This is a genomic window from Chryseobacterium sp. JUb7 (assembly GCF_024806495.1).
In the GTDB taxonomy this organism is placed as follows: domain Bacteria; phylum Bacteroidota; class Bacteroidia; order Flavobacteriales; family Weeksellaceae; genus Chryseobacterium.
On the sequence record NZ_JANUFF010000010.1, the window covers coordinates 57672 to 170182 of the forward strand.

Here is a 112511-nt window from a genome sequence, read left to right on the forward strand (position 1 = left end):
ATTGAGGAAATTAACCGCGTGCCCATTTCACAGGCAGCAGTAAATTACGGATGGCGATGCTACGAAGGAAACAACAGCTACAATACTTCAGGATGTGCCAATGCGGCAACGATGACTTTTCCGGTTGCTTTCTATGATCATTCTGGAGGAAGGTGCTCCATTACCGGAGGATATGTATACCGGGGCACTCAATATCCGGCCTTACAGGGAAAATACTTCTTCACAGATTATTGTGTTCCTCAAATAGGAATGCTTAATTCCGATAATTCAATTACGTGGACTCCTTCTTTTTCGGGAAACAATTTTTCAACATTTGGACAGGATTATCAGAAAGAACTCTATATCGCAGCAGTTAATAACGGAAAAATTTATAAAATAAAAACAAATACGACTCTCTCCACACAGGAAGACGGTCTGTTCAGTCAGATTGTAATTTATCCTAATCCAGCATCTGAAAAAGTTTTCATAGAAGGCATAAGAGATAAAAATACAACTGCTGAAATATTCACTTCAGAAGGTCGAAAAGTTCTGGATGAAACCAAAATAAATAATGATAACAGCCTTGACATCACAGGAATTCCTGCAGGCATTTATTATCTTAATTTAAAATCCGGAGATCTCAGATCTTACAGCCAGAAACTGATTATTAAATAAGAACACATTGTCTATATATCAAAAGAAAAGCGATTCGGTCTGAATCGCTTTTCTTTTATATGGTCATAGAGAAAATTCTTGTTTCGGGCTTATTTCTCATCATTCTGAGATCAAAAACCATCGCTACATTTCTCGTAAATGCTCTTCCTTTTTCAGTAATCTTTATCTGATGATCATGAATTTCTACCAGGTCATCATTTTCCATTTCTTTTAACATTTCAAATGCATTATCCAGCTCAGGAAAAGAATTCTCAACATCAAAAGTAGTCTCCAGCTGACACATTAAGTTTAAAATATGTCGTCTCACAATAAGGTCTTCTTCATTAAGAATATGACCTTTTACTACAGGAATCTCACCTTCTTCCACTGTTTTCTGATACTCCTCCACCGTTTTCACATTCTGAGCAAATGCATACCACGAATCTGAGATTGCAGACATTCCAAGACCGACCATCAATTGAGTATTGCTTGACGTATAGCCCATGAAATTTCTATGTAATTTTTTCTGAATCAAAGACTGATACAAATCATCATGTTCCAGAGAAAAATGATCCATACCGACTTCAATATATCCCAAATCTTCCAAGAGTTTTTTGCCATCTTCATACAAACGTCTTTTTTCCTCTCCACTTGGTAAATCATTTTCGTCAAACCCTCTTTGTCCAACTCCTTTTACCCAAGGCACATGTGCGTAAGAATAAAACGCCAACCGATCCGGTTTTAGCTCCAAAGTTTTGCGAATCGTATGTTCCATTGCCTCCCAGGTCTGATGCGGAAGTCCGAAAACCAAATCATGGCTGATACCTCTGTAACCGATCTCCTTTGCCCATTCTGTCACTCTTTGTACGTTTTCAAAAGGCTGAATCCTGTTGATTGCTTTCTGAACCTTCGGATCATAATCCTGAACACCGAAACTCACTCTTCTAAAACCTAAATCATACAAAGTCTCAAGGTGCTCTCTTGTGGTATTATTCGGATGTCCTTCAAAAGAGAACTCAGGATGCTCTGCAATATCCACTGTATCAAAAATCCCCTGTAAAAGAGTCTGTAAATTAGCCGGAGAAAAGAAAGTAGGCGTACCTCCTCCCAAATGAAGCTCTTTTAACTTTGGCTTTTCCTCAAAAAGTTCAAGATAAAGCTTCCATTCTTTCAAAACACTTTCAAGATATGGTATTTCTACACTATGCTGCTTTGTGATGCGCTTGTGGCAGGCACAAAATGTGCATAAAGCTTCGCAGAAAGGCAAGTGAATATAAATAGAAATTCCTTCTTCTGCATTACTTTCATTAAAAGACCTGATCACACTTTCCTTCCATTTTTCAGGTGAGAAAGTACTTTCGTCCCAATATGGTACAGTAGGATAAGAGGTATAACGAGGTCCTGGAATATTATATTTATCGATTAAAGAATTCATTAAAATTTTAAATTTTCAAAGAAATTCTAAGGTGAATTTCACAATGCAAAATTAGCTATAACTTATGAATTTTAAATCATGAATTATATTAGGCTTTATCTATCCTAATTATTTTATAATGAGTCTAAATACCGCTTCGGCAAAATTACGCCCTAAATCAATGTAACCTGCACTGTCATAATGCCATGGATCATTTCCATAATTGTATTTTACGGTTGAGCGGATAATGGCTGCATTTTTATCGTCTTTTACAAATTTTTCCTGAGCAAACTGCACCAACTCTCCCATAGGCCATACCTTCCCCTTTTCATTTTTCCCGGAATCTGAAATTTTTCCGATAACAACCGGTAAATCATCCGTCAGCAAAGCCGCTCTCATCTGATTCATTAAAGTTTTCAGATGATTGTAATAATGATCCGCAACCTCTTCTGTATAGCCCGCATCACTTTCCCCCTGCATCCACAGAATTCCGGAAGGAATGATTTCATCTTTTTTACCATTTCTATCAATATCAGATTCTGCCAAAGCATTTTTTACCGTTTTTAGAAAATGATCATATTGATTGATCCCGTTTTTGCCATTAAAATCGGCATCCCAACATCCAAAATTGGCAGCCGCCAGACTGTCGATGGAAGTACCTTCTCTTGCGTATTTGATGAATGCAATTTTATCATTGGGAAAGAGTTCTTTTATTCTTTTAGCAAAAGACAGTTCCAATCCGAAACGGTCGGAAAGTGTATTGGTTTTGCCATCAGTTTTAAATCCCGTTCCATGTCCGGGTTTTAAAACATCCCATTGACCGGCTCCTCCATTTGCCTCACCATCCGGAACAGAATTTCCCTGAAAAATATATACGTCCTTAAAATTTTTCAAATCATCCGGAAGATCTTTATTATATCCGAAACCATTCATATTGGATTGTCCGGCCAGAATGAAAACTCTTATTTTCTGAGTATAAAATAAGGCAGGAACCAAAAAAAGGAAGAGTATTTTTAATTTAGTCATGGTAAAATTTTAACCAAAATTATAGAGAAATTAACCTTAGAGAGCTTTGATTTATAAAGATATCTTCTATGTTGTGAATTTAAAATTTCAACTTCAACACTGAGATTCTGTCCTTTCCTGCAAGAACAACAGTATTTTGATCGATCCATTTACACACAAAAAATCCTTTTTCATCAGAAATTTTCTTCCATGTTTTTCCAAAGTCTGAAGAATAGCTGATATGCTGATCACCCACAGAAATGATTTCTTTTCCTTTAGAGTCAGGTTTGATTTTAACGCAGGTCGTATAACCCGCATTTTTACCTGAAGCCTGAATTTGCCAGGTTTTCCCACCATCGTTAGTGCTCGCAATATTGTTCTCGTTAGCCTCCTGTTTGGTATAATCTCCACCTACTGCAATTCCGAACTGATCTTTGTAAAAGTCTATCGAATATATCCCTTGAGAAGACGTTCCCTGAATGAATGGCGTTGTATAAACATTTGACTCCAGTGATGCAAAATCAACTTTTATAATTCTTGAAGTTTTTCCTCCTGTAGCCACCCAAACCTGAGTTCCGTAGGTTGCAATATTGGTGTTGCTTGCTGCAAATGCTGCTTCTCCATCATTGAATTTTATAAACCTGTTTTTATCCGTGTTCTTTACACTTGTTTCGTTGAAATCATACACCTGTTTCGTTTTAGGGAAAATCATAGCCAGCTTCATATTCCTATTTTTATCCGGATCACTTAAGGCCAACGCTACTTCTTCGTTAGCAAAAGTGAAAGCATCATAAAAAGCCGTTTTCAACGTATCTCTATAAATATTTAAAATCTCTAAATCTTTCTTATTTATTTTAAAAAACTCAGCAGGACTCTCAATATTGATGGTATAGAAAAATTCTTTATCCTGCGCCAGGGTTCTGAACTGGAGTTTTTTTTCGGATAGTATAAGCTGTTTCTGATTTTTATAATCTTTAAGGTCTACAAAACCGAATTTTGAATCTGTACCGCTGTACCAGACTTTATGATCATCGATTTCCAGTGCTCTGATGCTAATTTTATCATTTAAGATCGTTTCAAAACTTTCGATCTGCTGGGAAAATGCAAATAACCCCAATAGTGAACATAAAAGAGAAAATATTTTCTTCATAGAAACAAAAATAAAAAATCCACAGCATTCTGTGGATTTTTGGGTTTATATTTTTAATTATTAATCTAAATCTGGTTTTTCCAAAGGCTCCTGTTCTGCTTTGAAAGTTTCACCGTAGCCTCCGTTTTGAAGTTTCGAGTGTTTTTTACTGTATAGGAAATAGATAATGAAACCTAAAATCAGCCAAATGAAAGAATACAATTTTGCTTCATGGCTTAAGTTAAAAATCAGATATACATTGATTGCAATACCTAAACAAGCTACCAAAGGTAAAGCCGGTACTTTAAAGTTTCTCTGTAAATTCGGTTCTCTTACTCTCAATACCCAAACTGCGACACATACCATTGTAAATGCGAACAATGTTCCGAAGCTCGTCATGTGAGCCAGATCATTAATTGGCGTCAGAGAAGCAATAGTTGCAATGACAACTGACAAGATAAGAAGGTTTTTAGTAGGAACTCCAGTTTTAGGATTTACTTTTGAGAAAGTTGCAGGAATTAATCCGTCTTTAGACATTCCAAGGAAAATTCTTGACTGTCCCATAATCATTACCATTAATACTGAAATCAAACCTACTGTTGCAGCAATCGTAATAATATATCCGGCCCAAGCCTGCCCTGCAATATCAAATGCATAAGCTACAGGCGCTTTGATAGCATCAGGATATTTTCCCAGCGGATTGAAATCTGTATAATGCATCATTCCCGTTAAAACAAGAGATACCAGAATATATAAAAGCGTACAGATCACCAATGAAGTGATAATCGCAAAAGGCACGTCTTTTTTAGGATTAATAGCTTCTCCGGCCTGCGTAGACACGGCATCAAAACCTACATAAGCAAAGAAAATTGCAGATGCGCCCGCTACAACTCCACCAAAACCGTAAGCAGAGTGAGAAACTCCGTTTTCTGTTATAATAGTAGGATCCGGAATGAAGGGAGTCCAGTTGGCAGGATTTATAAAGAAAGCTCCTGCAATAATTACAAAAATAATCGCTGAAACTTTAAGCATTACAATGAAATTATTGGCTTTAGCAGCTCCTTTTGTTCCTCTCACTAAGATAGAAATCACAAAGAAAACAATCAAAAATGCGGGTAAATTCATTGAGAATCCTGAGTTTCCTGCTGCCAGATACGTTTGTGGATCTGTCGTAAGATATGCCGGTAAGTGGAGACCAAACATCTTGAGGAGTTTACTGAAATACCCTGACCAGGAGACGGCGACCGTCATCGATCCCATTGCGTATTCCAAAATCAATCCCCAACCTATAATCCAGGCAAAAATTTCTCCTACAGTACCATATGCATATGCATACGCAGAACCTTCCACAGGAAGAATAGAAGCAAACTCTGCATAACACAAAGCTGCAAACACACACGCAATCCCAGCAATTACAAACGACAAAGCCAATGCAGGACCTGCATTATAATAAGCTCCCGTTCCTGTAAGTACAAAGATTCCGCCACCAATAATTGCTCCAATCCCAATAGCAGTAAGGCTCCATTTTCCTAAAACGCGTTTCAGCTGACTCTTTTTGATATCGGCTTCATAGGCGCTCATTGGTTTTTTAACCCAAATTTTAGACATATTTCTTTTTTATTTTAAGATTTACGAAAATATAAAAATTTTATAACTCTGAATGTTTATTGACAAACTTTCGTTATTTAATTTAAATACAAATGGTTAAAACCTTGATTTACATATTATTTAAATCATTTTAAAATATGTGATTTTTTGCGTATTTTTGATCACATGAATTTATACGATCTCTTCGTAAAACCCTACGAAAACTACACTTCACTACAAATTCTCCTGGAAGCGTCCGGTACATTCTTCGGAATTATCAGCGTCTATTTTTCAATTAAAAAAAATATTTGGGTCTACCCTACCGGAATCATTTCTACATTGATTTATGTATATATTCTTTTCAATTTTGGATTATTGGGAGATTGTATGATCAATGTATATTATACGGTAATGAGTATTTATGGCTGGGTTTTATGGTCTAAAAATTCAAAAGATCATATTCATGTAGAGGTTTCCTGGGCTACAAAAAAAGAATGGATCTATGGAAGTCTTCTTTTTATATTAAGTCTCATCATCGTTACGGTTATCTATTATTACAAACCATATATTGACAACAAATTTTCAATGGCAGGAGCAAACCTCGGGCTTTACCATCTTGACTGGGGAAACTGGCTGGATGTTATCACCACTTCAATATTTTTAGTCGGCATGTGGTTTATGGCTAAACAGCGCATTGAGAACTGGATTTTCTGGATCATCGGAGATTTTATTTGCATGCCTATGATGATTTATAAGGGTCTTGGAATCACTTCGGTTCAATATTTGGTATTTACTATAATGGCGGTCTTAGGATACGTCACCTGGAAAAAAAGTTATAAAGAAAAAAAATTACAATAAAAGTCATGAAAAATTTATTTAAAATAGCATTCAGTATCTTTACTCTGGCCAGTTTAACATCTTGTGCTGTTTATTCAGACGGATATGCAGGCGGAGGATATGGAGATCCTTATTATGATAACGGAAATTATTATGCACCTCAGGGATATTACGGAGGAGGCGGATATTATGGAAATGACGGATACTATTATAGAAATGATGTTAACTATTACTATGACAGTGGCGTTCCTTACTATTATCAAAATTATAATAATTCCAGAAGGAAAGTGTATGTTGAAAGAAGATCCGGTTCTAATAACGGAACTTCAACACAGAGACCGAACAACGGGTTCAGAGGAAATCCTACAGGAAACGGTTTTAATAATAACAGAAATAACAACAACGGAAGTTTCCGAAACTCGAATTCCAACAACAGCAATTCGGGAGGATTCAGAAATCAACAGCAGAATAACAATAACCAAAGGCAAAACAATAACAGTGGCTTCAGAACCAGTCAGCCACAGAATAATCAGCAACCTGCCAACAGCGGTTTCAGAAACAACACTCCTGCTCCGAGTAACAACAACAGCAACAGTGGTTTCAGAGATAACTCAAGCAGCAGCCAACAGAATAACACTCAACAGAATACCAATTCTACGAGAAGCGGAGGCGGATTTAGATAAAACGATTATAAATAAGGAAACGAGCAGTAAACACTGTTCGTTTTTTCATTTTAAATATATTAATTTTGCTTGTTTATTTTAAGACAAAAAAAAATATGGATTTTTATAAATATCAGGGTACCGGAAACGATTTTGTAATGATAGACAATCGTTCCGGAGAATGGAATGATCTTTCAATTGCCAATATTCAGAAATTATGTGACCGCCGTTTCGGAATTGGCGCAGACGGGCTTATTAAAATCAATGCTGCAGAAGGGTTTGATTTTGAAGTTGATTATTACAATTCTGATGGCTCTAAAAGCTTTTGCGGAAATGGAGCGCGCTGCTCAGTGGCTTTTGCGTTTTTTCTGGACATTTTTGAAGGCAAATGTAAATTCATCGCCATCGATGGTGAGCACGATGCTGAAATACATAACGGCATTGTAAAATTAAAAATGAGTGATGTCCCTGCCATCTCAAAAGACGGAGAAGATACGGTCATGAATACCGGATCTCCCCACTATGTAAAATATGTAGAGGATATCGTAAACTACAAAGTATTTGCAGAGGGAAACAGCATCAGAAACTCTGAAAATTATAAAAAAGAAGGCATCAATGTCAATTTTGTAGAAAAAGTTTCAGATGATGAAATTTTCGTAAGAACCTATGAGCGAGGTGTTGAGGATGAAACTTACAGTTGTGGAACAGGAGTTACAGCCGCTGCTTTAACTTTTCTACAAAATAACAATCTAATCTCTGTAAAAGTTAAAACTTTAGGAGGTAACCTTGAAGTGCACGCAGAAAAAAATGGCGATTCTTTTCAGAATATCTGGTTGGAAGGTCCTGCAAAGCAAGTTTTCAAAGGTAAGGTTGACTTATTTTAAACAATAACTTTTAATCCCCTTATTAATAATGAAAAAAGCAATTCTCATTATTATTCTGCTCATTATTGTAGTGGCAGGATTTTTTGGCTTGAGATTTTATAAAACATATTACGGCAGTAACGTAGAAAAAGACGGATATGTTTTAATTCCTCACAAAGCCAATTTTAAGCAGATATTGGATTCTGCTGGAAAATATATAGATAATAAAGAATCTTTTGAAAAAGTAGCTAAAGAAAAAGATCTTGAAAAATATTTTAAAGCCGGGCGCTATTATTTTCAAAAAGGAATGGGTAACTCCAGCCTTGTGAATATGATTAAAGCCGGAAATCAGACTGAAAACAGCTTCAGAATTGGTGATTTTGGAGATATCTATCAAATGATAGGGAAAGTGACAAAAAAAACGGAACTGGATTCTTTGAAATTTGTTGACGATCTTAATACCATTGCCACTGAAAAAGGATTGAGTAATGCGGAAGAATTAAAAAAATATTTTTTCATCGATACGTATAACTTTTTCTGGACAGTCACTCCTAAAGAGTTCTTTAAAAAATTTGAAGGTCAGTATAATGACTTTTGGAACACTGAAAGAAAAGCTGAAGAACAGAAGTCGGGTTTAACGAGAGATCAGATTTATGCACTGGCATCTATTGTTTATAAGGAATCTGGTGGTAAGAAGGATGAAATGAGAACGATTGCCGGGTTGTATCTGAACCGTTACAGAAAAGGTATGAAACTGCAGTCAGATCCTACCGTAATTTATGCGATTAATAAGCAGACCAACTTTAAAGACCAGATCAAAAGAGTTCTTTATAAACATTTATCTACACCATCGCCATACAATACGTATGCGAATGCAGGAATTCCTCCGGGACCGATCTGTATTGTAGATAAAAATTCTGTGGATGCTGTTTTGAATGCAGAAAGCAACAGCTATATTTTTATGTGTGCTGATCCTGCAAGATTCGGTTATCACAAGTTTACAGCGAGCGCTGAAGAGCATGCCATCAATGCAAAAGCTTATCAGGACTGGCTGAATTCAAAAAATATAAAGTAAGAAATAAATTTAACTTTATTTTAACAAAATGACAATTAACATTTAGAAGAGAAACACGACATATACATTTACAAATAATAAACTAATTATAATATTTCGGGATATTAACCCTTTAACATTTTCGCAATATTAGGAGAAATATTTTCACGATTTTACACAACAAAATAACCTTATGAACCAGACGGAAATTATCAACATTTTCACAAAAAAAGCCTTGGGACTTACTTTTGTTCTTTCAGCAGCAGCGTTTGCTTTTGCTCAGGAGAAAGTAAATGTTTCAGGAACCGTTGTTAATGACAGCAGCCAAACGGTCCCTTATGCTTCTGTTACCTTTACAAACAAGGAAAATAAAGCATTAAGTGACGCTGCACTTGCAGATGAAAAAGGGCAATACAAACTTGATTTAGTACCCGGAATTTATGACGTAACGATCGAAGCGGTGGGCTACAAAAAAAGTTTAGTCAATAAACAAATTACCGCTCCCGGAAATATTGGTGTATTAACGATTGAGCCTGACGAAAAAGCCAATCTTACGGCACCTAAAGATCAAAAAACTCAGGAAATTCAGGGAATTGTACTTACTGCAACTTCCACAAAACCTTATAAAGTAGAACTTGATAAAAGAACCTACGACCCTTCACAGGATATTGTAAGTAAAGGAGGAAATCTTCAGGATGTACTTTCCAATGTACCTTCAGTTTCTGTAGATACAGACGGAACAGTATCCATGAGAGGAAGCTCGAATGTAAGATTTTTAATTAATGGTAAACCTTCTGCCCTTTTGGGTATTGATGACGGCGCCAATGCATTGCAAAGTATTCCGGCTGATCAGATCGAGAAAATTGAGGTAATTACCAATCCTTCTTCAAAATTTGAAGCATCAGGTACTGCAGGTATTTTAAATATTATTTTAAAAAAGAGCAAAAAAACAGGGTTTAACGGTAGTGTTATAGGAACTTTAGGATATCTTCCTCAAACCAATTTAAATGCTAATCTAAACTGGAGAAAAGGTAATGTCACATGGTTTCTAAACGGTGGCGGTGGTTATAGAGAATCGAAAAACACCAATAGAAATGACGATTATTTTAACAATGCTATAGTAAAAGATGATTTGGTACAAAGAAATACTGACTCTGAAACTAAAAGTAAAAATAACAACTATAATGCTTCTGCCGGAATAGTATATGACATTACTGATAAAACATCGGTAAATGCATCCGGAACTGTCAGAACATTCGACAGTGAAAACTTTGGTAATATTAATTATAGCTATACTCCATTAACAGATCCTTTCTATACATCAAACAGAAGAACGTTTGGTACAAATAATAATCTTGCTTTTCAGGGGGATTTCGGTTTAGATCATAAATTTGATGATAAAGGACAAAATTTATCTTTATCACTAAGTTTACAAAGAAGCCGATCATACAACGACACCAATATTGATGATACAATTGATAATTTGAAAAATATTATTAATCAAAATACCATCAACAGATCTGTTATTGGTAAAGTAGATTATGAGTTGCCTATTGGTGAAAATTCAAAATTAGAAGCAGGATATAGAATTGATATCAATACGAATGATTACAGTAATGATGTTCTGGAGAGCACTGCAACAAAGCCTTTGGATTTCCTTAAGCCATATACTTATGATGCAACATACAAAGAAACTTTCAATGCTTTTTATTTACAATTCAAAAGTAAAATCGGAAAACTAGGCTATCAGGTAGGTTTAAGAGATGAGCTATCAAATGTAGATATTAATTATGTAAGTCTTGATCCTAAGCAAAATTCAGTTATCACGACAAAAAATTACAACAATCTTTTCCCTAGCGTTTATTTAAGCTATGAAATAGCAAAGGACAATCAGTTTTTGTTAAACTATACCAGAAGAATTGACCGACCAAGATCATTCTTTATGATTCCTAACCCTAATTATAGTGATAATCAAAATATCTTTGACGGGAATATAAACTTAAATCCTTCTTACGTTGACTCTTTTGAATTTGGCTACAGTATTTCCAAAAAGAAATTTACGCTAAATCCAACATTATACTACAGACATCAGACTGATGATACAAAAATGTTGGTATACAATAAATTAGCTGAAGATGAAAATGGAAACCCAATAGTTCCTCAACGTATTGAATCACATACCAGACCTATTAATTTAGGAACAGACGATCGTTTTGGTTTAGACCTAAACTTCAACTGGGATGCAACAAGTTGGTTAAAATTCTTAGGAAACGTAGACTTATTTGGCTACAACACCAAAGGCAGTACAATGTATGATACCTTTGATGAAACCGGAAAACCTATCCAGGCAGTTGCTAATTTTGAAGGTAAAGGATTCTCAACAAGAGCAAGATTGTCTTCTACATTTAAGGTTGACAAAACATTTAGCTTCCAGCTACAAGGATTCTACAGAGGAGGACAAAAAACAGCTTATCAGGATAGAAAAGATATGTATGCCATCAACTTTGGGGCATCAAAAACAATCTGGAAAGGAAATGGAACTTTGGCTTTCAATGTTCAGGATATTTTCAACACCAGGGCTATGAGATCTACAACGTATACAGCAAACAGTGTAAGAGATTCTTATATGCAATGGCAGCCAAGACAGTTCTCTGTTTCTTTAACCTACAGGTTCAAACAGGGAGAGAAAATAGAACAGCCCAAAAGGAAAAAAGACATCAACTCCAATGCTACAGGAGATGATCAGCAAGGTGGACCAATGTAAGTCGCCTTTATATAAACAAAAATCCCGAAAATTAAATTTTCGGGATTTTTTTATTTTACTTTTTCAACTCTTGAAGCTTTTTCCAATTCAGCTTCGTAAATTCTTTTTCTTAAATCACTGGAAGAAAATCTGTGATCTCTTTTGTTGTAAAAGATATCGATTCCTTTTTCTTCACAATATTTTTTTCCTGTAAAATCTCTGTCAAGATAATCATCACCAATGATTCTTACATCAATTACAAAAGATTTCAGGATATCCAAAAGATCTTCTTCCGTATAATAAGGAATGATCTCATCTACCGCATTGACAGCCTTAAGCTGAATATATCTTTCTACAATAGTCTGAGTAGGTTTATTCTTTGTAGGGCGATCATGAGAGGGGTCAATCTGTAAACCTACGATAAGATAGTCACAAACGGTCTTAGCTTCTTCCAACATTTTAATATGACCGGCATGAAGCAAGTCAAACGAAGAAAATGTAATGCCAATTCTTTCTGTTTTCATATATGCATTTTGTTAAAATATCATCGAAATTATACTTTATTACTGAAAAAACGATGATGATGGGAAAATATTTTTAGTTATTTTTATAATTTGATTAAATTATTTTTGTCAATTTTCAAGCATTTCTTGATTCCAAATACTTCTGCCATTTCCAGACGGTCCCTAAAGCTTCTTCTAATGAAGTTTCAGACTTCCAGTCTAGTTCTTTTTCAGCTTTGGCAGGATTGGCATACGCAATCGTAACATCACCTTCTCTTCTCGGGCATATCTGATAAGGAACTTCTACATCATTTGCTACTTCAAAAGCTTTTACCACTTCCAAAACAGATGATCCTTTTCCTGTTCCTAAATTATAGGTATCAATTACGGCCTCCTGTACTGGGTCATTCATTAACTTTTGTAAAGCAGCCACATGAGCTTTTGCCAAATCTACCACATAAATATAATCACGAACTGCCGTTCCGTCTTCTGTAGGATAATCATCTCCCCAGATGCTTAATTTTTCACGAACGCCGGCAGCTGTCTGCATGACGTAAGGTACCAAATTATTCGGAATTCCAATCGGCAGTTCTCCCAATTTCGTTGATGGATGCGCTCCAATAGGGTTAAAATATCTCAACAAAGAAATCTTTCTGTGATAAGCCTTTGCAAAATCAATTAAGATCTCTTCACCCATCTGCTTTGTTTTTCCGTAAACGCTTTCCGGCATTTTTAGCGGTGTATTTTCATCAATGGGCATTTGATCCGCCTGTCCGTAAACCGTACAGGATGAACTGAAAATGAAATTTGAAATTTCTCTTTCTTTAAATTCCTGCAAAATATTAATTAATGAAAATAAATTATTCTCATAATAATCTACCGGTTTTATCTGGCTCTCTCCTACTGCTTTCGAGGCAGCAAAATTGATACAGCCATCAATTTGATGAGCATCAAAAACCTGTGTAAGAAGCTCTCTTCTCTTTAAATCGAAAGGATAAAAAACAGGCTTTTTTCCTGTAATTTCCTCAATATTTTTTAAAATAAACCTCTCCGAGTTGGACAGATCATCTACTATAACAACTTCAAAATTGCTATTCAAAAGTTCAACCACCGTGTGCGAACCAATATATCCAAGACCTCCTGTTACAAGTATTGCCATTGTTTTAGTAATTGTTTTTTTTAATCATTGTGTGCTCCTATATTGTCTATACTATCAATCTGTTTTATTTTATTTTTAAATTTATCCTGATTTAAATAATAAATATAAAAAAGCAAAATAAGTATAAAAGACATTTTTACAAATATCGAATAACTATAATCACTTAATTTAACGTCTAAAATTAAATTTTTCACAAGGCTTACAGTGCATACTAATAATGTAATAAATGAATATAAATTAAGGATTGCTTTGGTATATTTAAATCTCCTTTTTATTATTAATACTAAAATAAAATTAATTGTAAATTGAATTAGGCTTAAAACCCCTTGATTTCTATAAATTCTAGCTTGTTCATTAAATAATATAGACTCATTTATGGATATTCCTGATGGAAATTTATAATAAAATGATAAAAGAAATACAAAACCTATTAAATAAAAACAGCTTAATATGATATGAAACCACAATAAGAACTTATATTGATTTTTATTTAAGATGTCCTCCAATTCCATTAAGCCATAAACTCCAGCACCGCATCCGTAATATACTTCAGCTGCTCTTCATCCAGTTCAGTATGCATCGGAAGAGAAATTACCTGATCCAGAAGCTTATCTGTATTTACAAAGTCTGCATCGTTGCTTTCCTGATAATATGCTTTTTGCTTTCTCAATGCAACAGGATAATATATCATGGCAGGAATTTCTTTCTCTGTCAAGAATTTCTGTAGTTCGTTACGCTTTCCATTAAGAATTCTTAATGTATACTGGTGAAAAACATGAGTAGAATTTTCTGCTCTTTTCGGAGTTAAAATATTTTCATTTCCGGTAAAAGCCTCATCATAATAATCAGCTGCTTTTCTTCTCGCTTCATTATAATTATCCAAATTCGGAAGCTTTTTTCTTAAAACCGCCGCCTGAATACTGTCTAAACGAGAATTTACCCCAACCTCATCGTGATAGTATCTTTCGTACATTCCGTGGTTGACGATTCCTCTTAAACGGTGAGCCAGCTCATCATTATTCGTAAAAATTGCACCACCGTCTCCGTAGCATCCTAAATTTTTAGATGGAAAGAAAGACGTTGTTCCAACAGTAGACATCGTTCCGGCACTTTTTACAGTACCGTCAGCAAAAGTATATTCTGAGCCGATAGCCTGCGCGTTATCTTCGATGACATATAAATTATGTTCTTCAGCAATTTTCAGGATTTCTTCCATATTCGCGCATTGTCCGAAAATATGTACAGGAATAATTGCTTTTGTTTTTGGAGTGATTGCTTTTTTGATAGCTTCAGTTGATATCGTGAATGTATCGTAATCTACATCTACCAAAACAGATTTCAGTTTTAATAAATGAATGACTTCCACGGTTGCCGCGAAAGTAAAATCAGCTGTGATTACCTCATCACCTTCTTTCAGGTCCAGAGCCATCAGAGCGATCTGTAAAGCATCTGTACCGTTGGCACACGGGATCACATGTTTTACATTTAAATAAGATTCCAATTCATTCTGGAAAGACTTTACTTCCGGGCCGTTGATAAAGGCTGCCGAATCCATTACATTTAAAACTGCATTATCTACATCATTCTTTATTTTGTAATACTGACTTTGTAAGTCAACCATCTGAATTTTTTTCATAAACAAATATTTCTGTAAAAATAAGGAATTTAATATCCTTTCAAAAATTTTATTGATTTTGTTTTATCTTTATACAAAATAACTCCATGAAAAAAACTTTACTCTTTTGTCTTCTAGCCGGTTACTCTGTCTCTTTTGCGCAGACACAGCTGGTTTTTGTGTTTTTTAAAGACAAACCCAATAAAGCAGCTTTTTATGCCAACCCTTTATCAGAATTAAGCCAAAAGTCCCTCAACAGGCGTACAGCGCTGGGAATTTCATTAAATGACCAGGATGCTCCCATTGAGCCGTCATACATCCAAAATATCCAAAATTTAGGATTCACAGTTACCGATTATTCAAAATGGCTGAATGGAGTTGCTGTAAATGCCACCCCCGCCCAAATCACCACTTTACAGTCTCAAACCTATGTACAAAACGTTGAAAGTTTTGCCAGAAATTCTGCAGGAGGAACGAAGATTGTACAAAACAAATGGGACGAATCTCATGATACAACCGGTAAGATCTTAACGACCTTTGATTACGGCTCAGGTACGGAACAGATTGACCAGATTAATCTTCGCCCGCTTCATCTGGCTGGCTATACAGGAACAGGAGTTACCGTGGCGGTCATTGATACCGGTTTTCCGACAGTCAATACCGGATCTGCATTTTCAAGACTTTGGACAAACGGTCAGATTAAAGGAGGTTATGATTTTGTAACGAAGACGACCGATATTTATAATCCTTCACTGAATGCACATGGAACCGTTGTTTTAGGCTCCATTGGCGGCTACATTCAGGATAGCTTTGTCGGTTCGGCCCCGGATGCCGATTTTTATCTTTACAGAAGCGAAAATACCGCTGTAGAGATTCCTCAGGAAGAAATCTACTGGATCGAGGCAGCAGAAGAAGCCGACCGAAAAGGAGTTGATCTTATTACAAGCTCATTGGGTTACAATACATTTGATGACACCCGTTACAATTATACCTATGCCAATATGAACGGCACCACCTCTTTCATTGCAAGAGGTGCCGAAATTGCTGTTAATAAAGGAATTTTCGTATTGGTTGCTGCCGGAAATTCGGGACAGCTGACCTGGCATTATATCATCACCCCTGCAGATAATGCCAAAGTTTTCACTATCGGCTCTGTAGATTCTGCAGGAGCTTCTTCAGGATTTTCATCATACGGACCTAATTCGGCAGGTGTCGTAAAACCGGATGCAAGTGCAAGAGGAAGTTTATCAACGACTGTCAATAACAATTCAACCAGTGTGGTAAGCGGAACTTCTATTGCCACGCCCATTGCAGCAGGAGGAGTAGCCTGTCTGATTCAGGCTTTTTCTACGATGAACAGAGACCTGATGAGAACCCGACTGAGACAAACCGCGTCTCTTTCTCCAAGCCATACCGACCAGATGGGCTTTGGAATTTTAAATTTCGGAAGTTTTTACAACAATGTTTTAAATACTTCTGAATGGGTTAAGAAAAAAGAGATCGCTATTTTCCCGAATCCGGTTAAAAATATTCTTAACATTGCTGCTGACACGGATGTTTTATCATTGGAAGTTTATGATAATTTAGGCCGTTTCATTACAAAAGCTCATCAACAGAAATCCGTAAAAGTGGAAGACTTTGCAAAAGGAGTTTACTATCTGAAAATCCAGACAAAGACCAGAACTTACTATGAGAAATTTATAAAAGAATAAATTAATTTCGCTTAACTTATAAATCTTTTAATAATAAAAAAACAATAACCATGACACCAATTTTCACAAACCGCTCTTTGTGGAAGGTCCGGACTTCAAAAAATTTTGAACGACCTGTAAATCCACTTCGAGATAATCACGATGGACAATCGGGAAAAATAGATTCCATAGAATCTGACTGTATCCCCGATTGCCATTCTAAATATTCAACCTCATCAAATACAGGATATGACTGATCTATTCCAATAGATCCAGCTAAAATATGACCACCTTGAGAATGAAACCATTCAAAGGAATTTTTACCAAAAAAATATCTTTTCAAATTCTCTCCAGACATTCAACGTAGGAGAGATAATCTGCTATAGCGTTTATCACCATTTATTTTTTGCACCATGCAGATAAATAATGGCGGAATACACTCAGATATCCGGATATGAATAATATTTCAACCAAAAACTGTATTAATCTGATGATAAATAATAAAAGAAACAGCCATGTCATAATTATAGGGGGAAGCGTCGCCGGATGCGTAATGGCAGAAGTAATGTCAACCCATTTTGATCAGGTCACTATTGTTGAAAAAGACAATTTCTACAATGAAAGTGATGATCGGAAAAATGTACCTCAGGAAAAGTTTTCACATTTTTTAATGAAAGGTGGGGAAAAAATGCTGAATACAATTTTTACAAACTTCAGTGAAGATCTGAAAACCGCAGGTGCTTTAAGTAATGATATAGGAAAAATTCCATGGTTCCAAAATGGTCTTTGGAAAAAAGATTTGGAAACCGGAGAAGACCTCTTAATATTCAGCCGCCGCCTTCTGGATAACTGTCTCAGAAAAAGAATAAAAGAAAATAAGAAAGTCAGTATCTTATCAGAATCAGCTTTTGAAAGCTTTTTATATCATTCAGAAAATGGAATAAACAGATCTCTGCGGGGAATAAAATATTTGGATTTTGGTGATAATACCGTGAAGGAATTATCAGCAGATCTTGTTATTGATGCCGGTGGTTTGGGGACCAGAACATCAAAACTTTTAAAAGAGGACGGATTTGGCGCGACCTCCGAACAGGTTGTCATCAATAACGTTGGATATACCTCCAGAATATACAGCCGTGATCCACGATCTGATCAGGACAGTCTATTAATCCTGCTTTTTCCACAGCCACCACATCAAAAAACAATCGGGATAGCTACTCCTATAGAAAACGGCAGATGGTTGGTAACAATAGCTGGCTGGTTTAACCAGTTCCCAAAGCAGAATGCTGATTCATTTGATGATTATATGAAAAATCACCTTCCTTCCCAGGAAATTTACAATAAAATCAAAGACTGTGAACCTTTATCTGGTGTCAGCATGTACAAGCACCCTAAAAGTATATGGAAGCGCTATGATACTTTACAAAATTTCCCCGATGGATTACTGGTTGTAGGCGCCTCTCTTTGCAGTATAAACCCATTTCTGGGACAAGGAATGACATTAAGCATTATGCAGGCCAAAACCACAGATAAATTCATAGCGGGATGGCAAAAAGGTAAGTATCCTACAAAATTTATTCAAAAAAGTTCACAAAAGACGTTCAGGATTCATGGGAAATGGGAGAATTGGAAGATATGAGATACACAGAAACAAAAGGTAAACGAACGTTTCTGTTAAAGCTCAAGCATCGCTATACCGAAGATTTTGTCAAGCTTTCGGCGACCAAGGACTTTGCAAGAAAAATACACCTTGAAATCGTTCATATGCTAAAACCCAGCTATTGGGCATTTCATCCTAAAATAGTGATGTTAATCTTAAGGTCTTACTTAAAAAAATAACATATTTAAAACCCCAAAGCCTGAAAAATTAGACTTTGGGGTTTTTATTTTTAAGCCGAATTTCTACTGGCATTAATATTTCCAAACAGCGAGCGGGTTACCAGCTTTTCATAAGCTTCTTTATTTCCTTCTCCTTTTTGAATTTTCATTAAAGCATACTGCTGGATACTTAGCAGTGGCAGTACAATTCTCTCGCGAATTTTTACCGATTTCCTGGATAAAGGGTCTTCTTCCTGCAGCATTTTAAAGCCTGTCAGTTCAAGCATAATATTTTTGGAAAGATTAAACTCATCAAAAAGTATATTCCAGAACGCTCCGAACTTCGGATTGTTTTTAATGTAATAAGTTAAAGGAAAATATGACTTATTCATACTCATCATTGAGTTCAAAACCAATGTTTTAAAGAAATCCGAACCTTTATACAGTTCTCTTACTTCTTCAAACCTTCCCTGCTCTTTCATCTGCTGCATTGCAAAACCGAACCCGAAAAATCCGGGAACATTCTGTTTCAGCTGAGACCATGATCCCACAAAGGGTATAGCTCTTAAATCTTCAAATTTAAGCTCACTTCCACCACCTCTTTTTGACGGGCGGCTACCGATATTGGTTTTTCCATAGTATTCCAGCGTACTCATTTCCTGTAAATAAGGAACGAACATTGGGTGCGCTTTCAGGTCCGAGTATTTTTTATAACTGATATCTGCCAGCTCGATAATCAGCTTTCTTTCTTTTTCCGTTAAGTCTTTTTTAGAATTTTTAAAGACATCATTCTCAACTCCGGCTGTCAAAAGCTGTTCGAAGTTGTATTTTGCCTGTTCCTTATTTCCGAAAATACTTGTAATCGTCTGCCCCTGAATCGTTAATTCAATTTTATTATTGGCTATCGTATTGCCTTGGGAAGCGTAGAAGTCATGGGTTTTCCCGCCACCTCTTGCTGGAGGCCCTCCTCTGCCGTCGAAGAATACTACCTTTATTCCGTTTTGTTCGGAAAGTTTCGTTAAAACTTCTTTGGCTTTATAAATTTCCCAGTTGGCTTTCAGGTATCCACCATCTTTCGTTCCGTCTGAGAAACCCAGCATAATAGTCTGCTGATTTCCTCTTTTTAAAAGATGTTTTTTATAAATAGGGTTCTGATACAGTTCATTCATCACCCCTTCTGCATTTGCTAGACCTTCCATCGTTTCAAAAAGCGGAACAATATCCATATTGATTTCTTGATCCTGATAACCGCAAACTTTAAAAAATGCATATACATTCATCACGTCTTTTACAGCATCAGAATTAGAAATGATATAGCGGTTCATTCCTCTGAAACCATTCAGCTGCTGGATTTCTGAAACCTGAGCAACTGTAAGTAAAGTATCCTTAACAATCCCTTCAAAATCGTCAGGATTAACCTGAGCTGAAACCTCAATTAACCGATTAAATTTATCTTCATAAGTGGCTTCAATATTTCCGTTAATTTTAGCAAAAACCTCATCAATCACCTGCTGATGGATTCTACTGTCCTGTCGAACATCCAAAGTTGCAAAATGAGTTCCGAAAATCTTCACCCGATCCCTGAAATTCACCAAAAGATCAAGAAATAATGAATTGTGCTCTTCAACAAGGATTTTTTCAGCTTCATCCGCTTTTTTCAGGATATCTTCGGAAGTAATTATTTTACCGTCAAAAATAGCTCCATATAATTCTTCACTTAACTGGTTTAAAACCTCTGAAACTCCTCTGAAGCTTAATCGTCGCCGAATAAATTTCAAATGGCTGTAATAGGATTTTAAGATCGCTGACCTAAGTTCTTCTGCGACTCTTTTCGTCACATCAGCCGTTACAAAAGGATTTCCGTCTCTGTCACCACCCGGCCAAAAGCCCAATTGGATGATATCTTCATGCAAATGAAAATGTCCGTTTCCAAATGTCTTTCTGATCTTCGTAAACAGCTCTCCAATGGTATCGTAATAGACGTATCTCAAATAAGAAATAATGCTCAGAGCCTCATCAATGGGAGTCGGTTTTTCTTTATTGACGAAAGGTGTTTTTCCTAATTGCTGCAGCAGCATATCAATATTTGTCACTGAATCTGTCGTGATTGCCGTTCTCAGATCCTGAATGATCCTCTGAACCGAACTCGGATAAAACTGTGTCGGGTGTGCCGTGAAAACCACTTTCACCGTAAAGTCTTTCAGTTTTTCACGAACTTTCTCCAGTTTATGATCCTGTAGAGAGCGCTCGTAAAGATTGGTGACTGTTCCGTTATCACTCTCTGAGTGCAGGTTTGGAAAGGCAGCATCTTCAATACTGTCAAATAAAACAACCTGTCTTTCAATATACTGTATAATTTTAAAAAGCAGTTCGAGTTTCTGCTCCTCCGACTGTAGATCGGTATGATTTTTAAAGAATTCTTCAACGATTTCTTCGGGTGTTTTTCCGGCTTCATAACCGATCTTACTTTCTTCACAAAGAAACGGAAGCAACATCCCGATATTCGTCATTTTATCATAAGGCAGGCTCATAAATAATGAATTGTAGATCTGGAACTTATTTTCCACGATCTGCCTGAATTTTTCTGCGCGTTGGTCGTGTATCATATAACAAATGTAGGGGATTTTGGTTTTAATTGTATTTCAATTAATTTAAAATTTAAAATTATCTTTACAAAATAACCTAAGTTTTCATTTTGATGTCTTCATTAAAGTATATTTTTTTAATCATTATAATATGTACACTATTCAGCTGTCAATCAAAAACAGATTCAAATGCTGAAAAGAAAAATGTAGAAATAAAATCTACAGAATTTATTTATGACCATACAGAATTATCAGACATAAAAAAAATAGAAAATAAGAATAATGGTATTCAATATGCTAAACCTTATCGAATCAGTTTATCAAAAAACTATTTCCCTGATATTGAACATTATGATTTTGATCAACCATTAATTTATCGAAAAGATACAGGCAATTTAAACACCCAAACCTCTTATTTTTTCACCAAAAAAGATAGTACTTTACGATTAATAGAGTACAGTTGGAGCCAAAATAGAAAACAACAATTATTTATTGATAATCTTTATAGTTTTAACAAAAACAAAATTTCAAAAGTACTGGGAAAAGGGATAGAAACATTTGAAAAAAAAGAGAATTGGTGGCAGAGAACTGTAAGATGGGATAACGATTCTATCCATGTCTTTTCTTTTATTTTTGGAGTGGATGAAGGACAAAGGACTAGGGTAATTATCCGATATAAAAAAAATTAATTTAACAGCTTTTGCAGTTCGGAATTCTGTTGATGACTCAGCTTAAAATATAGCTTCACAAAAACTTTAATCATATATGAAATTTGGAATTATTTTTTATTCAATTTTAGGAATATTAGCTTTAATAATAGGCGTTTATTTGTTACAATATTTTATTCTTCTTTCCATTATTTTTTTTATTGGAACCTTCATCAATGGTGTTTTTATTTATAAAGAATATAATATCCACAAAAATAATATTGTTGAATATCATGAAAATTCAATTCCTGATGAAGTGATCGTAAAATATTCGCGTTCAGGTAGAATTATTGCTATTGCAACTTATAGTATTTTTGTGATTTTAGGATTATTTTTTCTATTAGGTCTTAAATTCAAGTTCAACGGAACAGCGATTATTGTATTAATTGTTCTTCTTGGGTTTACAGGATACTTTACTTTTAAAATAATTTCAGAAATTAAAAAAATATCGAAAATTATAATCTCTATCAATGGAAAAGGGATACAAATAAAAGATAACCCGAGATACTTTTGGAATAACATTCAGCTTGAAAAAATAATTGTAAAACGGTTAGTAAGTCGTGAGTCTAAACATGATTACAAGCCTGAAATTAATTATCTATATTTCTTTCATAACAATGAAAAAATAGAGATTAATATTGATGATTTTGATATTACGGATTATCAACTTGCGCAAGTTTTGAAAATATTTAGAACCCGCCATAATAATTCAGGTATCGTATAATTTTGAATTCAACTCATTAATGATTAATTTTACCCTTCACAGAAATTAATTCCATGAAAAAAATATTCCTATTTCTTTTAATCACGTTTATTTTTACAGCCTGCAGTGACGATTGCTATAATGCACCTCAGACCATCGCTTTTGAATTTGTTAATTCTAATAATGAAAATCTGATTACTAATGGAAGTCTTGGACCTTTCTCAATCAGTGATGAAAACCAAAACGGAGTACAGCTCACCAAAACTGATGATGATAAAATTATTTTAGAAAATGTGGGTGCTTATAATGGAATAAAAAAATATACATTCTATTCTGCTGTTAAGATTTTTAATTTTTCAATTCATTCGTCAGAATTTAAAGGTGGCTGTGACGGATATCAGATCAATAAATTGACATTTACAGGGGTAGGTATAGACGTAACCGATGAAAATGGATACTATAAAATTGTACTGCAATAAATTTTGACTTTAGTAAATTTGCAAAAACAACAGAATGAAATTATTATTTCCGACTTTATTGTTATTATCCGGTTTTTTTTCAGCTCAAAATACTATTCCTTCCGATTTCAAAAAAATCCCTGAAATTCTGGACAATACCGAGCTGCTCTACCCTTTTATCTTTCCCAACAAAAAATACGATTATTGGTCTGTTCTTCGCAACAATCCCGATCCTGATGACGCCATCATTTATGAAAGTCAGGCACCCGATTTTATGACCATCAACGATCCTGCTCCTGAGAAAGGCTTTTTTCAAAAATGTTTAGGACAAGATTGTTTTTCATATCTCATTGCTTGTGAAAACAGTCAGTCAAAATATTTTTCTAACGAACAACAATTGAGAGATTTCATCGGAACTATCGATAATTTGCCGGAAGCCGTTTTAATTGCAAATACTTATGGATATACAGTCGATATAACCAATAAATTAGGGAGCTCATATAAAATTGATGACAAATATGTCTCTCTATATCTTTCTAAATTCAACAATAATTCTGAAATCAAAGAATATTTTTTCATTAAGATCAACAGAAAAAACGGAAAACTGGAAGTGAAAAGGTAGGATGATGGAAGCGGGAAGTTACTACTAATCTCATTATTTTTTAGAATGTCTTCATTAACTTCCAGCCTCCAGCTCCCAACTCCCAGCCAAATTATATATTAATCGCCCCCTGTCCTGAAGCAATCAAATACGCCTCTTTCAAAGTTTCGGAATACGTAGGATGTGCATAAGAGATTCGGAACATATCTTCAGCTGTCACTTCATACTCTTGAGCAATAACGCCCTGAGCAATCAAATCTGCAGCTCTTGCTCCGATCACATGAACGCCTAACACTTCGCCATATTTTGGATCTACCAACACTTTTGCAAAACCATCTGTATCCATTGAGGCTCTCGCTCTTGCACTCGCTGAAAATGGAAACTTTCCAATATTATAAGGAATGTTATTTTTCTTTAAATATTCTTCAGAATAGCCTACAGAAGCCACTTCAGGCCATGTATAAACTACACCCGGAATTCTGTCATAATGAATATGACGTTTTTGTCCGTTGATACTTTCCGCCACCAAAACACCTTCTTCTTCCGCTTTATGAGCCAACATGGCACCACCAATCACATCTCCGATTGCATAAATATTATCAACTGAAGTTTTGTTGTTTTCATAAACTTTTACAAATCCTCTCTCGTCTAATTCAACACCGGTATTTTCCAGACCTAAGCCTTTTGTAAAAGCTTTTCGCCCGACTGCTACCAAAACATATTCGGCTTCAAGCTCGTTTTCTGTACCGTTTTTATCTTTAAACAAAACCTTTGCGGAAGATCCTACATTTTCGGCTTTATAAACGCCTTGATTTAGACGGATATCAATTCCTTCTTTTTTCAGAATTTTCTGAAGGCTTTTTCCTAATTCGTTATCCATTGTTGAGATTAGATGATCCGCATATTCCAAAATCGTTACCTGAGTTCCAATCCTATTGAAAATGGATGCCATTTCTACTCCAATTACACCACCACCAATGATTACTATTGATTTTGGCTGTTCTTTTAATGATAAAGCTTCCGTTGAAGTGATGATTCTTTGTTTATCAATTTCAACTCCCGGAATTGTTGATGGTTTTGAACCTGTTGCGATGATATAATATGTTGCTGTGACTTCAATGGTTTCATTTTCATTCGTCACTTTTATGGTTGAATTACTGACAAAACCTGCCGTTCCCTTCAGCCTTGTAATTTTATTTTTGTTCATTAAAAAATCAAGTCCGGCCGTATTTTTTGAGACCACTTCGGCCTTTCTTTTGTACATCTGTTGGAAGTCTAACTCGATTTGGTTTAATTTAATCCCATGCTCATTAAACTTATGCTGAGCTTCAGAAAAGTGATGTGTACTGTCCAGCAAAGCTTTTGTGGGAATACAGCCAACGTTGGTACACGTTCCTCCCAAGGTATCATATTTTTCAATGATCACTGTTTTATATCCCAACTGAGCAGCTCTGATTGCAGCCACATATCCGCCAGGTCCGGAGCCGATTACGGCAATGTCATAATTTTCCATTTGATTTGTCAATTTTTATGATTAAATTTACTTTTATTTTGCAAGTAAAACTAAAACAAAAACTTTCATTTTGCAAGTGATATTTTAGATATTGATAGTATGAATAAAAAGAGATCCGACTGCCCTATCAGTTGTTCACTGGAAATGTGGGGTGACAAATGGTCGTTGCTAATCATCCGTGATCTGATGATTAAAAAAGAATGTACTTATGGAGATTTTCTGAAAGCTGATGAAAAAATAGCCACTAATATTCTGGCTTCCCGACTTCAGAATTTGCTGGAAAACGGCATTATTGTTAAAAAAGACCATCCTGAAAATAAATTAAAAATATTATATCGTCTTACAGAAAAAGGGATCGATCTGATTCCTCTGATTGTTGAAATTAATCTTTGGGGTGATCAATATCTGACTATTCCTGATGACAGAAAGAAGCTAGTAGAAGAGATTAAAAAAGATAAAGATAAATTTATCAAAAAGGCAAAAGCATATCTTTTAAATTAAATTTGAATATTGTACAATTAGTTACCTTCCCGTCAGAATCTGAGCTCATATTTTTATTATTTTAGCTTTAATACGATGTTTAGAATCCGATAGAATGACAAACTTTGTGGAAAATAATAACATATGAATAGTTAACGCCCATTACTAACGACATAATAGTTTTCATAAAAATCAATCATGTTAATTTTAAAACTTTCTTAACTTAATTTTCATTGTGCAATGCGTAAATTTGGATTACAAAAAATGTAAGAACAATGCTTAATTTTGAATTTAAAAATCCAACAAAAATACTTTTCGGAAAAGGTGAAATTGCTAAAATTTCAAAGGAAATTCCACAAGATGCTAAAGTTTTAATGATCTACGGTGGCGGAAGCATTAAAAGCAACGGCGTTTACGATCAGGTAAAGGAAGCTTTAAAAGACCAAGAACTTCACGAATTCGGAGGCGTACCTGCCAATCCTGAATATGAGGTGCTGACTGATGCTTTAAAAGTTATTAAAGAAAAAAATATCACTTATCTACTGGCTGTAGGCGGTGGTTCTGTAATTGACGGGACTAAATTTCTTTCTGCTGCTGCAAACTATGCGGGTGAACCTTGGGAAATCCTTACCAAACCTGTAAGAACTTTTGAAGGCGAAGGTATGCCTTTCGGAAGCGTCCTTACATTACCGGCAACGGGCTCGGAAATGAATTCAGGATACGTCATTTCAAGAAGAGAAACCAACGAAAAACTGTCAACAGGAGGTCCGGGGCTTTTCCCACAATTTTCAGTATTAGATCCTGAAGTCGTAAGATCAATTCCGCCAAGACAGATCATCAACGGGCTTACAGATGCTTATACACATGTTTTAGAACAATATATGACAGCACCTTCTTCTGCCGATTTACAGGAAAGAATTGCCGAAAGTATTTTGATCAGCTTGCAGGAAACGGCTCCGAAAGTTTTGACAGATGATTTTAATTATGATGCAGCAGGAAACTTCATGTGGTGCTGTACGATGGCATTAAACGGATTAATTCAGAAAGGAGTGATCACAGACTGGGCTGTTCATGCCATGGGACACGAATTAACGGCCTATTACGGAATTGATCATGCAAGGACATTAGCAGTTATTGCACCATCTCATTACCGTTACAATTTTGAGTCTAAAAAAGGAAAGCTGGCTCAGTATGCAGAAAGAGTATGGGGAATTAAAGACGGAACAGTTGAAGAAAAAGCTGAAGCCGGAATTCAAAAACTGGAAGAGTTTTTTCACAGTTTAGATATTAAAACCAGACTTTCAGAATATACAGAAAATTATCAGGGTACTGCCGAAAAAGTAGAAAAAGCCTTTACAGAAAGAAACTGGCTGGGGCTTGGAGAATATAAAAAGCTGACTCCGCAGGATGCTTATAAAATTGTGGAGATGAGCTACTAATAAAGCCGAGAGCTAGCAGCTGGAGGCCGGAAGTTTTAAATGTTTATGCAATAAATTCTCTTAGCGTTTAAGACTTCCATCTTCCTGCTCCCTGCTTAGAGCCTTAAAATTATTTTTTCTACAAACATTCGTTTAAAAAACCTTAATTTCATTAGAGATATTTCAAATTTATTTATATTTTAGCATATTCTTAAATTTGTGAAAATGAAAAAACAATTACTTTTATTTGCCTTTTCAGCGCTAGCGCTAACTTCTTGTGAAGACGATGATATCCAGGGATATGAAATGGATATGATGAAGGGTGAATGGAAGACCAGCAAAGAGGAAGTGATCTCCGGAAAAGATGACAAAACGGTAATTTCTTCTAAAACTATTACAGGATGCCCGGCTAAAGATGTCACATTATTCAGAACAGATTATTTTGTATCTTATACCTCATACTCAGGAGTAGGAACAGATTGCCAGCTGGCGGGTACTCTGGAAGGTAAATATACTTATGATACAGAAAATAAGAATATGGAGATAAAATACAATAATGCATCTCCGATGAAATATGAGGTTGTAATCCTTACAGCCTCAGAATTAAGAATCAAACAGCTTAATGACAATATAGATCAGAATGGTGACCAGATCATCGATTTCACCTACGTGACCTACAAAAGATAAAAACTAACTCTCGAATTTTTCGGGAGTTTTTTATAAGTACTTAAATTATTGAACAATGAAGAAGATGTTATCAGCATTCCTATTGCTGACCTTTGCCCTTTTCTTTTCACAAGAAAAAAAACCGATGTACTGGCAAGACATTCAGGATTTCAAAAAATTAGATCAGGAAAATGCTCCTCCCAAGGATGCCATTCTTTTAGTGGGAAGCTCCTCTTTCACAAAATGGACTGACGTAGCCAATTACTTTCCAGATAAAAAAATCATCAACAGAGGTTTTGGAGGATCCCGTTTAACAGATCTTAATTATTTTGCAAATGATCTTTTGAACTATCAGCCTAAACAAATTATTATCTACTGCGGCGAAAATGATTTTGCTGATAATGACCAGTTAAAAGCTGATGTTGTCGTTGACAGATTTAAAACTTTCTATAAAAAGATTCGTCAGAAATTTCCAAAAATTCCGGTAGATTATATTTCCATTAAATACTCCCCAAGCCGCGAAAAGCTTTGGCCTCAAATGAAGGAAGCTAACCAAAAAATCGCCGCTTTTATGAAAAAAGAACGTAATGCGGGCTACATTGATATCACCAAAGTAATGGAAGACGCCAATGGTAATGTAAGAAAAGATCTTTTTGTAGAAGACCTACTTCACATGACTCCTGAAGGCTACAAGCTTTGGACTTCTGTGATGAATCCTTATATGAAATAACTTTTCAACCATGATAAAAAAACGAATAACCATTTTAATTCCTATTTTCATTTTTTCTTTATTTTTCAGTCAAAAAGATAAAACTCCGACAGCAAAGGATATATTAAAGGAGCTTTCTGTGAAGACCTGTAAGTGTATTGATTCTATTGGTAGTTTTGATAAGACCAAAGATGTTGTCAATAAAGAAATCAGTTCGTGTATTGATAAAAACGTTCTCGTCTATTCAATGACTAAAACTCTTGCTAAAACAAATGCAGATATTGAAAGTGGCAAAATAAAAGATAAAAAAATTAATGTAACCATTAACTCTAATCCAGAATCTCAAGATTATAAAAATTCTTATTATGAGATGGAAAGCTATTTAATGGATACCTGTCCAAGCATTAAAAATCTTGTTAATGCCGCAGAAAGTAAAGAAGAGCACATGACAGGCAATAAAGAGGCTCGGGATTTTTATGATAAGGCAATAGCAGCAACCGAAAAAGAAGACTGGAAAGAAGCTATCAAAAATTATAAATCGGCATTGGAAAAAGATTCAAAATTTGTATACGCATGGGATAATTTAGGAATATGCTATCGTAGAGTCGGCGAATATGATAATGCTATTAGCGCTTACAAAAAGTCCTTGGAAATTGATCCTAAAGGTAAAATGCCACTTCAAAATCTGGCCATTACCTATTCTTATAAAAAAGAATACCAAAAAGCGATTGATTCTTATCTGTCTTTTGATAAAATACATCCCGGTGACGCAGAAGTTTATTATGGTATTGGTCAAATATATTATGAATATTTAAAAGATTATGAAAAGTCTTTAGATTACATGTCGAAAGCATATAATATTTATACTGACCAAAAATCACCATACAGAAGTGATGCAGAAACTATTATAAACTATATTTATAGGAAAATGAAGGATGATGGTAAGACAGAAAAATTTAAGGAAATTTTAAAAATCAATAAAATTCGTTTTGAATAAGCAAAAACTCCCTCAAATTGAGGGAGTTTTTTATTTCTTTCTTTTAGACTTTGAAATCGCTTTTTGCTGAGCTCTGTTGGCTCCGAATTTTTTTGGTGCTTTTCTTTTTGAAGGTCCACCCCAGTTTTCCTTCTTATTTTTGTCTTTCTTTTCATGGAAAGCTCCCCCGCCGTCGTTTAATTTTACCTGAGCAGGATTTTTCATGATGATAACATCTTCTTCTGAAGCAATCTTTTTAGGATTAATTTTCACATCTTCCGGAAAGTCGATGTATTTTAATTCCTTATCCATCAGCAACTCAATGTCAAGAGCAAAAGTTTCTTCTTTTTTCGTAACAAAAGTTACTGCTCTACCATCTTTATCTGCTCTACCTGTTCTACCGATTCTGTGAATATATTGCTCAGGAATATCCGGTGTTTCAAAATTGATAACGTGTGTAATATCTGAAATATCCAAACCTCTCGCCATTACATCTGTGGTGATCAAACCTCGGATTTCTTCATTTTCAAAGCGTTTCATCGCCTTTAATCTGTAGTTTTGAGATTTATTGGAGTGAATAACATCAAACTGTTCAGGAAAAAGTTCATCAATTTTAGTAAATAAAAGATCTGAATTCTTTTTGTTATTGGTGAAAATCAATACCTTCGACATATCGGTATCTGTTTTCAACAAATGCTCCAACAGGTTAATTTTAGTATTAAAATTTTCTACTTTATAGGCAGTCTGTTCAATTTTTTCAAGTGGAGTTCCCGATTTTGCCAATGAAATTTCTACAGGACTTGCAAAATATTCGTCCAGCATTTCATCAACAGCCTCTGTCATCGTTGCAGAGAAAAGAATATTTTGTCTTTTCTCTCTCATCATTTCGAAAATATGGGTCAGTTGAGGTCTGAAACCAAGATTCAGCATTTCATCAAACTCATCAATGATCAGTTTCTGAACTTCCTTCAGAGAAATGGCATTGTCAATCGCCAAATCCATCACCCTTCCCGGAGTTCCCACCAAAATATCGCAACCATCATTAAACAATAATTTTTGCGTATTGATGTTTTTACCACCATAAATTCCGATAACTCTTGCAGTAATATTTTCCGTTAATTTTTCAACAATTTCCGCTACCTGAACCACCAATTCTCTTGTAGGAACTAAAATAACAACAGTAGGATTACCGTTTTTATTATATTTCCAGGTTTTAAGAACAGGCAGAAGATAGGCTAATGTTTTACCGGTTCCGGTTTGTGCAATTCCCATCACATCCCTCCCTGAAAGTATCGGCTTGATACTTTTCTCCTGAATTGGAGTAGGTTCAAATAAATTCAGATCCGCTAAAACATCAAGAACTTTAACCGGAAGGTCAAAATCTGCAAAAGTGAGTTTTTCCATTTTGCAAAGATAGGTAATTAATTTTGTAGTAGGGAAGCTGGAGGTTTGAAGCTGGAAGATTATCACCTCCACGTTCATATTTTTAGGATCTAATATTTACGTAAAATATTGATTTAAAGCAGAATCATAAACTTCCACCTCCCAGTTTCCATCCAATCAATTCACTTTCACACTTCTGCTAATAACTTTAATATCATCATCTTTCCAGATACTCGTTGTAATAATGACGTACCCCTTCTTTTTCGGATCTTTTCTGATCGGAAATTTTTCATCCTCCCATTGCGAACAATGCGTAGAAATAGGTGATACCAAAGGTTTCCAATCTTTTTTATTTAAAGTATAGACATATAGCGGATGCCAACAGCTTGTACACCAGTCCGGATAAAAACCGATATCGTCTTTTCCGTCATTATTTAAATCTGTAAGATTATATAAAGTTCCGTTTCTCGATGGTGAAATGGTGAATGGTTTTATATTTTTATCACTAAAATAAATAAGTGTTTCACATTTTCCGTCACACTCATCACTACAGTCGTTTACTTTTGTATAGGCATATTCTTTTTTTCCGTCACCATTGAAGTCTCCTAAAATACCTTTCTCTTTCTGAGCAAAAAGAAAAGAACTGCAAAATGTGAGAAGTGATAAGATTAATATTTTCATTGGTTATTTTAAGATTTTCAAAATTATTTCCTTGTAATCCTCAGCAGAATAATAATCACTAACAGAATCGAAAAAATGAAGCCCAGCACCGCAACCAAAGACAACTCTCCTATCCTTGGGCCGGCTTCCGATACAAAAACAATCGCTGTGGCAATAATATTAGCTCCTAAAATCATCGCCAGTATCAGATTAACGATACTTGATTTTATAAGCTGATTCGTCTTTTCAATATTTTTAATTTCGCTGGAAACAGTAAATTTATTTTCATCCAGCTTTTGCAAAACAGAACGTAACTCTTTGGGAATTTCATCTACATTATCGGTGAAATTCATTATTTTGTCCATTCCGGTTTTTAAAATATTCTTAGGGCTTATTTTTTTGGTGAATATTTTTTTGGTGTAAGGATTAAGGCTTTTAACGATATCCAAATCAGGATTTATCGTACGCCCTACCCCCTCTATCAAGCCAATTCCTTTAAATAAAAGATAAAAATAATCCGGCATATACAAACGGTTATCCTTTAAAACATCTTTCATTTTATTGATGATAGCCTGAGGATTAATTTCTTTGAGGGAAGTACTGTGAACAAAATTGAGAATATCTTCAACATCACTTTCGAATCTTCTTTCGTCGGGAATCTGATAACTTATCGCCATTTTTTTGAGGTACCTGACGATCTTATGTGGATTTTTAGCAACGAAACTCACAATTAAATTTTCAAGAATTTCCTTATCATTAGGTGGAATTTTCCCTACTGCTCCAAAGTCAATGAAAACAACCTTCCCATCTTTTTTCACTAAAATATTTCCTGCATGAGGATCTGCATGGAAAAACCCATAATCTAAAATCTGTGAAACAAAAAGTCTTAAACCCTCTTCTGAAATCTTTACCGGATCAATGTTATTGGCTAACAGATTAACTTTATCCGTAACCTTAATTCCGTCAATAAATTCCATACAGAGGATATTATTGTTGGAAAAATCTTCGTAAATTCTGGGGACGTACGTTTCTTTGTTATTTTTAAAATTTCGTGCAAACTGCAGAATATTTTCCTTCTCATTTATTAAGGATACTTCTTCCAGCAATGATTTTTCAAAAGTTGAAATAGCCTGTTTCAAATTCAGCTTATCACCAATTTCAGAATAAGACGAAATCAGTTTTTCAAGATCTTTAATCAACAGTAGATCATCTTCAATAACGGTCTGAACATCAGCTTTTTTAATTTTTAAAATAACTTCCGTCCCGTCAATTAAAGTTGCTTTATAAACCTGTGCAATGGAAGCTGTGGCCAAAGGATCTTTAGGAACATCCAGAAAATGTTCAGTAACTGAAATATTAAATTCGTTCTCCAGAATCTCTTCAACATTCATTTCTACAACATCCACTTTATCCTGAAGTTTCTGCAGTTCCTGAATAAGTTCTGGAGGCAGAAGATCTTCCCTGTTACTGAAAGTCTGGCCAAGCTTCACAAAAGTAGGTCCCAATTCTTCCAACACCAGTCTTATTCTTTCATAAACCGTTCCTTTGGAAACAATTTCATCAGAATTACCGGGAATTTCAACCTGTTTATTTCCGCTTTTCATTCTCGCCAAAACGTCTTTAAAACCGTATTTACTCAATACGGAAATTAATTTGGCAGATCTTTTCAGTTTTCTTTGTTGCTTGTCAAACATATCTTGAAATGTAGTTGCAATTTAATTCAAAAATTGTTCCTATTAAAAATTTAATTTCTTTTGTCTTAAAAACAAAAATTCAAAACCAGAAATTCCCGTTAAAAAATGAAATTATTTTATTTAATGATTCATTCATAAAATATTTTTAACTTTAGCATCACCAAGCATTAAAAACTAAACTCTAAAAAATATTAAAATGAAAAATTTAAAGAAAGTATCCAGACAACAATTAAAAAACATCGCAGGAGGTATAATCATTAAAAACTGCTCAAATAAATGTTGTCCGGATGATGGAAGACCTAGATGTCCGGGATTAATTTGTCCGGCTGTTCTTTGCCCTCAGCTGGCTTAGAATTAATAATTGTTAGACCAATAAACAAAAGACTGCACCTTGATGGATGCAGTCTTCTTTTTTATTTCAGATAGGTGTCATAGAGATCATTTCTCCGGTCTTTCATCACCTGAACGGAGCCATGGTAATGAAGGTCTTTCAGCAGATTCAAATCAACATCTACGATTAAAGTCATTTCGGTGTTTGGAGTAGCTTCCCCTTTTACGGCATTAGAAGGAAATGCGAAATCAGAAGGAGTAAATACAGCTGCCTGACCAAACTGAATGTCCATATTATTCACTCCCGGCAAATTACCTACACACCCAGCAATAGCAACATAACACTCATTTTCTATTGCCCTCGCGGCTGCACAGTGACGTACTCTGATATAAGCATTCTGGGTATCAGTAAGATAAGGCACAAATAAAATTTTCATTCCCTGATCCGCCAAAATTCTCGGAAGCTCAGGAAATTCTACATCATAACAGATTACAAGACCTATTTTGCCACAGTCTGTATCGAAAACTTTTATTTCACTTCCCCCTTTCATTCCATAATATTTTCTTTCATTAGGAGTGATATGTATTTTACGATATTCATCTACACGCCCGTCACGATGAAGAAGGTAGCTGATGTTATACAGATCATTATTCTCAAAAACAGGCATGCTTCCTGAAATAATATTAACATTATAACTGATCGCCAGCTCTGAAATTTTATTCTTGATTTCTTCGGTCAGTTTAGCAAGCTCTATCATACTGTCCCTTTCTGAAAGCTTATTGAACGGCGCCAGTAAAGGAGTATTGAAGAGCTCCGGAAACAGAACAAAATCCGATTTATAATCACCCATTACATTGACAAAAAATTCCACCTGCTCATAAAAAGCATCAATATTTTTAAAATGCCTCATCTGCCACTGCACCAACCCAAGCCGGATGATACTGTCCTGCATCGTATTGGGTTTTTTGCTGTAATAGACATTATTCCACTGTAAAAGAACAGCATTTTCTTTGGAAGACTCATCTTCCGGAAGATATTTTTTAAGAACTCGTATCGGTAAAAAATTATTGGAAAGCTGGAAAGACAAAACAGGGTCATAAATTTCCTTATCTCTTACTTTTCGGATGTAATCTCTTGCTGAAAGTTCGTTGCTGTATTTATGATAATTTGGAATTCTTCCTCCCAGAACAATAGATTTCAGATTCAGCAATTCACACAATTCTTTTCTGGCATCGTACAGTCTTCTTCCTAAACGGAGCTCACGATATTCCGGGTCTACAAATACTTCGATTCCATACAAAACATCACCCGTTGAAGAATGAGTATTAAAAGTATAATTTCCGGTAATATCGCTATACGTATGATCATCCCCGAATTCATTGTAATTCACAATAATAGACAGTGCCACGGCAGCTAATTTTCCGTCTACTGTGATACAAATCTGTCCTTGCGGAAATATGCGGGTAAGTTTTTCAATACTTTTTTTAGACCATATTGATTCCGACATTTGCGGGTAAGCACGTTTCATTGTTACTACCAATTCTTCATAATCCTGAACCGTCAGCGGTCTTGTTTCTATTTGCATTTGATGTAATTTTACTTAAATTTAGGAAAAATTTTCCACATCCTAATATTTCAAAAATGGCATGAATAAATCATTCATCTAAATTTAACAATGAATATTACATCTATAATTGAAAGCGTAATAAGCTTAAATATAAATTGGAAACATTCTGACTTTCATAACATTATTGATATTTTATCCAATAATTATTATATTAATATTGAAATTGATGAAGAAAAAATTGCTACTATAGTCATTAAAAATTCCATAATTGGTTATCTCTGCTTGGATTACCCTCTATTTTTCATAGAAAATAAATATTTTTCCGAAGTCAAATTTCTTCTAGACCAATTTAGCTATTTGCAATATATTAATGTAAATTCTTTATTAGAAAAATCACTATCTGTAGATGCAGAGACTTACAATAAATACTTTAATTTTATGGGAAATTTAAAAGATTTTTCTGCAGAAGATTTCTATTTCTATAATGTTAATTAATAAAAAAATCCCGCCTAAAGGCAGGATTTATATGTAAAAATTCAAGTCAAGATTATTCCCACTCGATGGTTGCAGGCGGTTTGCTTGAAATATCGTAAGCTACTCTATTGATACCTCTTACTTCGTTGATGATTCTGCTTGAAACAGTATCTAAAAACTCGTAAGGAAGTCTGCTCCAAGTTGCCGTCATGAAGTCGATAGTATTTGCAGAACGAACTACTGCTGTGTATTCATACGTTCTTTCATCACCCATTACTCCCACAGATTTTACAGGAAGAAGAACTACGAAAGCCTGAGAAACTTTCTCATACAAATCGTTTTTGTATAATTCTTCAATGAAAATATCATCAGCTTCCTGTAAAATTCTCACTTTTTCAGCATCCACAGCTCCCAATATTCTGATGCCCAAACCTGGACCAGGGAAAGGATGTCTGTGCACCAAATGATGAGGAATACCCAATTCTTCGCCTACTTTTCTTACTTCGTCCTTAAATAATTCTCTCAAAGGCTCAAGCAATTCGAAATCCATATCTTCCGGAAGCCCCCCAACATTGTGGTGTGATTTGATCACCGCAGACGGTCCGTTTACTGACTGGCTTTCAATCACATCAGGATAAATTGTTCCTTGTGCTAAAAATTTAGCGCCTTCAATTTTATGAGATTCTTCATCAAAAACATGAATAAATTCGTTTCCGATGATTTTTCTTTTGGCTTCTGGATCATCAACTCCTGCTAATTTTGTTAAAAACCTTTCAGAAGCATCAACCAATTTAATGTTCATATGGAAATGCTCTCCATAATTGTCCATTACTTTTTTACCTTCGTCTTTTCTTAACAACCCTGTATCCACGAAAATACAAGTTAGTTGATCACCAATTGCTCTGTGAATTAAAACTGCTGCTACAGAAGAATCCACCCCTCCTGAAAGTCCAAGGATCACTTTTTGGTCACCTACTCTTTCACGGATTTCTGCAACTGTTTTATCGATATAGTTCGTTAGTTTCCAGTTTTTCTCAGCATCACAGATTCCGAAAACGAAATTCTCAAGCATTTTTCCACCTTCTTCAGTGTGAGAAACTTCCGGGTGAAACTGTACGCAATAGATTTTCTTATCTTCATTTGAAATCGAAGCAATTACTCCTGATTTTGCATTTAATTCAAAACCTGCAGGCAATTCTCCAACTTCGTCAAAGTGGCTCATCCAAACAATAGAATTGTCTGTAACGCCTTTTAATAAAGAAGATTCTTTTACAATTTCCAAGTGAGCTTTTCCATACTCTCCTTTCACTCCCTTATGAACTTTTCCGCCTAAAAGGTGTGCTGTCAACTGCATTCCGTAGCAAATTCCTAATACGGGAATTCCCTGTTCGTATAATTCTTTTTCAACCAGGTGAGCGTTTTCTGCATTTACAGAGCTTGGGCCCCCTGAAAGGATAATTCCTCTCGGCTGTTTTTCTAAAATCGTTTCTAATGGTGTATTGAAAGGTAAAATTTCAGAATATACACCCATCTCACGGATTCTTCTTCCGATAAGCTGGTTGTACTGAGATCCGAAATCTAATATGATAATACCGTTGTTCATTTTTTGAATTAATTTGTTTTTAAATGACATCAGATTTTAGATATCAGACATCAGACCTTTAGTCTGGAATCTTATATCTAACATCTAAATTTCAACTTCTTTACAAAAAAAGACCTGGATTGCTCCAAATCTTTTTTCGTGATTTATTTTAAAACTTTCCGATGTCTTCTCTGTAGAAGCCGTAATCGAAATGTACATGACTTGCGTCTTCGTAAACTTTTTTGCGGGCATCTTCGTAAGTCGCTCCCGTAGCTACGATGTTCAGAACTCTACCACCGTTTGAAACTACTTTGTCTCCTTTTCTGACAGCTCCGGCATGAAGTAACTGACTGTGCTGTACTTTATCTTCACCTGTAATTTCAAAACCGGTTTCGATGTTTCTTGGATAACCTCCTGAACACATTACCAAACAAACCGCTTTTTCGTTTTTAAACTTAAGCTCGATTTCTTTTCCGTCCATACAATCGTTGATAACATCAAGAAGGTTGTTTTCCATCAACGCCATCAACACCTGAGTTTCAGGATCTCCGAATCTCATGTTGTATTCTAAAAGATAAGTTCCGTTTTTTGTCACCATTAATCCGAAGAAAATGATTCCTTTAAAGCTGAAACCTTCTCCTTTAAGACCAGCAACCGTTGGTTCAAGGATATGTTTTTCGAAATCAGCGTAATGTTCTTCTGTAAATTCAGGGCTAGGAGCTACAGATCCCATACCTCCCGTATTCGGTCCTGTATCACCGTTTCCTGCTTTTTTATAGTCTTTAGCAGCGATACAAGGGAAAATCTTTTCACCGTTTGAGAAAGCAATGATTGAAGCCTCAAAACCTTGTAAAAATTCTTCGATAACTAAACGAATTCCGGCATCTCCATAGATTCTTCTAATCATGAAATCATGGATCGTAGCTTCAGCTTCTTCCAGAGTATCGCAAATAACAACACCTTTTCCACCTGCTAAACCACTTGCCTTGATCACTAAAGGAAATTCCTGCGTCTGTACATATTCCTTAGCTTCGTTATATGAATCAAATACCACAGCTTTAGCTGTTTTGATATCATAGGTCTGCATGAATTTCTTAGAGAAAGCCTTACTTCCTTCCAGGCTGGCTACTTTTTGATTCGGACCAAAAACTTTAAGGTCATGCTTCTTGAATTCGTCCTTCAAACCAGCTACAAGCGGTGCTTCCGGGCCTACGATAGTAAGATCTATCTTTTCTTTGATCGCAAAATCTCTCAGTTCGTTAATCTCTGATAAATGAACATTTTTCCCTATTACATCGGTAGTTGCGTTTCCGTTTGCAAAAAACATTTTAGAAACTCTAGAATCGCTCTGAAGCTTTACAGCCAAAGCAGACTCTCTTCCACCTTCACCTATGATTAATATTCTCATACTTTATTTAATTATCTAGTCTATACTTTACAAATATATAATTTTGAATGCTATAAATACAATCTCAAAATTATTTTTTAATTCTATTTTAATTAATGTAAAAAATGTCTAATTCCAGTGAACATCATCGGTATTTTGTGCTCATTAGCCGCTTCGATGCTGTCCTGGTCTTTTACACTTCCACCTGGCTGAATAATCGCTGTGATTCCTTCCTGAGCGCAGAAATCTACCACATCACGGAAAGGGAAAAATGCATCAGAAGCCAATACTAAGTCTCCTGTGAACTTCTCTTTAGCCCTTTCGATTGCCTGTTGGGTTGCCCAGATTCTGTTTACCTGCCCCCCTCCGATTCCGAAAGCCTGAATTCCGTTGGAAACTACAATCGCATTAGATTTTACATATTTTACCACTCTCTGAGAGAATAATAATGCTTTTTTCTGCTCTTCTGTAGGTTGAGTTTCGGTAACTACTTTAATATCATCAGAGAAGATACTGTCATTGTCCTGAACTAAAATTCCACCGTCTATTTTCACCCAAGTCTGTTTGTCAGAAACAGGGTTTACGATTTTTATAATTCTTAAATTTTTCTTCTTTCTTAAAATTTCTAAAGCTTCCTCATCAAATTCAGGAGCCATAACGATTTCAAGGAATGTTTTGTTTAATTCTTCCGCCGTTGCTGCATCGATTTTGTAGTTCATAGCAACAATTCCGCCAAAGATTGAAACCGGATCACATTCGAAAGTTTTTTGATACGTTTCCAAAGCTGAAGTTCCGATCGCAACGCCGCAAGGGGTAGAATGTTTTACTGCACAGCAAGCCATTTCTTCCTTGAATTCGGTAACCACTTTCCAGCAAAGGTCCATATCACGAAGGTTGTTAAAAGACAATTCCTTACCTCCTAACTGTTCGAAATCTTTCATAGCCCCGTTTTCGAAAGTAGAAACGTAGTAAGCTGCTGTCTGATGTGGATTTTCACCATATCTAAGGTCAGAAACTTTTTTGTAAGAAGCATTCAGATAAGTTGGATAATCTTCTTCTAAAAGCATTCTTGAGATAGCTCCGTCATAAGCAGAAGTAAGGTTGAATACTTTTCCTGCCAGTTTTTTACGGGTTTCAATATATGTATCCCCGTTTTGTTCCATTTCGATTTTTACGGTTGTATAATCTTCAACATCAGTAATTACCGTTACAGAATCAAAGTTTTTAGCTGCAGAACGAAGCATTGAAGGACCTCCGATATCGATAAACTCTACCTTTTCGTGAAGAGAAATATTTTTGTTTACATTCTCAAAGAAAGGATAAAGATTTACGATCACCATGTCAATCAGACCAATTCCGTGCTCCTGAACAGTTTTCATGTGTTCTTCATTTGAACGAACGGCCAACAAACCACCGTGAACTTTCGGGTGTAATGTTTTCACTCTTCCGTCCAACATCTCAGGGAAATTGGTAACCTCATCAATCTGAATTGGATTTAAACCAGCGTCTTTCAAATGTTTGAATGTCCCTCCCGTAGAGATCAATTCATAGTTTTGGGCTTCCAAAAACTGTGCGAATTCGATCAATCCGCTCTTGTCAGAAACACTGATTAAAACTCTTTTTTTGCTCATTTTACTTTCGATTTTTTACTTTTTACAGTTATTTCAAACTGTAAACCGGGTCTTTCACCTCCGATTTTACTTTATTTTACTTAGATTTTTTCTTTTGTTGAAAACTTTTTAAATCTAAATGTGTTTTGTTTTTTTGATTAGAGAGATGCTTCGACAGGCTCAGCATGACATCTCTAATGCTAAATATTTTTTACTTTCTGTCTGTCATGCTGAAAGCATTTCTGCTTAGATTCCTTCGGAATGACAAACTTTTTGGTTGGTTTTTCGTTGTCAGGCTGAGCTTGTCGAAGCCTTTCGTTGCTTTTTTTAACCACCCCGTCAAAAATTCAAAGAATTTTTGACACCCCACCCTTGGAAGGGAATTTTTGTATCGCTAATAATTAGAGTGCTTTAATTATTGTTTAATACTGTGTTTATTGCTATCGGGAAAATTTCATATTCTATTTTATGAACTTTTTCGGCCAGCGTGTCCGGAGTATCATTTTCTGTTACTTCGAAGGATTTCTGAAAAATAGCTTCTCCTTCATCGATTCCTGAAGTTACGAAATGGACTGTTGCTCCGCTTTCTTTTTCTTTGGCTTCAATCACAGCGTTATGAACATGGTGTCCCCACATTCCTTTTCCCCCATATTTTGGAAGCAATGCCGGATGAATATTGATTATCTTTCCGTTCCAGTTTTCACAAAACTCAGGTTTCAGAATGGATAAAAATCCCGCTAATACAATTAAGTCTGTATTTTCAGGAATCATTTTACTCAATTCGCTGCTGAAGTTTTTTCCTCTAGGAATCAGAACGTTTTCTATGTTATGATTTTTTGCTCTTTCCAGTCCGTAACATTCTCTGTCGGCTACCACTAAAGATACTTTTGCATTCTGGATTTCTCCATTATCAATCGTATCAATGATTCTCTGAAGATTGGTTCCTGAACCCGAAACGAGTATAACTAAGTTTTTCATTAATTTAGATAATAGATTTCAGATACTAGATCTCAGACTAAAAATCTGAGATCTAGTATCTAAAATCCGATGTCTTTTAGAATTTTAAATCTATTTTTTCGCTTCCTTCCGTAATTTCTCCGATTTCGTAAGCATCATCCAGAAGGTGCAATACTTTTTCTGCGTGTTCTGAATCTACAACAATGATCATTCCGACCCCCATGTTGAATGTTCCGAACATCTCTTCACGAGCTACACCACCTCTTTTTTCCAACTCCAGCATAATGCTTGGAATCTGGATTTTTGAAGCATCAATCGTTGCACAAAGTCCCTCTCCGATAATTCTAGGAATATTTTCGTACAATCCTCCTCCTGTAATGTGAGCAATTCCGGAAACCTGTACCTCTTCAATTACTTTGTGAATATCTTTGTAATATAATCTGGTCGGAACCAAAAGTGTTTCATATAATGGCTTTCCTTCAAATTCTTCGTTGAAATCAGGGAATACTTTTCTTACCAGGGAGAATCCGTTTGAATGGAATCCTGAGCTTGGCAAAGCAATAATTTTGTTACCTGCTTTAATTTTAGAGCCGTCAATAATCTGATCTTTTTCAACGATTCCTACACAGAATCCGGCAACGTCATAATCTCCTGGCTGATACATACCGGGCATTTCAGCAGTTTCCCCGCCAATTAATGCACAGTTGTTATCTTTACAAGCTTCCACCATTCCTAAAACGATTTCTGCAGCAATTTCAGAATCCAGTTTTCCACAAGCCAGATAATCTAAAAAGAACAGAGGCTTTGCACCGTGACAAAGGATATCATTTGCACACATCGCGAAACAGTCTACACCGATAGAATCATATTTCTTAGAATCTAAAGCTACTTTCAGCTTCGTTCCCACTCCATCCGTTCCTGAAACCAAAACAGGATTTTTGTATCCTCCGATCTCATAGAAAGCTCCAAAACTTCCCAAATGATTCAATACATTGGAATTGTGAGTTTCCCCCACCGCTTTCTTGATCTTGTCAACGGTTTTGTATCCTTCTTCTTTGTCTACTCCTGCAGATTTGTAAGTGTTGCTCATGTTTTATTTAGATTTTTAGATGCTAGATTTCAGATTACAGATCATTTATAAATCTAATATCTGGTATCTGATGTCTCTTATCTTTATATTACTTTTATTCAAATTTAGAAAACAAAAAAGCCGACAATCTTAGTAGATTATCGGCCAGTATTTTATCTCAGAATTTCAGAGCCCACAATTTTCCCTTTCTCGGAAAAACATTCTTTATGGGAGGTCTGAATTTTCATCTTCTTTTCTTTTTGCAAAGATATTAATTTTAAATTAATATTCAAATCTATTTTTCAAGGATAGATTCGATAGCCGAAATTTTCTGAATTTTCTCTTTTAATTCACTGTCTTTCTCTTCATTAGATATTTTCTGAGCCGATTTATCAAAATTATCATTGAAGAAAGGAAGTGTAAATGTATCCACAATATTTCCACCATGAAGCGGGAAACGTTTTTCAGCAGCTTCTAAAACTCCTAATCCACCTCTACCTCCGGGAGCTGTTGCCATCAACAACATTGGAACCTGGTTCCATACTGCTCTGTCTTTTATTCTCGAAGTCCAGTCGAATACATTTTTAAATGCTGTTGAGTATGTTCCGTTGTGCTCTGAAAGTGAAATTAAAAGCACATCTGCACCGTCAATTTTTGCAGCAAAATCGTGAGCTTCCTGTGGAACTCCGCTTTCTGCTTCTCTCTGATGTTTGTAGATGGGCATTTCAAAATCATTCATATCTACAATTTCCACCTCAGCATTTTCGATTAATGATGAAGCATAAGAGACTAAAAATTTATTGATTGACGTTTCGGAATTACTTCCGGCTATTGCTAAAATTTTCATTGTTTTTTATCTATTTTAAAGTAAAGTTATTTTTAATTGCTGGCGCAAAGGTCGGGAAGATTTTTGTTAAAATCTAATATTTTACGTTTTTAACCACCCCGTCAAAAATTCTTTGAATTTTCGCCACCCCTCCGGTGGAGAGGAATTTTTACTCTGCGAAATTATTTTGCTTTTTAATTATCTTAAATATGATGGTAATTCCATTGGAACTTCCATTAAAAGGATCTCTGTGTCTTCTACAGCCTCGATATTAAAACTTTGAGAGTCCCAGATTCCTAATCCGTCTCTTTCATTTAAAATTCTGTCGCCTATTTTTGCACTTCCTTTTAATACAAAGGCATATACTCCGTTTCCTTTTTTGTTAAGTATATAATTTTTGCCGTTTCCTTTGGTAAAATTAGCCAGATTAAACCAAGCATCCTGATGAATCCATACTCCGTCGTCGTTTTTATTAGGTGACAAAATCTGCTGAAATCCGTTGATTTTTTCGCCATTTTTAATACTTTTCTGATCGTATCTTGGTTCAACATTTTCTTCTTTTGGAAAAACCCAAATCTGTAAGAATTTTACAGCTTCGTCTTTATTTTTATTATATTCACTGTGCATCACGCCTGTTCCGGCACTCATCACCTGAATTTCTCCTTTTTTGATAACAGCTGTTGTTCCCATAGAATCTTTATGTTCCAAATCGCCTTCCAAAGGGATAGAAATGATTTCCATGTTTTTGTGTGGGTGCGTTCCAAATCCCATTCCCTGAGAAACGGTGTCGTCATTCAAAACTCTCAAAACTCCGAAATGTGTTCTTTCATTATTTTGATAATTGGCAAAACTGAATGTATGGTAAGAATCTAACCAACCGTGATTGGCATGACCTCTTGTATCTGCTTTATGATATACTGTTTTCATATTGTGATTATTTATGGTACAAATGTACGGTGTGCGCGTTGAGAAAATATTGATGTAAGGTAAGAAAGGATGAAAATTGAATGATCAATTTTTAATCTTTTGGCTAAATTCGGTTGTATTTTTTGCAAAACTGGATAAAGCCCGTTCTTATTGATTTTTCCCACAGATTTCGCAGATTTACACAGATGATTGTGGTTATTTGTGAGATGAACATAGTACATTAAAAAGCGGATTCTTTTGAACCCGCTTTTTGATTATTTTTATTTTAAAATTCGATTATTAAATTAACGAACAAGAGAATAGATTAAAAAACCAATACCGGCATACGCAACAACAGTAATAATATCAGCGATAGGCTGTGAAAAGCGTTTTTCAGCAATTCTTTCAGCATTGATCTGATTCTTATGGAATTTCAGCGTTTTTTTGGCATTACGAACCGGATGTGCAACCAGGCTGTCACCTTCCCACTTATCAACTATTACTTTATATGCCTTTCCATCAACATCAATTCTAACATTTTTATTCGGTGCAAGCTTCTCCTGAATATTGATAGGCGCAGGCGTTTGAGGTAAATTAGGGCTTTGTCGCTCACTTATTACATTGTCAGTTTGCGTAGGAGTTTTATTAGCAATCGTTGTACTATTTTTAGATCCAGCTTTATTATCGACCAATGGATCTACTGGCTTTTTAACCTGGTAGGTATAGCAGCTCACAAGAGAAAATGATATAATGATGAGATAAAGATTCTTTCGCATGCGTCAAATTTAAGAATTAAACGGAATATTCCATATTTTCTTTTGAAAGATACTGTTTTTTTAAAATTTATTTATGTTGAAAAAAAGGTCAGCATTTAATGAAAACTACAATGAAAATATAAGTTGAACAATACTTTAGCAATTTGTAAATCAAATACTTTTGTTTATTTTGATGGCATATTTTAAATTAAAAACGAACCGAAGTCCGTTTTATTGAGTTAAAATTTTACTTTAAAAATGCACCTGCTGAATCTCTTCTTCGATTTCTTTTGGTGTTTCGTCATCAGATTTAATGAAAAACAATGTTAAAACCGCTCCCAAAAGCATACAAACACCACCGACCACTACATAATCAATCGCCTGTTTGCCAAAAAATCCGCTAACAATAGGACCACCGAAAATTCCGTTGATAATTTGAGGAATCACAATGAAAAAATTAAAAATCCCCATATAAACCCCCATTTTCTTTTGCGGAATTACTTCAATCAGCATTGCATAAGGCATCGCTAAAATACTTGCCCAGGCGAATCCCAATCCAATCATTGAAATCCAAAGAAGGTTGACATCTTTTATGAAATACATTGAAATTAATCCTATTCCCCCAAAAGCTAATGCCAATGCATGGGTCTGTTTTTTTCCAATCCATTTAGCGATCGGCGTTAATAAAAACGCAAACGGAATTGCCCAAAGATTGTACATCCCGAATAATTTCCCTGTTAAATCTCCGGCATTATTGAAAGCTTTTGAGTGGGTATCATCAGGTGAAAGTCCGAAATGATGAGTTGCCAGTGCACTCGTTGTAAAAACCCACATCGTAAACAATGCAAACCATGAGAAAAACTGCACCGCACCCAGTCTTTTCATCTGTGACGGAATATTTGAAAAATCTTTAAAAATATCCGTAAACTTTGAAGGCTCTTCCACTACTTCTTTTCCGCCTTCAAACTCTGCAAATTCCTCAGGAGAATATTCTTTTGTTGTAAATATGGTATAAAGTATCGTCAATAAAAGAAATCCTGCGCCTACATAAAATGAATAAATCACATTATCTGCTACAAAACCAGCCTGGGCTTCGTTTGAGACTCCCAGCTTCGTTAACCAGTCGGGCAAATATGAACCGATAACCGCCCCGATTCCAATTAAAATCGTCTGTACTGAAAACCCGATTGTTCCCTGATGTTTCGGCAGCATATCTCCTACCAAAGCACGGAAAGGCTCCATTGCCACGTTGATTGAAGCGTCCATCATCGCCAGAAAAATGACGGCCAACAATAAAACATTCGCTGCCATCATTTGTGTTGCAGAAGCTGCATTTGGAAGCATGACCAAACCTATGGCACATAAAACCGCCCCAATTAAAAAGTAAGGCTTTCTTCTACCAAGAGGACTCCATGTGTTGTCTCCCATATGACCGATAATTGGCTGAACAATCAATCCCGTAACGGGAGCTACCAGCCAAAACCATGATAACTCATGAACATCTGCTCCGAAATTAGCCAGAATTCGGCTCGCATTTCCGTTTTGCAGACCAAAAGCCATCTGGATGCCCAAAAATCCCATACTCATGTTGATGATTTGAGCCATGGATAAATTGGGTTTTACTTTTTTTCCAAATTTTCCGGCCTCATATCTTCCCGCTATTTCTGCCATTACTGCTTCAATTTTTGAATTAATACATCTTCGATTGGCGTTTTTTCCACCACCACTTTATCTACAACCTCATTCGGAACGGTCACAGAAAGTACGTATTGTTTCACTTTCCAGGCTCCGTTGATTTTTTCTACCACTCCAGAACCACGACAGATTTTCATTTGGGTATCCAGTAATTCATCAAACCATGCCAGCTTACCGTCTTTACTGAAATAGATATTTCTTTTTAGTGAAGTAAAATTCCACGTTCTTTTTTTATCGAAATAAGGTTTTGCCCAAACCATGAATGCTTTTTTATCCCAAACTTCGGTGGCATCCGTTCCGATAAATGTGGATTCGTCTGCGAAATAATTGAAATACGTTGTAAAATCAGCTTTTGCTGCCGCAACATTGAAACCATCGAGCATTGTTCCGATTGCTGTTTTGTCTTTATCGAATTTTGATTGAGCTGAAATGCTTGTAAAGCTCACGACAAATAGGACGAAGGTGAAGAATATTGTTGTTTTTTTCATGTTTAATTTTGAATTTTTAAATTCTATTTTTATATAAACCTCACAGATTTTAAAAACCTGTGAGGTTTGAGACTGTATTTAGTTTTTTAAACTCAAAGGACACAAAGTTTTCTTTTTACTACTAAACTTTTTTAAGTTCGCAAAGGCGTTTCACTTAACTAAGATCACAAAGATTTGACTGTGAAATTTGTTCAGCTATTTATGTCATTCGTGTTTAGTTTAATTCGATTACCATTGAGGTTTTTGCAGGTATCGTCATATTATTTTGCAATGAAAATTCTTTGTCTGAGATGATGTCTTTTCCTTTTGAAAACCCATTCAGAGATTCTGCAAAATGTTTCAAATCCAGTGCCTGCTCTTTTTCATTGTTATTTAAAACCACCATTACACTTTCTTTTTCATTATATCTAAAATACACAAAAACATTATTCTGAGGAACGAAATTTTTAGTTTTTCCGGTGTGGATCACCTCTTTTTCTTTTCTCCAGTTCAGTAACTTCTGAGTAAACTGATAAAATTCCTTCTGTTCAGGCGTTTGAGTAGAATTTTGAAAAGCATTTTGTTTGTCGGATTTCCAGCCACCCGGAAAATCTCTTCGGATATCTGCATCACCACCTTTATTTTTATCACCTCTCATTCCAATCTCTGAGCCGTAATAAATTTGTGGGATTCCACGGACAGTTGAGATCAATGTCAGTCCTAATTTATATGCTTTCGGGTCATCATTAAAAATCTCATTCCATCTTTCGGTATCATGATTTTCAAAGAAAACCATCACATTATTGATATCGGGATACAAAAAATCACTGGAAAAACTGTTATAGATACGGTTCATTCCGCTATCCCAGCCTTCTTTTTCTTTCAAAGCTTTCGGCAAATCTCCATACAGCATAAAATCCATCACAGACGGCAGATTGGAGTTATAATTGGCTGCTTCACCCGTTTTAGAATCCTTTTGCCAGGCTGAAATTTGTCCGGCAGTATTCAACCAGGTTTCACCGACAATATTGAATTTCGGATATTCATCGGTGATCGCGCGCGCCCATTTTGCCATCGCTTCTTTATCATTATAAGGATATGTATCTACACGGAAACCGCCCAATTCCGCATATTCTATCCACCAGATTGCATTTTGCGTTAAATATTTTAAAACCAAAGGATTTTTTTGATTAACATCAGGCATCGTTGTATCAAACCAGCCATCTAATGCCACTTTTCTATCGATTTCAGAAGCGTTGGTGTCAAACTGAGTTGTTGTTTTGTAGTTTGATCGTTTAAAACCATTTTCATCGTCATTAAACAGATGAATCCAGTCCTTTGTCGGCAAATCTTTGATCATCCAATGTGAAATCCCCCAGTGATTGGTGACATAATCCATCACCAGCTTCATATTTCTCTTGTTTAATTTTTGGGAAAGTTCTTTATATTCTTCGTTGGTTCCGTAGCGGGCATCGATTTTATATAGATCGGTCTGGGCATAGCCGTGGTAGGAATAGACTTTTTCGTTGTCTTCATTCACAGGAGTGAGCCAAACAGCTGTTGCACCAAGATTTTGAATATAATCTAAATTATTAATGATTCCACGCAAGTCACCACCATGACGGCCATTCGGAAGGCTTCTGTCAGCCTTTTCCGTTAAATTAGGGCTTGAATCATTTTTTTCGTCACCATTGGCAAAACGGTCAGGCATAATCAGGTACATTACATCTTTGGATGTATAAGATTCTCTGTTGGCAGAGTTTGGATCTCTCTGCTTCAATTCATAGGTATAAGATCCTATATTTTTTTTGCCGTTTTTAATATTAATCTTAAACTTCGGAACGTTGATTTCATTGGTATTGACTGTTACAAAAACATAGTTTGGATTTTCAACTTTCTGAATATTTTTTACCTGAACACCATCTGAAAGTTCAATTTCATTGTTGGCAATATTTTTCCATAGACTAAAATCTGGAGCTCGGGATTTTTCATTCCTTTCCACCAGAAGGCTGGTTCTACTTTATCTAAAGGTTTTTGTGAAAAAGCGATAATCGCAGTTGACAAAGCGATGATTGTGTATATTTTTTTCATTCTTAATATTTTTAATGTAAAGGACACGAAGTATTATATTCTGATCTACTTTTTCCTTTTACTTCTCTTCATTTACTTTTGAATATACTATGCAAAATAAGGTTTCGTCTTTATTAACAGGTGGAGTTCCTACTTTATATAGAATAACTCCGTCTGTAGTACAAATGATATTTTGTTTTTTCTTTCCGAATTCATCTGTGATATAGCCTAGATTCTGGTTTTTCCTAACCCAGTCTCCGTTTTTCAGATCACTGTAAAAAATTCCGCTTTCAGGAGACCGGATGTACTCCTGTTGATTGAAAAATACAGGTGCTTTTCTCTTCTTAAGTTTTGATTTTCCACGTACATAATTTCCAGAATGTGCCAGCATATTATAGACAGCAGTTTTTATCATCTCCACATTTTCCTGTTGCACTGTTCCCAGCTTGCCGGCTTCAATGCTTAACGCAGTAATCCCCTGTTGAGTTGCCTGTTTGAAAGCATATTTTGCAGGTTCGTCCGGTGTTAAATTATATGGATAAGAAACGAGACGTCTGATTTGTGACTGAACCGACAGGTCATAAGCGAGTTTTGTATTTTCTGGAGTATCTTTCCTGTCATAATAACATACAAAAGGCATCAGATCCTCATTAGCATCTCCTCCGTGAATGTCTAAAAATACAGTCGAATTGGAAATGATTTCTTTTGTAATAATATTTGCAATCTGATCGGTTGGTGTTCCGTCTGAAGAACCCGGAAAAGCATTATTTAAATTTTTATGGTCTAATGGATTAACGAAAGGGGTTCTTTTTTGAAAAGCCTCAACATTGGCAATAGGTACGATAATTAAGGTTCCTTTTATTTCCTCAGGTTTTATTTCTTTTAATATTTCCTGAACAGCAATGATTGGTGGATATTCATAACCGTGAATCCCTGCAACAATACTGAAAACGGGACCTTTTTCTTTTCCTTTAATCACCGTTACCGGCAGATAAGTTTCTTGAGCATCACCCTTAACTGTAAACACTATATCTTTTCTGAATGCCCCGTTCTGCGCCATTATCTTACTGATATTTTGCGCATTAGACCACACACTCATCATGATCAGTGATACCAGAACTGCTTTCTTCATTTTTTTCATATAAATAAAGATAATTAAATATATTTTAAACATCGGAAGCTTTTCGTGCGATCTTATTTGCGAGCCAGCTTACATAGAATAACTGGAAACTGTGATACACCATAACCGGAAGTAAAAACAGGACTTTCTGATCTTCAGGAATTCCCAATACCAATAAGAAAAGACTGCCGTGAACTAATGATTTTTTTGAACCACAAAAGGTCACCGTGATGATATCTTTAGCATTAAACTTCATTTTCCCCGCCAGAAACTGCAGAATATTATATACTGCGAAAAACAGGAAAACGACACTTAATGCAAGAATTAAAAATACAACGGATGGCACCGATACAAAAATATTCTCGATAAAGGCGGTTGAAAAACTTTCGTAGACAATTAATAAAATAATCAGTCTGTCAAATTCGGCGATCACGTTAGAATATTTTGTCACCCATTTTTTTAAAACAGGGTTTAAGAGAATTCCTAAAATAATAGGCAGCAATACTTTCATCAGCAATTGCTGTACAACTTCACCATGATTTCCTGAGCCTGAAGCTGGTTCTAAAAAAAAACTCATCAGAAGCGGGGTCATGACAATACCGATTAATCCGGAAATTGACGCATTAAAAATAGCAGAAGTAACATTTCCTTTGGCAATAGAAACCATGACAACCGACGAAGAAACCGTGGATGGCAGGCAGGCAAGAAAAAATACAGACAGCCAGATATTTTCATATTCCGAACCTTTTACCCAAGGATAAAACAGCAGGACAAGCAATGGAAAGAGGATAAAAGTCCCCGACTGAATCAGGAGGTGTAATTTCCAGTTGGAAATATCTTTTACGACTTCTTTTAAATTAAGTTTAAGTCCGTACAGTAAAAAAATACCGGCAATACCCCAGTCTATAAAAGCTGAAAGATTGAAATACCTGTTGTACGATTCATGAAACGGGACCAGTTTTGCCATTAAGACCATTACGATTAACAGGAGAAGAAAAATATTCTGCTTGTTAAAAATTTTAGTCATCAACATCATTAAATAAGAATAAAATTGTTTGTAAATAAAAAATCCTTAAAGACAAGAATACTTTAAGGATTATAAAGTTAAGAAATATTTATTTTACAGCCTACTTACTCTTTCTCAATATATCCGTCATTAAACAGTTTATTTGGTTTTATATAAACAACATTGTTCTGAAAATCCAGAAAAACATTAAATCTCTTTAAGATCTCATTGCCCAGAATATTCATTTTTTTATCAAGTACAGGTCTGCTTTCGGAAAGCAGCTGAGCCGGAATATTTTTCAGATTATATTTTCCCAGACTTAGCGATTCCAGATTGACTGTGTTGACAGGAATTTCATTGCCCTGGCCTCCTTTCATGACGACTTTTTTTATTATTTTCATCTGATCTGTAGGGAAATTCTGCTCTTTAAGTAAAGGATCGTCCAGCATGACTGTACGCTGGTATCCCGTATCAAAAAGGAACCAGTCTTTATTTGTTTGGGAACCCTGCTTTATCGTTGTTTCTACAAAAAACAGTTTATCAAAATATTTAATTTCTAATTTTTCGTAGGCTTTGTCTTTTTTTACATTTTCAGGAAGTTGAGAGTGTACAACCATCATTCCGTGGTCATAATTCATTTCCACTACCATTCCATCAAACAGATCCCAGCCAAACCTCCCGTCGGTACCATGTCCGGTTAGCTCAACCTGATAGATTCTGAATCCGTCATATTTTTTGTTTCCGATCGATAACACATTTACTCTTCCTTTCAGTTGTTCTTTAATTTTATCTTTCAGGGTTTCCCGGGTAAGAGAAAGATTGTTGCTTCCGGTATCAAAATTAAGAGTAAGAGAATCTTTATTCAATGCAGTCTTTACAAACATCGTATTCTGTTCATTGATTCCGAGACGGATGCTGTCGTGAAAAGGCGGATTGACATTACTGAAATCTTTGGGAACCGAGCTCTCAATTCGGGTAAGACAGGAATCTTTCCCTTTTAAAAGAATTACAAAATCTTTTTTTTCACCTTTTTTCACTGTAATTCTGATGGAATCGATATCTGTTTTTATTTTTACCGTTCTGGAGCCTTTGCTTATTTTAGAGGTGGTGTATACATCACGTTTTATAGACGGATCAATATTCCAGTCTGTTTTCAGCCCGTTGTCTTCTTCAAGGAAGATTGCTTTAGACGAATTAGCCTTTACCACAGGAAGCTTTTTTTGAGCCATAATCTGAAGGTAGGATATAGTTAAAAATAAAAAAGCGAAAGTATATTTCATAAGAGAATATGATTAAATAAGAAACTTACCAAGATAAATCATGACAATATCCAAGGAAGTGCTTCCAAGAGTTGATCCGTCATGGAAACAGTTATCGGTGGGAGCAATATAAAAATGATAAGGTTTATGCTCTATTCTTAACATAGGATAATCCGGAAAGAGCTTCATGAAATACGAGGTAATATTTTTGTTGTTCACATCATTTTCTTTCAGATCTATCTCTTTTTTAATCATATTATAAGCTTGCCGCATCGAAAGATTCGTTATCAATAAGTAACGTGATTCATTTCCCAAATTAAATGTTATTCTGTTTCCGAATGTATGAGCGGTATGGAGTGTCATATCTTTTTTTGAGGAGTCTTTGTGAACTCCGATAAACTGTAAGTCCCCGATAGACTGCCCCTCTGCCGGATTTCTTCTGCTCAGGGATACAATTTCGCTGTTTGCAAAGTTGGTAGCAAGACTCAAAAACCGGAATGGGCCCAGAGAAATCTGCTGCAAAAACTCATTAATATCAATATTGATCTGATCTACCACTTCCTTATGCTGTTTGAACTTGCTATAAACTTCCTCTTCAGAAATCGACGCCCCAAGATCTAGCTTAGAAAAAAGATTTCGGATATTTTCCGGCAGTTCACCAGTAAATACAGAATTGTAGTCTTTCTTGTTCTTATGATTCCCCTTGATGATTTTATATTCATCAGGCTCTGGTGTGCGCCAGTCGCGCTTTGGCAGGTAAGCTCCGGGCTCATACTGCTGTAAGAACCTTTCGCCTCCGAAAATAAATTCGTTGGGACCCTGCTGGGTATGATGAAGAACACCTGAATTAACCTGAAGTGTTCCTCCATTATGATCTGAGTATATTTTGATTCCGGGTTTTAGTTTTTTCATATGATTCAGTATTTATCAAATACTCCCACATAGACCATGGTCACATCAAATTCTCTGTTTCCGAGAGTTGTACCATCGTGGATAAAATTATCTGTAGGAGCAATATAGTATTGGTAAGGTTTAATTTCCAGTCTTAAAACCGGATATCCGGGATAGAGAGTAAAAAATTGTTCAACAATATTATCAGATGTTATTTTCTCCGTATATTTTTTCTGCACCTCTCCATAAATCTGCCTCAGCGTTAAATTAACAAAGTACAGATAACGTGATTCTGTGCTTATATTGATCGAAATCCTGTTTCCTGATTTATAAGCAGTATGAGGAGTAAAAAAACTACTTTTATCAATATGCAGACCTGTATATCTGAATGTGTTCTCTCCGATATGATGGAAAGTTGTACTCTGCATATCCGGAAGAGATCTGGCAATCCGGTGAAACTTATAATTCCTTTCTAAAGATTTTTCATCCAGAAAGACATTTGTTAACTCATTAATCTGCTTTGTAAGTACTTCATTTTCCTGAAATTTTTTTGGAACATCAAAAAGAGATTCACATTCATTCAGATCTAATTTTTTAAATAAATCCTTTAACTGATCAGGAATTGCTCCCACGCCGAGTGTATTAAACATTTTACGGTCTGCATCTGCCGTAGAAATTTTTCCGTACTCTGAATCCGTAAGAGCACGCCAGTCCATATTAGGTAAATAGGCGTTACTGTAATATTCAATATCAGAATTTGTATTTACAACCGGACTTACTCCTGTATTGATGCTGATCTGATCTTTTATATTCTGAATATGCCGATCATATACTTTGATACCTTTTCTTAAACTCATGCTAAACTGTAGGCTAATAATTTATCTTTAATATTTTTCTGAACAGAAACAGGTCCTTGGCTTTCCAACTCTTCTACAATCTCGTGATACGAAACTCTGGTAAGATCCATTTCTCTGCAAACCTCTTCAGGCAGGCTATTTATAAGGTCATTCTGGATATAGCTTACCAGTTTTATCATGTCGTGACAGTAAATCGTAGGATTATCAAATCCGTTTTCGTTTGAATATCTGTTTAGCAGGAAGCCACCTCCACATATTTCATAAATGGGACAGTTAAGGCATTTTTCGTTAACCATCTGATGAGAATTGATGTAAATATCAAAAAGCGGATCCGCCAGTACAGAGTCTATCTCGTGGGTATGGATGTTGATATCATTTCTGGTAATTCCTTCATAGCAGGCTCTTATAGAATCTGCCACTTCCAGATTTCCGTTTGTTTCCAGGATGGCTACCCCATTCTTTTTCAGTCCGAGTACCTGATCTCCCACTTCTTCACCTGCGATAAGTTGAATCAATGTTTTAAAAAATCTCATATTCGGTCTGTCCGGATCGCTTTTCCAGATAGCAAAGAGTTCGATCAGCCAATCTGCATAGGGTGTATAATTGCTGGTATTTACTTTTTCCCTGATGATCCCATCCGGTAACTTATCGAAATGTCCGTCGGGTAGTAAAAGATTAAAACTCAGAATATTGAGATCTTTAAATTCCTGATAAAGTTCCTGCGGACTGATATTCAGGTTTACTACAGACAAAACGCCATGCATCCCTTTATCCAATCCGAGTTGTATTGCACTCCGAACCTCATCATAAGATCCCTTTCCGTTATGAAAAACACGGTATTGATCGTGGTATTCTTTAGGTCCGTCTATGCTGACACCGACCCGGATGTTTAATTCATTAAAAAGACTGTACCATTCTTCATCCAGACCTACTCCATTGGTCTGAAGTACAAAATCAAAATAAGAATCGCTTAGTTTTTCTCTGAATATCTTTATGCTTTCCCTGTAAAATTCTTTTGGATATAATAAGGGTTCGCCGCCGTGAAAAACGATCTGAAAGGATTTCAAACCATTTTCGTCACTGTAACGTGATAGTTTTTCTGCGAACGTTGTCATCGTATCAAGTGACATGAATTTGGGCTGTTTCAAATAAGTTTTATCCCCCAAATTATACATGTAACAGTACGAACAGTTGAGGTTGCATCTGCTTGCAACCTTCAGAACAAAAGAAGTAACCATATCTATATCAATAAATAAAGTTCTTCGCTATTTGACTAACGAAGAACTAAAGTTTTAAAAATCAGTAAATTAAGCTCTTAAAAATGTATCATGCCTGTCATAAGCAGCTGATGCACCTGAAATGGCTACTACATCACAGCTACCTCCAGGAGGCGCAATGATAACACCGCCACCGCCACCGGTTCCCGGAGCAATGCCTAAATTATTGATTCCTCCGAAAATAGATTTGTAAAGATCTACATTCTCATTTTCTGAGTTCTGAATTGATTTTTTTAGAATTTCTTTTTGTTCAAGATTACTCGTGATTTTAAATTTCTTTTTCATAAAAGATGAGTTAAATGGGTTATTAATCTACTTATCTCACCAAATATAGAAAAATAAATTCACACTAAAAAACATTTTTAATTAAAAATTTACTTATTAATCTTCTTAATTGTTATTGCAAACCCACCACTTCTTACCATTTTGAAATTAATTTTCGATTTACTGGTAATTTCTTTTTTGTAGATATTATAACTTTGAGGATTGTTGATATAATCTGCGTCTTTACCGTCTTCATAGATGGTCGCTTCATATTTCTGACCTTTATCCAGGAATGAAAAATCTACTGTATACTCACGTTTATTTTCATCGGTAATCCCTCCTACAAACCAAGTATCTGTTCCTTTTGCTTTTCTGGCAGTGATCACATAATCTCCGGGCTCTGCTGATAATATTTTAGTATCATCCCAATCTGCAGCCACATCCTTGATAAACTGGAAAGCATCCATGTGCTTTTTATAATTTTCAGGTAAATCAGCTGCCATCTGAAGAGGCATGTACATAGTTACATATAACGCTAACTGTTTTGCAAGAGTAGTTTTTACAAAACGGGTATCTCCAGGGAAGTAATAATCCAGCTTGGTCTGGAAAATTCCGGGTGTGTAATCCATAGAACCTCCCATCCATCTTGTAAACGGAAGAATAGTCTGATGATCAGGGTTATTTCCTCCGAATGCTTCATATTCTGTTCCACGGGCTGCTTCAGCAGAAATATAATTCGGATAGGTACGGCTTTCCCCAGTCGGACGAACCGATTCGTGAGAATTTACCATGATTTTATACTCATTTGCTTTTTCTGCAATTCTGTAGAAATGGTTGATCGTCCATTGAGAATAATGGTGCTCCCCTCTTGGAATGATATCTCCTACATAACCCGTTTTCACAGCATCATAGCCGTATTTATTCATCAGCTGGAATGCTTTGTCTGCCCATCTTTCATAATTCGTTGCAGAACCTGAAGTTTCATGGTGCATGATCAGCTTAATTCCTTTTGAATGAGCATATTCATTCAACATTTTAATATCAAAATCCGGATATGGCGTAATAAAATCAAAAACGAATTCTTTAGAATGCCCGAACCAGTCTTCCCAACCAATATTCCAGCCTTCAATCAAAAGTCCCTGAAAACCGTTTTCTGCAGCGAAATCGATATATTCTTTAACTTTAGTATTATTGGCAGCATGCTTCCCTGTAGGTGTTAATTTTGAAAAATCAGTCTCCCCAATACGAACATTAGATTCAGGCTGAGCATAAGCCCACTGAGATTTTCCGATGATCATTTCCCACCAAACTCCCATGTATTTTGTAGGATGGATATAAGAAGTATCTGTATATTTAGTAGGCTCATTAAGGTTAAAAATCATTTTTGAATCCATTACCTCTTCTGCTTTTGGCGCTACAATAATTGTTCTCCAAGGCGTCACGGAAGGAGTCTGAATATATCCTTTTGCTCCCTGTCTGTCTGCTGTAAGGTGCGTTTTAAGCTTAAAATTCTGAGCATCCACTTCAAGGTGAGAAGCCGGATAATCCAAAACAGCAGCTTCCGCAACATTGATATATAAAGGCTCTTTTCCTTCTTTTTTAAGCATTAAAGGTGACTGAACCGCATTTTTAATCAAAGTCTGAGAAGCATTGGCATCTGCAGCTTTCGGCCATCTTGCAGGAATTTCAGAAACTTTTGTTTCCTGATACTGATATTCCTGAGAATCATAATCTGCCACCATCCACCAAGCTTTCATATCGCTTGGGAAATCGATTTCAGAATCTTCTTCTCTGATCACGAAATAATTCAGGTTTTTCTGCTGAGGGAACTCATATCTGAAACCCAATCCATCGTTAAACAATCTGAATTTAACAATGATGCTTCTGTCCGTCGTTGCCTGATTAAGCGTAACAGCCAGTTCATTATAATTATTGATATAATTTTTCTTCTCTCCTAAAACAGGCTGCCAGGTTTCATTTTTAGAATCTCTTTTTTCGTCTGTTTTAGTAAATCCGCTGTTTAGATCAAATTTAGCATCTTCAGGCTTTGCAATCTCAGATGCAAATTTTATGGAAGTATCTTTGAATAATCTCAATCCCAATTTGGAATCTTCAACTACCGTTTTACCGTTATATTTAAGGTTGTAGTAAGGAACGCCTCCCTTCAACTGGAAATCCATTTCAAATTTTCCGTCCGGCGATTTTAAAGACTGTGCATTAACACCCGCAAACATCATTGAGAGCAAAACTGCTCCAACTGTAATTTTCTTCATAATGACTATTTATAAACTTTAAAAATAAAGAAAGTGCTGTTGTAAAGCAGCACTTTGCTATGTAAATTCAGATTAAATTAATATTGATTTCTATATATTTACTTTAATAAACTGGAATTACTGAAAACTCTCCTGTCATATCATTAAAGAAAATATCATAGTTAAAAGTTGTCGTTAAAGGAATATTTCCTCCGCCTATTGTTGCTGTTCCAAAGAATTCCTGAGCCACGCCCCAGCTTGTCGCCCAATCGTGATTGGCTCTGAATTTAAATTCTCCTGAACTCAACATTACATTTCTTTTTGTCCAAACATGCGAATCAAATGTTGATTTCTCAAGATCTAAATCTGTAGACCAGCCTCCTGCAGACGGACCGATTAAAGAAATAGCAGTATAGGTTGTTGTAGGCGGCGTAACAGATACGAATGTATAAGTAAGTGCAGAGGTATTAATTGTTAATTTGTAATACCCTGAAGTCGGAACCGTAATATTACCAGATCCTCCACTTGTACTTAAAACACCTGCAGAAGCCCCCATCCCATACTGAGGATCCCAAGCTCCCGGAGTTTTTATGATTTTAAACCCTCCCTGAGCAAAATATCCTGTATACGTATAAACATTAGCCGTAATTGACTTTAATAATGGATAAATTTTCGCATTGCTAGCTACATTATCCCAAACTCCTGCTGTAGCATCCCCAATTAAATATAAATCAGTATATGTATAAACAGGTCCATTAATAAATGGTGTTATTTTTAAAGGAATCACATTTGAATAGTGAGTTTTTCCGGCAATTGATGTTTTAAGTCTTATCTCAATGTCAGTTTCAGATACCGTGCTTACCCCTAAAGATAATACAATATTATTCAGATCATTAACTGTGATTTTATAAGATTTAGCTCCTCCTAACATTTCAACAACTTTCAATGGGGTAAAGTTTGTTCCTTTTAAAGCAAACTCAACTTGATTGGATAGCTGTACATTCACTCCATAATCTGAATTAATCCAATCAAAGGTAACAGCTTCATTAGCAGCTTCAGAACTTAATAATACAAGAGATGTCTTATTAGCAGAAATCTTAGGATCTGTTCCTTCTCCCAAAACAGCCTGATCTTCATCTTTATCACAAGATATCAACAAAAAACCAATGAAAGCAATCGCGAATATTTTATATAAATGTTTCATTTTTGATATTATTTTATATTAGTAACCAGGATTTTGGATCAAATTATGATTAGCATTCAAATCACTTGCAGGAATTGGATACAACCTCCTGAAATCTTCTACAGCTTTACCATCTTTCACACCGCCTTTAAATGGCCACAGATAGCTTCCGGAAGTAAATTTCCCAAATCTAATTAAATCCGTTCTTCTTCCTGCTTCCCAAGATAATTCGCGGGCTCTTTCATCTAAAATAAAATCTAAATTAATTGATGTTACGTTACCTGAATTATTTCCGTACGCTCTTTGTCTTAGTAAATTGATGTACTGAATGGCTGTAGCATTGCTTCCTCCACCTCCACGCAAAACTGCTTCAGCATAAGTCAGATAAGCTTCAGCCAATCTAAACATAGGAAAATCGGTATCAACGAAATCTCCGGCAGCATCTGATCCTGGCTGCCCGTTTCTTTTAATATTTTTAAATTTTGTAATTGGATACCCATCTGTAAAGGTAGCAACATTATTAATTTCTAGACTTTGTCCATCAGTATGAAATGTTCCTCTTTTATCAATTAAGCCATCAGTAGACGGAAATAAATTTGCAATATTTTTTGTACTCCTAAGACCACCCCATCCACTGTTAATTCCAAAATTAGCAGGATTCATAGATCCTCCCGTGCTTGCATGGATAATATAAGTAGTTCCCCCAAATGTTCTGGTATGAGTACCATCATAATTGACAGAGAAAATAGTCTCGTTATTATTCAAATTATTATCTGCCAAAAATAGTTCTCCATAATTAGCTTTTAAAGAATAACCAGCAGCAATTACTTTTTCAGCATATACTCTTGCATCAGAATATCTTGCCTGCCCTGTATAAACTTCTGCATTAAGATATAGTTTTGACAATAACATCCATACTGCTGCTTTATCAGCACGGCCATACTCATTAGTTCTTGGATCTTTAAGTATCCCTTCTAAATCTTTTAATTCAGATTCTATATAATTAAAGAGTTCTTTACGTTCAATTCTTGGTGGTGGTGTAGTACCTACTTCACTTGCTTCTGTTGCAAACGGACCATTTCCAAAAAGATCAATGGCGTGAGAGTAACTTAATGCTCTCATAAAACGTGCTTCATTTCTGAATAATCTTGCTTCATCAGCATTTGTCCCAGTAATATTTCTGGAAGCCAGTTTTTCATCGGTAGTTTCACGAATAAACTCATTTGACAAACCAACCTGATAGTAAATTCTGTAGTAAAGAGCAGCAATAAATTCGTTACTTGCAGACCATGTCATACTGTGAAGACTAGGTAAAGATCCGTCTCCCCATGCTATAACTGCCTCATCAGTTGGCAATTCCTGTAATTGAAAATATTGTCTGATATAATTGGATGTACCACCATCTATCCCACTGATATCTGGATCACCATCTCCACCATTTTGACCACTCATCGCCAAACCAGCATATATTTTGGCTAAAACTCCTTTATAATTATTAAAGTCTGCATATACAGAAGCCGATGTAACTTCCGTTTGCGGCAATCTGTCTAAATCTTTCTCACATGAAGTAAGAAACAACACTGCAGTAAGACCGGCAGCAAATATTGTTTTATTGATATATTTAAATGTCATGATTTCTCCTTAATTAAAATTGAAAATTAAACCCTAAAGAATACACTCTTGGTCTTTGATACAAATTATTGTCTATCCCATTAAATACTTCTGGATCCAGACCACTATATTTAGTAATGACAAAAGCATTCTGAACAGATCCGAAAACTCTTAATTTAGACTCTTTAATAAATCTTGGGAAATTATAACCTACATTGATGTTATCCATTCTTACAAATGAAGCATTTTCAACATAATAATCCGATAAAAGCTGAGTATTTTTAAATCCTGTATCCAAATAACTCGTATGTACATTCTGTAAATACTGATTTAATGTTATTCCCTGTTCTGTACCATATTGCGAAGCGACATTATTGTATACATAATTACCAATACTCGCTCTCATGGTAAAACCTAAGTCCCAGTTTTTGTAATTGAACTTAGAAGAGAATCCTAAAAGCACATCCGGAGCCGGAGATTTATATCTGTATAAATCATCTGTGTTTACTAATCCGTCACCATTTCTGTCTACATATACACCTTCAATAGGTTTTCCATTATTGTCATAAACCTGTTGATAAACATAGAAGGAATTAGGCTGATATCCTTCTGTATTCACCTGAATCGTAGTACCGGTTGCACCTCCGATTGTATTGATTAAAGTTTGATTTGAATTCAGATTCGTTATTTCTGATCTAAAATGAGTAGCATTTACATTAAATTCCCATGAAAAATTATCTGTTTGAACTGCTTTTACATTAACATTTGCCTCAATCCCTCTATTACGCATATCTCCAACATTCGTCACTAGGTAATTCGTTAGATTAGCTAATGCAGGTATTGGTACAAAGCCAAGCAAATCCCTTGATTCCTTTTCGTATATATCAATGGTACCCGAGATTCTGTCTTTCAGGAATCCAAAATCAATACCTATATTTTTTGTTGTTGTGGTTTCCCATTTAAGGTTTTTATCATATCCTTGCGCTCTGTAAGTGCTATAAAAATCATTCCCAAGTTGGTATTGAGCACCACTGTCTGACATGATATAACGGGCTAGATATGGATAATCACCTAGGTTAAGCTCCTGCTGTCCTGTTTCTCCCCAACCAGCTCTTAATTTTAGAGTGGAAATTATCTTGGATTCTTTCAGGAAATTTTCCTGATCGATTCTCCATGCTAGGGCTACAGAAGGGAAGTATCCTACTCTGTTTTCTTCGCTGAATCTTGAAGATGCATCTCTTCTTAATGAAGCGGTTAAAAGGTATTTGCTGTTAAAAGTATAATTTAGTCTTCCAAAATAGGAAAGAATTGTATTTTGAGTAAAGAAATCATTACCACTAGCGGGGTTTAAAACTCCTGTTCCATAGATTGTAGGTGCAAAAGGTTCAGATCTTTGCCAATCCTGATAAGAGTAACCAGCGGTTAAATCTACCGTAGATTTTATGGATTCAAATGTTTTTAAATAATTTAAATAAAAATCTAACAATTTATTTTTTTTCTCCTGCGTGTATCTTCTATAACTTCCTTTATTATAAAAAGCACTTGCTGCTGTTGGAAGAACAGTTGTATTTCCGTTAGAATCACTGTAATCATATCCTAAATTTAGATTTGCTCTTAGTTCAGGCAAAAAGTGAAATTTGTAATCGAATTGAACATTTCCAATTAATCTTTTCACATACGATAGGTCCCATCTTTGATTCAGCATCGAAACAGGATTTTTCGTACCATTAGTATTAGGCTCCACAGTTAATTGGTTTAACCATTCCCAATACCCTCCGTAATCACCGAATGACGGATCAGTAACCGATTGTGTAGGGTCAAAAACTACTGCTGCACCGATAGCTCCATCATCTTTAAACCTATTTTCAACATAGGTTCCTTTCAAATTCAAACTTACTTCTAAATGCTTATCGAAGAATTTAGGATTCAAGTTTAGTGAGGCTGTCGTTCTCTCGATGGTATTGGTTCTGATAATACCTTCCTGATTCAGATAACCTAAAGAAAGTCTATATGGCAATCCTTTAATACCTCCTGATAATGAAATATTATTATCTACTCCTACTGCTGTTTGGTAAATTTGATTTTGCCAGTTGGTATTGGAGTTTCCTAGATATGTTTTGTATACAGGAGTTGCTTTTTCATTCACCAACTTTCTAAACTCATCTGCAGATAACATATCTATATTACCCATTTTATTATAAACTGATGTAGTCGTTGTAAAATTGGCTTTTAATTTTCCGGATGTTCCTCTTTTTGTCGTAATGATAATTACTCCATTAGATGCTCTACTTCCATAGATAGCAGCAGCAGAAGCATCTTTTAAAATACTGAAGCTTTCAATATCATTTGGGTTTATGAGAGCTAAAGGATTAGTTGCTCCGCTTATCCCATTAGTATCTACAGGTACACCATCAATAACAATTAAAGGATCGTTACTTGCAGTCAAAGATGCACCACCCCGGATTCTGATTGTGGATCCCGCACCGGGAGCTCCACTATTGGTAGTAATCTGAACACCTGATGTTTTTCCCTGTATCAGCTGTTCTGGTGAGTTGATACTTCCTTCGTTAAAATCTTTCGCAGAGATAGCTGTAACAGACCCCGTCAAATCAGTTTTCTTCTGTTTTCCATATCCGATCAATACAACTTCCTCTATTTTTTTCTCTTTTAAAGAATCTGTCTGCGCATGAATCATGGTGCTGGCCAATAAGAATGCAGGCGCAATTTTTAATACCGTTGTAAAATTCTTCACAATATTATTTTTTATATAGTTTCGTTTTTATAGTAAATTCTGACACAAAGCCAGTCTTGCAATTTATTAAAAAATTATAATTATCATAATTTTATTTAAAATTTAGATAATTTTATGTACATTAAACGACTATTTTAAAGTAAATATCTGTTTTTCATTTATTTGTGATAAAATATGCAAAGCATAATATTAAGATCGTTTTAACAAAAAGTTAAACATTCGTTTAACTAAATGTAATATCAATCGATTGCAGATTTCCAAAATACCATTATACAAAGCTTTTGCTCATCTTTCTGAGATTATCCCTATCTTTGTATTTCAAAACTTTACTATAAATGTCAAACAGAAAGATGATTACGGCAGCTTTGCCATACGCAAACGGACCGGTTCATATAGGGCATTTGGCAGGTGTTTATATTCCTGCGGATGTTTACGCAAGATTTCAGAGAAGATTAGGAAAAGATGTAGCGTTTATCTGTGGTTCAGATGAACATGGGATTCCTATTACCATCAGAGCAAAAAAAGAAGGCGTTACGCCTCAGGATATCGTTGACAAATACCACGGAATCATTAAAAAATCTTTTTCAGATTTGGGGATTTCGTTTGATGAATATTCAAGAACGACTTCTAAGAAACACTATGAAACAAGCCAGGATTTTTTCAAAGTTCTTTATGAAAAAGGAAAATTCACGGAAGAAGTTTCTGAGCAGTATTTTGACGAACAGGCTAATGAATTTTTAGCTGACCGATACATCGTTGGAACGTGCCCGAATTGTGGAAATGAAAACGCTTACGGAGATCAGTGTGAGAAATGTGGCTCTACTCTTTCTCCATCAGAACTGATCAATCCAAAATCAATGCTGAGTGGAAATGTTCCTATTTTAAAAGAAACAAAGAACTGGTATCTGCCATTAAATGAATACGAAGATTTCCTGAATGAGTGGATCATTGAAGGTCATAAAGACGACTGGAAACCAAATGTTTACGGACAGGTAAAATCCTGGCTAAATGATGGCTTAAAGCCACGTGCAATGACCAGAGATCTAAACTGGGGAGTTCCTGTTCCTCTTCCGAATGCAGAGGGAAAAGTTCTTTATGTATGGTTTGATGCACCGATCGGATATATTTCTTTCACCAAAGAATGGGCAGAGAAAAACGGAAAAGACTGGAAAGATTACTGGCAAAGTGAAGGAAGTGACTTAGTACATTTCATCGGAAAAGATAATATTGTATTCCACTGTATTATTTTCCCTGCAATGATGAAAGCTCACGGAGATTATGTCATGCCGAAAAATGTTCCTGCTTTTGAATTCCTGAATCTTGAAAATGATAAAATTTCAACTTCAAGAAACTGGGCGGTTTGGGCGCACGAGTATGTTGAGGATTTCCCGGGACAGCAAGATGTATTGAGGTATGCTCTTCTTTCATCCGCTCCGGAAACTAAGGATAATAATTTTACTTGGAAAGATTTTCAGACGAAGAACAATTCTGAATTAGTAAATAAATTTGGAAACTTTATTAATAGAGTAATTTCTTTCACAAACAAAAATTTTGAAGGAAAAGTTCCAAATGGAGTTTTAGATGAAGAAAGTAAAACTGCAATTAAAACTGCAATAGAGAAAGTTAGCTATCATTTAGAAAAGTATGAATTTAGAAATTCTTTGAATTCATTTATGGAGCTTGTTGACTATGGTAACTTGTATCTTCAAAATGCAGCTCCTTGGAAAACAATTAAAGAAGATATAAATGTGGCTGGTCAAGCGATGTTTGTGGGAGCACAAATTGCAGCTGTAGTAGCTCAATTATGCGAACCATTCATGCCTTTCTCAGCAGAGAAACTTTTTGGATACTTTAATATTGAGAAAAAAAATTGGGAAGATTTACAAAACTCTGAGATACAAATTGAAGTGGGTCATAAAATTGAAAACGCACCTCTTTTGTTCGCTCCTATTGAAGACAGTGTTATCGAAGCTCAGATTCAAAAATTAGAGGATACAAAACAAAACAATAAAAAAACAAACCCTAACGCCAATCCTATGAAAGACGAAATCACTTTTGATGATTTTACGAAAATCGACTTAAGAACAGCAACGATTACAGAAGCTGAAAAAGTAGAAAAAGCTGATAAATTACTGAAACTGACTGTTGACACAGGCGTAGATGTAAGAACCGTTGTTTCAGGAATCGCAGAAAGCTTTACTCCGGAAGAAGTAATTGGAAAGCAGGTAATGATTTTATTAAACCTTGCTCCGAGAAAAATCAGAGGAATTGAGTCTCAGGGAATGTTGTTGCTAACGACAAAACCAGACGGAAAATTATCTTTTGTTACCCCAGACGACAGCAATGTTGAAAACGGTATTGAAATCGGATAAAATTTTGAAATTCCAGATAAAGAAAAACCACATGAAACCCATGTGGTTTTTTGCTTTCTTCTTTAAAAGATGCTTAGACAGGCTTAGCATGACAACGCCAGAAATGAATCGCTAATAAAAAACAGTTAGTATTAGAGATGTCATGCTGAGCTTGTCGAAGCATTTATATTTTATTTTTTCGTCAGTTTCGCCAAATAAGCATCCTCATCCTGCAAAATCTTCTCAATGATAAAACCGTTATTTTCAGCAGCATTTTTTAAGGTATTAAAATCCAGATACAACCATTTGATGGGATCTTCAGATTCTCCTTTGTAGTGAACGGTATAGTCGAGTTCGCCATAATATCCTTCTGCCGGAATGTAAACTCCTCCGTCCTCATCGCGGTCGAACATATATAAAATATCAGTACTGTCGATCAGAATCTGCCCTTTTGAACTCAATAAAGAATATAGTTTTTTAAGATAAATATCAATTACGTTAAGACTCTGGAAAATACCGGTTCCGTTCATTAATAAAAGAATGGTATCAAAAGTTTCTCCGGAAAAATGAAGCATATTTTCTGAAACAGCTTTTTTTATTCCTCTCGACAGACAGACCTCTATCGATTTTGGCGAAATATCCAGCGCTGTGACATCCAGATTTCTTTCATTCTGAAGATATAATGAGTGCGAACCTGCCCCTGCTCCGATATCCAGTACTTTTCCCTGAGATAACTTCAGCGCTTTTTGTTCGATTTCATTCATTTCTTCAAATTCTCTGAAGAGATAATCTACCGGAAGCTCATCCAGTTCGGAAATTGAAGTTTCAGTCTGCAGATCTTCAGGATTTTCATTATGAAAATAATCCCAGATGGCCTTGCCCATTAAGTCTTTCATGTCTTATTTTAATGGGCAAAGATAAATATTTTTTAAAATACACTTAAATCATACTGCTTTACCAGATCCAAAATCATATGATAACCTGCCAGTGAGTTTCCATGCTGATCCAGAGCCGGGCTGAAAACGCCTATTCCCATTTTACCAGGAACACTTACCGTAATTCCGCCACCAACGCCTGATTTGCTTGGCAGCCCAACATTTCTGGAATATTCACCACTGAATTCATACATTCCGGCAGTCAGCATTTGTGATTCTATTAATTTTGCAATTTCTTTATTTTTATGTGTAGCATCTCCATCAAACCTTACACATTGGTTAGCAAAGAAATAACCGATCTTCGCAAGATCTTCAGCCGTCAGTTCAATAGAACACTGCTTGAAATAATTATCCAGCTGATCTTCATTTCCGGAAATCAATCCATTATTTTTCATCAGATAAAACATACCTCGATTACGATTTCCGGTAGATTTTTCAGACTCATAAACAGATTTATTATAATCAATGGTTTTATTCTTAGTAATATATCTTACCATATCCAAAATTTTCAGAAATGGCTTTTCACCGTCTCCGGCTATCAGAGAAGTCGTCAGAATAGCTCCCGCATTCATCATTGGATTAAGCGGTTTTCCTGTTGTTTCAAGATTAGAAAAATGATTAAAAGGCTTATCAGATCCAAAATATCCTATTTTATCAAACACATCCGCTTCTCCTCTTTCGTTTACAGCAAGCATCAATGCTATGATTTTAGAGATACTCTGCATTGTAAATTTCTTATGCACATCTCCTGTATTAAAAACTTTCCCATTTTTGTCTACCAGTGAAAAAGCAATCGCTTTAGCATCCATTTTTCCCAGTTCAGGAATATAGTCAGCCACTTTTCCCTGTGTGTAATATGCTCTGTTTTTTTCGAGAATACCGCTTAATATTTTTTCCGAAATCGCTGGCGGATCAATTGATTTTTGAGCGTAAATTACTGTATTTAAAGAAAGAAGCGCTGCAACAAGCATCACTTTTGCAGATAAAAAACTATTTTTTTTCATATCGACCAGAATCTCATTTTATTTTTGAATCAAACCAGTACCAGAAAATACTGATGCAGATATCAGATGATCTTTTACCATCATCATTTCTATCCGTCGGTAAAGATAATTAAATAAAATTTTCATTGAAGTTATACTCCATTCCATATCACTGCCATTAGTTTTTTCTATTTCTAACCCATCATTGTTTTTATATTATTTCCATAACTTGTATCTTTTAAACACTAGCATTATCTTATGACAAATAAAGAATTTAATTTTCATAAAGGCTTCCTCTTCAGCAAACATATTCCCGAAGAAATTTCGCATTTCGATCGGGTTTTTGATGTTTTCAAGGATTTGCTGACGCATACTTCCGGCGATATTGAGGAAGCCTTTGACTGGCTTGATATGCTTGACAAGGAATATGATATTTTCAGTGAAGAATATACCCTTGAAAATTTTGAAGAAGATTTACGAAAACGGGGCTATATCAAACGGGAAGATGATTCTGAAGACGGAAATTCAGGACCTGGAAAAGGTAAAAATATGCTGACGGCAAAGCTTGAAGCTGCTTTACGGGAGTATGCCCTGGAACAGATTTTCGGAAAGCTTAAAAAAAGCGGAGTCGGAAACCATCGTACCACGAAAACCGGGGTTGGCGATGAACGTGATGGGGAAAACCGAAATTTCCAATATGGAGACGACCTTTCTCTCGTGAATATGACCGAAAGTTTAAAGAATGCACAGATCAACAACGGAATTGCAGACCTTCGAATGACCGAGGATGACCTCATCGTAGAAGAAACCAAGCATAAAGCGCAAATGAGCACTGTTTTAATGATTGATATCAGCCATTCTATGATTTTATACGGTGAAGACCGCATCACTCCTGCAAAAAAGGTTGCGATGGCTTTGGTGGAATTAATCAACAGAAAATATCCTAAAGATTCCATTGATATTATCGTCTTCGGAAATGAAGCCTGGCCTATTAAAATCAAAGATCTTCCTTATTTACAGGTCGGACCTTATCACACCAATACGGTTGCCGGTCTCGAACTGGCGATGGATATTCTTCGCAGAAAAAGAAATACCAATAAACAGATTTTCATGATCACCGATGGAAAGCCAAGCTGCATCCGTTTACCTAACGGCGAATTTTATATGAACAGTGTCGGTTTAGACGAAAGGATTGTTTCTCAATGTCTGAATAAAGCGGCACAGGCCAGAAAACTAAGGATACCTATTACCACCTTTATGATCGCCCAAGACCCTTATCTGCGTCAGTTTGTAAAAGAATTCACTGCTCAGAATAAAGGAAAAGCCTTTTTAACGGGACTTTCAGGTTTAGGACAGATGATTTTTGAAGACTACGAAAAAAACAGAATTAAAAGGATTTAAAGATGGATGATGGAAGCTTGAAGATGGATGTCTCTGAAGTATGTAGTTCAAAATTTGTAAAAGCTTCATTGTAGATACCTCTTTTGATTACTTTATTATCTAAACTTCCAGCTTCCATCACCCTTCATCCTACCATTAAAATAATATTATTACAACTAATGAAAAACGATATCACATTCAAGGAATTAAAAAATTCAGGATATACCGATAAAACGATTAATGAAGAAATTCAGGCTAACTTAATTGCAAGAATTAAAGCTAAAGAACCTGTATTTGAAGGACTTTGGGGCTATGAAGATTCTGTAGTTCCTCAGTTAAAAAAAGCTATTCTAGCCGGTCATCATATTAACTTATTAGGACTACGCGGACAGGCAAAAACCAGAATTGCAAGAAGTATGGTCAGTCTTCTTGATGAATATATGCCGATTGTAAAAGGATCGGAGATTAACGACAGTCCGTTTCAGCCTATCTCAAAATATGCGCGGGATCTTATTGCCGAACTTGGTGATGAAACTCCAATTTCGTGGGTTCACCGCTCCGACCGTTTCTTTGAAAAACTGGCAACACCGGATGTAAATGTAGCTGACTTAATTGGTGATATCGATCCGATCAAAGCAGCAACTTTAAAACTGCCCTATTCTGATGAGCGTGTTTTACATTACGGAATGATTCCACGTGCCAACCGTTCTATATTTGTATTGAATGAACTTCCCGATTTACAGGCCAGAATTCAGGTTTCTTTATTCAATATTTTACAGGAGGGTGATATTCAGATCCGTGGATTCCAATTGAGAATGCCTCTGGATATCCAGTTTGTGTTTACAGCCAACCCTGAAGATTATACCAACAGAGGTAGCATTGTAACTCCTTTAAAAGACAGAATCGGGTCGCAGATCTTTACGCATTATCCGAAAACAATTGCTTTGGCAAGACAAATTACGGAACAGGAAGCCTTGATCTCAGCAGAAGATAAGGCACAGATTCAGATCCCGAATCTTGCAAAAGATCTTTTGGAGGAAGTTGCTTTTACAGCACGTGACAGTGAATATGTAGACGCGAAAAGCGGGGTAAGTGCCCGACTCACCATCAGTGCTATGGAAAATTTAGTAGCCTCTGCAAAATTACGTTTAATAGAAACTGATGCCGAAAAAACCACAGTACGTCTCCTTGATTTTATGTCGATCATCCCTTCTATTACAGGAAAAATTGAATTGGTGTATGAAGGCGAACAGGAAGGTGCCGATTATGTAGCCAAAATATTGATTGATAAAGCAGTTATGACACAGTTTGAGAGTATTTTCCCAAGAATTTCCAAACTGGAAAAAGAAGGGATCAAAACACCGTACACCGATCTTATCAAATGGTTTAATAAAAATCAATTGGAATTAAACTATGCCGACACCGATGAAGAGTTTTACAATAAACTGAATGCAATAGAACCTTTGAACACTGTTGTAGAAGAAAATGCTCCGGAATTCAGTCAGGAAGACAAAAATTTCTGTAAAGAATTAATATTATGGGCATTAACGATTAGTAAAAAACTGGACAAATCTGAAAATCAGTCTGTTTTTACGTTTGATTCAGCGGATGTGAGACAGCTTTTCCGTAATTAATATTTTAATAACAGATAACTTAAAGGTTGCTTCCTATTTTGAAGCAACCTTTTTTATAAATTGTCTTTATTTTAGATATTAAAATTTAGTAAGAATATGAATATCTGGACACCTATTCCGATTGAAGAACTGGACAATTTAATTCAAAAAAATCAAACAGAACTTCATGGCCAGTTCTGGAACTTCTGGCAATTGATAAAGATAAATCCTGTAAAATGGCAAGAAGAAGAATATGGAGATGAGGGAGGTGGCTTTTGGGTAGTTGCAATTTGCGGTACAAAAGTAATCTGGTATAATGACATTGAAGAAGGTTTCAACATTTCAAACTATACACAATGGGGTAAAATTGACGAATACTGCTGTAATCAGGATGAAATTAATATTGCTGTAATGAGAATGTCCGAATTTATTACATACAATAGCAATACTATTGAGCAGACAAGATAAGCATCAACAATTTTAAAAATAAAAAACAGACTTCTTTTCAATGGGAAGCCTGTTTTATTTATTTTTTAAAAATCAAAGGTATAAGAGAGGTTAAATGTTCTTCCTCTTCCTTTATAATTAAACAATTCCGGAAGTCCGTAAGATGAATATAAAACCTGTGAACGCTTGCTCCAGATAGTCTGATAATCAGTATTAAATACATTCTGAATTCCTACATTGAATCTGCCCCAGTTGAATCGGTAACCTACCATCAGATCGGAGGTATTATATCCGTCAATTTCATTATTGATATCATCCTTCAGCTTGAAATTCTGAAGTGACTGGAATCTGAACGACCAGTTTTTAACATTATAACCAATATAAGTCACCAATTTTGAAGGTGAAGCATTATAAATCTCCTGTTTTATCCACTCGCCCTTGTTATCAACTTCAGATTTGATCAATAAACCACTGGCTCCGAAATAAACGCCGTTGTTTAAAGAATAGGAAATTTCCGCTTCAATTCCCATATTTCTCAGTTTCAAATCATTCACAAGAATCTGAAAAGTCGTCCTGTCGACAGCAACCGTTTTATCAGAATTGCTTAAAAATCCCGCAATCTGTCCTCGGAGTCCTCCTTTATGAATACGATATCCTACTTCAAACTGATTGGTTTTTATGGCCTGCAAAGGTTGCTCTTTTACATTGATGCTTGAGGTTACATCCCAGTTTCCGGTTGTCGCATTAAGGACGTAGACTCCGATTCCGTAATATTTTGACGGATCAGCCAGACTTACTCCCTGAGAAAAAGTTCCCCACGCCTGATGCTCCTCATTAAATTTATACAATAATCCACCATTGAATAAAGTCACATTGTATGAACTTTCCCCTCCCGGAATAGCAGAAGCCGAACTTCCGTATCCCATGGCTACCTGAGTCTGCTGTTGAGAGCCCACAAAATCATCTACTTTTACATGGATATTCTGATAACGTATCCCTCCATTCAATTGCAGTTTTGGAAGAATATTATATTTTGCCTGTATGTATCCTGCATAACTTTCGGAGTGATTGGTAGGATATCTTCCCAGGCTGTATTTTGTTTCATTCACCAGACCGCCGCTCGACATTGTTTTTGCCAAATCATATACCGATTGGTTACCTTCAAATTTTTCCAGATCAACATCTACTCCATACGTCACATTCAGACCTTTCCATGACTTTGATAATAAAGCTTTTAATCCGGAATAATAAGTATCCTGCTGCGAAGATGACATATAAGAAGTCGTTGCAGGAATTTTTACACTTCCCGGAAACGGATAAAATCCTAATTTCTCCCCACGTGTCGCCAGCTGAACATATAAATCCTGACCTCCTAGAATATTATTTCCATTATAGGTTAATGTTCCCATATAACGCTCCGTTCCGATATTTTTATCTGAAGAAAAACCGTCTCTCATATCCAGTAAACTTGGGTTTTTGGTGGTAAAAGCGCTTAGATTTTCTCCTAAATAAAGACTTCTGTCACCATTAAATTTTGAGTTGTAATACTGAATCGAAGCTGTAATTTTATGCTTATTATTAAACTGATAACCTCCTGTTGCTAAAATGTCAATAGACTGATTATACTGTAAATCTGTTTGTGTAATATCTGTAATTACCTGTTTCTGATCGGCTCCGTAAACGCCACCGTTTTGCTGGTAGGCAACCCCCAATCTTCCGAAAAGTTTCTCCCCTTTTCCTGACACAGACTGCGCTGCACGGAAATCATGGTCATCGCTTCCCATAAAACCGGTACGGACTCCCAGTTCCGTTTCTCCACTGATTCCTTTTTTAGAAGGCGCTTTAGTAATAATATTAATGATGCCCCCCGTTGCATTTCCTCCGTAGATAGAACTTGCTCCGGAAAGGACCTCTATTCTTTCAATATTAAATGGATCGATTGCATCCAGCTGTCGGCTGATGGCACGGATACTGTTCAGAGAAACCCCGTCAATCATCACCAAAGCTGAGCGGCCTCTCATATTTTGTCCGTAATTTGTTCTTCCCTGCGGACCGATATCCATACTTGGAATAAGAATAGATAACATTTCTTTAATCGGAACTCCGCTTTTTGCCTGCTCCTGTATTTTTTCTTTCTGTACAACCCAGACTGTTCCCGGAATTTCAGAAATTTTTGTAGGTTTTCTGGATGCTACGATCACTACATCATCAATCTTTTTTGAAGCTACCGAATCCTGTGTCGTCTGGGAAAAAGCAATTCCCGAAATCAATAAAGCTATTACTACATACTGCTTTCTCATTCTTCTAATTAAAAATTTTATAAATAATTTCAAAATTAATTTTTATTATTTCTAAATAAAAATTAGGTTGCATGAAATTTTTCATGTTTTTTAAATGACTGTTTAATTTTTTATCATTAAACTTTCCTACTAGAAAAGTAAAACCCCACTTTCTTATAAAAATGGAGTTTTACAAATGAAAAACAAGGTATCTTTATACCGCAGGTCCCGCTGCGTCTTTTATTTCTTCTAATAATTTTTTTCTTTCACGAAGTCTTCTTCTGGCAATGACTGACTTTCCACTTAACATTCTTACAAATCTTGAATATTGAAAATGCTCTTTACCAAAATGATGCGTGAAAACATAAATCAAAATTCCAAAACCGGCTACCACAATATATCCAAAGAGTTTTTTATTGGCTGCAATAATAGCATTCAACTGAATCGTTTTCATATTGGAGGCTACATTCTGAGGACTTACAGTCATTCCATCCATATAAACTGCTAGATCGCCTAAACTGACAACTTGAAATTGATACTGGAACCATGAAAATACCGCAGAAAATAAGCCTATCGTCAGGAATGTTCTCCAGACCAAAGCTAGCCCAATCGCAGCAAGCATATCATTTAATTCAAGCTTATCTAATGTATAATACCAAACTGAAATAAATAAAGCTGTCATTCCGAAACCCTTTAAAAACAAAGGCAAATACCAATTATCATAATTAAATTCCAGAACCATAGAAAAATACATAATGATTGAATAACCGAGCATTGCCGCAAACCCTGAAAAAACATACATTTTCAAAGGATTCTCTTTTTTAAACCAAAAAACGGCTACTATTCCGGCTAAAATAATCCCCGGAATCATTAGTAAATTCAATTTTGCATTCGTTAACTGATCATATCCCAAAACCCCAACTGCAAAGATATTCTGAATAGATGCAGTTGCCATAAACATTCCCAGGCATAATAGCATGAACAGCCCGTTCAGAACATTGCTTCTTGAGAAGATTTTAAAGGACAAATAAGGTCTTTTCAAATGCGTCTGTCTCGTAACTAAAAGTGCAAAACTTGCGAACGCCGCGATACTTGCATTAATGATTTTAGGTGAATTAAGCCAATCCTGTTGTTTTCCAAATGCAAGAACATACGCAGAAAACATAAAGGTTGAAATAAAAAATACAATACTCAACCAATCAATATAATGTAACGGAACTTTAAGTGCAAAGTATTTATTATGCATAAAAATCCATTGCAATAGCGCCATCACAAAGCATAAAATAGAGATGATGACAAAAAACTGTTGCCAGTTATATAAAATCGAAACTTCAACGGCATAATATCCTGCGATTTGGTTCATAATGAGAATAAAAGTGTAAAAAACACCGTAAAACATCCCACGATTTCCAATCATTGCCATTACCGGCAAAAATAATTCTATAGCGGCAATCATTTTCAGAAAACCTATCATTAAAGAACTTCCGATAATGACCGTAGGTTCTAAAGTAGTGGCATTGATATAATTTAATACTCCTAAAAGCATCAAAACCGCAGTAATTTTATCACGAATTTTGAATCTCATTTTTAGTCGTAAAACAATCGGCATCGCTGCACCCATCCCAATTGTCGTTGTATAATTTGCAAAAATATAATATTCCGAAAGCGTACCCGTACCACCCACCATATAACTGATGTTCCCCGAATAAACCCCACCCAGGGGCATCACAACTGCCATTAATAAAACTATTAATAAAAGCTGTACAGGTTTTGGTACCCAATCGTGATATAATCCTTTGTTGTACATGATTTTTTGTTAGATATGAGATTTCAGAAAATAGACATCAGATTTCCAGCTTTCTGCATTAAATCCCTCTTCAAGGTCTGGAATCTGGCGTCCGATATCTTTTAATCTTTTGAATTAATGTTCACATTCACGTTCATTCCTGCACTTAACTTAGCAATATCTTCTTTTTTATTAGAAGCTGTAAACTCTATTCTTACAGGAATTCTTTGCTGAACTTTAATGAAGTTACCGGTAGAGTTATCTGTAGGGACGCTTGAATATCTTGAGCCCGTTGCGGCTGAAATAGCCGTTACCACACCTTCAAATTTCTGTCCGCCTAATGCATCCGCTGTCATCATCATTTTTTCACCCACTTTGATATTCGGCATCTGGCTTTCCAGGAAATTGGCAGTTACCCATTTTTGCCCGTTTAAAACGATCGTTGCTACCTGCTGTCCCGGTTGTATCAGCTGCCCTTCAGAAATCGTTCTTCTGCCCATTACTCCATCATAAGGAGCTGTAATGATTGTATAAGAAAGATTGATTTTTGCCATATCCAGTGCAGATTTTGTTCTTTTAATTTCGGCATCGATAATACCGAATTTGCTTTTCACTTCCGTTGTAGATAAGTTTGCAGATTGCTTTTGACTGGCTAATGCCTGGTACGCCGCTTTTTGAGCATCATATTCGGTTTTAACCTGATCATACTGCTGTCTTGTAACAGCTTCAGAAGCCAATAAGTTTTTGTATCTGTTTAGATTCTGTTCGGCATTCCAAAGTCTTGCTTTTGCCCCTGCGATATTAGATTCCATTACATTCACATTATTGGAAACCGTATTTACGGAAGAGCTTGTTGCTGCACGCTGAGCTAACGCATTCTGATAAGCCGCTTCAGCCTGTCCAAGCTGGGTTAGAATTTCTCTGTCATCAAGAATGACCAACGTATCACCTTTCTTAACCTGTTGGTGTTCAATAAATTTAATTTCTTTGATATATGCTGAAACTCTGGTATTAATCGGGTTAATAAATTCCTCAACCTGAGCTGCTTCCGTATACGTTTTATCACCAATATGAAAATACTGAGCAATCAGCCAATACAGTCCGAAACCGATGATAGCAAATACCACCATGTTTGAAATAATGGCTTTTATTTTATTTTTCTTTCTTTCTTTTTTCTTTTCAACAGCGCTAGAATTAGCAGGAGTTGGTTGTGTATTTTGAGTATTTTGTTCCTTGTTTTCCATTGTCTTGTTTTTCAGTTTTTAAAAATTAAAGAGTTCCCGTAGATTTCAAAAGGTTATAGTATTGATACAACACATTGATCTCCGCATTGGCATAATCCAGTTCAGATTGTAATTTTTGGTTTTGCGCATCAATCATTTCCGCCTGTACGGCCAATTGATTCAGATACTTAGCTTCAGTAATTTTGTAGTTTTCTTCAGCTAATTTTTTCGCATCATTCAGAATATCAGCCTGCTGAATAGATTCTTGATATTTTACATAAGCTGCATTCACTGCCATATCAATATTCTGCTGCGTTAAAGTCATGGCATCACTTGACTGATTTTTCTGAAGCTCTCCTACTTTCACTCTTTCTTTCGTTTTATACAGATTATCAATATTATAACTCAACGAAATCCCTGTTTGCCAACCTCCCGAATACATATCCAACACCGGGTTTCTCGTTGTGATCGGTCTCTGAAGCGTATATCCTCCGAAACCTGCTATAGTAGGCATTTTATCTGTTTTTATGATCTCAATATTCTTATTCGCAACATCGATATTGGTTTTTGCAGATTTCATCAGCGGATTGCTGTCGTGTGCAAGGCTGATATAATAATCCATCCCGATTCCCGATTCTTTATTCTCCAGGTTTTCTACAGGAATAATTTCTGTATCAGTAGGTAACCCCAAAGCAATGCTTAAATTATAATTAAGAATTTTTTTGTTGTTTACTAAAGTCAGAATTCCCTGATCTAAGTTTTTAATCGCCAGTTCCCCACGAATCACTTCATTTCGGGTAACCATCCCTTGCTGATAGAATTTTCGAATATTTTTAAGACGCTCCTGAGCCAGTTTTTTGTTGTTTTGAAAAACTTCCTGTTGGTTTAATATTTTGTAGACATCTAAATAATTGGAGATCACCAAAAATTTTACGTCCTGTTTATTTTTTTCTAAATCCAATTCTGAAAGCTGCTCGCGAAGTTCGGCCAATTCAATCGACTTATTGACCAAACCTCCTTTGAAGATCAGCTGAGTCGCCTGAACAGCATAAGAACTTCCATAATGAGGCATCGGAATATTGGTTGAATTTGAAAAGTCTTTGTCAATAGCCACTGCATCACCTAAATAAAACTGACTTGTTGAAGCTGTGATTGTTGGCAGTTTCTGAAGTTTTGCAACGTTCGTATTTTGTTTTGCAATGTCGATATTCTGCGCTGAAACTTTTAGCTGCTGATGATTGTGTATCGCCAGTTCGGCGACCTCATTCGCTGTCAGCTGTTTAATTTCTTGTGAAAAAAACAGCGCAGGAAATAATGCTATCACGAGTGATAGTGCTGTTTTTATATTGTTTACCATTTTACCTTGTTTTACGAGTACAAAGTTAGGGCGATAAGAAACTCAAACAAATGTTTGAGAATTGGAAAAAGATGTTCAAATGTAAGATTTTAACTTTCGAACTGGTTTCGGTATTGAGTAGGGCTTTCTCCTAAATGTTTCTTAAAAAAATGAGAAAATGAGTATTGATCACTAAAGCCAAGGATTGAAGAAATCTCTGAAACAGGCTTATTTGAAGAGTTTAAAAGGACTTTAGCCTCATTGATTACAATTAAAGCAATGATTTGACTGGCCGACCTTCCTGTAATACTCTTTACGACTGATGAAAGATGTCTGGTTGTAATCGACTGCCGCTCGGCATAAAACTCCACTGTCCGCTCAGTGAGATGATGATCCGCAAGGTCTGTTAAAAACACAAATACAATCTCTTCCTGCCTCGACATCTGGCTCATTGAATTGCTGTCTTCCTGAGAAATAATTCCCGCCATCTGATAACAGAAAACTGAAAATAAATGTTCTACAATTTCTCTTTTATACGTCATTTCAGTTTCAGAATCTAAAATGTATTTAAGAAAATTCACACTTTTCCATACCACATCCATTTCATCCTGATGAAATGGAACCCCAATATTCATCTGCTGCCTGAAGTAACGGTATGTAATTAATCTATTGAATTTCAAAGATAAAGCAGATATAAAATCTCTTTTATAAGACACCATTCTAGACTGAAAATCTTCACTTACAGAAACCATTTCGTAAATAGTCTGCGGGTCTGTAACCATAAACATATTTGCAGAAAGCTCCAGATCACGGAAATGCTGCTTAAGCTTTATTGTTCCGCTTTTGATGAATATAAATGCAGGATTATCCGGACGGAATGGCTTATCGACAGCAATTCTCTCGAAAATATTATGTTGGGTAAAAATTTCAACTCCAAATTTTTCTAAGGCAGACATAACACAAATGTAAGCAAAGTCTTGAGCGATTGCAAAAATTTATTAGATAACTATATACTTAGTTGTACAAAGGAAAATTTACAATTACACAAAATAATGAATATTAATGATGTATCAAAATAAATAACTCAAATAAATTCAATTACTGTTTCCCGTAATTGAATTTACTTTTTTTATTGTACTTTGTTGACTTAACCATTTAAACAATAAAAACATGGCAGTTAAAACAATTAATGAACCAAAAATTACCGTTAACAAATTAGGAGAATTTTTAGTAGCATCACCAAAAAGACAGAGAGCAATTTTAGAACAACTGAAATATCCAAAAGATAATGTATTTAGTTCGTCGCCCTATAATGATGTTAGAAATGTTATAAAACAATATTTTATATCAAATTTCGATGAAAGTATTGTAGAAAATGCTATTGAAGATTATGAGAAAAAAATAAGTGGTAAAACTAAACTTGAGTGGGCTGATACTATTGTAGCTTCATCAATTGATGCATTGGAAAAAGTTCTTGATTTTTCGTTTGATTGTGCTGATTTAACTTTTAGTGAATACAAAGGTAAAAATCCAAAAGTTATAATAAAAGATGTCGAGGTAAGTATAAATCCAGATTTAATTGTATCAAGTTCTTTAAGAAATAAAGATTGTGTTGGTGCATTGAAGATTCATATCAGCAAGGGTTCAAAAAGTGATGTTGAGTCATGTAAATATGTTGCAACATTAATGAATGATTTTACTATAGCTCATTTATGCAATCCTCCAATAACAAATAGATATGAAAATTCAATATCGTATGATGTCTTCAAAGACATTTTTGTCGAAAGTCCAAAATCTTTTAAAAAGAGAATGGCTGATATTGAAGCTGGATGTATGAACATTAAAGCTATTTGGGATTCTATCTAAGTTTGTCTTTATTTTATGGCAATGTTGACAAAGCGTTTGATAATTTTCAATGCCTAAGCCAGCACCACCTTTGAAAACGGGAAGTATATGATCTGCTTCCCATTTTTCATCATATACTCCACAAGATCTACAATATCCCTGATCATTTTTGAATAAAACTTCTCGTATAACCGATATATCACCTTTAATAATATAAAACTGAATTAAAGCTTTAGTTTTACATTCTTTTGATGCCCACTTTTTTTGCATTCCTGATAAATCCTTCCCACAGCCACACGAACACTTTCCAGATTCTTGCTTTGGATATAAGTCATTAATCGCTAACGATTTTTGATATCTTATAAAGTTATTTATCATTTTATGATTGAAAATATTAATACAAAACTAAAATAAAATCTCAATATTGTGTATGTTTTATATCATAATTTTAGTATTTAGATACAATTTATTACATTCATTACGGATGATTAGAAAAGCTTTTAAAACTTGTAGTTTTATATATATTCTATTAAAATTCAATTTATTATGAAATCGTTAAAAGAATTTATATCAGAAAATTTAGAAAATTCGACTATTATCCCGGTTCAAGAAAATGAAGAGGTTACAGAAAATAACAATCCAGAAGCTGTTCAAGAGGGTACTAAAACTAATGAGGACGTAACCAAAGAAAGCTAATGCTATGAATTTAGAAATCAAACAAGAGCATCAGTTTTATTCTAAAGAACATAATATCAAAATAGATTTTTCTATGTTTGACAATAATCATCCTCGATTATTAGTTAGCCAATTAGAAGAAATTTTCAAATCATCATTTAATGATTGGTTAAATTCATCACGTACTAAAAATATTGCTGCGTTTAAATCAGCGTGTTATTTTGATCAATATGGATATAAAACAATTGATGATTATTTTAATGCTTTAGTTATTGATGTTGATGAACAACAATATTGTTCATATATGTTAGCTCATCAATATATTGGTGAGCATAATGAAGCATTATATAAAGAAACATTAAAATTTTATCAACAAATTAGAAATCTTTAATATATTTTGATCATATATTCATAGTAATTTATTATATCATCATCACTAATTTTATAAATTGATCTATCCTCTAAGATTGCTAAAATGTCAAAATTTTCTGTTTCAATATTAACATTAGTTTGAACATCTGTTTCAATATTATAAATTTCTTGAAAGTTATAATTTTTAAGACTTAAATCTAAAGGCCATGGAACAAACTTAATTATATTTTTTTGTTGAGGAAAATATTCGAAAAAATGTAGTTTTTTAGCCTCATTATCATTTAGTATACTTTGTAATTTTTTATACAGTCCAAACTTTGCCATAATTAGTAGCTTTTTTCACAAAACTACTATCATATAAATTCATATGCAATCCGTGTTTTTACGGAAATCCGTATTGAAATTAAATATTTTACATTATGACAAACCCTCTAAAATAGAGGGTTTTGCGTTTTTCTGCCTAGATAATTTTTATTATATTTGTATTATAATAATCATTCTAATTATAGAATGTTAAAAAATAAAAATATAGATAAGAGTATTTAATATTTAGAAAATATATTGCGTTTGCTATCCGTCCTGTAAGTGAAAAGTCGAAAATTCAAAAGAACAGGGAAGTTTAAGTAAAACGCTCACGTTATGCGTGGGCTTTGCTTTACTTTGTTCTTAGGGCTTCGACTCCCTCACTTACAAGTATAATAGCATTGTTCCACGCTTTTTTTGTGGATTAGCAATAGAAGCTAACCCATGAAACATTCACAAAAACTACAATTACAAAACTTACTTTATCACCTCAATATTCCTCCATGATGACTTTGGTGTAGATTATTTCTGCACACAATTTTACATCTTATCAAAAATAATTCAATAAAAACTTATACAAATACAACAAAAATGACAACTAAAAAATATTTTTACATATTAGCTATTTCAACAAGTACATTCTTAATGCATTCTTGCAACAAATCAGAAAAAGTTGAAAACCCTGATAAAACTGAAGAACTTGCATCAACAGAAACATCTTCTTTAGCTGAAACAGAGCCTTTATCTGATGATATAAAAGCTGAAACTGTATCAACTGATACAAAGAATATAGACAAAATGCTTGATGATTATGAAGAATATGTAGACAAATACATTGTATATGCTAAAAAAATTCAAACAGGTGATATGTCAGCTATGAAAGAATACACCGAGATTATGGAAAAAGCAAATGATTATGCAGAAAGTATGGAAAAAGTAAAAGATGACGAACAGGTAACTCCTGAACAAATGAAAAGAATGATGGAAATTCAGACTAAAATGGCTGGTGCAATATCAGCCAAATAATTAGATTGACAGGAGTGAGAAGTCACTCCTGTTTTGTTTTGAATAGTAAAGATGGTGGTATTTCAGATTTGATAACATCAACCAAATGATTCAGTAAGTTGTATACATATATAGGTCAATTATTAATTTGTTATTTTTTATTACCTTAACACCAAATTAATAATTATGGCCAGAAAAAGAAGAAAAATTGGATTTTATTACCTAACTGTCAATGAGGGAAATGATTTAAAAGAGTCATTTGATTTGATTATATCACATATAAATGGATTAAGCAAAGAAGAAAGAAAATATGAATTGGGTAATAGTAAACTTTGTTATCTTGATTCATATCAAGAAACAAATGGAGGCAATAAAGCTAAAGCAATTATCAAAAGTGCAAAATATAGTTTTAGACCAAACTTGGTTCATCGTGCCACAATTACAGAAAGAGAAAATCCCAAACTTTTAGAAGAAGGTGAAATTGAGAAATCGCATATAGCATTTAAGTTTTCAGATGATGCAATATCATTCATATTAGATAAACATTCTGGTGGAATAACAATAAAACAATTCGTCAGTTATTTAAATCAATTTAGTCATTCAATTGAAACAGATATACAATTACGATTTGGATTTGAAATTGTTGTTAAGGAAGATTTTTTACAAGAAATTGAGAACCTAAGTAGAGTTACATGTGCTAATGTAGTAGTAGATAAGCAACTCTTAGGAAGCGATGCACTTAACTATTCAGATAGAATAACTGAGGTTCAACATGATATAGTTGTAAGTGTAAAGGCTAAAAAAAGAGATTCTATAGAAGAATTTGCAAAAGATGTTTTTGCAAAATTTATTGGAGGTGAAAGAGGAATTAACAGAATTCGAATAATTGGTCGTAATGAGGACAATAATCAAGTTGTTATTAATACAGATTTTATTGAACGTCAAGAATTTATATTTGCTAATTATAATGAAATAACTGGAGAAATAACATCTGATGATGTATTTACTGAAATGTACGATACTTTGAATAATTTCAATTAATATGATATGTATTTAGAATTTTTTTTAATTATAGTTGATTATTTCAAAACACTAAATAGAAAAATTTTTATTTATGAATGGTTGTTTCCATTTATAGTAATATTTTTTTGCATATATATTGGCTGTATTTTGGATTTTGGAGTATTTATTTCCTTTAAAGATTCAGCAATAAATGTTATTGGTGTACTGTTAGGTTTCTCTATTGCGGTCATAACGATTATTACTACTGGAAGCGGACCAAATATTGAACAAATAAAGAATCATGAAACTTCTGTAACCATTAACAACAGAAAAATTTCATTATACAAACTATTTTTAATAAATTTCACTTATTCAGTCATATTAGAAGTTATTTTAATAATTTCTTGTTTATTAATGCCATTATTGAACAAAATCTTTTTATTTAGTTTTTCAATTAAATTAATAATGTATTCAATAATGGTATTTATCGTTTTTCATATTTTATTACTGACTTTGCGTAATATAACTGATTTCTATTTAATTATCTCGAAAGAAAACAATTAAGCAATCAGTTCCTCATAAGTAAGACGTTCCGTAGCAGTAAGCAAAGCCAAATTAAATCTATCTCCATCTGTAAGTTCTTTAGTATTATATCTAAAAGCAAATTCATCACAATACCTTTGAAGATGTTTTGGACTTACAGAATGGTAAATACCAAGAATTCCTCGTTTTAGTAGACTCCAGAATCCTTCAATACTATTTGTATGATAGTTGTCTTTGACATATTGACCCTTATTATGAGGTATGCTTTTATGTTCGTAATTTTTATGTACTTGTGAATATCCTCTCCAACCATCACTTACCACGATAGAGCCTTCTTTAACCATATTTTTGATAACGGTTGTGAGGGTTTTGCCTTTTGTATTAGGAACAATTTCTGTAGTTACTTTTCCATTACTAAGTAAACCAAATACAACGGTTTTTGTTTTGGTACTTCTTCCCTGAGTGTTTTCTACTTTTTTATGCCATGCTTTATTATGATTTTTACCTCCTACGAATGTTTCATCAACTTGTGTAACGCCATCAAATTTTTCTGCTTGTTCAGGTTGAAAAGTATTTCTAATTCTTGAAAGCATGAACCATGCAGTTTTTTGAGTTACCTCAATATCTTTTGCTAATTGAACACTACTAATTCCTTTTTTGTGGGATGAAAATATATAAATTGCAAGAAACCATTTCTTTAATGGAATTGGTGAGCCTTCAAACATAGTTCCTATTCTAATAGTAAATCGTGTTAAGCAATCTTTGCATTTATACATGCCTTTGAATTTTCCACCTTGTTTTAGTTTGTAATGATTTTCTCTGATACTTCCACAATGAGGACAAATAGGTTCTCCATTCCAAAGTAATTCTTCAAGATATTCTCTGCATTTTTGTTCTGTATCAAGAACATCTATCATTTTTATAAGAGAGTTAAATTCAGTATTATAAGTATTTGATTTTGAATAAGTTATCATGTTTTATTGATATTATAAATTTATAAAAAATAATCGAGGCTGAACAATGCAGCAAAACATTTTTTCGTTCTATGGGAAAATATTTTACTGCATGATTGTCAGCTTGTTAGGAGTTAGAATGTTGTTTAATTATTCAAAGGATTAAATACTGTATTAACAACATAGGCAACCTTGTCTATAGAAATGTTATCATATAACACTTGATAGAAAGGACTTCCTTTAATTAATAGAAAGAGTGATGACAACATTTCAATCGTTGAAAGAATGTTAATCAGTGAAAAACTTTTTGAATTGTTATTAGCATTTGCGGTGCTAAATTCAAAATTCTTTGATGATTCTGTAATTACTGTTCCTTGGTGAGAGAAGGATGTAGTTTTCTTTTGGCTGTTCCATTTAATGTTCATAATTCAATATTTTTTTATGATTAAATGGAACAAGCTCAGAGAGCCTCGAATGATATTATGTTAACTTAAACATCAGAGCAACGTTTTGTTCTAAAAGCTTATTATTATTGAATTAAATTCATTTAAGTCTACTAAACGGATATTTTTTTATTTATATTGATTATAAATTAAAAGGTGGTTTCAAATTTTAACACTTAAAAATGTCGTTTTTGGGGTTTTACACGAAAAAATCCAGTAAAAAATTACTGGATTTTGATAATTAAAAATGTATGTAGAAAAGTTAAAAATAACTCTTGTTTTAGAGTTATTTATGATTTCAAATTAACATCAAATTCATTGTTTAATTATGATTATGTAAATTGTTTATTTTTCCTTTGTACAACTAAGTATATAGTTATCATTTATTATTTTAGTATTTTCCAAATTCCTATTATGAGAAAGATAGATTTACTCCTTGCAGAATACGGTGAGAGCCACAGAAACGCAACCAACAAATCAATTCACTGGATTTGTGTGCCCTTGATTTTCTGGACGATTTTAGGTTTTATTTCTTATATTCCGACTCCGAATATTTATCTAAAATATTTTGGTTTTCTGAGCGTTGCAAGTTTTATCGCACTTATTCTGGTAACTGTTTTTTATTTCAGATTGTCATGGAGAATTGCCCTGATCATGATTTTTGTAATGCTTTTGATGGAGCATTTCGTATCATTAGCCAATGTCACTTTCGGGACAAAATCATGGATATTTTACTTAGCTGTATTTATCATTACATGGATTTTGCAATTTGTAGGACATAAAATAGAAGGTAAAAAGCCATCCTTTCTGAAAGACTTACAGTTTCTTTTAATCGGACCTATCTGGCTTTTAAGCTTTATACTTAAAAAACTGGGAATCAGATATTAGGTTTTAAGTAACACCCTGGAAGATGAAGGCTGGAAGTTTTTCGTACTTTACAAACTTTCACCTTACTGCCTCCCACTTCAAAGCTCAATTAATCTTCCAAAGCATACACTGCAAAACTAGCCAACCAGTGATCTCCCCCATAATTTCCCTGAAAAAGCAGTGGTAGTCCGTTATTTAAAAATACAGTTGCTGTTTTTTCGAATTTCTTTTTTAAAGGGTGATTATCAGGAAGAGATTTTGCGATCCCTTTCATACACCAGGCTTTTGTGAATGATAATCCTACCAAATGAACCGTCTGATAATCTGACAAATCACTTACCACAGGGATTTTTTCAATATTTTCAAGGCTTCGTTTTTCATAAAAATTATTCAGCCATGTTACAAATTCTTTTTGGGGTAAAACTCTTCGCATTAAATCTGCGATTTCCAAACTTGGAGAGAAGAAATCGGAACCATCCGGCTCAAGATATGCCGGAGTTTTTGTGTTGTTTAAGTAAAAATATTTCGCCTTTTCTACCAATTGATTTTCGAAGGCTTTATCGCCTGTTGCTCTTGCCCAGTCGAGTGCAAAAACCATTGCAAATGCAGTGTTCGGATGAACTCCTGTTCTATTGGGATAAGTCTGTTTAGGTAAAAAAGTCTTCCATGAAGCCAGAATTTTATCTGTTAAAGGTTTTAAATTCTGGTGCCATACTTTAGCTTTCGGATTATCCCAGGTCATTAATTCCTCATCCAGCTTTAAGAGCCATGCCCAGCCGTACGTCCTTTCAAAAGTTCCTGTTAACTGATATTTTGTGAAATAATCTGCTTCTGTCTGAAGATTCTCTTTTTTGAATGAGTTGTCAAGAATTTTCTCAATCTCTTTTGCAGTGGATAAATTGGGTTTTGTCTTCAGTAAGCGAACAAGCATCCAATGTCCGTGAACAGAGCTATGCCAGTCGAAACATCCATAAAAACTTGGATGCAGATCTTTTGGAGTTAAAGGAACTTCACCGGCATTGTTAATAATATGCGCGGTTTTATTGGGATATTCCTGATTGATGCAGTGAAGCGGTTTTTCAGATAATTTAATCGCCATATCATCCGTCAGCTTCGGAATTTCCTGAGCATACATTAAAAACGGAGAACATATAATCGCTAAAAGACTCTTTTTCATCCCTTAAAAATATAAAATAATTTCTTTTTTTAATCTCTTATTCTTGCTTAAAATATCAATTTATATAATATTTACATCAATTTTTATCAATTATTTAAAATTTATCACTTAAACTTGTTTTTAAGCATACTTTTTGATGGATTCACGAAACTTTATTCATGAGAAAATTAATTGTCCCGTTGTTTTGCTTATTCCTTATCCAATGTAATCAATCTAAATCTCCGGATCAATATGAAGTAAAGGCAGATTTAGTAGGTGTTATCGCCGAGGATAAAATATTGGAAACTCCTCCACCACACGCATCAGTAAGCATTTCCGAAAAAACAGTATCTGAAAAGCCCGATCAACAAAAAACAGATACAATCTCAAAAAAAATCATTAAAAATGGTGAAATGAGTATTCAGGTGGGAGACATTAAAAAGGCTCAGAATCAGATCAGCAACATTATTAAAAACAATAAAGCTTATATTCAAAAAGAAGAATTTCATAATACCGATACCAATGAAAATCTGAACTTCACTATTCGTGTTCCGCATAAAAACTTTGACCAGCTTATCAATTCATTTTCCGACGGTGTAGGCTCTGTGGTCTCAAAAAATATTTCTTCCGATGATGTAACTGAGGAGTATACTGATATTTCCATTAAACTGGCCAATAAGAAAATTTATCTTGAAAAGTATAGAGATATACTTAAGAAAGCTGCTACAACCAAAGATATGCTTGAGATTCAGGAAAATATCCGTAAGCTGGAAGATGAAATTGATGTTTCAGAAGGCGGATTACGCTTTATCGATGACCGAGTGAATTACAGCACACTAAACCTGAGCTTGTTTAAAGAAAAAATAAGAAGTTCCACCACATCAAAAATAGGCTTTGGAAGCCGCTTTGGAGATTCTTTGACAGAAGGCTGGAATAGTTTTGTCGCTTTTTTTCTTGGTGTGATTGCACTTTGGCCGTTCTTTTTGTTGATTCCAATTGTTATTTTTCTTTGGAGAAAATGGAAAAACAGAAGGAAAAACTAATATTTTCACTGGATCATACTAATGCTTCGACAGGCTCAGCATGACATTGCTGAAAATTTTCTGCTAAAATACATAACGAATAGTGTTAGGAATGTCATGCTGAGGCTCTCAAAATATATAACAAAATAATTTTGATACAAGAGCTTTGTTTTTGAAACGATTTTATTTGCCCAACACAAATACAGCCGGGATTTTGTGAAGCTCCGGCTTTTGTTTCTGCCAGTCTTTTATGGTTTTTGTCTTGATGAATTCATGTTCAGGATCGTTGATATTGGCAGCGATACAAAGTTTTGTATTGGGTGACAGGAACTTAATAAGATCTTCAAAAAGTACGTTATTTCTGTATGGTGTTTCCATGAAAATCTGAGAATAGCCTGTTTTCTGAACTAAACTTTCCAACTGTAAAATCTGCCTTTTCTTTTCTCCTTTATCAATCGGTAAATACCCGTTAAAAGTAAATTCCTGACCGTTAAAACCACTGGAAATTAAAGCTAAAATAATTGATGAAGGCCCCGAAATAGGAATTATTCTGATGTTTTTTTCATGGCACCATTTCACGATAAGATTTCCGGGATCAGCAATACAAGGAAGTCCGGCTTCAGAGAGCAATCCGAAATCCTGACCTTTCAGCATCAGCTCCTGTGCCTCTTTGATATCTGCATTTTCAGTATATTTATCCAGCAAAAAAAGTTTCAGATCAGCCTGTTTTTTCTCCGGAGCAAAAAATTTAACGACTTTCCTGGCTGTCTTTTCATTCTCTACGAAGAAATAGTCAGTCTGCATGATATACTCCTTAATTACTGGCGAAAAATGAGTGATAGAAGTATTTTCTGAAAGGTAAGCTGGAAGTAAAAAAAGCATCGTTTTAAGTTGTTATTTATTAGTTATTATTTGTTGGGCAATAGCATCACATCCTTTATCGAGAAGCTGAAATACCTCTTCAAATTCTTTCATTTCGCCCCAGTAAGGATCAGGAACTTCTGCATTTTCGTGATCTCCCAGAACTTCTAAAAATAATGAAACTTTTTGTCTCTGTTCTTCATTTGTAGTTTTTGAAACCACATCTGCCAACACATCAATATCCATGCAAAAGATCTTATCAAAGGTTTCAAAATCAGCTTTTGTAATGGGTCTGGATCTCTGTTTTGAAATATCAATATGATGGTTTTCCGCCGTTTTTATAGCTCTTCTATCGGGATGCTTTCCCTCATGCATTGAAATCGTCCCTGCAGAATCCACAAAAAAGCTTTCTGGGACTTTGGTTTTCATAATTCCCTCTGCTAAAGGACTTCTGCAAATATTCCCCAGACAAACCATTAATATTTTCATGTGTTTTTCAATTAAAAAGGATATGTATTTTATTTCAATTCAGCAAAACTAAACAAAAAATGAAGAATAAATTTTATTCTCCATTTTCATTATATAAATTAAATTATTGCTTACTGTTTAATTTTCTCCGTCAAATCTTTAACGTATTTCTTAATTTCTTTATCAATTTTAGAAACATCTTTTATAGTATCACAAGCATACATTACCGTTGAGTGATCCTTTCCTCCCATTTCTTCACCGATTTTAGTGAATGTGGAGTTCGTGAACTCTTTTGAGAAATACATTGCTAATTGTCTTGGTAATGCAATTTCTCTTTTTCTTGTTTTGGATAAAAGCTGTTCTTTCTTGATTCCGAAATAATCACAAACCACTTCCTGAATATAAGGAATATTGATGATCTTTTTCTGATTAGCCGCGATTTTATTAATGGTATCTTTTAATAACTCAAGGCTTAAATCTCTTTTATAGATTGTAGAATAAGCAATTACTGAATTGATAACTCCAATAAGTTCTCTTACATTGGTTTTCGTTTCGGTGGCTAAGAAATCAAGCATATCATCAGGAAGAACAATTCCGTCTCTGCTTAATCTGTCTACAATAATCTGTCTACGAGTCTGTAAATCCGGTGATTTGATTTCTGCAGAAAGTCCCCACTTAAAACGGGAAACAATCCTGTCCTGAATATCCATAATATCTGCCGGAGCCTTATCAGAAGTTAAGATAATCTGCTTTCCGTTTTGATGCAGATAATCAAATATATGGAAGAAGCTATCCTGAGTTGCCGATTTACCCGACAAAAACTGAATATCATCAATAATCAAAACGTCTACCATCTGATAGAAGTTAGCAAATTCTGTCTGCTTATGAGCTTTTGCAGCTGAAATAAACTGCTGGATAAATTTTTCAGAAGATAAATAAAGAACTACTTTGTCCGGAAACTGGCTCTTTACTTCTAAACCAACTGCCTGCCCTAAGTGTGTTTTTCCTACACCGTATCCTCCATATAAGAACAATGGGTTGAAAGCGGTTGCACCCGGTCTTTTTGCAATTGATCTCGCTACTGTAGCAGCAAATTTATTACTTTCCCCTTCTACATAGTTATCAAAAGAGAAATCGGCTTTTAAATTGGAATCAATATTTACTTTTCTGATTCCCGGAACCACAAACGGGTTTACTATATTTGACGAAAAACCTTGCGGCATCGTTTCCTGCATCTTTGGAGTAGGAACTGTATTCCCCTTCATATTCATTGTAACGGGCTTTTCTAAACCTGAAGGTTTATTTTCCATTACAGAATACCATAATTTAACTCCTTTTCCAATGTTTTTCTTCAGGGCAGCAGAAAGCAAGGACAGGTAGTTATCCTCAATATATTCCTTGTAAAAATCACTCGGAACCATCAATGTAAGATTGTTCTGAACCAAAGAAATTGGCTGAACTTTATCAAACAGGAGGTCGAAAGATTTTTCAAGCTTTTTTAAATCAGAATTATCTTCAGCAGCGTTTAAATTATCACGCATAAACTGAAGGCACTTCTGCCATATCAACATTAAATTTTCATCCATAATTTATGCCCCGATTAACTCTTGGTTAGTACTTTTTTTAGAAGGATGACAAAGGTCCAATATTTTCTTTTCAAAAAAAAATATTGCGGCTATTGATTATTTAAAAATATATTTGTATGTCTAAAATACACCTTACTATGATATACACAACACACTCAATACGAGTACGTTACGCGGAAACTGATCCTATGAAATATGTGTACTACGGAAACTATGCACAATACTTTGAAGTTGCCCGGGTTGAACTTTTTCGAAGCATCGGAATGTCATATAATGAGATTGAAAATCAAGGAATTTGGTTACCGGTTTCCGACTATAAAATTAAATATTTAAGACCTGCTTTATATGACCAAAAATTAGAAATCCGAACTTTCGTAAAAAAAATACCCGGAGTGAAAATTGAATTCGAGTATGAAATTTATAATGAGGAAAATATAAAAATAACAGAAGCTTCCACCACTCTGTTCTTTTTGGATGCAAAAACCAATAAAGTAATCAAGTGTCCAGATTTTCTGATGGAACTTATTGAAAAAAACTGGAAATATTGATTAGGTGGGATTCGGGGTTTCAGGTTTTGCGTTTAGCAGAGTTCATCCTTAAGCCTTTGAAACCTCATCACTTTTCACTACATTTAAAATTCAAATACATAACAGATATATAATGAAGATTGCATTTTTGGGTCCTCAGGCCAGCTTCACACAACTGGCAGCTACCCAACTTTTCCCTGATGAAGAGCTTTTACCACAAACGAACATCCTGGACTGTTTTACCGCTGTAGAAAACGGAGACGTAGAAAAAGCGGTTGTTCCTCTGGAAAATTCTATTGAAGGTACTGTTTCCATGACCCTGGACTATTTATATAAGACTCCGCATATCAAAATTGAAGCAGAAGCTGTGATGCCGATTGCTCACCACCTGATGATCCATCCGGAAAACAATTCGGAAGAAATTGAGAAAATCTACTCTCATCCCCAGGCCTTAGCACAAAGTTTCCACTTTCTGGATACTCATTATAAAGATGTTCAGAAACAGGATTTTTCATCTACCGCTGCCGCCGCCAAATATATTTCCGAACATCCGGATCTTAAAAGAGCAGCTGTGGCCAATCAGTTTGCTGCTAATTTATACGGATTGAAAATTATTCACCGGAATATTCAGGATTTTGAACAGAACCATACCAGATTCATTGTCATCTCCAAAACGTCTTCTGCTTATGAAAACAGTGAGCTAAAACCTTTGGGAAGCAAATCTGCTTTATTAATTACCCTACCCGAAGATCATGCCGGAGGCCTACACCAGGTACTTTCGGTATTTGCGTGGCGAAAAATGAACCTCAGCAAAATAGAGTCCCGAACTTTGAAAACTGGCTTGGGAAATTATTTCTTCTTTATTAATGTTGCCGGAGAATGGCTACCTACGCTTCATGAAAATTCACTAGAAGAACTTAAAGCAATTAATGCAAAAGTAGATTTTCTTGGAAATTACAAAGAATACTTACTCGACAGCTAATCTATTATGAAAATTTTCTATCAAAAACAGATTATTTATTGATTTTTGAAATGATTTTTTGTCACATAAATTGCAATTTTAGATTCTGAAAATCTTTCAAAAATTTATTTTCAGGTAAAAATGTCTCCTTTATAAGTCGATCCTGTCACATTTTATGACAGGATTTTCAATTGAAAAAAATCACTATTTAGGGAATATTAATAAATTATATTTGATTAAACTATAAATTTAATTTTCGACATTCATAATATAACCGTATTTATTATTATTTTATCAATTAAAAATTTGACTATACTTAAATTATTTCTATTAAATTTAGTTAAACATTTAAAATCATCAAAACAGCGGGCATGATTTTTGCATATGTTTCTCCAAACTAACTGAGGATAAAACCATTAACTAAATTAAATTTTTAAACATGAAAACTAGAATTTGTAGTTTACTTTTGGCATTAAGCGGTTTTAGCGCTTTCTCACAGGTTGGGATTAATACCCCGACTCCCACAGCCACCCTCGATGTGAACGGAACTCTAAAAGTTCGAGACACCCCTCAAGCAACCGCACTTCCTGGTTATCAGATCATGGCGGTCAATTTGGGAAGTACGCAGGTCATGCGTGTAGACCCTCAATTAATAGCTGATATTGCTATTAATACAGCCAGCACTAATACCAGTGTGTATGCTGCTAAAAAGACATCAGGAATCAGCTTACTGAGTTTAGGACTTTTCCCATCCGGATTCAGAGCTGTTAACTTCGTTGCCAGTGAAAGAACTGTAGGAACTGCCGGACTATTTACGGATACAGACAACAGCTACACGATTCCGACTTCAGGAATTTATGCTGTTGGATTTGCTTTCCGTTACGGATCAGGATTACAGGCCGAAATCTTATCAAATTCTCCGGGGATCGGAATTGTAAGAACAAGAGCAGGAGTTGCCACATTGATTGACAGCCGAACATTCAGTGGAGCCAACCTTATTCTTTTAAGTTTGACCATCTCAGAAACGAATATTAATTCAGTTTATACTTTTCAGGCGGGAGATAAACTTTCTTTTGGACTGACAGGATCTAATGCTCTCTCCGTCGGGTTATTAGGCTCCAGTGTCTCTTCATTTTATATTTACAAAATATCAAATTAATAAATTATATTTACTATAGCAGAAGATTAATCCACCTTAGAAATAGGGTGGATTAATTATTTGACACCTATTTCAGTCAAATCGATTATATTTGATTGTAAATAAATCCACGAATGACCAATTCACTTATTATTTTTGTTTTCATAGTTCTCATTATTTTAATCTATATCAGCTTCTATAATAAAATCAGGAATCTGGAAGATAAAATTTCGGAACTCAGCAAAAAAATAGATATCAGCAATACAGCCCGGGCAGAAATAAAAGACAGTCCGGCAGTACCAAATCAAAATATTACTTTTGATATTCCTCAGGAAATAAAAAACAAGAATAAGGAAACCCTTCATCCCGAAGAACAGATGGACTGGCTTGCTCCGGTTTTTGATTTTTTAAAACAAAACGCATTAACGATTATCGGAATTTTCACTCTGGTTTTAGGAATAGGATATTTTGTGAAATACGCCATCGATAAAAACTGGATCGGTGAATCGGCAAGAGTGGGAATAGGATTTTTCATTGGTGTTTTATTGATCGGAACCGGTCATTTCTTAAGAAAAAACTACGCCGTATTTTCTTCAATTATTATGGGCGGCGGAATTACTGTTTTATATTTTACCACAACCATTGCATTCAGAGAATATCATCTTTTTAAACAAAATACAGCTTTTGGGATCACGTGTTTGATTACCCTAATATCAATTGCCCTTTCCTATTTTTATAAAAATGAAATATTAATAATTTTTTCTTTATTTGGAGGGTTTCTTGCTCCACTGATGATTAGTAATGGTCAGAGTAACTATCCTTTTTTACTCATTTATCTTACGATTCTGAATATCGGAATGCTCGCCATTGTTTTCCTTAAAAACTGGAAAAGCGTGGGCTGGATTTCCTACGTTTTCACCACAGCCTACCTGCTATACTGGACGGCAGAAAAAACAGAAATCCTGACTGTCTATTTTTATATAGCTACCTATATTATTTTTTACGTATTTGCATTACAGGAGTATATTAAGAAAAATATACTTTCCACGTTTAATATTTTAATGCTTGTCTTAATCAATTCTTCAAGCATCCTTGGCATCGCTTATATTTTCAATCAGGAGAATTATCAGCCTGTCATTATTTTTCCTTTAATTTTCGGCTGTATCAATGCCTATTTACTATACAGAGAATATCAAAAGAAAAATTTCGGAATCAACTATTCTGTATTCGCAGGAATCAGCATCAGCCTGCTGACTATTGCTATTGCCCTTCAATTCAAAACCCATTTGATCACAAGCGTGTGGGCTGTGGAAGCTACATTATTGTTGTTTATCTGGAAAAAAACAAATCTTAATATTTTCAAAATCTGTTTTTACATTCTTTTTCCGCTTGTTATTATTGCACAGATGATGACATGGGGCGAATACCTTGATGCAAAAAGTTTAAATATTATTTTCAACCCTGTTTTCTTAACAAGCCTGGTAACCGTTGCAACGACTTTTACAAATTTAATCTTACTGAGAAAAATACCAGAAAACAACCAGTCGGAAAATAGCTTTTATGAAAATATGTTTAAAATATTAAGTTTTGGAGTTATTTATATCTCCTTATTACTCGAAATTATATACCATATTTCCGAACAGCCATTTATAAATATTGCAACTTATACTCTGCTTTTCAGTATTTATTATATATTCGCATTACTAACATTCCGTAAAAAACTGGATATCAACGCCTATCTTGAATCCGGAATTATATATTTGTTTCTTATTTTAGTTTTTTATCATACGGCCTTTTCAGGAACTGAAATTTCCGGAAATATCCTGCGTCAAAAAACAGATCTGCAGTTTTATTTCATTTATCTTCTTTATCTGATTCCATTTGTCTTTGTGATCTGGAAGTTCTTTACAACATCAGGTTTCTTCAAAACAAAGACCTCTTACTGGGCAATTGCAGGCCTGCTTACAGCAGTTGTAAGCTATGAATTAAACCATCTTTATATACTGGGAAGCACACCAACGATATCTGATTTTTATCCGCATCAAAAACATTTCAGCATTTTATATCTTCCTATTATATGGGCTGTTCTGGCAAGTATTTTTATCTATTCAGGGCTTAAACAAAGTATTCCTGAACTGAGCCGAATCGGCTTTTCACTGATCGGAATTATGATTTTAAAACTATATGCTTATGACATTTGGCAGATGGATAATGTTTCTAGAATAATAGCTTTTATCATCTTAGGGATCATTCTGTTATTGAGTTCTTTTACATTCCAAAGATTAAAAAATATCATTATCAATCTTGTGGACAAAAAAGAAGAAAACAATGAAAATGAGAGTTTAAAATCTTAACAAAAGACATTATTACTATATAATATTCAAATTATCTTAAAAATCCATTTACATTTTATAAAATTTAACTATATTTATCGAGTTTTTAATAGTTACATATTCTATCAATTATGAAAAAATTACTCTACTCTTTTTTAATATTCTCTTCAGCAAGTTTATTTGCTCAGAAGAACCCTACTACCAAATTCGCTGTTGCCAATGATATTGTCGGAACAGTAGACATGTTTACCGGTAAAGAAAATATCATACAAGGTAAACAGGTATATAAAACGGCTGCCAGCCTTCCTCAGAATCTTAAAAAATTCGGATATATTGCTGATAACGGCTTAGTGGAATATAAGTTCAAAAAAGGATACGAAGGACAGGACAGACTGACTTTGGCTCAAATAAATGAAGGGCATGGCGTACCAAAAGATTCTCCGGTTTTTGTAGACGGATATGAGTTCTCAAATCCTGATACGATGATCTACGCTGAAATTTTAAATAATGTGGAGGTGAAAGACAACAATGGTAAAAAATCGGTATTTGCTATTTCTAAACTTAAGTAATTTCTAAACACATATTGTAAAAAGGATACTCAGCTGAGTATCCTTTTTTAGTATTTATGATTCCATTTTTTCTTCAATTCTTCGTATATTTTTTTTTCTGTAGCATTATTTCCGGGTTCATATAATTTGAGATCTTTAATTTCCTCAGGAAGAAAATCCTGCTCTACAAAACTACCTTCATAAGAATGGGCATATTTATATTCCTTTCCGTAATCCAGATCCTTCATCAGTTTTGTAGGTGCATTTCTAAGGTGTAACGGAACCGGCAGATTTCCTGTTTTTTTCACCAGAGCCAACGCTTCGTTAATTGCCATATAGGCCGAATTACTTTTCGGAGAAACCGCGAGATAAATCGCTGCTTCGCTTAAGATGATTCTGGCTTCCGGATTTCCGATAACATTCACCGCCTGAAAACAATTGTTCGCAACAACCAGCGCATTGGGATTAGCCAAACCTATATCTTCAGCTGCCAGAATCAGCATTCTTCTCGCGATAAACTTAATGTCTTCTCCTCCGGCAATCATCCTTGCCAGCCAATACACGGCGCCATTAGGATCACTTCCCCTCATCGATTTGATGAATGCTGAAATAATATCGTAATGCTGTTCTCCATTTTTATCATACAGTGCCATTGTTTCCTGTAAAACTTCCAGAACATCTTCATTTTTGATTTCTTTCTTTTGAGAGTTTATATATTGATTCAATACCAGTTCTACAGAATTAATCAACTTACGGCCATCTCCTCCCGAATATTGGATGAAAGCTTCTTTTTCCAGAATTTTAAAATCTGTTCTTTCATCTTTATTGTACCTTGAAGAAGCAATATCAATTAATTCTTCCAATTTTTCATAGCTTAATGCTTTCAGAATGTAGACCTGGCTTCTGGAAAGCAGTGCCGAAACCACCTCAAAGCTCGGATTTTCTGTGGTTGCTCCAATTAAAACAATATAACCCTTTTCTACAGCATGCAGTAAAGAATCCTGTTGAGACTTATTAAAACGGTGGATCTCATCAATAAATAAAATTGGCGACTTCCCTGAAAACAAATTCTGCTTCCTGGCATCTTCAATAACATCCCGAACATCTTTCACGCCCGAAGAAACGGCAGAAAGTTTATAAAATTTACGACCTGACTTTTCAGAGATAATCTCAGCCAGCGTTGTTTTACCCGTTCCCGGTGGTCCCCATAAAATAAGAGAATTCAGGGTATTGTTTTCAATCATTTTTCTTATGGTCCCCCGCTCTCCGGTAAGGTGTTCCTGCCCCAGAACATCTTCTAATGTTTTAGGTCTCAGTTTTTCAGCTAATGGAATATTTTGGCTCAAAATTTCTTAATTAGGTTTTATAGTAAAATTGGATTTAATGATTAATTAAATTAACATAAACCGCTTTAATTATATAATAATAACTAATTTCAATTATTCGTAAACATAACGAAAATAGCTATGGCAGTCACAGCTTTCACAAGTCTGAAACTTCTAACAAATTTAAACTAATTTTCATTTTTTTACCCTATTTTTGCATTGTTTTGAAACTTACATTCAACAAAATCATCACTTTTCCTTTGGTAATTTTAATCAGATTTTACCAATGGTTTATCTCGCCCATACTTCCCAAAAACTGTCGTTACGAGCCCACCTGTTCACATTATATGGTGAAAGCACTGCAGGTCCACGGTGTTTTTAAAGGATTTTGGCTGGGAGTGAAAAGAATTTCAAGATGTCACCCTTGGGGAGGAAGCGGCTACGATCCTGTACCTCCAAAAGATTAAAATCAACAAATAAATTATTAAAAAAATAGAAATGAATAATATTTTTTTCAGAATCTACCTTGTCGTATTTGCATTTATCACCCAATGCTTTTTTGCACAGGAATATCCGGGAGGCTTGTCAGACGGAACTTTAAAAGTCGGAGCAACAGAAGTTCCTGTAAAGATCTATTCTACTACAGAACTTAGTAATCTGAATTATTTTTCAGAGAAAAGGACAGAAGGCAATACCTTAATTATTCTGAACAAGTCGAATCTTGAGCAGGATACTTATGGTAACAGTTCCATGATTTTAAATAAGTTTAAAGCAGAAAACTACCAGTTCTTCGACAAAAACTTTAAGCTGATTGAAAGTCCTATTACTCAGGACAATATCCAGGCGTTCAAATATGCAGTGAAATCAGCCAAGCCTATTAACGGTTCTGAAAATGTACAGCTGGAAACCCCTTTTAAAATCTGGGATCCTTCTACAGGTATTCATTTGGGACCTGTTACTCTTCATTTTTACAGCCTGATGTTTATTTTCGCTTTTGGGTTCGGTTATATTTTAATGACCTTAATTTTCAAGATCGATAATGTTAATCAAAAATATTTAGAGCCTCTTTTTACATGGACATTGGTCGGAACTATTCTTGGAGCAAGAATGGGACACGTTATTTTCTATCAGCCTGAATTGTTCAAAGAAGACTTCTGGAGCGTATTTTTACCGATCAGTACGAAGAATGGCTTAAAATTCACAGGGTTTTCTGGGCTGGCAAGTCACGGAGCAACTATAGCTTTGATTTTTACTACGCTTTATTATTCATTCAAAATCATCAGAAAAAACCCTTTCTGGGTGTATGACAGACTTGGAATCGTGGTATCTCTGGGAGGAGCTTTTGTAAGAATGGGTAACTTTTTCAACTCTGAAATCGTTGGAAAGCCGGTAGACCCTAACTCTCCTTTTGCTTTACTTTTCCCACAGCAAAGCAGCGAATATGGAATAACAGTACCCCGTTATCCTACTCAGTTGTTTGAGGCATTCGGATACATTTGTCTATTTGTCTTACTATGGATTTTATACAGAAAAACCAATAAAAAATATCAGCAGGGATGGTTATTTGGATTGTTCTTCATTATTCTTTGGGCCATCAGATTCTTTGTTGAATTCTTAAAAATGCCTCAGGGAGATGAGTTCATCGAATTTGCAGGTTTGAATACAGGGCAGATCCTTTCTATTCCTTTTATGATTGCAGGAGCCGTAATCATGATTTACTCTAAAAAATTCAAAATTACTCAGGCTGAAAATGAAAAGCCGGAATAATTTAAAACACCTATAATAAAAGCGAGGCTTGTCGATCGACAAGCCTCGCTTTTATTTTGGAGAACAGATAATTTATTATCTTATCGTTTTACAAATCAATTGCAACTTTGCTATTTAGCTCCTTAAAAACTTTTCCTATTTCATTAATAACATCCGTTGGAAGCATAGATTCTTTAGAATATTTTTCAGCGGCCAATTCACCGGCTTTTCCATGCAGCCAGACTCCAAAAATGGCAGTATATTCTTCTGAATACCCTTGTGCCAACAGTGATGTAAGAATTCCGGTAAGAATATCTCCGCTTCCTCCTTTGGCAAGCCCTGCATTTCCGGTAATATTATAAAAAACATTTCCTTCCGGAGTTATAATCTGTGTATGATGGTCTTTTAAAACAATATAAATCCCGAGTTCTTCAGCCTTTTTTCTTCCCAGCTCCAATCTTTCAAAAGAATTTTTTGTCGCCCCGAATAATCTCTCAAACTCTTTTGGATGCGGAGTAATTATTGATTTTTTGGGTATTATTTTTAAGCTTTTTTTATCTTTTGATATAATATTTAAAGCATCAGCATCCAGAACCAGAGGCTGTGAATAATTTTTTAAAAACTGAAGTATACTTTTTTCTGTTTCAGCGTCTGTTCCTAAACCGGGACCAACTCCATATACTGAATGCTCATCAACTTCAATATGATCAATACAATCAGAGCCGCCTTCTATAAAAATAGCTTCAGGACAAGAACTCTGGAGAATTTCATACCCGCATTTTGGTGCCAGTGTAAAGGTTAATCCTGCTCCTGTTTTCAGGGCTGACTGGGTTGATAAAACAGCAGCTCCCATCTTTCCATAGCTTCCTCCGATGATACATGCTTTCCCATACGTTCCTTTATGTGAAAAATCTTCTCTTGGTTTGAATATTGTTTTGATCATTTCCTCATCGATGACAAAATTTTCCGTGTCAGTTTGAGCAATATAATCTTCACTTATATCAATATTCAGAATCTTAACCTTTCCTGTATATTTTCCTGTTTCCGGATGAAGAAAACTTTTCTTCCAGGATTGAAAACTTAGGGTATAATCTGATTTAAGAACTGAAGAGTCTTCTGTAGAAATAATATCAGAAAAAAGCCCTGAAGGCATATCAATGGATATTTTCACATTAGGTTTTACATTTAAAGTGTCGATCAAATCTTTAAATTCACCATCCAAATTTCTCGATAACCCTGTACCGAAGAGAGCGTCAATGATGATTGTCCTTTTATCGAAGCGATAATTTTCTGCTTCATTTAGATTTCTAACCATTATCCCTGAAAACTCTTTTAATTCCTTAAGATTTTCACCTGCATCTTTTGAGAATTTAGCTTTTGGATTAACAAAAACATCAATATCAAAACCTTTTAGATAAAGCATTCTGGCAATAGCAAAACCATCTCCGCCATTATTTCCGCTGCCACAAAATATGGCAAAATTCCTGTGATTCTTACAGTTTTCTGTGATCCATTTTACACATGCGTGTGCAGCTCTTTCCATCAGATGAATGGAAGGAATAGGTTCATTTTCAATAGTATATTGATCTCCGTGTCGAATTTGATCTGCTGTGAAAATTTTCATAATATTTATATATCGCTAACTCATTAAGTGTAAACCAATTTACAAAAACTATTAATATATTTTTAAGCCAAAAGGCTAAAAAAGTCTAAAAGTTTTCATAATTTTAAGCATAGTTTTGCATAAACAATTATTAAAAAAATATAAATTATGGGATTTTTAAAAGAATTTAAAGAGTTTGCTGTCAAAGGTAACGTGATCGATCTTGCTGTCGGTGTAATCATTGGAGGGGCATTCGGAAAAATTGTTTCCTCACTGGTGGACGATGTTATCACCCCACTATTACTGACACCGGCAATGAAAGCTGCCCACGTTGAAAACATCAAAGATCTATCATGGAATGGTGTTACTTACGGTAATTTTCTATCAGCAGTAATCAGCTTTTTATGTATCGCATTTGTTTTATTCTTGATGATTAAAGGAATCAACAGACTGTCTAAACCAAAAGAAACAGCGGCTCCGGTTGTTACGGAAGATCAAAAATTATTAACTGAAATCAGAGATCTACTGAAAAGCAAAAACAACATATAATTAAAAAAATAGCACCTCAATATAAGGTGCTATTTTGTTTTTATATTTTCTTTACAGACTATTGAATCTGTAAAATACTTGAGATCTGTTCTGCTAAAGACAACCCGATTCTATCCTGAGCCTCCAATGTTGAAGCGCCTGTATGAGGGGTTAAAGATATTTTTGAATGATTCAGAATATCTTTTGAAGGTGTCGGTTCATTAATGAAAACATCAAGACCTGCAAACTTCACTTTTCCTGAGTCTAAAGCTTCAATCAGAGCAGATTCATCAATCACTCCACCTCTGGAGCAGTTTACAATCGCTACTCCGTTCTTCATAATGTCAAACTCATTTTTACCAATCATATACCCGTCCTTTTGAGCAGGTACATGAAGAGTAATAAAATCTGAATGTTTTAAAACTTCCTGAAGTGGTTCTGTTTCAATATCTACATTGATAAACTGCTTGTTGTAGAAGGTAACTTTAATGCTTGCTTTTCCTACATTATTATCTGCAGCAATCACTCTCATTCCAAGTCCTAAGGCAATTTTTGCAACTTCCTGTCCTATTCTTCCCATCCCTACAATACCGATTGTTTTACCTTTCAGCTCAATACCTTTAGCATAAGCTTTTTTAAGACCTGCAAATTCTGTATCTCCTACCAAAGGCATTTTTCTGTTGGAGTCCTGCAAAAACCTGGCTCCTGAAAATAAATGGGCAAAAACCAGCTCAGCAACCGATTCTGAAGATGCAGAAGGTGTATTGATTACATGGATTCCTTTTTCTCTTGCATAATCTACATCAATATTATCCATTCCGACACCACCTCTTCCGATGATCTCTATCGACGGACAATGATCAATAATATCCTTTCTTACCTGTGTAGCACTTCGTACCAAAATAGCACGGATTTTGTGCTCATTAATGTAATCTACCAACAGCTCCTGCGGAACTTTTGTAGTAATCACCTCGAATCCTTTCTCAGTCAGTGCATCAATTCCAGATTGATCCAAACCGTCGTTTGCTAAAACTTTCATAAATACTTTATAATTATCTTTAAAAAAATTAAAGATTAAAGGATTAAAAATTCACCGGACAGTAAAATAATTTAATCGTTTAATCTTTATATTATAATTTTAATCTTCTTCTTTGAAAACCTCAATTGTTACCTGCTTTTCCACCAAATCAGTGAATTTACCTTTGTATCTTGTTGCTCTTACCAGGTGATTATCAATCCAGTGATAATTTCCACCTCTTGGTTTTCCGCACAAAACACTGTGGTATTTAAAGCCATGCTTGTCTAACCAATCAATTGTAATTTGTTTTAAATTTTCAGTTCTTGAAGTGAAAAAACAAATCTGGTGACCTTCATCATACCATTTATTGACTGTTTCCAAAGCATCAGGGAAAGGTTCACAGGTTACCATTCTCTCCGGTTCTTCATTAGGAACATCTTCCGTAATTGTTCCATCGATATCAATTAAGTAGTTTTTTACTCCGTCCTTCAGTATAGGACTTATGTGCTCTATGTATTCTAGTTCCATCATGAAATTTTGAATTGCAAAGTTATGACTTTTACACCAAAAAGGCTTCTTAAACTTAGTTTATATTAAAAAAATTACTCAAAAAAACATTATTTAATAAATAACACCCATTATTAAATGACGAACATCCTAATTTAGATTGATATTTTTCTCTGTTTATAAGGATGAATTAAGATATATTTGGTATTATTATTGGTAAAATTTAAAAATGAAAATGAAAATATTTACCCTTGGACTCTGTTCTCTAGTTTTTTTATCGTGTAGTAAAGATAAACCGCAAAATACGGCTGTGGAAAAATCCGACAGTGTAGCCGTACATCATACCGATACAGCAGCGTCTTCTGAAAAAACAGCAGCGACGACAGATAAAGCGCTTAAAACTGAAGCTGCTTTATACACATTAATTAAAGAGTCAAAACAAAGTTCGGGAGCGATTAATAAAGCAGATATCGACCAACTCCCTGAATCTCTGAAAGCCATTGCAGCCTTATACAGCGGACTTGGCGGATCGAACTGCAGTGATGGAAGTTGTGAACTGACAACCGCATTGGATTTGGGAAAACAGGGATCACAGGCACAAAAAGATCTGGTAAAGAAATGGTTTGGAAATGATAAAGCCGCTGAGCAGTTAATTTCTCAGGACTTTTATCAGGCGCCCAACTCCTCTTCAAACTTTTCAGATTTCAGCTACCTTACGATTCAGCAGAACGGAGATATGGTCTCTGTAAATTATGATCTTATGATTTATAGTCACGGGCAGACAAGTCATATCAAAGGTCCGGATCAATACAAAATCAATGGAAATACAATTGAAACCCTGAACAGAAATATCTGGAAAGACGTAAAATAATTTCCGCTTAATACAACAAAAAGTCATTTTTCGAGTTGAAAAATGGCTTTTTATTTATATTTGAACAATACCAGAAATGATGAAAAGAATTTTAGCTTTGGTTTTCAGTTTCACCGGATGGTTTGCATTAATTATGCAATATAACCTGATGCTGGAACACTCGGATCTTCCTTTTTGGGAAATTACAATCAGATTTTTCAGTTATTTTACAATTCTTACCAATTTAATTGTTGCTGCTTATTTTACTTTTCAGATTTTTAACAGAAACCCGGATAAAAAATCAGGAACACTTACTGCTATTACCGTTTACATTCTTATTGTAGGGTTAATTTATCAGATTATTTTGCGGTCAACCTGGAATCCGACAGGGATGCAAAAACTTGTCGATGAACTCTTGCATACCATAATTCCCGTTCTGGTTGTTACTTATTGGTACATATTCGAAAATAAAACCAGCCTGAATTACAGACACATCTTAAAATGGTCAATATATCCTCTTCTGTATCTCATATACATCCTTATTCGCGGAAATTTTTCCGGATTTTATCCTTATCCATTTATAAATGTTTCTGAAATAGGTTTTACAAATGTGATCATTAATTCCTTCTGGATTCTTATCTTTTTTACGGGCCTGTCAGTAATACTGATTAAAATCGGTAAAACATTCAACCAATAAGTTACTGAAGATTGGCCGATTTTTAAATAATTAAAAGAACGCATTGCCTATGATATCATTCTTTTTCATTTCAAAAAACAGGAAGTTTTACAAAAAATTTCCAAAATACATTTATTAAACTTACATTTGTAAGAATGGAAGAATTCGTAGTTTTAGTAGATCCTAAAGACAACGTTTTAGGTTTGATGGAAAAGCAGCAGGCACATGTCAACGGCTTATTACACCGTGCTTTTTCCGTATTTTTGTTCAACACCAAAGGTGAAATGCTTTTACAGAAAAGAGCCAAAGGAAAATATCACTCTCCTTTGAAATGGACCAATACGGTCTGCTCACATCCAAAAAATGGTGAAAGCTATCATCAGGGTGCTGTCCGCAGATTAAAAGAAGAATTGGGAATTCAAACCGATCTTACAGAAAAATTCCACTTCATTTATAAAGCAGATGTTGGAGGCGGACTCTGGGAACATGAGCTGGATCATATTTTTATAGGAACTTTTGAAGATGAATTTAGCTTTAATCCAGATGAAGTGGCTGAAGTAAGATATATCTCCTTTGAAGATCTGGACAAAGAAATATCTGAAAATCCTGAAAACTTTACAGAATGGTTTAAAATCATCCTTGAAGAATATAAACACCATTTTTAGATTGATGAAGAAAATTATTCTGGCATTTGTTTTTTTGTCTGCCAATCTTATATTAGCGCAAAAAGCAGATGTTTATGACAGTCCCACCTACTCTATCAATGTTCCTGAAAACTGGAAAGCTACCAATGACAGCGATATTGTAAACGTATTTCCATCCAGTGAAATCGGAGCCATTACCATTTCAGAATATCATGATCTGGATATTCCAAAAGAAGAAATTAAAAAATTTATCCTTGCTCTTTATAAATCTTCCGATGAAGAAGCCAAAATAAAAAGCAGCAAAAGTAAAAAAGGATACACTGAATATTTTTACGAATATTTCGACGAAAAAGATAAATTATTCTGGATCACTAAAGTTTTCCAGAAAGAAAAAGATTTGTACCTGGTTTCTATAAACTGCGGTCAAAAATACTGGAACGGAAACTATATGAGTCTTTTTCAGGAAACCTTTAATAGTTTTAAAATAAAGAAATAAATTAAATATGAAGAAAACAGCATTGTACGACAAACACGTTTCTTTAGGAGCTAAAATCGTACCTTTCGCAGGTTTTGAAATGCCTGTACAGTATTCGGGAGTAACGGAAGAGCATTTTGCAGTAAGAGAAAAAGCAGGATTGTTTGATGTTTCTCACATGGGGCAGTTTTTTGTGGAAGGTCCTGGTGCTAAAGATCTTTTGCAGTTGGTAACAACAAATAATGTAGATGCTTTAGAAAACGGAAAAGCTCAGTATTCTTGTCTTCCAAACGAAAATGGAGGAATTGTAGATGATCTTATTGTTTACAAAATCGAGGATAACAAATATTTTGTGGTTGTCAATGCCTCAAACATTGAAAAAGACTGGAATCATATTGTAAAATTCAACAAGTTTGATGCTACTTTAACGAATGCTTCAGACGATATGTCTCTATTGGCTGTTCAGGGTCCGAAAGCAACTGGAATTCTTCAAAAATTAACGGAAACCAACCTTTCTGAAATTCCTTATTACAACTTCACTGTTGGTTCTGTTGACGGAGTTGAGAACGTAATTATCTCAAATACAGGTTACACAGGAAGCGGTGGTTTCGAAATTTATTTCAACAACGAATCTGCAGAAAAACTTTGGGATGCGATCATCGAAGCAGGTCAGGAAGAAGGAATTATTCCTTGTGGATTGGCTGCCAGAGATACTTTGAGACTTGAAAAAGGATTCTGTCTTTACGGTAATGATATCGATGACACCACTTCTCCAATCGAAGCTGGTTTGGGATGGATCACGAAATTCGATAAAGAATTTATTTCTAAAGAAACTTTCGCAAAACAAAAAGAAGAAGGTGTTACAAGAAAATTAGTAGCTTTCGAATTGACTGATAAAGGAGTTCCAAGACACGATTATCCTGTAGTAGATGCTGAAGGTAATGTGATTGGAAAAGTAACTTCAGGAACTCAGTCTCCTATGAAAAAAATAGGTTTGGGTCTTGCCTATGTAGACAAACCTCACTTTAAATTGGGTTCTGAAATCTTTATTCAGGTAAGAAATAAAAATATTCCTGCAAAAGTGGTGAAAGCTCCTTTCGTATAATTGAAATAAGATATTTATAGAAAAGCGTTTCGTAGATTTTACGAAGCGCTTTTTATTTTTTAGGAGCAGATTCCCGCTTTCCACTGTATCTTTTGTTACTCTTCGCTACACAAAAGGATGTCGTTGCAATCGGGCTAGGGCGTTTGTCCAAGTATTCAAATGTTGGGTACACAAATCTGTTCATAAAAATTATCCAATAACTTATTTGAGATTGCTTCGTCGCTTCGCTCCTCACAATGACTAGTTCACACCAAAAAACGCCTGTAAAGCCGCAACATTAGTTTTGTCATTTCCTACAAAAATCTCTTTATCTGTAAGGAAAACCGGGCGCTTCAGGAAAGTATAATGATCCAGCAATAGTTCCTTGAAATCCTTTTCTGTTAAAGATTTTACATCCAATCCTCTCAATTTGATCTGAGTAGATTTTCTGCTAAAAAGAGCTTCGTAAGATTTTGTTTTTTCATGCATTTCCCTAAGCTCATCCTCTGTGATCGGTCCTTTTTTGATTTCACGAAGTTCCCAGTCTGAAAGATCAAATTGCGCTAAAATTTTTCGACACGTATCGCACGTATTAAGATAAAATACTTTCTTCATTATAATTTTAAATCTGTTGTTTATTAAAATTCAACTTTGTAAAAGTTTCAGTCTTCAAAAGTAGGATTTAATCTAAGATTTTGAAAATTATTAAATACCTTTATTCAATCAAAAATTTTGTGGAAATGGAAAACAAACCTATTACTTTTCAGTTTATTTCAGAACCTTCAGATGTGAACTACGGAGGAAATGTACATGGAGGAAGCGTTATGAAATGGATTGATCAGGCGGGATATGCCTGCGCAACGACTTGGAGCGGAAATTATTCCGTAACGGTGTATGTTGGAGGAATCCGTTTCTATGAACCTATTAAAATCGGAGAAATTGTAAAAGTGGAAGCTCAGGTGATCTATACAGGTTCTTCAAGTATGCATATTTCAATCAATGTATTTTCAAGAAATCTGAAACAGCCGAATTTTGATAAGAAAACCCACTGTATCATTGTTTTTGTTGCGGTGGATGAAAATGGTAAAAAACTTCCCGTTCCCAAATGGATTCCCAGCACTGAAGAAGAAAAGCAACAGGAGCAGTACGCCAAACGCCTGATGGATCTCAGAACACAGATCGAAGACGAAATGAAGCCTTTTCTGTAATGACCAGAGAAGATTTTATTAAATTATCTTCACTTGGATTTTTAAGTCTATATTCCTGTGGAATCTCTAATCTGAAAATGAATAAAAAACCATTGGCTATTCAATTATATACCGTTCGTGATGCGGTTTCAGAGAATCTGGAAAAGGCATTAGAAAAACTGGCAGATCTTGGATTTTCAGAATTAGAAATCTACGGTTACAACGGAACATTTTTTGGAAAAAGCAGGAATGAATTTCTTGCTATTCTAAAAAATGTGGGTTTAAAAGTTATCAGCTCTCATCATACCACAGGAATTCTGCATCAGGAAAAAGGAACTTTGATCAATGATTGGGAAAAATCTATTGAAGATTTACATTTTATCGGTTCAAAATATATGGTCTGCTCTTATCTTTTTCCCGAAGAAAGAACATTTGAAAATTATAAAAAACTTCCCGAATTACTTAATAAATCAGGAGAGCTGACGGGTAAAGTAGGAATTCAATTCGCTTATCACAATCATGATTTTGAGTTTGAAAAACTAGATGCACAGCAGACAATCTATGATTTTATATTAGAAAACACATCTTTTGATTCAGTTAAAATGGAACTGGACTTATATTGGATTTCAAAAGCTGGTTTAGACCCATTATTCTATTTCGAAAAATACCCGAAAAGATTTCCGTTGTGGCATATAAAGGATATGAAGCTTAAAACGAAAGATTTTGCAGAAATCGGGAATGGAACTGTCGATTTTAAAAGAATTTTTGAAGCTAAAGAAAAAGCAGGATTAAAAGATTGGTTTTTGGAACAGGATTCCAGCGATAAAAATATTTTTGAAAGCATACAAATCAGCAAAAAGTATATTTCTGAACATAATTTCTTTACAAAATAATTTCTATCTTTGTTAAACAAAAGGAAATGGTGTTCTTCCTTACCCAACCGCCTTCAAAAAGCTGATGACGCCTGATTAAAAGATTATTAACAATAATTGAATCAGGAAAATTATGTCTAAACATCAACGAACTTTCAGCAGCAAAACAAAATTTCATACTCAATTTTTCTTTAGAAAATTTCCGGCTTTGCCTTATATTTTTAAGTGGTTTTGTATCAGTCTCATTATCGGAGCATTGGTAGGAACAGCTTCTGCAGGCTTTTTACAATCATTGGAATGGGCAACTCACTTCAGAGAAAATCACATTTGGATGATTGCATTTCTTCCGATTGCCGGTTTTTTGGTCGGACTTTTATATTATTATTTCGGGAAAGATGTAGAAGCAGGAAACAATTTATTGCTCGAAAACATTCACGAACCGAAAGAAATTATTCCTTTCAAAATGGCTCCGTTTGTTTATCTCGGAACGATCGTCACGCACTTTTTCGGAGGTTCTGCAGGTCGTGAAGGAACGGCTTTGCAAATGGCAGGAGCTATCGCCGATCAATTAACAAAACCTTTTAAACTTGATCAAAACGAAAGAAAAATTTTAATTATTTCTGCGATTGCTGCGGGTTTTGGTTCTGTTTTTGGAACTCCTTTGGCTGGAGCAGTTTTCGGACTTGAAGTTTTCCTGATCGGAAAAATTCGTTACAATGCTATTTTTCCTGCTTTTGCATCTGCAATTTTAGCAGACTGGGCAACTAATCTTTGGAATGTAAAACACACCCATTATCATATTGATTTTATTCCGAAACTTGAATTTCTTCCTGTCTTATACAGCATTCTGGCAGGAATTGCTTTCGGAATCTGTGCTGCTACTTTCAGCAAAGTTATTCATTGGGTGGGTACTGTTTTCAAATCCAAAATAAAATATCCTCCGTTTCGTCCTGTAATTGGGGGAATTATTGTTGCTGCATTAGTTTTTTCAATGGGAACGACAAGATACATCGGTCTGGGAATTCCAGTCATCTTAGAATCCTTTGAAAAACAGCTCCCTCTGTATGATTTTGTCATTAAAATGATATTAACGATTGTGACCCTTTCGGCTGGATTTAAAGGCGGTGAAGTCACTCCTTTATTCTTTATCGGAGCGACATTGGGCAGTGCGTTATCTCTATTCATACCATTACCATTTGGTTTGCTGGCAGGAATGGGATTTGTCGCAGTTTTCGCTGGAGCTACCAATACTCCTCTAGCCTGTATGCTGATGGGAATTGAATTATTTGGGGCAGAATGTGGGATTTATGTTGCAATTGCCTGCATTGTATCTTATTTATTTTCTGGAAATAACAGCATTTACACCAAACAGAAAATTGGTGAAGCAAAAAACAGAAGATTTGAGAATCTCAATGATAAAAGTTTTTCTGATTTGTAGATTGGTTGATAGGTACTGGTTATTGATCTAAATTTGTAATTTTATAAGAAACTGTCAACAATCAGTTAAAAACCAACAACTAAAATGTTCGATTACAGACTAAAAGTTTTTCATACCGTAGCAACCAGATCGAGTTTCACAAGAGCCTCGGAAGAACTTAATATTTCACAACCTGCTGTTACCAAACATATTAAGGAAATTGAAAATCAGCTTAACACCAAATTATTTGACAGAAAGGGAACGTCCATTCAATTGACGCCCAGTGGTAAAATTCTGTTTGAATATGCTGAAAAAATAAGAAATATTTATCGTGATCTGGAATTCGAAATCAATCAGATCAATCAACAGCATAAAGGAAAGTTAATTATCGGAGCCAGCACGACGGTTGCCCAATATATTCTGCCTGAAATTCTGGCAAAATTCAACGCTTATTATAAAGACTTAAAAATCGAATTGATCACACATAATACAGAAATAATTTCGGAGCTGCTGAAAGAGGGTAAAATTGATTTGGGAATTATTGAAGGAGAATCTCAGTCAAATTATTTTGAATATAAAATCTTTAAAGCAGATGAAATTGTTTTGGTTGCAAAAGCCGGTCATCCTTTAGTCAATAAAACACTTCATTTAAAAGATCTGTATACTGTAGACCTGGTTTTCAGAGAACAGGGTTCCGGATCTTTGGAATTCATTCAAAACCGACTGAAAGAAAAAGGGCTTAATATTAATGAGCTTAATGTAATTATGCAGCTTGGAAGCAGTGAAAGTATTAAAAACTATCTTATTCACTCAGACTCTATGGCTTTTTTATCCATCAGCACCATTTTAAACGAGCTGAAAAACAACCAACTAAGCATTATTGATATTAAAAACTTCAGTATTGAAAGAAACTTTCATTTTATCCTTCCGAAAGGAGAACAATCTGAGCTTATCCAGTTATTTTTAAAGTTCATCAGTTATAACTAAAAGTTATCTTATATAACAAAATACAATTTACTTTGTTATGATAAATTGTAGAGTTTTGAGCTATGATTTCAAAACTTTACAATGTGAAAAATTTCATTCAAAATGAAAGATCACAAAAAATAATTTTTATTTTATTAGCTGTTATTTGTTTAACGCCTATCGTTTCTTCCCCCATAGCGTTACTTCTGGGATTTATTTTAGCAATTATTATCGGAAATCCATTTGAGAAAAATCTGCATCAGTATATTCATTTATTACTGCAGATTTCAATCGTCGGATTAGGCTTTGGGTTAAAACTTGATGAGGCATTAGAAGCCGGAAAATCGGGACTTATATTAACGGTCATCAGTATTTTAACCGTTATGATTTCAGGATATTTTATCGGGAAGCTTCTAAAACTCGAAAGACCTTTATCTTATTTAATTTCTGTGGGTACAGCCATTTGCGGTGGAAGTGCTATCGCCGCAACCTCTCCAATTATTAAACCTAATACGAAGCAGATTTCTCTGGCATTGGCGATTATTTTTACTTTAAATTCCATCGCGCTGTTTGTTTATCCTGCGGCCGGGCATTTTCTGAATCTGACGCAGGAACAGTTCGGGTTGTGGTGTGCCGTGGGAATCCATGATACAAGTTCCGTTGTGGGAGCAGCAGGTAAATATGGAAATGAAGCCCTTAAAATCGCAACAACCGTTAAATTAGCCCGTGCTTTATGGGTTATTCCTGTTTCTCTTATTACGATGATTATTTTTAAAAACAAGGAGTCAAAAATTAAAATTCCATGGTTTATCGGATATTTTATACTGGCAATTTTGCTGAATACTTATTTTCCTTTCTTCAGTGCTTTCAGTTTAGGAATTAATGTTTTAGCAAAATCAGGATTGAATCTGACCCTTTTTTTCATTGGTTCTACCCTTTCGATTCAGACTTTAAAAACAATTGGAATGAAACCTCTTGCTCTGGCGGTTTTCCTTTGGATTTTCATTAGTGCTGGAAGTCTAGTCTTTATTCTTAATTTTGATTAATTTCTTAAAAATGCCAACATCCCTAGCCCCGATTGCAGCATTTGTCTGAGCTCATTTTTTTGGGTTTCGGGGGGGGGGGGGGGGGGGGGGGGGGGGGGGGGGGCCGGGGGGGGGGGGGGGGGGGGGGGGGGGGGGGGGGTGGGGGGGGGGGGGGGGTGGTGTGTTTTTTTTTTTTTTTTTTTGGGGGGGGTG

General features: G+C 35.0%; 105 protein-coding genes, 1 pseudogene and 1 riboswitch (1 of these 107 only partly in view). Of the genes and pseudogenes, 50 read left to right on the plus strand and 56 right to left on the minus strand.

The window, feature by feature from the left end:
• Nucleotides 1-654, plus strand: the end of a protein-coding gene (locus tag M2373_RS16750) for a PQQ-dependent sugar dehydrogenase (protein WP_259112217.1). Its footprint begins 720 nt before the window's first position; 654 of the gene's 1374 nt are visible here — the last part of the coding sequence; its start codon lies beyond the left edge, outside the window; its stop codon occupies nucleotides 652-654.
• Between the two features lie 55 nt (nucleotides 655-709).
• On the opposite strand, the gene hemN is transcribed toward M2373_RS16750, so the two are convergent.
• The 4 genes from hemN to M2373_RS16770 all read right to left on the minus strand — a co-directional run bounded on the left by hemN (nucleotide 710) and on the right by M2373_RS16770 (nucleotide 5789).
• Nucleotides 710-2068 carry an oxygen-independent coproporphyrinogen III oxidase gene (gene hemN, locus M2373_RS16755; RefSeq protein ID WP_259112218.1) on the minus strand — a complete coding sequence of 453 codons (1359 nt, stop codon included), beginning with the start codon at nucleotides 2066-2068 and terminating at the stop codon, nucleotides 710-712.
• A gap of 108 nt (nucleotides 2069-2176) precedes the next feature.
• Entirely contained in the window at nucleotides 2177-3073 is an 897-nt protein-coding gene (locus M2373_RS16760) for a sialate O-acetylesterase (protein ID WP_259112220.1), read from the minus strand.
• Nucleotides 3074-3152: 79 nt separating this feature from the next.
• Nucleotides 3153-4202 carry a glycosyl hydrolase gene (locus M2373_RS16765; RefSeq protein WP_259112222.1) on the minus strand — a complete coding sequence of 350 codons (1050 nt, stop codon included), beginning with the start codon at nucleotides 4200-4202 and terminating at the stop codon, nucleotides 3153-3155.
• 60 nt (nucleotides 4203-4262) lie between these two features.
• Nucleotides 4263-5789 carry an APC family permease gene (locus tag M2373_RS16770; RefSeq protein WP_259112223.1) on the minus strand — a complete coding sequence of 509 codons (1527 nt, stop codon included), beginning with the start codon at nucleotides 5787-5789 and terminating at the stop codon, nucleotides 4263-4265.
• A gap of 165 nt (nucleotides 5790-5954) precedes the next feature.
• Between M2373_RS16770 and pnuC the strand changes: the two genes are divergently transcribed.
• The 5 genes from pnuC (at nucleotide 5955) to M2373_RS16795 (ending at nucleotide 11948) form a co-directional block, all read left to right on the plus strand.
• Nucleotides 5955-6626 carry a nicotinamide riboside transporter PnuC gene (gene pnuC, locus M2373_RS16775; protein WP_259112225.1) on the plus strand — a complete coding sequence of 224 codons (672 nt, stop codon included), beginning with the start codon at nucleotides 5955-5957 and terminating at the stop codon, nucleotides 6624-6626.
• Between the two features lie 5 nt (nucleotides 6627-6631).
• Entirely contained in the window at nucleotides 6632-7288 is a 657-nt protein-coding gene (locus M2373_RS16780) for a hypothetical protein (protein ID WP_259112227.1), read from the plus strand.
• A gap of 95 nt (nucleotides 7289-7383) precedes the next feature.
• Nucleotides 7384-8151 (plus strand): diaminopimelate epimerase, encoded by a 768-nt coding sequence (gene dapF / locus M2373_RS16785; protein ID WP_259112228.1) that lies wholly within the window; start codon nucleotides 7384-7386, stop codon nucleotides 8149-8151.
• Nucleotides 8152-8179: 28 nt separating this feature from the next.
• Complete coding sequence (mltG, locus tag M2373_RS16790) at nucleotides 8180-9205, plus strand: endolytic transglycosylase MltG (protein ID WP_259112229.1); 1026 nt, start codon at nucleotides 8180-8182, stop codon at nucleotides 9203-9205.
• A gap of 172 nt (nucleotides 9206-9377) precedes the next feature.
• Nucleotides 9378-11948: a TonB-dependent receptor domain-containing protein gene (locus M2373_RS16795; RefSeq protein ID WP_259112231.1), complete on the plus strand. Its 2571-nt coding sequence runs from the start codon at nucleotides 9378-9380 to the stop codon at nucleotides 11946-11948.
• A gap of 50 nt (nucleotides 11949-11998) precedes the next feature.
• On the opposite strand, the gene M2373_RS16800 is transcribed toward M2373_RS16795, so the two are convergent.
• From M2373_RS16800 to M2373_RS16810, 3 genes are all read right to left on the minus strand, one after another.
• A complete protein-coding gene (locus M2373_RS16800; protein ID WP_259112233.1) occupies nucleotides 11999-12451 on the minus strand; it encodes an adenylyltransferase/cytidyltransferase family protein in 453 nt (150 codons plus the stop codon).
• Nucleotides 12452-12566: 115 nt separating this feature from the next.
• Nucleotides 12567-13589 carry a UDP-glucose 4-epimerase GalE gene (gene galE, locus M2373_RS16805; protein ID WP_259112234.1) on the minus strand — a complete coding sequence of 341 codons (1023 nt, stop codon included), beginning with the start codon at nucleotides 13587-13589 and terminating at the stop codon, nucleotides 12567-12569.
• Between the two features lie 511 nt (nucleotides 13590-14100).
• Nucleotides 14101-15225: a DegT/DnrJ/EryC1/StrS aminotransferase family protein gene (locus M2373_RS16810; RefSeq protein WP_259112236.1), complete on the minus strand. Its 1125-nt coding sequence runs from the start codon at nucleotides 15223-15225 to the stop codon at nucleotides 14101-14103.
• An 86-nt stretch (nucleotides 15226-15311) separates the two neighbouring features.
• Here M2373_RS16810 and M2373_RS16815 point away from each other — a divergent pair, with 86 nt between their 5' ends.
• The 3 genes from M2373_RS16815 (at nucleotide 15312) to M2373_RS16825 (ending at nucleotide 18534) form a co-directional block, all read left to right on the plus strand.
• Nucleotides 15312-16916: a S8/S53 family peptidase gene (locus M2373_RS16815; RefSeq protein WP_259112238.1), complete on the plus strand. Its 1605-nt coding sequence runs from the start codon at nucleotides 15312-15314 to the stop codon at nucleotides 16914-16916.
• A gap of 50 nt (nucleotides 16917-16966) precedes the next feature.
• On the plus strand, nucleotides 16967-17152 hold the full coding sequence (locus M2373_RS16820; protein ID WP_259112239.1) for a hypothetical protein: 186 nt from the start codon (nucleotides 16967-16969) through the stop codon (nucleotides 17150-17152).
• Nucleotides 17153-17385: 233 nt separating this feature from the next.
• Nucleotides 17386-18534 (plus strand): FAD-dependent monooxygenase, encoded by a 1149-nt coding sequence (locus M2373_RS16825; protein ID WP_259112242.1) that lies wholly within the window; start codon nucleotides 17386-17388, stop codon nucleotides 18532-18534.
• A gap of 250 nt (nucleotides 18535-18784) precedes the next feature.
• On the opposite strand, the gene M2373_RS16830 is transcribed toward M2373_RS16825, so the two are convergent.
• Complete coding sequence (locus M2373_RS16830) at nucleotides 18785-21319, minus strand: phosphoenolpyruvate carboxylase (RefSeq protein ID WP_259112244.1); 2535 nt, start codon at nucleotides 21317-21319, stop codon at nucleotides 18785-18787.
• Between the two features lie 92 nt (nucleotides 21320-21411).
• Between M2373_RS16830 and M2373_RS16835 the strand changes: the two genes are divergently transcribed.
• From M2373_RS16835 to M2373_RS16850, 4 genes are all read left to right on the plus strand, one after another.
• A complete protein-coding gene (locus M2373_RS16835; RefSeq protein ID WP_259112246.1) occupies nucleotides 21412-21987 on the plus strand; it encodes a hypothetical protein in 576 nt (191 codons plus the stop codon).
• Nucleotides 21988-22063: 76 nt separating this feature from the next.
• Nucleotides 22064-22729, plus strand: a complete 666-nt coding sequence (locus M2373_RS16840) for a hypothetical protein (RefSeq protein WP_259112248.1) — start codon at nucleotides 22064-22066, stop codon at nucleotides 22727-22729.
• A 53-nt stretch (nucleotides 22730-22782) separates the two neighbouring features.
• Nucleotides 22783-23187: a membrane lipoprotein lipid attachment site-containing protein gene (locus M2373_RS16845; RefSeq protein WP_259112250.1), complete on the plus strand. Its 405-nt coding sequence runs from the start codon at nucleotides 22783-22785 to the stop codon at nucleotides 23185-23187.
• A 34-nt stretch (nucleotides 23188-23221) separates the two neighbouring features.
• The gene (locus M2373_RS16850; RefSeq protein WP_259112251.1) at nucleotides 23222-23788 is read left to right on the plus strand and encodes a hypothetical protein; all 567 of its coding nucleotides are present in this window, start codon (nucleotides 23222-23224) and stop codon (nucleotides 23786-23788) included.
• Nucleotides 23789-23879: 91 nt separating this feature from the next.
• Here M2373_RS16850 and lpdA read toward each other — a convergent pair whose 3' ends face one another.
• A complete protein-coding gene (gene lpdA / locus M2373_RS16855; RefSeq protein ID WP_259112253.1) occupies nucleotides 23880-25280 on the minus strand; it encodes a dihydrolipoyl dehydrogenase in 1401 nt (466 codons plus the stop codon).
• Between the two features lie 99 nt (nucleotides 25281-25379).
• On the opposite strand from lpdA, the gene M2373_RS16860 reads away from it, so the two are divergent.
• The 5 genes from M2373_RS16860 (at nucleotide 25380) to M2373_RS16880 (ending at nucleotide 29550) form a co-directional block, all read left to right on the plus strand.
• Nucleotides 25380-25781: a helix-turn-helix domain-containing protein gene (locus M2373_RS16860; protein WP_259112254.1), complete on the plus strand. Its 402-nt coding sequence runs from the start codon at nucleotides 25380-25382 to the stop codon at nucleotides 25779-25781.
• A 254-nt stretch (nucleotides 25782-26035) separates the two neighbouring features.
• A complete protein-coding gene (locus M2373_RS16865; protein WP_259112256.1) occupies nucleotides 26036-27199 on the plus strand; it encodes an iron-containing alcohol dehydrogenase in 1164 nt (387 codons plus the stop codon).
• Between the two features lie 204 nt (nucleotides 27200-27403).
• Nucleotides 27404-27865, plus strand: coding sequence for a lipocalin family protein (locus M2373_RS16870; protein WP_259112258.1), 462 nt, complete (start codon nucleotides 27404-27406; stop codon nucleotides 27863-27865).
• A 55-nt stretch (nucleotides 27866-27920) separates the two neighbouring features.
• Nucleotides 27921-28574 carry a GDSL-type esterase/lipase family protein gene (locus M2373_RS16875; protein WP_259112259.1) on the plus strand — a complete coding sequence of 218 codons (654 nt, stop codon included), beginning with the start codon at nucleotides 27921-27923 and terminating at the stop codon, nucleotides 28572-28574.
• A 10-nt stretch (nucleotides 28575-28584) separates the two neighbouring features.
• Complete coding sequence (locus M2373_RS16880; RefSeq protein ID WP_259112262.1) at nucleotides 28585-29550, plus strand: tetratricopeptide repeat protein; 966 nt, start codon at nucleotides 28585-28587, stop codon at nucleotides 29548-29550.
• Nucleotides 29551-29580: 30 nt separating this feature from the next.
• Here the strand turns inward: M2373_RS16880 and M2373_RS16885 are convergent, their stop codons facing one another.
• The 3 genes from M2373_RS16885 to M2373_RS16895 all read right to left on the minus strand — a co-directional run bounded on the left by M2373_RS16885 (nucleotide 29581) and on the right by M2373_RS16895 (nucleotide 33266).
• The gene (locus tag M2373_RS16885; RefSeq protein ID WP_259112374.1) at nucleotides 29581-30933 is read right to left on the minus strand and encodes a DEAD/DEAH box helicase; all 1353 of its coding nucleotides are present in this window, start codon (nucleotides 30931-30933) and stop codon (nucleotides 29581-29583) included.
• A 156-nt stretch (nucleotides 30934-31089) separates the two neighbouring features.
• Nucleotides 31090-31593, minus strand: a complete 504-nt coding sequence (locus tag M2373_RS16890; RefSeq protein ID WP_259112263.1) for a hypothetical protein — start codon at nucleotides 31591-31593, stop codon at nucleotides 31090-31092.
• Nucleotides 31594-31616: 23 nt separating this feature from the next.
• Nucleotides 31617-33266: an AarF/ABC1/UbiB kinase family protein gene (locus M2373_RS16895; protein WP_259112265.1), complete on the minus strand. Its 1650-nt coding sequence runs from the start codon at nucleotides 33264-33266 to the stop codon at nucleotides 31617-31619.
• Between the two features lie 196 nt (nucleotides 33267-33462).
• On the opposite strand from M2373_RS16895, the gene M2373_RS16900 reads away from it, so the two are divergent.
• A complete protein-coding gene (locus M2373_RS16900) occupies nucleotides 33463-33618 on the plus strand; it encodes a bacteriocin-like protein (RefSeq protein ID WP_259112266.1) in 156 nt (51 codons plus the stop codon).
• 61 nt (nucleotides 33619-33679) lie between these two features.
• On the opposite strand, the gene M2373_RS16905 is transcribed toward M2373_RS16900, so the two are convergent.
• Entirely contained in the window at nucleotides 33680-35182 is a 1503-nt protein-coding gene (locus M2373_RS16905; RefSeq protein WP_259112268.1) for a carbon-nitrogen hydrolase family protein, read from the minus strand.
• Between the two features lie 90 nt (nucleotides 35183-35272).
• Here M2373_RS16905 and M2373_RS16910 point away from each other — a divergent pair, with 90 nt between their 5' ends.
• Complete coding sequence (locus tag M2373_RS16910; protein ID WP_259112269.1) at nucleotides 35273-35659, plus strand: hypothetical protein; 387 nt, start codon at nucleotides 35273-35275, stop codon at nucleotides 35657-35659.
• A gap of 52 nt (nucleotides 35660-35711) precedes the next feature.
• Here M2373_RS16910 and guaA read toward each other — a convergent pair whose 3' ends face one another.
• The 23 genes and pseudogenes from guaA to M2373_RS17020 form a co-directional block, all read right to left on the minus strand.
• A complete protein-coding gene (guaA, locus tag M2373_RS16915) occupies nucleotides 35712-37241 on the minus strand; it encodes a glutamine-hydrolyzing GMP synthase (protein WP_259112271.1) in 1530 nt (509 codons plus the stop codon).
• Between the two features lie 148 nt (nucleotides 37242-37389).
• Nucleotides 37390-38628 (minus strand): phosphoribosylamine--glycine ligase, encoded by a 1239-nt coding sequence (purD, locus tag M2373_RS16920; RefSeq protein ID WP_259112274.1) that lies wholly within the window; start codon nucleotides 38626-38628, stop codon nucleotides 37390-37392.
• Between the two features lie 92 nt (nucleotides 38629-38720).
• A complete protein-coding gene (purH, locus tag M2373_RS16925) occupies nucleotides 38721-40238 on the minus strand; it encodes a bifunctional phosphoribosylaminoimidazolecarboxamide formyltransferase/IMP cyclohydrolase (protein ID WP_259112275.1) in 1518 nt (505 codons plus the stop codon).
• A 390-nt stretch (nucleotides 40239-40628) separates the two neighbouring features.
• The gene (purN, locus tag M2373_RS16930; protein WP_259112278.1) at nucleotides 40629-41195 is read right to left on the minus strand and encodes a phosphoribosylglycinamide formyltransferase; all 567 of its coding nucleotides are present in this window, start codon (nucleotides 41193-41195) and stop codon (nucleotides 40629-40631) included.
• Nucleotides 41196-41271: 76 nt separating this feature from the next.
• Entirely contained in the window at nucleotides 41272-42264 is a 993-nt protein-coding gene (gene purM, locus M2373_RS16935; RefSeq protein WP_259112279.1) for a phosphoribosylformylglycinamidine cyclo-ligase, read from the minus strand.
• 274 nt (nucleotides 42265-42538) lie between these two features.
• On the minus strand, nucleotides 42539-43090 hold the full coding sequence (locus M2373_RS16940; protein ID WP_259112281.1) for an NADPH-dependent FMN reductase: 552 nt from the start codon (nucleotides 43088-43090) through the stop codon (nucleotides 42539-42541).
• Between the two features lie 177 nt (nucleotides 43091-43267).
• Entirely contained in the window at nucleotides 43268-43996 is a 729-nt protein-coding gene (locus tag M2373_RS16945; protein ID WP_259112284.1) for a pirin family protein, read from the minus strand.
• A 284-nt stretch (nucleotides 43997-44280) separates the two neighbouring features.
• The gene (locus M2373_RS16950; protein ID WP_259112285.1) at nucleotides 44281-44751 is read right to left on the minus strand and encodes a hypothetical protein; all 471 of its coding nucleotides are present in this window, start codon (nucleotides 44749-44751) and stop codon (nucleotides 44281-44283) included.
• Nucleotides 44752-44982: 231 nt separating this feature from the next.
• Nucleotides 44983-46401 carry an MFS transporter gene (locus M2373_RS16955; protein ID WP_259112287.1) on the minus strand — a complete coding sequence of 473 codons (1419 nt, stop codon included), beginning with the start codon at nucleotides 46399-46401 and terminating at the stop codon, nucleotides 44983-44985.
• Nucleotides 46401-46913 (minus strand): nuclear transport factor 2 family protein, encoded by a 513-nt coding sequence (locus M2373_RS16960; RefSeq protein ID WP_259112288.1) that lies wholly within the window; start codon nucleotides 46911-46913, stop codon nucleotides 46401-46403. The genes M2373_RS16955 and M2373_RS16960 overlap by 1 nt, the downstream gene beginning before the upstream one ends.
• A 214-nt stretch (nucleotides 46914-47127) precedes the next feature.
• Complete coding sequence (locus M2373_RS16965; protein WP_409013211.1) at nucleotides 47128-48615, minus strand: alpha-amylase family glycosyl hydrolase; 1488 nt, start codon at nucleotides 48613-48615, stop codon at nucleotides 47128-47130.
• A 102-nt stretch (nucleotides 48616-48717) separates the two neighbouring features.
• Nucleotides 48718-48983 (minus strand): annotated as a pseudogene (locus M2373_RS22600) (cyclomaltodextrinase N-terminal domain-containing protein); the annotation flags it as partial.
• Between the two features lie 58 nt (nucleotides 48984-49041).
• A complete protein-coding gene (locus M2373_RS16970; protein ID WP_259112291.1) occupies nucleotides 49042-50094 on the minus strand; it encodes a succinylglutamate desuccinylase/aspartoacylase family protein in 1053 nt (350 codons plus the stop codon).
• 34 nt (nucleotides 50095-50128) lie between these two features.
• A complete protein-coding gene (locus M2373_RS16975) occupies nucleotides 50129-51109 on the minus strand; it encodes a bile acid:sodium symporter family protein (RefSeq protein ID WP_409013209.1) in 981 nt (326 codons plus the stop codon).
• 104 nt (nucleotides 51110-51213) lie between these two features.
• Nucleotides 51214-52368 carry an aspartyl protease family protein gene (locus M2373_RS16980; protein ID WP_259112294.1) on the minus strand — a complete coding sequence of 385 codons (1155 nt, stop codon included), beginning with the start codon at nucleotides 52366-52368 and terminating at the stop codon, nucleotides 51214-51216.
• Nucleotides 52369-52380: 12 nt separating this feature from the next.
• Nucleotides 52381-53259, minus strand: coding sequence for a hypothetical protein (locus M2373_RS16985; protein WP_259112295.1), 879 nt, complete (start codon nucleotides 53257-53259; stop codon nucleotides 52381-52383).
• A gap of 5 nt (nucleotides 53260-53264) precedes the next feature.
• Nucleotides 53265-54095 carry a hypothetical protein gene (locus tag M2373_RS16990; RefSeq protein ID WP_259112297.1) on the minus strand — a complete coding sequence of 277 codons (831 nt, stop codon included), beginning with the start codon at nucleotides 54093-54095 and terminating at the stop codon, nucleotides 53265-53267.
• A complete protein-coding gene (locus M2373_RS16995) occupies nucleotides 54092-55333 on the minus strand; it encodes a radical SAM protein (protein WP_259112298.1) in 1242 nt (413 codons plus the stop codon). The genes M2373_RS16990 and M2373_RS16995 overlap by 4 nt, the downstream gene beginning before the upstream one ends.
• A 69-nt stretch (nucleotides 55334-55402) precedes the next feature.
• Entirely contained in the window at nucleotides 55403-55657 is a 255-nt protein-coding gene (locus M2373_RS17000; protein WP_259112299.1) for a hypothetical protein, read from the minus strand.
• Nucleotides 55658-55746: 89 nt separating this feature from the next.
• Nucleotides 55747-57909 carry a glycoside hydrolase family 97 protein gene (locus M2373_RS17005; protein WP_259112300.1) on the minus strand — a complete coding sequence of 721 codons (2163 nt, stop codon included), beginning with the start codon at nucleotides 57907-57909 and terminating at the stop codon, nucleotides 55747-55749.
• A 103-nt stretch (nucleotides 57910-58012) separates the two neighbouring features.
• Nucleotides 58013-59092: a SusE domain-containing protein gene (locus M2373_RS17010; RefSeq protein ID WP_259112302.1), complete on the minus strand. Its 1080-nt coding sequence runs from the start codon at nucleotides 59090-59092 to the stop codon at nucleotides 58013-58015.
• An 18-nt stretch (nucleotides 59093-59110) separates the two neighbouring features.
• Complete coding sequence (locus M2373_RS17015) at nucleotides 59111-60703, minus strand: RagB/SusD family nutrient uptake outer membrane protein (RefSeq protein WP_259112303.1); 1593 nt, start codon at nucleotides 60701-60703, stop codon at nucleotides 59111-59113.
• Between the two features lie 13 nt (nucleotides 60704-60716).
• Nucleotides 60717-63434, minus strand: a complete 2718-nt coding sequence (locus tag M2373_RS17020) for a SusC/RagA family TonB-linked outer membrane protein (RefSeq protein WP_259112304.1) — start codon at nucleotides 63432-63434, stop codon at nucleotides 60717-60719.
• A gap of 335 nt (nucleotides 63435-63769) precedes the next feature.
• On the opposite strand from M2373_RS17020, the gene metG reads away from it, so the two are divergent.
• On the plus strand, nucleotides 63770-65806 hold the full coding sequence (gene metG / locus M2373_RS17025) for a methionine--tRNA ligase (protein ID WP_259112305.1): 2037 nt from the start codon (nucleotides 63770-63772) through the stop codon (nucleotides 65804-65806).
• Between the two features lie 170 nt (nucleotides 65807-65976).
• Here metG and M2373_RS17030 read toward each other — a convergent pair whose 3' ends face one another.
• The gene (locus M2373_RS17030; RefSeq protein ID WP_259112307.1) at nucleotides 65977-66681 is read right to left on the minus strand and encodes a bifunctional 2-polyprenyl-6-hydroxyphenol methylase/3-demethylubiquinol 3-O-methyltransferase UbiG; all 705 of its coding nucleotides are present in this window, start codon (nucleotides 66679-66681) and stop codon (nucleotides 65977-65979) included.
• A 32-nt stretch (nucleotides 66682-66713) separates the two neighbouring features.
• Nucleotides 66714-67724 (minus strand): glutaminase A, encoded by a 1011-nt coding sequence (glsA, locus tag M2373_RS17035; protein ID WP_259112308.1) that lies wholly within the window; start codon nucleotides 67722-67724, stop codon nucleotides 66714-66716.
• A 237-nt stretch (nucleotides 67725-67961) separates the two neighbouring features.
• Between glsA and M2373_RS17040 the strand changes: the two genes are divergently transcribed.
• From M2373_RS17040 to M2373_RS17050, 3 genes are all read left to right on the plus strand, one after another.
• Entirely contained in the window at nucleotides 67962-69104 is a 1143-nt protein-coding gene (locus M2373_RS17040; protein ID WP_259112310.1) for a VWA domain-containing protein, read from the plus strand.
• Nucleotides 69105-69262: 158 nt separating this feature from the next.
• On the plus strand, nucleotides 69263-70717 hold the full coding sequence (locus M2373_RS17045) for a sigma 54-interacting transcriptional regulator (protein WP_259112311.1): 1455 nt from the start codon (nucleotides 69263-69265) through the stop codon (nucleotides 70715-70717).
• A gap of 96 nt (nucleotides 70718-70813) precedes the next feature.
• Nucleotides 70814-71164: a hypothetical protein gene (locus M2373_RS17050; RefSeq protein ID WP_259112313.1), complete on the plus strand. Its 351-nt coding sequence runs from the start codon at nucleotides 70814-70816 to the stop codon at nucleotides 71162-71164.
• 65 nt (nucleotides 71165-71229) lie between these two features.
• Here the strand turns inward: M2373_RS17050 and M2373_RS17055 are convergent, their stop codons facing one another.
• From M2373_RS17055 to M2373_RS17075, 5 genes are all read right to left on the minus strand, one after another.
• Complete coding sequence (locus tag M2373_RS17055) at nucleotides 71230-73443, minus strand: TonB-dependent receptor (RefSeq protein ID WP_259112314.1); 2214 nt, start codon at nucleotides 73441-73443, stop codon at nucleotides 71230-71232.
• Between the two features lie 193 nt (nucleotides 73444-73636).
• Nucleotides 73637-75229 carry an MFS transporter gene (locus M2373_RS17060; RefSeq protein ID WP_259112315.1) on the minus strand — a complete coding sequence of 531 codons (1593 nt, stop codon included), beginning with the start codon at nucleotides 75227-75229 and terminating at the stop codon, nucleotides 73637-73639.
• Between the two features lie 101 nt (nucleotides 75230-75330).
• Entirely contained in the window at nucleotides 75331-76452 is a 1122-nt protein-coding gene (locus M2373_RS17065; RefSeq protein ID WP_259112317.1) for an HlyD family secretion protein, read from the minus strand.
• 25 nt (nucleotides 76453-76477) lie between these two features.
• Nucleotides 76478-77788: a TolC family protein gene (locus tag M2373_RS17070; protein ID WP_259112318.1), complete on the minus strand. Its 1311-nt coding sequence runs from the start codon at nucleotides 77786-77788 to the stop codon at nucleotides 76478-76480.
• 89 nt (nucleotides 77789-77877) lie between these two features.
• Nucleotides 77878-78723 (minus strand): AraC family transcriptional regulator, encoded by an 846-nt coding sequence (locus tag M2373_RS17075; RefSeq protein WP_259112320.1) that lies wholly within the window; start codon nucleotides 78721-78723, stop codon nucleotides 77878-77880.
• A 214-nt stretch (nucleotides 78724-78937) separates the two neighbouring features.
• On the opposite strand from M2373_RS17075, the gene M2373_RS17080 reads away from it, so the two are divergent.
• Entirely contained in the window at nucleotides 78938-79633 is a 696-nt protein-coding gene (locus M2373_RS17080) for a hypothetical protein (protein WP_259112322.1), read from the plus strand.
• On the opposite strand, the gene M2373_RS22605 is transcribed toward M2373_RS17080, so the two are convergent.
• On the minus strand, nucleotides 79514-79882 hold the full coding sequence (locus M2373_RS22605) for an HNH endonuclease (protein WP_409013212.1): 369 nt from the start codon (nucleotides 79880-79882) through the stop codon (nucleotides 79514-79516). The two genes, M2373_RS17080 and M2373_RS22605, sit on opposite strands and share 120 nt — an antisense overlap.
• Before the next feature lie 276 nt (nucleotides 79883-80158).
• Here M2373_RS22605 and M2373_RS17085 point away from each other — a divergent pair, with 276 nt between their 5' ends.
• Both M2373_RS17085 and M2373_RS17090 read left to right on the plus strand, forming a co-directional pair.
• On the plus strand, nucleotides 80159-80308 hold the full coding sequence (locus tag M2373_RS17085) for a hypothetical protein (RefSeq protein ID WP_259112324.1): 150 nt from the start codon (nucleotides 80159-80161) through the stop codon (nucleotides 80306-80308).
• 4 nt (nucleotides 80309-80312) lie between these two features.
• Nucleotides 80313-80678, plus strand: a complete 366-nt coding sequence (locus tag M2373_RS17090; protein WP_259112326.1) for a hypothetical protein — start codon at nucleotides 80313-80315, stop codon at nucleotides 80676-80678.
• On the opposite strand, the gene M2373_RS17095 is transcribed toward M2373_RS17090, so the two are convergent.
• A complete protein-coding gene (locus M2373_RS17095; RefSeq protein ID WP_259112327.1) occupies nucleotides 80675-80983 on the minus strand; it encodes a hypothetical protein in 309 nt (102 codons plus the stop codon). The two genes, M2373_RS17090 and M2373_RS17095, sit on opposite strands and share 4 nt — an antisense overlap.
• A gap of 570 nt (nucleotides 80984-81553) precedes the next feature.
• On the opposite strand from M2373_RS17095, the gene M2373_RS17100 reads away from it, so the two are divergent.
• From M2373_RS17100 to M2373_RS17110, 3 genes are all read left to right on the plus strand, one after another.
• Entirely contained in the window at nucleotides 81554-81988 is a 435-nt protein-coding gene (locus M2373_RS17100) for a DUF6591 domain-containing protein (protein ID WP_259112328.1), read from the plus strand.
• A gap of 165 nt (nucleotides 81989-82153) precedes the next feature.
• Nucleotides 82154-83008 (plus strand): hypothetical protein, encoded by an 855-nt coding sequence (locus tag M2373_RS17105; protein ID WP_259112329.1) that lies wholly within the window; start codon nucleotides 82154-82156, stop codon nucleotides 83006-83008.
• 6 nt (nucleotides 83009-83014) lie between these two features.
• On the plus strand, nucleotides 83015-83533 hold the full coding sequence (locus M2373_RS17110; protein WP_259112331.1) for a hypothetical protein: 519 nt from the start codon (nucleotides 83015-83017) through the stop codon (nucleotides 83531-83533).
• On the opposite strand, the gene M2373_RS17115 is transcribed toward M2373_RS17110, so the two are convergent.
• Both M2373_RS17115 and M2373_RS17120 read right to left on the minus strand, forming a co-directional pair.
• A complete protein-coding gene (locus M2373_RS17115) occupies nucleotides 83530-84486 on the minus strand; it encodes an IS1595 family transposase (protein ID WP_409013210.1) in 957 nt (318 codons plus the stop codon). The two genes, M2373_RS17110 and M2373_RS17115, sit on opposite strands and share 4 nt — an antisense overlap.
• A 125-nt stretch (nucleotides 84487-84611) precedes the next feature.
• A complete protein-coding gene (locus M2373_RS17120; protein ID WP_259112332.1) occupies nucleotides 84612-84890 on the minus strand; it encodes a hypothetical protein in 279 nt (92 codons plus the stop codon).
• 432 nt (nucleotides 84891-85322) lie between these two features.
• Between M2373_RS17120 and M2373_RS17125 the strand changes: the two genes are divergently transcribed.
• The gene (locus M2373_RS17125) at nucleotides 85323-85796 is read left to right on the plus strand and encodes a DUF962 domain-containing protein (protein WP_259112333.1); all 474 of its coding nucleotides are present in this window, start codon (nucleotides 85323-85325) and stop codon (nucleotides 85794-85796) included.
• Between the two features lie 88 nt (nucleotides 85797-85884).
• Here the strand turns inward: M2373_RS17125 and M2373_RS17130 are convergent, their stop codons facing one another.
• A complete protein-coding gene (locus M2373_RS17130; protein WP_259112334.1) occupies nucleotides 85885-86952 on the minus strand; it encodes a DUF2891 domain-containing protein in 1068 nt (355 codons plus the stop codon).
• A 158-nt stretch (nucleotides 86953-87110) separates the two neighbouring features.
• On the opposite strand from M2373_RS17130, the gene M2373_RS17135 reads away from it, so the two are divergent.
• The gene (locus M2373_RS17135; protein ID WP_259112335.1) at nucleotides 87111-87974 is read left to right on the plus strand and encodes a DUF4349 domain-containing protein; all 864 of its coding nucleotides are present in this window, start codon (nucleotides 87111-87113) and stop codon (nucleotides 87972-87974) included.
• A gap of 162 nt (nucleotides 87975-88136) precedes the next feature.
• On the opposite strand, the gene M2373_RS17140 is transcribed toward M2373_RS17135, so the two are convergent.
• The 3 genes from M2373_RS17140 to dnaA all read right to left on the minus strand — a co-directional run bounded on the left by M2373_RS17140 (nucleotide 88137) and on the right by dnaA (nucleotide 90868).
• A complete protein-coding gene (locus M2373_RS17140) occupies nucleotides 88137-88835 on the minus strand; it encodes an SAM-dependent methyltransferase (RefSeq protein WP_259112337.1) in 699 nt (232 codons plus the stop codon).
• 12 nt (nucleotides 88836-88847) lie between these two features.
• Nucleotides 88848-89303, minus strand: a complete 456-nt coding sequence (locus M2373_RS17145) for a low molecular weight protein-tyrosine-phosphatase (protein WP_259112338.1) — start codon at nucleotides 89301-89303, stop codon at nucleotides 88848-88850.
• 110 nt (nucleotides 89304-89413) lie between these two features.
• Complete coding sequence (gene dnaA / locus M2373_RS17150) at nucleotides 89414-90868, minus strand: chromosomal replication initiator protein DnaA (protein WP_259112340.1); 1455 nt, start codon at nucleotides 90866-90868, stop codon at nucleotides 89414-89416.
• A 137-nt stretch (nucleotides 90869-91005) separates the two neighbouring features.
• On the opposite strand from dnaA, the gene M2373_RS17155 reads away from it, so the two are divergent.
• The 5 genes from M2373_RS17155 (at nucleotide 91006) to M2373_RS17175 (ending at nucleotide 96396) form a co-directional block, all read left to right on the plus strand.
• Nucleotides 91006-91416, plus strand: a complete 411-nt coding sequence (locus M2373_RS17155; RefSeq protein ID WP_259112375.1) for a thioesterase family protein — start codon at nucleotides 91006-91008, stop codon at nucleotides 91414-91416.
• A 112-nt stretch (nucleotides 91417-91528) separates the two neighbouring features.
• Nucleotides 91529-92377 (plus strand): prephenate dehydratase, encoded by an 849-nt coding sequence (pheA, locus tag M2373_RS17160; protein ID WP_259112342.1) that lies wholly within the window; start codon nucleotides 91529-91531, stop codon nucleotides 92375-92377.
• 418 nt (nucleotides 92378-92795) lie between these two features.
• Complete coding sequence (locus tag M2373_RS17165) at nucleotides 92796-93515, plus strand: hypothetical protein (RefSeq protein WP_259112344.1); 720 nt, start codon at nucleotides 92796-92798, stop codon at nucleotides 93513-93515.
• A gap of 113 nt (nucleotides 93516-93628) precedes the next feature.
• Nucleotides 93629-95848 carry a DUF2339 domain-containing protein gene (locus M2373_RS17170; protein ID WP_259112345.1) on the plus strand — a complete coding sequence of 740 codons (2220 nt, stop codon included), beginning with the start codon at nucleotides 93629-93631 and terminating at the stop codon, nucleotides 95846-95848.
• A 110-nt stretch (nucleotides 95849-95958) separates the two neighbouring features.
• The gene (locus M2373_RS17175) at nucleotides 95959-96396 is read left to right on the plus strand and encodes a hypothetical protein (protein WP_259112348.1); all 438 of its coding nucleotides are present in this window, start codon (nucleotides 95959-95961) and stop codon (nucleotides 96394-96396) included.
• A 47-nt stretch (nucleotides 96397-96443) separates the two neighbouring features.
• On the opposite strand, the gene M2373_RS17180 is transcribed toward M2373_RS17175, so the two are convergent.
• A complete protein-coding gene (locus tag M2373_RS17180) occupies nucleotides 96444-97721 on the minus strand; it encodes a replication-associated recombination protein A (protein WP_259112349.1) in 1278 nt (425 codons plus the stop codon).
• A gap of 203 nt (nucleotides 97722-97924) precedes the next feature.
• Here M2373_RS17180 and yidD point away from each other — a divergent pair, with 203 nt between their 5' ends.
• Nucleotides 97925-98167 (plus strand): membrane protein insertion efficiency factor YidD, encoded by a 243-nt coding sequence (yidD, locus tag M2373_RS17185; RefSeq protein WP_259112351.1) that lies wholly within the window; start codon nucleotides 97925-97927, stop codon nucleotides 98165-98167.
• A 433-nt stretch (nucleotides 98168-98600) separates the two neighbouring features.
• The gene (gene lgt / locus M2373_RS17190; protein WP_409013213.1) at nucleotides 98601-99467 is read left to right on the plus strand and encodes a prolipoprotein diacylglyceryl transferase; all 867 of its coding nucleotides are present in this window, start codon (nucleotides 98601-98603) and stop codon (nucleotides 99465-99467) included.
• 88 nt (nucleotides 99468-99555) lie between these two features.
• Here the strand turns inward: lgt and M2373_RS17195 are convergent, their stop codons facing one another.
• Nucleotides 99556-101070, minus strand: a complete 1515-nt coding sequence (locus M2373_RS17195; RefSeq protein ID WP_259112353.1) for an NAD(P)H-hydrate dehydratase — start codon at nucleotides 101068-101070, stop codon at nucleotides 99556-99558.
• 147 nt (nucleotides 101071-101217) lie between these two features.
• On the opposite strand from M2373_RS17195, the gene mscL reads away from it, so the two are divergent.
• Nucleotides 101218-101598 (plus strand): large conductance mechanosensitive channel protein MscL, encoded by a 381-nt coding sequence (gene mscL, locus M2373_RS17200; RefSeq protein ID WP_259112355.1) that lies wholly within the window; start codon nucleotides 101218-101220, stop codon nucleotides 101596-101598.
• Nucleotides 101599-101656: 58 nt separating this feature from the next.
• On the opposite strand, the gene M2373_RS17205 is transcribed toward mscL, so the two are convergent.
• Nucleotides 101657-102616: a D-2-hydroxyacid dehydrogenase gene (locus tag M2373_RS17205; RefSeq protein WP_259112356.1), complete on the minus strand. Its 960-nt coding sequence runs from the start codon at nucleotides 102614-102616 to the stop codon at nucleotides 101657-101659.
• Between the two features lie 99 nt (nucleotides 102617-102715).
• Nucleotides 102716-103123, minus strand: coding sequence for a phosphoheptose isomerase (locus M2373_RS17210; RefSeq protein ID WP_259112377.1), 408 nt, complete (start codon nucleotides 103121-103123; stop codon nucleotides 102716-102718).
• Between the two features lie 208 nt (nucleotides 103124-103331).
• Between M2373_RS17210 and M2373_RS17215 the strand changes: the two genes are divergently transcribed.
• The 5 genes from M2373_RS17215 to gcvT all read left to right on the plus strand — a co-directional run bounded on the left by M2373_RS17215 (nucleotide 103332) and on the right by gcvT (nucleotide 106852).
• The gene (locus M2373_RS17215) at nucleotides 103332-103973 is read left to right on the plus strand and encodes a hypothetical protein (RefSeq protein WP_259112357.1); all 642 of its coding nucleotides are present in this window, start codon (nucleotides 103332-103334) and stop codon (nucleotides 103971-103973) included.
• Nucleotides 103974-104049: 76 nt separating this feature from the next.
• On the plus strand, nucleotides 104050-104649 hold the full coding sequence (locus tag M2373_RS17220) for a Pr6Pr family membrane protein (RefSeq protein ID WP_259112359.1): 600 nt from the start codon (nucleotides 104050-104052) through the stop codon (nucleotides 104647-104649).
• A gap of 134 nt (nucleotides 104650-104783) precedes the next feature.
• Entirely contained in the window at nucleotides 104784-105293 is a 510-nt protein-coding gene (gene idi / locus M2373_RS17225; protein ID WP_259112360.1) for an isopentenyl-diphosphate Delta-isomerase, read from the plus strand.
• A gap of 4 nt (nucleotides 105294-105297) precedes the next feature.
• Nucleotides 105298-105768 carry a hypothetical protein gene (locus M2373_RS17230; RefSeq protein ID WP_259112362.1) on the plus strand — a complete coding sequence of 157 codons (471 nt, stop codon included), beginning with the start codon at nucleotides 105298-105300 and terminating at the stop codon, nucleotides 105766-105768.
• Nucleotides 105769-105775: 7 nt separating this feature from the next.
• Nucleotides 105776-106852, plus strand: a complete 1077-nt coding sequence (gene gcvT, locus M2373_RS17235) for a glycine cleavage system aminomethyltransferase GcvT (protein ID WP_259112363.1) — start codon at nucleotides 105776-105778, stop codon at nucleotides 106850-106852.
• A gap of 240 nt (nucleotides 106853-107092) precedes the next feature.
• Here the strand turns inward: gcvT and M2373_RS17240 are convergent, their stop codons facing one another.
• Nucleotides 107093-107446, minus strand: a complete 354-nt coding sequence (locus M2373_RS17240; RefSeq protein ID WP_259112364.1) for an arsenate reductase family protein — start codon at nucleotides 107444-107446, stop codon at nucleotides 107093-107095.
• Between the two features lie 125 nt (nucleotides 107447-107571).
• Between M2373_RS17240 and M2373_RS17245 the strand changes: the two genes are divergently transcribed.
• The 5 genes from M2373_RS17245 (at nucleotide 107572) to M2373_RS17265 (ending at nucleotide 112319) form a co-directional block, all read left to right on the plus strand.
• Nucleotides 107572-108039 (plus strand): acyl-CoA thioesterase, encoded by a 468-nt coding sequence (locus tag M2373_RS17245; protein ID WP_047398300.1) that lies wholly within the window; start codon nucleotides 107572-107574, stop codon nucleotides 108037-108039.
• The gene (locus M2373_RS17250; protein ID WP_259112365.1) at nucleotides 108039-108911 is read left to right on the plus strand and encodes a sugar phosphate isomerase/epimerase; all 873 of its coding nucleotides are present in this window, start codon (nucleotides 108039-108041) and stop codon (nucleotides 108909-108911) included. The genes M2373_RS17245 and M2373_RS17250 overlap by 1 nt, the downstream gene beginning before the upstream one ends.
• A 13-nt stretch (nucleotides 108912-108924) precedes the next feature.
• Nucleotides 108925-108992, plus strand: a riboswitch (Fluoride riboswitch).
• Between the two features lie 31 nt (nucleotides 108993-109023).
• A complete protein-coding gene (locus tag M2373_RS17255; protein WP_259112366.1) occupies nucleotides 109024-110328 on the plus strand; it encodes a voltage-gated chloride channel family protein in 1305 nt (434 codons plus the stop codon).
• A gap of 84 nt (nucleotides 110329-110412) precedes the next feature.
• Nucleotides 110413-111294 carry a LysR family transcriptional regulator gene (locus tag M2373_RS17260; RefSeq protein ID WP_259112368.1) on the plus strand — a complete coding sequence of 294 codons (882 nt, stop codon included), beginning with the start codon at nucleotides 110413-110415 and terminating at the stop codon, nucleotides 111292-111294.
• A 62-nt stretch (nucleotides 111295-111356) separates the two neighbouring features.
• Nucleotides 111357-112319: a YeiH family protein gene (locus M2373_RS17265; RefSeq protein WP_259112370.1), complete on the plus strand. Its 963-nt coding sequence runs from the start codon at nucleotides 111357-111359 to the stop codon at nucleotides 112317-112319.
• Nucleotides 112320-112511: the final 192 nt, after the last annotated feature.

What these genes read in the sequence shown, in the direction of transcription:
- hemN (WP_259112218.1), bottom strand. Translation starts at nt 2,068, where the DNA reads ATGAATTCTTTAATCGATAAATATAATATTCCAGGACCTCGTTATACC.
- M2373_RS16760 (WP_259112220.1), bottom strand. Translation starts at nt 3,073, where the DNA reads ATGACTAAATTAAAAATACTCTTCCTTTTTTTGGTTCCTGCCTTATTT.
- M2373_RS16765 (WP_259112222.1), bottom strand. Translation starts at nt 4,202, where the DNA reads ATGAAGAAAATATTTTCTCTTTTATGTTCACTATTGGGGTTATTTGCA.
- M2373_RS16770 (WP_259112223.1), bottom strand. Translation starts at nt 5,789, where the DNA reads ATGTCTAAAATTTGGGTTAAAAAACCAATGAGCGCCTATGAAGCCGAT.
- pnuC (WP_259112225.1), top strand. Translation starts at nt 5,955, where the DNA reads ATGAATTTATACGATCTCTTCGTAAAACCCTACGAAAACTACACTTCA.
- M2373_RS16780 (WP_259112227.1), top strand. Translation starts at nt 6,632, where the DNA reads ATGAAAAATTTATTTAAAATAGCATTCAGTATCTTTACTCTGGCCAGT.
- dapF (WP_259112228.1), top strand. Translation starts at nt 7,384, where the DNA reads ATGGATTTTTATAAATATCAGGGTACCGGAAACGATTTTGTAATGATA.
- mltG (WP_259112229.1), top strand. Translation starts at nt 8,180, where the DNA reads ATGAAAAAAGCAATTCTCATTATTATTCTGCTCATTATTGTAGTGGCA.
- M2373_RS16795 (WP_259112231.1), top strand. Translation starts at nt 9,378, where the DNA reads ATGAACCAGACGGAAATTATCAACATTTTCACAAAAAAAGCCTTGGGA.
- M2373_RS16800 (WP_259112233.1), bottom strand. Translation starts at nt 12,451, where the DNA reads ATGAAAACAGAAAGAATTGGCATTACATTTTCTTCGTTTGACTTGCTT.
- galE (WP_259112234.1), bottom strand. Translation starts at nt 13,589, where the DNA reads ATGGCAATACTTGTAACAGGAGGTCTTGGATATATTGGTTCGCACACG.
- M2373_RS16810 (WP_259112236.1), bottom strand. Translation starts at nt 15,225, where the DNA reads ATGAAAAAAATTCAGATGGTTGACTTACAAAGTCAGTATTACAAAATA.
- M2373_RS16815 (WP_259112238.1), top strand. Translation starts at nt 15,312, where the DNA reads ATGAAAAAAACTTTACTCTTTTGTCTTCTAGCCGGTTACTCTGTCTCT.
- M2373_RS16820 (WP_259112239.1), top strand. Translation starts at nt 16,967, where the DNA reads ATGACACCAATTTTCACAAACCGCTCTTTGTGGAAGGTCCGGACTTCA.
- M2373_RS16825 (WP_259112242.1), top strand. Translation starts at nt 17,386, where the DNA reads ATGATAAATAATAAAAGAAACAGCCATGTCATAATTATAGGGGGAAGC.
- M2373_RS16830 (WP_259112244.1), bottom strand. Translation starts at nt 21,319, where the DNA reads ATGATACACGACCAACGCGCAGAAAAATTCAGGCAGATCGTGGAAAAT.
- M2373_RS16835 (WP_259112246.1), top strand. Translation starts at nt 21,412, where the DNA reads ATGTCTTCATTAAAGTATATTTTTTTAATCATTATAATATGTACACTA.
- M2373_RS16840 (WP_259112248.1), top strand. Translation starts at nt 22,064, where the DNA reads ATGAAATTTGGAATTATTTTTTATTCAATTTTAGGAATATTAGCTTTA.
- M2373_RS16845 (WP_259112250.1), top strand. Translation starts at nt 22,783, where the DNA reads ATGAAAAAAATATTCCTATTTCTTTTAATCACGTTTATTTTTACAGCC.
- M2373_RS16850 (WP_259112251.1), top strand. Translation starts at nt 23,222, where the DNA reads ATGAAATTATTATTTCCGACTTTATTGTTATTATCCGGTTTTTTTTCA.
- lpdA (WP_259112253.1), bottom strand. Translation starts at nt 25,280, where the DNA reads ATGGAAAATTATGACATTGCCGTAATCGGCTCCGGACCTGGCGGATAT.
- M2373_RS16860 (WP_259112254.1), top strand. Translation starts at nt 25,380, where the DNA reads ATGAATAAAAAGAGATCCGACTGCCCTATCAGTTGTTCACTGGAAATG.
- M2373_RS16865 (WP_259112256.1), top strand. Translation starts at nt 26,036, where the DNA reads ATGCTTAATTTTGAATTTAAAAATCCAACAAAAATACTTTTCGGAAAA.
- M2373_RS16870 (WP_259112258.1), top strand. Translation starts at nt 27,404, where the DNA reads ATGAAAAAACAATTACTTTTATTTGCCTTTTCAGCGCTAGCGCTAACT.
- M2373_RS16875 (WP_259112259.1), top strand. Translation starts at nt 27,921, where the DNA reads ATGAAGAAGATGTTATCAGCATTCCTATTGCTGACCTTTGCCCTTTTC.
- M2373_RS16880 (WP_259112262.1), top strand. Translation starts at nt 28,585, where the DNA reads ATGATAAAAAAACGAATAACCATTTTAATTCCTATTTTCATTTTTTCT.
- M2373_RS16885 (WP_259112374.1), bottom strand. Translation starts at nt 30,933, where the DNA reads ATGGAAAAACTCACTTTTGCAGATTTTGACCTTCCGGTTAAAGTTCTT.
- M2373_RS16890 (WP_259112263.1), bottom strand. Translation starts at nt 31,593, where the DNA reads ATGAAAATATTAATCTTATCACTTCTCACATTTTGCAGTTCTTTTCTT.
- M2373_RS16895 (WP_259112265.1), bottom strand. Translation starts at nt 33,266, where the DNA reads ATGTTTGACAAGCAACAAAGAAAACTGAAAAGATCTGCCAAATTAATT.
- M2373_RS16900 (WP_259112266.1), top strand. Translation starts at nt 33,463, where the DNA reads ATGAAAAATTTAAAGAAAGTATCCAGACAACAATTAAAAAACATCGCA.
- M2373_RS16905 (WP_259112268.1), bottom strand. Translation starts at nt 35,182, where the DNA reads ATGCAAATAGAAACAAGACCGCTGACGGTTCAGGATTATGAAGAATTG.
- M2373_RS16910 (WP_259112269.1), top strand. Translation starts at nt 35,273, where the DNA reads ATGAATATTACATCTATAATTGAAAGCGTAATAAGCTTAAATATAAAT.
- guaA (WP_259112271.1), bottom strand. Translation starts at nt 37,241, where the DNA reads ATGAACAACGGTATTATCATATTAGATTTCGGATCTCAGTACAACCAG.
- purD (WP_259112274.1), bottom strand. Translation starts at nt 38,628, where the DNA reads ATGAGAATATTAATCATAGGTGAAGGTGGAAGAGAGTCTGCTTTGGCT.
- purH (WP_259112275.1), bottom strand. Translation starts at nt 40,238, where the DNA reads ATGAGCAAAAAAAGAGTTTTAATCAGTGTTTCTGACAAGAGCGGATTG.
- purN (WP_259112278.1), bottom strand. Translation starts at nt 41,195, where the DNA reads ATGAAAAACTTAGTTATACTCGTTTCGGGTTCAGGAACCAATCTTCAG.
- purM (WP_259112279.1), bottom strand. Translation starts at nt 42,264, where the DNA reads ATGAGCAACACTTACAAATCTGCAGGAGTAGACAAAGAAGAAGGATAC.
- M2373_RS16940 (WP_259112281.1), bottom strand. Translation starts at nt 43,090, where the DNA reads ATGAAAATTTTAGCAATAGCCGGAAGTAATTCCGAAACGTCAATCAAT.
- M2373_RS16945 (WP_259112284.1), bottom strand. Translation starts at nt 43,996, where the DNA reads ATGAAAACAGTATATCATAAAGCAGATACAAGAGGTCATGCCAATCAC.
- M2373_RS16950 (WP_259112285.1), bottom strand. Translation starts at nt 44,751, where the DNA reads ATGCGAAAGAATCTTTATCTCATCATTATATCATTTTCTCTTGTGAGC.
- M2373_RS16955 (WP_259112287.1), bottom strand. Translation starts at nt 46,401, where the DNA reads ATGGCAGAAATAGCGGGAAGATATGAGGCCGGAAAATTTGGAAAAAAA.
- M2373_RS16960 (WP_259112288.1), bottom strand. Translation starts at nt 46,913, where the DNA reads ATGAAAAAAACAACAATATTCTTCACCTTCGTCCTATTTGTCGTGAGC.
- M2373_RS16965 (WP_409013211.1), bottom strand. Translation starts at nt 48,615, where the DNA reads ATGTACCTGATTATGCCTGACCGTTTTGCCAATGGTGACGAAAAAAAT.
- M2373_RS16970 (WP_259112291.1), bottom strand. Translation starts at nt 50,094, where the DNA reads ATGAAGAAAGCAGTTCTGGTATCACTGATCATGATGAGTGTGTGGTCT.
- M2373_RS16975 (WP_409013209.1), bottom strand. Translation starts at nt 51,109, where the DNA reads ATGACTAAAATTTTTAACAAGCAGAATATTTTTCTTCTCCTGTTAATC.
- M2373_RS16980 (WP_259112294.1), bottom strand. Translation starts at nt 52,368, where the DNA reads ATGAAATATACTTTCGCTTTTTTATTTTTAACTATATCCTACCTTCAG.
- M2373_RS16985 (WP_259112295.1), bottom strand. Translation starts at nt 53,259, where the DNA reads ATGAAAAAACTAAAACCCGGAATCAAAATATACTCAGATCATAATGGA.
- M2373_RS16990 (WP_259112297.1), bottom strand. Translation starts at nt 54,095, where the DNA reads ATGAGTTTAAGAAAAGGTATCAAAGTATATGATCGGCATATTCAGAAT.
- M2373_RS16995 (WP_259112298.1), bottom strand. Translation starts at nt 55,333, where the DNA reads ATGGTTACTTCTTTTGTTCTGAAGGTTGCAAGCAGATGCAACCTCAAC.
- M2373_RS17000 (WP_259112299.1), bottom strand. Translation starts at nt 55,657, where the DNA reads ATGAAAAAGAAATTTAAAATCACGAGTAATCTTGAACAAAAAGAAATT.
- M2373_RS17005 (WP_259112300.1), bottom strand. Translation starts at nt 57,909, where the DNA reads ATGAAGAAAATTACAGTTGGAGCAGTTTTGCTCTCAATGATGTTTGCG.
- M2373_RS17010 (WP_259112302.1), bottom strand. Translation starts at nt 59,092, where the DNA reads ATGAAACATTTATATAAAATATTCGCGATTGCTTTCATTGGTTTTTTG.
- M2373_RS17015 (WP_259112303.1), bottom strand. Translation starts at nt 60,703, where the DNA reads ATGACATTTAAATATATCAATAAAACAATATTTGCTGCCGGTCTTACT.
- metG (WP_259112305.1), top strand. Translation starts at nt 63,770, where the DNA reads ATGTCAAACAGAAAGATGATTACGGCAGCTTTGCCATACGCAAACGGA.
- M2373_RS17030 (WP_259112307.1), bottom strand. Translation starts at nt 66,681, where the DNA reads ATGAAAGACTTAATGGGCAAGGCCATCTGGGATTATTTTCATAATGAA.
- glsA (WP_259112308.1), bottom strand. Translation starts at nt 67,724, where the DNA reads ATGAAAAAAAATAGTTTTTTATCTGCAAAAGTGATGCTTGTTGCAGCG.
- M2373_RS17040 (WP_259112310.1), top strand. Translation starts at nt 67,962, where the DNA reads ATGACAAATAAAGAATTTAATTTTCATAAAGGCTTCCTCTTCAGCAAA.
- M2373_RS17045 (WP_259112311.1), top strand. Translation starts at nt 69,263, where the DNA reads ATGAAAAACGATATCACATTCAAGGAATTAAAAAATTCAGGATATACC.
- M2373_RS17050 (WP_259112313.1), top strand. Translation starts at nt 70,814, where the DNA reads ATGAATATCTGGACACCTATTCCGATTGAAGAACTGGACAATTTAATT.
- M2373_RS17055 (WP_259112314.1), bottom strand. Translation starts at nt 73,443, where the DNA reads ATGAGAAAGCAGTATGTAGTAATAGCTTTATTGATTTCGGGAATTGCT.
- M2373_RS17060 (WP_259112315.1), bottom strand. Translation starts at nt 75,229, where the DNA reads ATGTACAACAAAGGATTATATCACGATTGGGTACCAAAACCTGTACAG.
- M2373_RS17065 (WP_259112317.1), bottom strand. Translation starts at nt 76,452, where the DNA reads ATGGAAAACAAGGAACAAAATACTCAAAATACACAACCAACTCCTGCT.
- M2373_RS17070 (WP_259112318.1), bottom strand. Translation starts at nt 77,788, where the DNA reads ATGGTAAACAATATAAAAACAGCACTATCACTCGTGATAGCATTATTT.
- M2373_RS17075 (WP_259112320.1), bottom strand. Translation starts at nt 78,723, where the DNA reads ATGTCTGCCTTAGAAAAATTTGGAGTTGAAATTTTTACCCAACATAAT.
- M2373_RS17080 (WP_259112322.1), top strand. Translation starts at nt 78,938, where the DNA reads ATGGCAGTTAAAACAATTAATGAACCAAAAATTACCGTTAACAAATTA.
- M2373_RS22605 (WP_409013212.1), bottom strand. Translation starts at nt 79,882, where the DNA reads ATGCAAAAAAAGTGGGCATCAAAAGAATGTAAAACTAAAGCTTTAATT.
- M2373_RS17085 (WP_259112324.1), top strand. Translation starts at nt 80,159, where the DNA reads ATGAAATCGTTAAAAGAATTTATATCAGAAAATTTAGAAAATTCGACT.
- M2373_RS17090 (WP_259112326.1), top strand. Translation starts at nt 80,313, where the DNA reads ATGAATTTAGAAATCAAACAAGAGCATCAGTTTTATTCTAAAGAACAT.
- M2373_RS17095 (WP_259112327.1), bottom strand. Translation starts at nt 80,983, where the DNA reads ATGGCAAAGTTTGGACTGTATAAAAAATTACAAAGTATACTAAATGAT.
- M2373_RS17100 (WP_259112328.1), top strand. Translation starts at nt 81,554, where the DNA reads ATGACAACTAAAAAATATTTTTACATATTAGCTATTTCAACAAGTACA.
- M2373_RS17105 (WP_259112329.1), top strand. Translation starts at nt 82,154, where the DNA reads ATGGCCAGAAAAAGAAGAAAAATTGGATTTTATTACCTAACTGTCAAT.
- M2373_RS17110 (WP_259112331.1), top strand. Translation starts at nt 83,015, where the DNA reads ATGTATTTAGAATTTTTTTTAATTATAGTTGATTATTTCAAAACACTA.
- M2373_RS17115 (WP_409013210.1), bottom strand. Translation starts at nt 84,486, where the DNA reads ATGATAACTTATTCAAAATCAAATACTTATAATACTGAATTTAACTCT.
- M2373_RS17120 (WP_259112332.1), bottom strand. Translation starts at nt 84,890, where the DNA reads ATGAACATTAAATGGAACAGCCAAAAGAAAACTACATCCTTCTCTCAC.
- M2373_RS17125 (WP_259112333.1), top strand. Translation starts at nt 85,323, where the DNA reads ATGAGAAAGATAGATTTACTCCTTGCAGAATACGGTGAGAGCCACAGA.
- M2373_RS17130 (WP_259112334.1), bottom strand. Translation starts at nt 86,952, where the DNA reads ATGAAAAAGAGTCTTTTAGCGATTATATGTTCTCCGTTTTTAATGTAT.
- M2373_RS17135 (WP_259112335.1), top strand. Translation starts at nt 87,111, where the DNA reads ATGAGAAAATTAATTGTCCCGTTGTTTTGCTTATTCCTTATCCAATGT.
- M2373_RS17140 (WP_259112337.1), bottom strand. Translation starts at nt 88,835, where the DNA reads ATGCTTTTTTTACTTCCAGCTTACCTTTCAGAAAATACTTCTATCACT.
- M2373_RS17145 (WP_259112338.1), bottom strand. Translation starts at nt 89,303, where the DNA reads ATGAAAATATTAATGGTTTGTCTGGGGAATATTTGCAGAAGTCCTTTA.
- dnaA (WP_259112340.1), bottom strand. Translation starts at nt 90,868, where the DNA reads ATGGATGAAAATTTAATGTTGATATGGCAGAAGTGCCTTCAGTTTATG.
- M2373_RS17155 (WP_259112375.1), top strand. Translation starts at nt 91,006, where the DNA reads ATGATATACACAACACACTCAATACGAGTACGTTACGCGGAAACTGAT.
- pheA (WP_259112342.1), top strand. Translation starts at nt 91,529, where the DNA reads ATGAAGATTGCATTTTTGGGTCCTCAGGCCAGCTTCACACAACTGGCA.
- M2373_RS17165 (WP_259112344.1), top strand. Translation starts at nt 92,796, where the DNA reads ATGAAAACTAGAATTTGTAGTTTACTTTTGGCATTAAGCGGTTTTAGC.
- M2373_RS17170 (WP_259112345.1), top strand. Translation starts at nt 93,629, where the DNA reads ATGACCAATTCACTTATTATTTTTGTTTTCATAGTTCTCATTATTTTA.
- M2373_RS17175 (WP_259112348.1), top strand. Translation starts at nt 95,959, where the DNA reads ATGAAAAAATTACTCTACTCTTTTTTAATATTCTCTTCAGCAAGTTTA.
- M2373_RS17195 (WP_259112353.1), bottom strand. Translation starts at nt 101,070, where the DNA reads ATGAAAATTTTCACAGCAGATCAAATTCGACACGGAGATCAATATACT.
- mscL (WP_259112355.1), top strand. Translation starts at nt 101,218, where the DNA reads ATGGGATTTTTAAAAGAATTTAAAGAGTTTGCTGTCAAAGGTAACGTG.
- M2373_RS17205 (WP_259112356.1), bottom strand. Translation starts at nt 102,616, where the DNA reads ATGAAAGTTTTAGCAAACGACGGTTTGGATCAATCTGGAATTGATGCA.
- M2373_RS17210 (WP_259112377.1), bottom strand. Translation starts at nt 103,123, where the DNA reads ATGGAACTAGAATACATAGAGCACATAAGTCCTATACTGAAGGACGGA.
- M2373_RS17215 (WP_259112357.1), top strand. Translation starts at nt 103,332, where the DNA reads ATGAAAATGAAAATATTTACCCTTGGACTCTGTTCTCTAGTTTTTTTA.
- M2373_RS17220 (WP_259112359.1), top strand. Translation starts at nt 104,050, where the DNA reads ATGATGAAAAGAATTTTAGCTTTGGTTTTCAGTTTCACCGGATGGTTT.
- idi (WP_259112360.1), top strand. Translation starts at nt 104,784, where the DNA reads ATGGAAGAATTCGTAGTTTTAGTAGATCCTAAAGACAACGTTTTAGGT.
- M2373_RS17230 (WP_259112362.1), top strand. Translation starts at nt 105,298, where the DNA reads ATGAAGAAAATTATTCTGGCATTTGTTTTTTTGTCTGCCAATCTTATA.
- gcvT (WP_259112363.1), top strand. Translation starts at nt 105,776, where the DNA reads ATGAAGAAAACAGCATTGTACGACAAACACGTTTCTTTAGGAGCTAAA.
- M2373_RS17240 (WP_259112364.1), bottom strand. Translation starts at nt 107,446, where the DNA reads ATGAAGAAAGTATTTTATCTTAATACGTGCGATACGTGTCGAAAAATT.
- M2373_RS17245 (WP_047398300.1), top strand. Translation starts at nt 107,572, where the DNA reads ATGGAAAACAAACCTATTACTTTTCAGTTTATTTCAGAACCTTCAGAT.
- M2373_RS17250 (WP_259112365.1), top strand. Translation starts at nt 108,039, where the DNA reads ATGACCAGAGAAGATTTTATTAAATTATCTTCACTTGGATTTTTAAGT.
- M2373_RS17255 (WP_259112366.1), top strand. Translation starts at nt 109,024, where the DNA reads ATGTCTAAACATCAACGAACTTTCAGCAGCAAAACAAAATTTCATACT.
- M2373_RS17260 (WP_259112368.1), top strand. Translation starts at nt 110,413, where the DNA reads ATGTTCGATTACAGACTAAAAGTTTTTCATACCGTAGCAACCAGATCG.
- M2373_RS17265 (WP_259112370.1), top strand. Translation starts at nt 111,357, where the DNA reads ATGATTTCAAAACTTTACAATGTGAAAAATTTCATTCAAAATGAAAGA.